Genomic DNA, 112430 nt, shown 5'->3' with positions numbered 1-112430 from the left:
CCGTCGATCCCCTCCAGGAACGCCCCGCCCAACCCGTCGATGGTGAACGCGCCGGCCACCGCGAGCGGCTCGCCCGTCGCGACGTACGCCGCGATCTCGTCGTCGCTGACCTCGGCGAACCGCACGGTGGTCGAAGCGACCGCCTCGGCGCGCGTCTCGTGGATGACGTCGATCAGGCAGTGCCCGGTGTGCAGCACCCCGCTGCGCCCCCGCATCCGCTCCCAACGCCGCGTCGCGTCGGCCTCGTCGGCGGGCTTGCCGAGGATCTCGCCGTCGAAGGCGAGCACCGAGTCGCAGCCGAGCACCAGCGTCCGCTCGTCGGCGGTGGGCCGCAGCCGGCCGACGACCGCCTGTGCCTTCAGGCGGGCCAGCTCCAGGCACAGCTCCTCGGCCCGTTCGCTGACCACCTGTGACTCGTCGACCCCACTGACCAGCACGTCGGGTTCGATGCCGGCGGCATGGAGAAGCTTGCGGCGGGCAGGGCTCGCCGACGCGAGCACGAGTCGGAGCGCAATCGAGTTCGACACGCCGCCGACGCTACCGCCTCCCTCACCTGCGCCGCCGCTGGCTGGCCGTGACCCCCTCCATCGCCTTGACCGACTTCATGTCGGCCGCCTTGATCGACTTCATGTCGGCGACATGGCGGTATCAGCGCGGGTGGGATACCCCCATGTCGCCGACATGGCGTCACCGCTCACGGCTCAGCGGCTCATCCGCGGTGGCGGGTCGTCACTCGACCGCCGCCGTCGCGCGACCAGCGCCCAGGCTCCCGCAGCAGCCACGATGACCCCCAACGTGGCCAGTCCACGCGCCGTCGCCCCGCCGTCGTCCCCGCCGGCCGGCTCCGCGACCGCCGCCGTGGTCGGCCCGGTCGCGCCCGGCGCACCCGCCGTCGCCGACTCGAAACCCACCGGGGGTACGTCTGCCGTGAGCGCCGCGACCAGGTCGACGACGCCGTAGCCGTACTCGTCGTCACGACCGGGCGGCCCCTTGTCGACGGCGGTGGCGGTGAGGCGGTGGACGACCTCAGAGGCCGGCAGGTCGGGGTACTTGGACCGGACAAGAGCAGCGGCCCCCGCGACTATCGCAGTGGCACTGGAGGTGCCCGTCCCTTTGGAGTACTTCCCCTCATAGCTGGTGCTGTAAATGTCTACTGCTGGGGCGGTAATGTCGATGGCGGATCCTGCAACCGACACCGCTGCAATATTCCCTGCCATGTCAATGCCGCCTACTGCTAGAACGCCCTCCTCTGAAGCGGGATAGCCGACGCCGATATCGAATGGCTTGTTGCCGGCGGCGGCGACAATAACGATATCTGCTTGAAGCGCGGCTCGGATGGCCCGCTGAAGTCGCTGGCTGGCGCCGGCAACTGCGGAGATGCTGATTACGTCAGCGCCGTGGCGGCTGGCCCATTCGATGCTGATGGCTAGGTCCTCGGTGTCGCCCTTGCCGCCAATCTGCTTCGATCGTATAGGGAGAATCTTGGCTTCCGGGGCGATGCCGAGGGCGCCAACTCCTGTTATCTGCCCGTGTGCTGCGATGAGTCCAGCCATAGCCGTACCGTGACTGTCGTTGTCTACGCGGCCATCTCCGTCTTTTGATATATCTGTCCCGGGTAACAGGTTTCGCTCAAGGTCGGGATGGGGATCTACTCCGGTGTCGGGAACGGCGACAATGACTCCAGATCCCTGAGTGATTTTATGGGCTTCGGTGGCTTTCAGGAAGCGCAGGTGCCACTGATCACTCCTGATCCGATTTACTCCATCCGGGATGGCGTCTGCCTCTGCCTTGTCAGTGAGGGCTGGTGCTGTGCCACCAATCATTGCCAATGCCAGTGTTAAGCCGGCTGCCATGTGGCGATTCACCGATCAAGGCCGATAGCTGGACCGGGATCTATTGGCCCATCATCATCTGTCGGTCTAACGACGGGTCGAACGCCATTCTTGGTCTCCCAGGGGTGATCGGGGTCCCAGGCTCGATCTCCCTCGGGGCTTCTTCGGGTGCCCTCCTGCCGAGGTGTAGTTCCGAAGGGTTGAGTGCCGCTGTCGGGGTTGGTCAGGCTACGCATGCCTGCAATCTGAGTGCCGCGACCGCCTCCGGGCCTAGAGCCCGCTGCTCCTGTCGGAGTGGTGCCAGCGCCGCCGCCTCCGATCACACCGCCGATAGGGTTGACTCTGCGAGAAGCGGAGCTTCCTCCGGACTGTCCGGTATGCGCCCCCGGCATGCCCCCTATGAGTCCGCTAGGGGGTAGGGGGCGATTCGGGCTCGTGGGCGGATTGCTGCCGGCTCCTCCGGTGGTCGGGCGAGCTGGAACGCTGAACTGTCCGGGTCCACTTCTAGTTGGGTCGAACCTAAGGGGGGCTGGGGCGGATGGGAGGGTGGGCGGTACTCCAACAGAATGTGGTGAACTGGCTGGCTTATTCGATGTTCCTTGAGGCAAGGTTTGATTGTTCAAGGTCGAGGGGGAAGTCGTTCCACCAAGCACAGGGCCTATGCCTGGAGGTGTCGGAAATGAGAGGGCTGCTCTATTGATGGATTTGTGGGTTATTTCTGGCCTTGAGGCTGTTAGGGGGACTGGCACTACTGGTGGAATAATGGGCGCGCTGTCGACATAAATGTCAGGATTATCTGGCTGTCGAGGTGTCTTGGGTGAGGGCGGAGGTTGGCGGAGCATTACTTGGGCCTGTTGTAGTTCGCCGCTTAACCCGTACATCAGGTTCCGGGCCTGGACGTTGAGGCGCTCCAGGTCGGCGTCGGTCACCGGCTTGTCCGGCACGCGGGCGCCCATCGCCGCCTTCGGGTCGGCGGCGGTCGCCTCGTACGTCCGCTTCTGCTGGAGTTTCTCCACGTACTCGTCGTGCAGCGGTTTCAGCTCGGTGCGCGCGCTGCTGATCGCCCGGGTGGCGGCGGCGAGGGCGTCGTAGTTCGCGGCTGCCGCGTCGTGGGTGCGCTGCACCTTGTCGATGAGGTCGTCCAACTCGCCGAGGTACGCCCGGGCGGCGGCGTTGGTCGCCGGGGGCCACGCCTCGGCGAGGCCGCGCCGGTATTCCTTGAGCCGACCCAGGTGTGCCTGCGCGAGGTCGCAGACCTTGCGCCAGCCGGCGACCTGTTTCCAGTGCCCGGCGGTGTCGTGGTCCTGGATGCAGGCCCACATGCTCAGTAGGTCCATCAGTCGCCAGTCGGTGAGGCCGGACGTCCGGCCGCTGCCCCGCTCGATCATGGCAGCACCGCCCGCCCCGGCCCGCTGTCCGGGCCGGTCGGATCGGGCAGCGCTGGCCTGGGTCGGCCCTGTCCGGTCCCGCCGGGGTTGGCGAGGGCCCGTTCCACGTCGGAGACGCGGGCGGCCGAGAAGGCGTCGGAGTCGGCGTACTGCGTGGCGATCCGGCCGGCTGCGGCGGCCAGGTGGCCGGTGGCCCCGCCGACGGACCAGACCATCGTGGCGGTGGCCTGCTGGGTCTCGTTGTGCGCCTTGAGGAACTGCACCAGCTCGACGAAGGCGTCGGCGGGGTTGGGGATCTGCGCCTTCATGTCGTCCGCGATGTACGACAGGTGCGGAGCGTAGTTCCGTTCGACCTCCGCCTGGAGCTTGTCGGCGAACTCGCGCATCTGGCGGATGTCGGCCTCGATGCTGCCGTAGCCGCTCAACCAGGGCGCTGGGCGGTCCTCCTCGGGGATCATCGGCCCTCCCGACCCGTCACGACACCGTTTCCCTGAGTGAGGCTAACCGGTGTCGACGACCTCCGGGAGTCCCCGACGGCGGCGGGGCGCGCGGCAGGGCGGCCGGAGGATCAGCGGGGCAGACCGGAGGCGCGCCAGGCGCCCGGCCCGGCGGCGAGCGCCGCGCCACGGGGGCGGCCGCTGCGGGCCCAGGCCGACGGCACGGCCGGCTCGGGGGCGGCGGTGGGGCGGGTCCGGGCGACGATGACGCCGACCAGCGCGGCCAGTTCCTCGGCGGTCGGCACGCCCCGGGTCACCCGGAACAGCGACTCATCGGCAGACATGCCCTCCAGCGTACGCGTCGCGAACTTGACCTTCGTCGCACAGTGGCGTGCCGGCGGTGTGCGGCGGGCAACCGCCGGGTACCGTCTCCACCGATGTCGAACGCGCTTCCCCAACTTGTCGCCGACCGGTACCGGCTCCTTTCGCCGCTCGGCCAGGGCGGCATGGGTCGGGTGTGGAAGGCGCGCGACGAGGTGCTGCACCGGGACGTGGCGATCAAGGAACTGGTCCCGCCGCCCAGCCTCACCCCCGAGGAGCGCCGCGAGATGCGGGAGCGCTCGCTGCGGGAGGCCCGCGCGATCGCGCGGCTCAACCACGTCAACGTGGTGCGCATCTTCGACGTGCTGCGCACCGACGGCGACCCGTGGATCGTCATGGAGTACGTGGCGTCGAAGTCCCTTCAGGACACTCTCGCCGAGGACGGGCCGGTGTCGCCGGCCAAGGCGGTCGAGATCGGCCTGGGAGTGCTGGGCGCGCTGAACGCGGCGCACAAGGCCGGCGTGATGCACCGGGACGTCAAGCCGGGCAACGTGCTGCTCGGCACGGACGGCCGGGTGGTGCTGACCGACTTCGGCCTGGCGACGATCCCGGGCGACCCGAACGTGACGCGCACCGGCATGGTGCTGGGCTCCCCGGCGTACATTGCCCCGGAGCGGGCGCGTGACGGCACGGCGGGGCCGGAGGCCGACCTCTGGTCGCTGGGCGCGACGCTCTACGCGGCGGTGGAGGGCAAGTCGCCGTACGCCCGGCCGTCGGCGATCGCCACCCTGGCGGCGCTGGCGACCGAGCCGATGCCGCCGCCGAGGAACGCCGGCCCGCTGAAGCCGGTGCTCAACGGGCTGCTCCGCAAGGATCCGGCCGAACGGATCGACGCCGAGGTGGCCGAGCGGCTGCTGCGGAAGGCCGCCGGGCGGCGCTCCAGGACGATCTCGCTGCTCGACGGCGTACGCCGGCCGGGGCCCAACGGGCCGCGCGAGCCGCGACCGCCGGTGGTGCCCGCACCGCGCCCCGCCGAGCAGCGCACGAGCCGGCCGGTCGTGCCGCCTGCGCCGCGTACCCCCGGAGGTGGCCTGGTCGCGGGCGGCGCGGCGGTGTCCGGCGTGGCCGGCGACGACGCGACCGCGAAGGTCTCCCCGCCGAGCACGGACGCCGCGCCGACCGCGAAGGTCCCCTCGCCCGGAGTGGACGCCGCGCCGACGGCGAAGGTCGACCCGCCGGCGTCGGGCACGGACGCCGCGCCGACGGCGAAGGTCGCGGACACCGGCGCGCGGGCGGCCGATGCGACGGCGAAGCTTCCCGGTCCGGTCGCTGCGACCGGCACCGACCGGGTCGCGGGGGCGTCGGTCGACGGGGGCGAGGAGCCACCGGCCGAGGAGGCCGACGAGGCCGGTTCCGGCGAGGTCACGGACACCGGCGGCGCGGTCGACGGGGTCAACGCCGCCCCGGCCGGGCAGGTCGACGACACCCGGGTCGACCCGGGCCCCGCCGTGCCCGTGTCGCCCGCATCGCCCCCCATGTCGCCTGCGTCGTCCGCGTCGCCGGCATCGTCCGTGGAGCGGGCCGGGTCCTCCGGCGACCAGGCCGACGCCTCCGACGCCCCGGCCGACCGGCCGCCGGAGGACACCGGGTCGCCGCGCGAGAAGGCCGGTCCGTCGCGCGAGTGGGCCGACCGGGCCCGCGGGCGGGGCACGCCGACGTCGGTGCTGCCGGCGGCCGCCGGCCCGGCACCCTCGTCGACGGGCAGGGCCGCGGTCGTTTCGGGTACGAAGCCCGAGCGCCGCCGCCGCAGCCTGCTGGTCGGCGCGCTCGTCGCGGTGCTGCTGCTCGGCCTGCTGGTGGCGGTGCCGCTGCTCGGCCGGGGCGGCGACGACGACCCGGGGCCCGGCGACCCGCAGGCGGGCCTGTCCACGGCGACGCCGTCGGCCGCCGCCCCGTCCTCGCCGGCCAGCAGCAGCGCCGCGCCGCCCAGCCCGACGCCGTCGGCGAGCCCGTCGGTCGACCCGAATGCTCTGCCCGAGGGTTGGGTCCTGCACAAGGACCCGGCGGGCTTCTCGCTGCCCCTGCCGAAGGGCTGGGTGCGGCGCAGCGTCGGGCAGAACACCATCGTGTTCGACGAGCGCGACGGGGTGGGCGAGCTGCTGGTGCAGTGGACGAGCACCCCGCTGGACGACGCCTACGCCGACTGGAAGGCGAAGGAGCCGGCCCGGAAGAACTACGTCAACGACTACCAGTATCTCAGCATCAAGCGCTGCGACTACTACAAGACGTGCGCGGACTGGGAGTGGCTGGAAACCCGCGACAACACCCGCATCCACGTCCGCAACCGGGGCTTCGTCACGGCCAAGAACCGGGGGTACGCCTTCCGCTGGGAGGTGGCCAACAAGGACTGGCAGGCGCGGCTGGCCGACTTCGACCGGATCGCCAAGGGCTTCGAGCCGGACCGGAAGGACTGAGCGCCCGGCCGTGGCGGGTCCATTGGCCGACCCGGCCCGCTGAGCGGGTGATTCCCGCCGCCGTGAAGGTCGCTCGCATGACCTTGCATCGAACGGGGTATCTGATCCCGGACGACGCAAGGAGGTGCGACATGGGATACCGACGCAGGGACGCGCGGCCCCGGCTGGCACTGTGGATGCTCGTCGCGCTCGGTGACGTGGTGCTGCTGCTGGTCAGCGCGGGCCTTCCGGTGCTGTTCGTGACGGTGGGCGTCGTGGCGGCCGCCGTCGCCGGGGTGGCCGCCTGGCGCCTGACGCGGCGGGCCACGGTGGCCCGGGAGGACGCGATGCCGGCGCGAACCGTCAACCCGCGCCTGGTAGACGCGCGCCGGGTGTAGACCCCGGCCGGGAGGCGAGCGCCGATCGTGAACGCCGGGAAGTGACGAGCCGGCGGCAGCCGGACCGACCGTCGACCGTACGGTCGCAGTCGATCCCGCTGCCGCCGACCACCGCCACGGGCGTGCCGCGACCAGTCGTGCGGATCAGGTGTTGTTGGCCAGGGCGATGAGCCGGCTGCGGTCGCCGTTCCAGTAGTTGCGGTCGACGTTGCCGCTGATGCCGGAGACGCTGCCGGACGCGGTGTACTGCCAGAAGCTCCAGACCGGCGCGCCGGCCGGCAGGGTGCCGGGGGTGCTCGACCAGCGGGCGAGCCACAGCGGGTGGTTCGCCCACGGGCCGGTCCAGCTGCCGGTGCACTGGTTCCACCAGCTCGTGGTGGTGTAGATGACCGCGTACCGGCCGGTGCGCGACCGGTAGGTGTTCAGGAAGTCCTGGATCCAGCTTCGCATCCCCGACGTGCTGAGGCCGTAGCAGGTGCCGCCGCTGTACGGGTTGGCCTCGACGTCCAGCGCGGCCGGCAGGGTGCGGCTGTCCGCCGACCACGCGCCGCCGTTGCTGGCCAGGTAGTTGGCCTGGGTGGCGCCGGAGGAGATGTTCGGCCGGGCGAAGTGGTACGCCCCCCGGATCACGCCGGCGTTGTAGGAGTTGACGTAGTTGGCGTTGAAGTTCGGGTCCTTGTAGCTCGTGCCCTCGGTGGCCTTGATGAACGCGAACTCGATGCCCGCGTTGCGGACGCTCGTCCAGTTGATCGACCCCTGGTAGTGGGAGACGTCGACGCCGGCGGTGGTGGCGGCGGCCGCCGGGCCCGTCGTGGCGACGAGGGCGGTGGCCGCTGCCGCTACGGCGGTGATCCCCGCCGCGATCAGTCGGCGCAGCGTGAATCCGGTACGGATCATGGGTTCCTCCAGAGGGACGCCATTCGATTGACATCCATCTTTGGAGCTAGTTGCCCTAGATCACAAGGTGTCCAAAGGAAAGTTTCACCCTGCCGCGCGGTGCGACCCGGACCCGGCCGGGGCCGGTAGGCTCGCGCCCCATGGTGGCGATCGACGAGCTGGGCACGCTCTGGGACAAGCTGTTCTCCGCGCAGCCCGACCCGCCGCCGCTCCTCGTCGTCGTCACCGCCGCGGTGGCGCTGGCCGTGGTCGCCACCCGGCTACCCTGGCGGATCGCCCGCAACGCCGTCACCATCGCCCACGAGGGCGGACACGCCCTCGCCGCCCTGCTGACCGGCCGCCGGCTGCACGGCATCCGGCTGCACTCGGACACCTCCGGGCTGACCCTCTCCGCCGGTCGCCCCACCGGCCCCGGCATGATCCTCACCCTGCTCGCCGGCTACGTCGCGCCGTCGCTGGTCGGCCTCGCCGGCGCCTGGCTGCTCGGCGGCAACCGGATCACCCTGCTGCTCTGGATCGCCGTGGCGCTGCTGCTGGCCATGCTGGTCATGGTCCGCAACGCCTTCGGCGTGGTGTCGCTGCTGGCCACCGGCGGGGTGGTGCTCGCCGTCTCCTGGTACGCCTCGCCGGACGTCCAGGCCGCCTTCGCCTGGACGTCGGTGTGGTTCCTGCTCCTCGGCGGCGTACGACCCGTCGTCGAGCTCCAGCGGCTGCGCTCCCGGGGCCGGATGCCGGAGTCCGACGCCGACCAACTGGCCCGGCTCACCCCGTTCCCGCCCCTGTTCTGGGTCGCGCTGTTCGCGCTGGTGAACCTGCTGGCGCTGGCCGTCGGCGCGGCGCTGCTGGCCGGCCCGATCCTCACCGACGCCGGCCTGACCGTCTGACGGCCCGACCCGACCGGGGGAGGCGCACCGCCGGTAACGGGCGGGTCGACCGGGGCGGCGGGCCGCCGGGAACGGGCGGGCCGACCGGGCGCTGGGCCGCCGGGAACCGGTGGGCCGACCCGGGCAACCGACCGACCCGTCCCGCGCGTGTCCCCTGCGACAGGACGCGGGGGAGACAACGAATGCCGGAAGTCGACGGGTTCGACGAGTTCTACCGGGGCAGCCGGCAACGGCTGCTCGGCTTCGTCTACGCGCTCACCGGCAACCTCGCCGAGGCGCAGGACGCCGTGCAGGAGGCGTACATCCGGGCGTGGCAACGCTGGTCCACGGTGGCCGGCTACGACGACCCCGAGGCCTGGGTCCGTGTCGTCGCCTCCCGCATAGCGGTCAGCCGGTGGCGCAGCCTGCGCAGCCGCGCGCGGGCGTACCTGCGGCACGGCGTCGACGACAGCACGCCCGCGCCGAGCACCGACACCGTCGCGGTGGTGGCCGCGCTGCGTCAGCTCCCGGAGGAGCAGCGCACCGCCCTCGCCCTGTACTACCTGCTCGGCATGCCCGTCACCGAGGTGGCGCGGGAGACCGCCGCCCCGGTCGGCACCGTGAAGGCCCGACTCTCCCGGGGGCGCACCGCGCTCGCCGGGCTGCTCGCCGTCTCTGACCTCGAGGAGGCCGCCGATGCGTGACGACCACGACGTGGACCACCTGGCCGACCTGGCGTTCGTCGAACGGATGCGGCGGGACCTGCGGGACGTACGCTGGCTCGAACCGGCGGAGATCCGCGCCCGGGCCCGCCGCCGCAGCCGGCGTACGGCGCTGGCGGCGGCGACCGCCGTGCTGGCCGTGCTCTCGGCCTTCGCCGTGGCGGCCGGCGGGCGGGCCGGGCCCCTCGCGCCACCGGCGGGCCAGCGGCTCTCCTCGGACGGCGCGGAGCCGGCCGGCCGGGCCGAGATCCCACAGGAGGCCCTGCTGGACCGGGCCGACCTGGGCGCGCCGAGCAACGTGCGGCTGGGCGACTCGGGACTCCAGGAGCCGATCCGGATCGACCCGCTGCTCCAGTCGTGCGCCGGGGCACAAGGGCTGGAGGTGGACACGCCGGTGTCCCGTTACTCCCGGTCGCAGACGCTGTTCCAGCGGGCCGCGCCGGAGCAGGACCAGCCGGGCGGCCTGTGGGTCTTCACCCAGGACGTCTACCGCGTCTCCCCGAGGGCAGCCAGCCGGCTGTTTCTCGACCTGAACGAGATGGTGACGGCCTGCGTCGGCTGGCGCGAGGTGGCGCCGCTCCACCGTGCCGGTCAACCCGTCACCGTCTCGGTAACGCACACCTGGCAGACGGTCGCGCGAGACTTCGCCGGCGATCAGGCCGTCCTGCTCCGCCACACCGGGTCCACGCCGGTGGAGGTGGCGACGGCGAAGCCGCTTGAGTGGAAGGCGTCGAGGGAGACCAAGCTGCTGGTCAGGGTCGGCGACCTGGTCACCGTGATCGTGCCGGGGAGCGCGCTGGGCGTCGACGGGCCGGAGGGCGACCGTTGGACGAGTGACGCCGAGCTGCTCGACCTGGGCCGGACGGCCGCCCGCCGGATGTGCCTCGCCGCCAACCCGGCCTGCTGACGACCGCCGCCGCGCTGCCCCGCCGCCTCTCCGGGCCGCCGCCTCTCCGGGCCGGGCGTTTGGAAGGGGCCCCTGCTATGCAGAATGCGTTAACAGGGGGCCCTTCCTTGCATCTAGAGCGGGATGTTGCCGTGCTTCTTCGGCGGGAGCGTCTCGCGCTTGGTGCGCAGCACCCGCAGCGCCCGGACGATCTGGGTACGCGTCTCGTGCGGCGGGATCACCGAGTCGACGTACCCCCGCTCGGCGGCGATGTACGGGTTGGCGAGGGTGTCCTCGTACTCGGCGATCTTCTCGGCGCGCACGGCGGCCGGGTCCTCGGCGGCGGTCAGCTCCTGCCGGTACAGGATGTTCACCGCGCCCTGCGCGCCCATCACCGCGATCTGCGCGGTCGGCCAGGCGAAGTTCAGGTCCGCGCCGAGGTGCTTGGAGCCCATCACGTCGTACGCCCCGCCGTACGCCTTGCGGGTGATCACGGTGACCTTCGGGACGGTCGCCTCGGCGTACGCGTAGATGAGCTTCGCGCCCCGGCGGATGATGCCGTCCCACTCCTGGCCGGTGCCGGGCAGGAAACCGGGGACGTCCACGAAGGTCAGCACGGGGATGTTGAACGCGTCGCAGGTGCGCACGAATCGGGCGGCCTTCTCCGACGCGGCGATGTCGAGGGTGCCGGCGAAGTGCATCGGCTGGTTGGCCACCACGCCGACCGGGCGGCCCTCGACGCGGCCGAAGCCGACCACCATGTTCTGCGCGTACAGCGGTTGGACCTCCAGGAACTCCCCGTCGTCGAGGACGTGCTCGACGACCCGGTGCATGTCGTACGGCTGGTTGGCCGAGTCGGGGATCAGCGTGTCCAGCTCCCGGTCGGCGTCGCTCACCGCCAGGTCGGCCGGGGCGTCGACGACCGGCGGCTCGTCCAGGTTGTTCGACGGCAGGTACGACAGCAGCGCCTTGACGTACTCGATCGCGTCGTCCTCGTCCGCGCCGAGGTAGTGCGCGTTGCCGCTGCGCGCGTTGTGGGTGCGCGCCCCGCCCAGCTCCTCCATGCCCACGTCCTCGCCGGTGACCGTCTTGATCACGTCGGGGCCGGTGATGAACATGTGCGAGGTCTGGTCGACCATCACGGTGAAGTCGGTGACCGCCGGGGAGTAGACCGCGCCGCCCGCGCACGGGCCCATGATCAGGGAGACCTGCGGGATGACGCCGCTGGCCCGCACGTTGCGGAAGAAGATCTCGCCGTAGAGCCCGAGGGACGCCACGCCCTCCTGGATGCGGGCCCCGCCCGAGTCGTTGATGCCGATCACCGGGCAGCCGATCTTCATGGCGAGGTCCATCACCTTGACGATCTTCTCGCCGAAGACCTCACCGAGGGAGCCGCCGAAGACCGTGAAGTCCTGCGCGAAGACGCAGACCTGCCGGCCGTCGACCGTGCCGTAGCCGGTGATCACCCCGTCGCCGTACGGGCGGGTGCGGTCCAGGCCGAAGTTGGTAGACCGGTGCCGGGCGAACTCGTCCAGCTCGACGAAGGACCCCTCGTCGAGCAGCAGCTCGATCCGCTCCCGTGCCGTCTTCTTACCCCGGGCGTGCTGCTTGGAGACCGCGCGCGCCGACCCGGCGTGCACCGCCTCGTCGACCCGTCGCTCCAGGTCCGCCAGCTTGCCCGCCGTGCTGTGGATGTTGATCCCGGTCTCGTTGGTCACCCACGGAATATAACGATGGTTCAGGTGGCCGACGGTGTGCAGTACGCCTCAGTAACCGCGCCGGACCAGGCCCGCCACCCAGCGAAGCCGCCACCCGCCGCCGAGCGAGGCCAGCACCCGCCGCCGAGCGAGCGGGAAGCTACCACCGGACGCGGCCGGCGGCGCCGGCCGTCGGGCGGGCGGCGTCCGCCGCAGTGGGCACGCGGGCCGTAGGCTGGCGGGATGCCCGGCTCGCCGTACACCGACCTGGACCGCCCGCCGCTGTCGGCGGCCCGGCTACGCCGCGCGCTGACCGCCCCGCACGGCCCGTGGGCCCGCCTGGAGCTGCGCGCCGAGACCGGATCGACCAACGCGGACGTGGCGGAGGCGGCCCGGTCCGGCGAGCCGGAGGGCCTCGTGGTGGTCGCCGAGCGGCAGACCGCAGGTCGGGGGCGACGCGACCGGGTCTGGCAGTCGCCGGCCCGCGCCGGCATCGCGGCCAGCGTGCTGCTGCGGCCCGGCGAGGCCGTCGCGGAGCGCGGCTGGCCGGCGGTCCCCGCCACCGGGTACGGCTGGCTGCCGCTGCTCGCCGGCGTCGCGCTCGTCGAGGCGGTGGCCCGGCTCGCCGAGCTGGACGCCGCCCTCAAGTGGCCCAACGACCTGCTGATCGGCGACGCCAAGTGCGCCGGCATCCTGGCCGAGGCGGTGCCCGGCCCGACGCTGGAGCAGCCCTCGGCGATCGTCCTCGGCATCGGCCTCAACGTCACCCTGCGCGCCGACGAGCTGCCGGCGAACCCGACCGGCCTGCCGGCCACCTCGCTCCAGCTCGCCGGTGCCGCCGCCACCGACCGGGACCCGCTGCTGCGCGCCCTGCTGCGCTCCGTCGCCGACTGGTACGACCGTTGGCGCTGCGCCGGTGGCGACGCGGTGGCCAGCGGCCTGCGCGAGGCGTACGTGGCGGCCTGCGCGACGGTCGGCCGGTCGGTGCGGGTGCTACTGCCCGGCGGGCAGGAGGTGACCGGCACCGCGACCGGCGTGGACGCCGACGGCCGGCTGCTGGTCGACACGCCGGCCGGCCCACGCACCCTGGCGGCGGGCGACGTCCTGCACCTGCGGTGAAAGGAAGGGCCCCTTGTTAACGCCTACGGTAGAGAAGGGTTCCCTTCTCACACCCGGGCCGGCGGGGGCCGCAGGCCCCACCGCAGACGGTCGCCGCGCGGCACGCGCGGGAACCACCGCACCGGTTGATCCGCGCGGGGGCGTCGACCCGCTACGGTCAGCTCGTCCGTTTCTGGCGAGGAGGTTCGGCGTGGCGTTTCCCGAAGACGTGCTCACTGAGGACGAGCACGTCGTGTTGCACCTGCACCCGCACTGGAAGGCCGTGGTGCGTCCGGTCCTGGTGCTGGTGCTCGCCGTCGCGGCGGTGGTGGCGGGCTGGATCCTGCTCCCGGACGGCGACGCCGCGACCGTCGCGCTGTACGTCCTCGCGGGGCTGGCGGCGGTGCTGGTGCTCTGGCTCGGGCTCTGGCCGTTCCTGGTCTGGCGCAGCACCCACTACCTGTTCACCAACGAACGGGTGCTGCTCCAGCAGGGCGTCCTCTCCCGGGACCGGCGGGACATCCCGCTCACCCGGATCAACGACCACGCGATGAGCCAGCGTTTCGTCGAGCGGCTGCTCGGCTGCGGCACCCTGACCATCGAGTCGGCCGGCGAGCGGGGGCAGTCGGTGCTCACCGACGTCCCGCACGTCGACAAGGTCCAGACCAAGCTGTACGAGCTGGTCGAGGCGCACCACGACAAGCACTCCCTCGGCGACGGCGAGATGCGCGAGATCCTCGCGGACATGCGCGAGGGCAAGCCGCTGCGCGACCCGTCGGCCTGACCCCGCCGCCGCACGGGAGACAGGACGGCCAGGCCGGCCCGGTCGCGGGACGGCCGGGCCGCGCTGGGCGCGTGACGGGCAGGCCGCGCTGGGCGCGTGACGGGCAGACCGTGACGGCCGCGGGACGGTCAGCCGGGCCGGAGGGTGAACCAGCCGCGGAAGCGGGTGCGCAGCACCTCCTGGGCCGGCTGGCCGTCGGGGCCGAGGCGGAACATGGTGCCGCTGAGGCTGACGGTGCCGAGCCCGGGGCGGGCGGTGGAGGGGCGGGCGCCCATCACGTCCAGGCGGGCCGCCAGGCGGTCGCCGGCGCGGACCGGGGCCAGCCAGCGCAGCTCCTCCAGGCCGGGGGAGGCGTCCGCTGCGGCCCGGGCGAGCACGTGGTCGACGTACGCGCGCATGAAGAGGCTGACCGTGTAGAAGCCGCTGGCGATCAGCCCGCCGTGGTGGCTCGCGGCGGCGCGCTCGGCGTCGACGTGGTACCACTGCGGGTCGAACCGGCGGGCGAAGGCGACCATCTCGGCGCCGTCGACGCGCACCTCGCCGAGGTCGAAGGTGCGCCCAGGCGTCAGGTCCTCGAAGAAGAGCTCGGCCGGCGCGCCGGTGCCCGACCGGGCCGGCCCGGTCACCTCCGGCGGTCCCGCCGGCCCGTTCGCGCCTGCCGGCCCGTTCGTTCCCGCCGGGCCGTTCGCGCTGGCCGGCCCGTTCGCGCCTGCCGGGCCGTTCGTTCCTGCCGGGCCGTTGGCGCTGGCTGGTCCGTTCGTGCCCGCCGGCCCGCCTGGGCCCGCCGGCCCGGCGGCTGCGCTCGGCGCGGGAACCGTGGCCGCTGCGGCAGCCACGGCCTGCGGGGCAGTCATGGCCTGCGGGGCAGCCACGGCCGGCGGGGCAACCGTGACCGGTGCGGGAGCCACGCTCGCTGCGGGAGCCGGGCCCGGTGCGGGAGCCGCGTTCCGTGCGGGCGCTGTGTCCGGTGCGGGTACCGCTGTCAGTCCCGGGGCTGCGGTCGGCTCCGGGGCTGCGGTCGGCTCGGGAGCAGCGGTCGCGGTCGTCATCTCGGTCACCTCGGTCACCTCACTCACCGCCGGCGTCGGCGGGCGCCGGCGTGCAGCTCCTCGGCGAGTTCGGCCGCCAGGTCGCCGTCGAGCGCGTTGCCGAGCGCCGCGTCGGCCGGCGCGGGCCGGCCCTGGGCGGGTGTCGGGACCCCGTACGCGGTGGCGGGCTCGTCGGGGTGGACCGGCGGCCGTCGCCCGGCGGGGCCCGGCTTCGGCTCGGCCTCCTCCAGCTCGGTGACGGACTCGGCCAGCTCGGCCACCGGGTCCAGCTCGGCCATCGTGTCCCACTCGTCGCGCGGGATGGTGTGCCAGGTGTCGGCCGCCGGTTCGGCGGGGGCGGGCTGGAAGACGAACGTCCGGTAGGACCAGAAGCGGAACAGGGTGGCCAGCAGCACGCCGCCGGTCTTCGCCACGTTGAGGGCGAGCAGGCTGGTCATGCCGAGGCCGTACTTGGCCGCCGCGAGGACACCGAGCTCGATGAGCAGGCCGGTCGCGTTGAACAGGAAGAAAAGGGCGTATTCGCGCCGCAGCGCCGATTTCGGGCGGTCCCGGTACGTCCAGTGCCTGTTCATCAGATACGACGTGATCGTCGCGACGACGGTGGCGACGACGGTCGCCTTGAGTTGGCCGTCGCGGAACACCGTAAGTGCCAGCGCGTTGAACACCGCGTAATTGATGGCGGTGTTGATGCCGCCGACGACGCCGAATTTGAGCGCCTCGTGGATGAACTTCTGCCAGCGCTCAGGCAGCAGACGGACAAGACGCATGCGCAACACCTTAGGCGAGTGGGCGGGCCGGGCCGGTCCGGCCGGACGAGATGGGCGGCGGGTCACGCCGGTGGATCCCGGTCGGTCGCCGCCTCCGTGGCCGTCCGGGTTCCCGCTTCCGCGACCTTCGGGGTTCCCGCTTCGGCGAAGACGAACCGTCGGTACGACCAGAACCGGAACAGCGTGCCGAGCCCGGTGCCCACGACGAAGCTGGCGATGTTGTCGGCGAACGGGGTCTGGAAGACCCCGGGCCAGATGGCGCCCAGGCCGTACCGGCTGATGGCGAGGCAGGCCACCGCGATGCCCATGCCCACCCCATTGAAGAAGAAGAACAGCGCGTACTCGCGCGCGGGGTTGGAGCGCTGGCGGTGCCGCCACGTCCAGAACCGGTTGCCGAGGAAGGCCACGCTCGCGGCGATCACCGTGGAGATCGTCTTCGCGGTGACCTGCTCGATGCCCCTGGCGTTGGCGAGGTAGTTGAACAGTGCGATGTCGACGACGAACGCGACGCTGCCCACGGTGGCGAACTTGCTCAGCTCGCGGATCAGGTGACCGAAGCGGTCGATGAGGGCACGGACGATGCCGGGTCGGGTCGGCGGGGACCCTGATTGGTCACCGGTCATCGTCGCGGCCACCCGCTGAGCGTACCGGTTGCCCGCTGCGCGGGCGGGTAGCTGCGACCGGGCGGCGGCGGTGGCGTGCCGGGGCGGGCCGGGAGCGAACGGAGCGTAACCGCTCGGGCCGTTACTCGCGGATCGTTTCGGGAATGCGCATCCGCGCACAGTTTCGCGCATTCCGTCGCCGGTTCGCCGTTGTCACCGCAACTCTCATCAGCACCACCCGTCGCGCCCGGCCCGCCGGTTCCCGTAGGGCCCGGACCTCGGCGAAGGTCGCGGAGGAATTTGCGTGAAACTGCGCGTGAAAGCGGGTATCAGATCGCGATGCCGCAGCGTGACCGCACCTTGTGCAGTTCTTCACAACCAGTCCCACTGACTCGCGACGTCGCCCGGTTTACGCTGAGGCCAATCCCAGGTTTCCACGAAGGCGACGCCTCGCGCCGTCACCACTCGTGCATGCCACAGACCGGTCAGCGTCGACCACAAGGAGATGTGTCATGGTTGCTCCGGCCACCGTTCGGGGGATCGATCAGGCCCCGACGTCCCACCCCAAACTGCTCACCTGGGTTCGTGAGGTAGCGGAACTGACCACTCCCGACCGGGTCGTCTGGGTGGACGGGTCCGACGAGGAGTGGCGTCGCCTCACCGACGAACTCGTCGCCAACGGCACCCTGATCCGGCTCAACCCGGAGAAGAAGCCGAACTCGTTCTACGCCCGCACCGACCCCTCCGACGTCGCCCGTGTCGAGGAGCGCACGTTCATCTGCTCGGTGGACTCCGCGGACGCCGGCCCCACCAACAACTGGATGGCGCCGGCCGAGATGAAGCGGACGATGACGCAGCTCTACCGCGGCTGCATGCGCGGCCGCACCATGTACGTCATCCCGTTCTGCATGGGCCCGGTCGAGGCCGAGAACCCCATGTTCGGCGTCGAGATCACCGACAGCCCGTACGTGGTGGCCTCGATGCGCATCATGACCCGGATGGGCGCGAAGGTCCTGGCGGCGATGGGTGACGACGCGGAGTTCGTGCACGCCCTGCACTCGATCGGCGCCCCGCTCGCGCCCGGCCAGCAGGACGTGGCGTGGCCGTGCAACGAGACGAAGTACATCTCGCACTTCCCGGAGACCCGGGAGATCTGGTCCTACGGCTCCGGCTACGGCGGCAACTCGCTGCTCGGCAAGAAGTGCTACTCGCTGCGGATCGCCAGCGTGATGGGCCGGGACGAGGGCTGGCTCGCCGAGCACATGCTGATCCTCAAGATCACCTCGCCGGAGGGGAAGGTCTACCACGTCGCCGGGGCGTTCCCGTCGGCCTGCGGCAAGACCAACCTGGCCATGCTGGAGCCGACCGTCCCCGGCTGGAAGGTCGAGACCATCGGCGACGACATCGCCTGGATGCGGTTCGGCCCGGACGGCCGGCTCTACGCGGTCAACCCGGAGTATGGCCTGTTCGGCGTCGCCCCGGGCACCGACTGGAAGACCAACGCGAACGCGATGCGCACGCTGGACCGGGGCAACTCCATCTTCACCAACGTCGCCCTCACCGACGACGGCGACATCTGGTGGGAGGGCATGGGCGAGCCGCCGGCGCACCTGGTCGACTGGAAGGGCAACGACTGGACGCCGCAGAGCGAAAGCCTCTCCTCGCACGCGAACAGCCGGTTCTGCACCCCGATCACGCAGTGCCCGATCCTCGCCGACGACTACTACGACCCCAACGGGGTGCCGATCGACGCGATCCTGTTCGGCGGCCGGCGGCGGGACACCATTCCGCTGGTCACCGAGGCCCGGGACTGGGTGCACGGCGTCTACCTGGGCGCGACCCTGTCCTCGGAGACCACCGCCGCCGCGTCCGGCGCGGTCGGCGTGGTGCGCCGCGACCCGATGGCGATGCTGCCGTTCATCGGCTACCACGCCGGCGACTACTTCCGGCACTGGATCGAGATGGGCAAGGGCACCGACGGCGACGAGGCCAAGCTGCCCAAGATCTACTATGTCAACTGGTTCCGCAAGGATGCCGAGGGCAACTTCCTCTGGCCGGGCTTCGGCGAGAACTCCCGGGTGCTCAAGTGGATCATCGAGCGGATCGAGGGCCGCGCCGACGCCGTCGAGACCCCGATCGGCATGGTGCCGGCGCAGGACGCGCTGGACGTCGACGGCCTCGACATGACCCCGGAGGACGTCCGGATCGCCCTGAAGGTCGACCCGGACGAGTGGCGCGAGGAGCTGCCGCTGGTCACCGAGTGGTTCGAGAAGTTCGGCGACAAGCTGCCCGGCGTCCTGTGGGCCGAGCTCGACGCGCTGCGCGCCCGGCTCGACCAGGAACAGCCCCGCCGGTAGGTGTGACCCTTGCCCGCACCGGGCACCATCGGATGCCATGAGGACGGCCGCCGCGACCACCGAGGTCCGGCGGCCGTCCGCCGTCCGGGCCCTGACCACCCTGCTGGCCGTCACGGCGGCGGCCACCGTCGTGGTCGAGCTGCTCAACTGGTGGTACGCCCCGGAGCAGGGCTTCGGCCTGGCCGTGCGCACCGGCTGGGCGATGCTGCGCTCGCTGGGCTTCCTGCTGCTGATCGGGCACGTGCGCCGGGGCCGCGCCCTGGCCCGGCCGTTCGGGCTGATCCTCGCCGTCACCACCGTCTTCGCCGTCGGCCGCCTGGTCGTGCCGAGGCAGGGCGTGCCGCCGCTGCCGGGGCTGCTCGGCTTCGCCCTGCTCACCGGGCTCTGCGTGGCCGTCGTCTGGCTGCTCTACCGCTCCGACGCCGTCGCCGGCCACCTGGTCCGGCACCGTAGGGGCCTCGTCGTCGAGGGCGGGACGATCGCCTGGCGGGAGGTCGCCCCGAAGCGGCCCCCGGTCACCGGCTGGCTGCTCACCAGCCGGGCCGCCGCGTTCACGTACAGCCCGCTGATGCTCGTCCCGGCCCTGGTGGCCGTCGGCGTCGTGTTCGACGGCCGGCCGGCCGTCGTCCCCGCCGTGCTGTTCTGGTTCGCCGCCGGGATCGCCGTCAGCTACGCCGTGCTGCTCTGCACCGCCTTCCTGCTGCGCGGCCGGCGCTGGGCCCGTCGCCTGCTGGTGGCGATCACCCTCGGCGTGCTCGCGGTGGACCTGCCGCTGTGCTGGTGGCTGCTCGGCGTCGACGGCGTGGTCCGCGACGGCGCCCCGTTGCTCGCCGCCGCCGTCCTGGCGTTGTACGGGTTGTGGCGCGCCGGCCGGGCGGAGGCCACGCCGACGCCGGGCTGAGCCGCGCGGGACAGGGGGAGACGCCGTGGGAGACGAGTACGACGTGGCGGTGGTCGGGGCGGGACCCGCCGGCGCGGCCGCCGCGCTGGCCGCCCGCCGGGCCGGCGCCCGGGTGCTGCTGCTGGACCGGGCCGACTTCCCCCGGGACAAGGCGTGCGGGGACGGCGTCGCCGCGCACGCGCTGGACGTCCTCGCCCGGCTGGGCGTCGCCGGGGCCGTCGACGGGTACGCCCCGCTGCCCCGGATCCGGCTGGTCGGCCCCGGCGGCGACGCGGTGGCGCGGGCGCTGCCCCGGCCCGCGTACACGGTGCCCCGGGAGGTGTTCGACGCCCGGCTGGTGGCGGCGGCGGTCGCGGCCGGCGCGGAGCTGCGCCGGCACGCCGTGCGGCGGGTCGAGCCGCGCGGCGGGCGGGTGGTGCTCGACGGCGAGATCGCCGCGCGGGCCGTGGTCGGGGCGGACGGCGCGGCGTCGGTCGTGCGGCGGGCGCTCGGCCACCCGGTGAACCCGGACCGCCACCTGGCCCTGGCGATCCGGGGGTACGCGCCGGCCCGCCCCGGCCCGCCCGAGCAGCTCATCGTCACCTTCGGCCCGCGCTGGCCGGCGTACGCCTGGTCGTTCCCGATCGGCGACGGGCGGGCGAACGTCGGGTACGGGGAGGTGCTGCGCGGCGAGCCGCTGACCCGGGCGCACCTGGTGGACCGGCTGGCCGCGTTGCTGCCCGGCACCGATCCGGCGACGGTGACCGGGCTGCGCGCCCACCACCTGCCGCTGTCCACGCACCGCCCGCCGCCCGGCCGGGGGCGGCTGCTGCTCGCCGGGGACGCGCTGTCGCTGATCAATCCGTTCACCGGGGAGGGCATCTTCTACGCGCTGCTCTCCGGCGCGCTGGCCGGCGCGGCGGCGGCCGGCGACCCCGCCCACGCCGCCGCCGGCTACGCCGCCGCGCTGCGCCGCCGCCTCGGCGTACACCTGCGGCACAGCTCGGCCGCGGCCTGGCTGGCCCGCCGCCGGTGGGTCGTCGACGCGGCGGTGCGGGCGGCCCGGCGCGACGAGCGGGTCTTCGGCACCGTCGTCGAGTTGGGCCTCGGCGACGGCCGGCTGGACGCGCGGACCCTCGCGATGATCGGTGCCGGTCTCTCGGCGCGGCATCGGCCACCGGAGGGCTGAAGCGCGCGCGGGGTCGCTACTCTGCAAGGTGATGACTCTGCGGAATCTCCTCTACTCCGTGTACGAGCGGCGGCTGACGGCCACGCTCGCGGGCAAGCCGGTGCCCCGGCACGTGGGCGTCATGTGCGACGGAAACCGCCGCTGGGCTCGGGAGATGGGCTTCGTCGACCCGAACGACGGGCACCGCATGGGCGCGGAGCGGATCAAGGAGCTGCTGCGCTGGTGCGACGCCGCCGGCGTGGGCCACGTGACGCTGTGGCTGCTGTCGACGGACAACCTGTCCCGCCCGGCGGAGGAGCTGGACCCGCTGTTGCAGATCATCGAGGACCTGTCGACCGAGCTGGCCGAGGAGGGCAACCCCTGGCGGCTGCGCATGGTCGGCGCGCTCGACGTGCTCCCGGCGCACCACGCGACGGCGCTCAAGGCCGCCGAGGAACGCACCCGGCAGCGCACCGGCGGCGCGCAGGTCAACATCGCCGTCGGATACGGCGGCCGGCGCGAGATCGCCGACGCCGTCCGCTCGTTGCTGCACGAGCACGCGGCGGCCGGCGGCACCATCGAGGAGCTGGCCGAGACCCTCGACGTCGACCACATCTCCGAGCACCTCTACACCCGGGGCCTGCCCGACCCGGATCTGATCATCCGGACCAGCGGCGAGCAGCGCCTGTCGGGCTTCATGCTCTGGCAGTCGGCCCACTCGGAGTTCTACTTCTGCGAGCTGAACTGGCCCGACTTCCGCCGGGTCGACTTCCTGCGCGCCCTGCGCTCGTATGCCACCCGGCAGCGCCGCTTCGGAGTCTGACCCGGCCCCCCGGTGCCCGCCCCGACCGGGCGGCCCCGGCTCACCTGAGCCGGGGGAGGGCCTCGGTGAGGAAGTCGCCGAGGGCGGCGGGGGAGTCGATGGTCAGGTCGGCGGCCTCGGCGACCTCGTGGCCGGTCTCCGGGTTGGCCACCGCGACGCAGACCCCGAGGAACTCCGGGTCCGCCGCCGACCGGGCGCGTAGTGCCGCGAACGCCTTGATGTCGGAGACGTCGTCGCCGAAGTACCAGGCCCCGCCGGCGTCCCGGACCACCTCGCCGATCACCATGCCCTTGTCGCGGTCGACCGGGGGCTTGATCTCCAGCACCATCCGCCCGGCCTGCACGCGCAGCCCGAGCCGCTCGGCCTGGGCCTCGCCCCACTCCTGCACGACCTCGCGGAGCTGGGGCGCGGTGCGCCAGTGCAGCGCCACGGAGAGCCGCTTGAACTCCACCAGCGCGCCCGGCGGCAGCTCCGCGCGGGCGAGGTCGGCCAGCTCCTGCATGGTCGGCACCCAGGGCAGCGCCGCGGGCTCGGTGACGGTCTCGCCGCCGGAGTGGCTGTGCTCCAGGCCGTAGAGGCCGTAGAGGTCGACGCCGGCCAGCCCGCCGAGGTGGTCGCGGAGGAACTCCACCGGGCGGGCGGAGACGATGGCGACCCGGCGCACGAGCGGCGCGAGGGCCTCGATCGCGGCCAGCACCTTCGGCGCGGGCTGCACGGCGGTCGGGTCGTCGTCGACGGGCGCGAGTGTGCCGTCGAAGTCGAAGAAGAGGACGGTGTCGGACGCCCGGCCGGCGGTCGCCTGCCAGGCCTGGTCGGCATCCAGCGGGGTCTTCGGCTGTTGGTTGCCCAGATTCAACGGCGGCACGCGCGACAGCGTACCCCGGCGCGGGCCACTCATTCGTGGTCGAGACGGGGCGCTACGGCCAGGAACAGGTCAGCGTTCGGCGGCCCCCCGGCCCCGGCGTCCGAACGGCAGGACGTCGGCGTCCTGACCGTGGCTGAGCAGGTAACCCTCCACGAATCCGGCGTTGCGGTCGCCGGTGCGCGTCTCGATCTCGGTGAGCCGGGCCACCAGGAACTCGGTGAGCGCGCTGACCCGGTCGTTGAGTCGTTCGTGCAGCTCGGCGACGACGGCCAGGACGACCGCGGTGCCGGCGGTGGTGAGGGCGAGGAGGTTGGCGACCACGGGAAGCTCCCCGCCGCCGACGACGCCGATCACCACGTTGCCGGTCAGGGCCGAGGTCAGCGCGACCGCCGCGACCACGACTGCGAACCACTTCAGGGTCATGGACAGACCCCTCCTTCTGTCCCGCAGGGCTGGGTTCGGCCTTGTCCCGCCCCCCGCCGATGACGAGCCCAAGCAGTACGGATAGGACGCTAGCGTGCCCGTTCCGGCCCCGGAGCGAAACGATTGGGTACGGGTCGCCGTTCTTTCGCCATCTGAGGAACTAGCCCGCCCGATTACCCCTTTTTCGGACATCTGTCGGGAGACTTGGGCGATACGCGAGGTATCTGATGGTTTCCCGGATGTGGAACTTCTCCGCGTCCGAGACGTTCGGGTCGACGAGCCGGCGCAGCAGCGCCTCGACGTCCGGGTCCATCGGGGGCGGCGCGGTGGCCGCCCGCTGGGTGGCGGCGCGCTCCCAGCCCAGCGCCGCGAAGGCGGTCGTCGGGTTGAGCCCGAGCCCCTCGCAGAAGGCGACCACCCGCTCGGCCTCGGGGTCGCTGGCCCAGTCGCCGCGCACCCAGCGGTTGATGGTCTGCCGGGAGACCCCGGTGCGGCGGGAGACCTCGGTGCCGCTCCAGGCGCGCATGGCCCGGGCGTCGTCGAGGGCCCGGCGGACGAAGGCGGCGAAGGCGATCTTCCGGGCGTGAGCGCTCTCGGTCACCCCGTGACGGTACGGCCAGTCGGATCCACTGGGGACGCCGGGCACGCCAATGTCACGTGAATGAGACACGCGTAACCGGTCGCCAGCGGCCGTTCGTGAGGGCGGTTCCACGGCGTATCACCTGGGTAGGATAGGAGTGCGTCAGTGTCGGGGTAATGGGACGAAAAGCTGATACTGTCACGCCCATGGGACAGTTTACCGTGTGTCACGTGCACGAGACGACTGGTGCTCGCCTGCGTCCCTTCCCCGTCCTCAGGGGGGCGCGGTGACCGAACTCGCCACCCGTGAGCAGGCGTTCGGCCTGGTCGCGGAGGGAGTGGCCGCGGGACTGAGCGCCCCCTGGCGGCTCTACCTCGCCCGCGGCTGCCGCTACCTGTCGCTCAACGTGGGCGACCGGGCGGAGTGGGACGCCTGGCGGACCCACCTCAACTGCCCGGAGCTCAGCGTCCGGGTCTACGACGCCGGTGGCGAGATCCGGCGCTGCTCCGTCGCCGAGCTCGTGCTGGACGGCTGCCGGATCAGCGTCGAGCTGGTCGAGGAGGTCAGCACGGACGACCTGGAGCGGCTCCTGGTCGCCGACCCCGCCGGCGCCGGAGCCGATCCCACTGAGGCCGGCACCGACCACACCGACGCCGACCCCTCCGGGACCGGGCCGGAGGAGCGGTGAGCCCCTTCGTCGCGGTCGTCCTCGTCCTCGTCCTCGGCTCGGCCAGCTACGCCGCCGGGCGGCTGCACGGCCAGCTCAGCTACCGCATCGGCTACCGGTTCGGCTACCGGCAGGGCTACTTCGACGGCGACCGGGGCGCCTGGAACCGCCGCCGCGAGGCCCAGGCCGCCATCGCCTCGGCCCTCGCCGGCCCACCGCCGGCCGTCCGCTCCGGGCCGAGCGCGCGGCAGGGCACCACGTACACCGGCTCCGCCTTCGCCGCCTCCGCCGCGCCCGTCCCCGGCCCGCCGGCGAGCCCGGCCGGCGTCGTCGCGGCCACGGCGAGCGCCGGCGTCCGGGCGGCGACCGGGGCCCCGGCGGCGGTCCGCGGGCGGCAACCGGCCGTCCTGGTCCGCTGGCAGAACTGAGCCGGCCGACGGACCCGGTGCGCCGTCCGCGGCGGACGCGCACCGTCGGGGGCCACCTCAGACCGGTGACGGTGGTGCCACCGGCCGGGATGCGCGCAGGGGGCATGCATCCCGGCCGGTCCGCCGTGCCCGTTCACCGGTCCGACTCCCGAGATCCACGGGTCAACCTCTAGCCGGGACGCCGTGGCGGGGCTAGCGTCTAGTCATGGCGCGGGATCTCCCCCGGGCCAGCCGGCCAGCCCGGATCTGCGACCTCGCGCACGGGGCCCGCATCCGACCCCGTGTCCCCGGGCACCGGACGAGGCGGAACGCGGGTGGCCGGGTGCCCATCCGCCGGAGCAGGCCTGTGACGACTCGCCGTACCCCCGCCGGTGCCGACCAGACCCCGGCCGCGACTGCCACGACCCGCCGTGCCACCCGGAGCCGCCGCGCGGCGACCCCGGTCGAGCCCGAGGAGCCCCGACCAGCCGGCCAGGCGTTCGTCCTGGACACGTCGGTCCTGCTCTCGGACCCGGCGGCCTTCCACCGGTTCGCCGAGCACGAGGTGGTCCTGCCCCTCGTGGTGATCTCCGAGCTGGAGGGCAAGCGGCACCACCCCGAGCTCGGCTGGTTCGCCCGGCAGTCCCTGCGCATGCTGGACGAGCTGCGCGTGCGCCACGGCCGGCTGGACCGGCCGGTGCCCGCCAACGACGCCGGCGGCAGCCTGCGGGTGGAGCTCAACCACACCGACGACGGCGTGCTGCCTCCCGGCTTCCGCAACGAGTCCAACGACGCCCGGATCCTCTCGGTGGCGCTCAACCTGGCCGCCGAGGGGCGCGACGTGACCCTGGTGAGCAAGGACATGCCGCTGCGGGTCAAGGCGGCCTCGGTCGGGCTGCGCGCCGACGAGTACCGGCACGGCCAGGCCAGCGACCCGACCTGGACGGGGATGTCCGAGCTGGCGCTGGGCGACGAGGAGATCTCCGCGCTCTACGCCGGCGAGACCCTCGACCTGGACGGCGCGGCGGGGCTGCCCTGCCACACCGGTCTGGTGCTGCACTCCGGGCGCGGCTCCGCCCTCGGCCGGGTGCTGCCCGACAAGACGGTCCGGCTGGTCCGGGGCGACCGGGAGGCGTTCGGCGTGCACGGCCGCTCGGCCGAGCAGCGGGTCGCCCTCGACCTGCTGCTGGACGAGTCGATCGGGATCGTCTCGCTGGGCGGGCGGGCCGGCACCGGCAAGTCGGCGCTGGCGCTGTGCGCGGGCCTGGAGGCGGTGATGGAGCGTCGCCGGCACAAGAAGGTGATCGTCTTCCGCCCGCTGTACGCCGTCGGCGGCCAGGAGCTCGGCTACCTCCCCGGCTCCGAGACGGAGAAGATGTCGCCCTGGGCGCAGGCCGTCTTCGACACCCTCGGCGCGGTGGTGCACGAGAACGTGCTGGAGGAGGTCATGGCCCGGGGGATCCTGGAGGTCCTGCCGCTCACCCACATCCGGGGCCGCAGCCTCCACGACGCCTTCGTCATCGTGGACGAGGCCCAGTCGTTGGAGCGGGGCGTGCTGCTCACCGTGCTCTCCCGGATCGGCCAGGGCTCGCGGGTGGTGCTCACCCACGACGTCGCCCAGCGGGACAACCTGCGGGTGGGCCGGCACGACGGCGTGACCGCGGTGATCGAGACCCTGAAGGGGCACCCCCTGTTCGCGCACGTCACGCTCAACCGCTCGGAGCGGTCGCCGATCGCGGCGATGGTGACGGATCTGTTGGAGGAGATCCCGTTCTGACCGAGATCATGCCTGTCTAGTCACCCTTTAGCGTGATTCTGCCTGTGGCCCAGATCACAATTGGGGCTGGTGGTTTCCCATCAGCCTCACTGTGCGCAATGGTGTCCATCGAGCGTCCACGCACCGCCAAGATCATCCGCTCCCGTCGGGCACCCGACGGCGGGGAGCGGCTCGGGCGAGTGCGTCGGCTGCGACCGGCAGGGTCGGGGCGCTCACGGCGCGGGCCGGGTCCCTCCTCGGGCCAGGGTCGCGCCGTGTCCTTGCCCCCGACGAAGGGACCACTTCGTGAGTCGGCTGTGGAGCCGGTTCGGCGCCCGTACCGCCGCCGTCGCGCTGCTCTCCGTGGGCGTTGCCGGCGGCTTCTATCTGGGCGAAGACCGGGAAACCCAGCAACAGGGCCTGACCGCGCAGGTCGGCCTCCAGGTGGACCAGGCCGAGTTCGACTACCAGCGCGAGCGGCAGGCCCAGCACCGGATCGTCTCCGCCGAGAAGCGGGCCGCCGAGTACCAGGCCGAGAAGCGGGCCGCCGCGGCGGCCAAGGAGGCCGCCGACCGGGCCCGCGAGGCCGAGGCGGCGTCCCGCAAGCGCGAGCGCGAGGCCGCGGCGAAGAAGGCCGCCGAGAAGGCGGCGGCCAAGGCGAGCAAGCCGTACGACGGCCCGATCCCCGCCTCGTGCAACGAGTACGGCGGCAACCGGAAGATCGGCTGCGCGCTGATGATCGACGCCGGCTTCGGCATCGACCAGTTCCCGTGCCTGGACAAGCTCTGGACCAAGGAGAGCGGCTGGAACCCCAAGGCGCACAACTCCTCCTCCGGCGCGCACGGCATCCCGCAGGCGGTGCCGGGCAGCAAGATGGCCTCGGTCGGCGACGACTGGGAGACCAACCCGGCCACCCAGATCAAGTGGGGCCTCGGCTACATCAAGGGCCGCTACAGCTCGCCGTGCTCGGCGTGGAGCCAGTCGCAGAGCGAGGGCTGGTACTGATCCGCTGAGCACCGCTCGACCGCGCACCGCGACGGCGGGGCGGGCGCCTCCCCGGCGCCCACCCCGCCGTCGTCGTTTCCCGACGGTCCCGCCGCCCGGGTGGCGGTCGGGCGGGAATGCTGATAGCTGTTTGGGCATGACCCTGCACGACGGCCCCCCGGGCGGCGACCCGCGACGCTTCGGCACCGAGGCCTTCTACGCCTCGATCGGCCGGGCCTTCGTCGCCATGTGCGCCGTCGTGCCGGTGCTCTTCCTGGTCGAGGCCCTCGACGCCGGTCTCGGCATCGACCTCGACCTGGCCGGCGGCATCATCCCGCGGCACATCGACGGGCTCGACGGGGTGCTCTTCTCGCCGTTCCTGCACGCCGACTTCAACCACCTCTACAGCAACAGCGTGCCGCTGATCCTGCTCGGCACCTTCGTGCTCGCCGCCGGATTCCGCCGGTTCATGTGGTCCACCCTGGTCATCGTGCTGGTCAGCGGGCTGGGCGTGTGGTTCACCGGCTCACCCAACTCGGTCGTGGTCGGGGCCAGCGGCGTCATCTTCGGCTACCTGGGCGTCCTGCTCACCCGGGGCGTGGTCGAGCGGAGCTGGTGGAACTTCGCCGTCGTGCTGCTGGTCGGCCTGCTCTACGGCTGGCAGCTGCTCGGGATCCTCCCCACCGACGAGCAGATCTCCTGGCAGGGCCACCTGTTTGGGCTGGTCGGCGGCGTGGTCGCCGCGATCCTGTTCCGGCGACGCCGGGCCGAGGACGACCCGTACGACCTGGACACCCCACCCCTGCGGGCGTAAGGAAGGGCCCCCTGTCAACGCCTGCGGCAGAGAAGGGCGTCCTTCTCACCCGCCGCCGGGCGGCCGCGCCCGGCCCGCGTTCGACGTGGGACGGTGCTTGATCCGGACCCGGCGCGCGCCTACCGTCGGCTTCAGCACGCGTTGATCCGTGAGCGGAAAGCGACGGTACGCCATGCCCGAGGTCGATGTCGCAGTGATCGGTGCGGGGCCGACGGGGCTCTTCGCCGCGTACTACGCCGGGTTCCGGGGGCTCTCCGTCGCCGTGGTCGACGCCCTGCCCGAGGCCGGCGGCCAGATCACCGCGATGTACCCGGAGAAGCTGATCCTCGACGTGGCCGGGTTCCCGGCCGTCAAGGGGCGGGACCTGGTGGCCAACCTCGTCGCCCAGGCCGCGCCGTTCCAGCCGAGATACCTGCTCGGCACCCGGGCCGAGAAGCTGTCGCACACCGACGGCGGGCCGGTGCTCGGCCTCGCCGGTGGCGAGCAGCTCAGCTGCGGGGCGGTGGTCGTCACCGGCGGCCTGGGCAGCTTCACCCCGCGTCCGCTGCCGGTCGCCGACAGCTTCACCGGCTCCGGGATCGTCTACTTCGTGCCGGAGCCGGCCGCGCTCGCCGACCGGGACGTGCTGATCGTCGGCGGGGGCGACTCCGCGTTCGACTGGGCGCTGGCGCTGGAGCCGCTGGCCCGCTCGGTGACCCTGGTGCACCGGCGGGAGCGGTTCCGCGCGCACGCCGCGACCGTCGCCCGGGTGCAGCGGTCGGCCGTGCGGATCGTCGTCAACGCCGAGGTCACCCGGCTGCACGGCGACAGCGCGGTGACCGCCGCGGAGATCACCGTGAAGGGGGCACCGCCCGAGACGCTGCCCGTGGACACGGTGGTGGCCGCCCTCGGATTCACCGCCGACCTCGGCCCGATCGCCGAGTGGGGGCTGCGGCTGGACCGCCGGCACATCCTGGTGGACAGCGCGATGGCGACGAACCTGCCCCGGGTCTTCGCCGCCGGGGACATCACCGAATACCCGGGCAAGGTGCGGCTCATCGCCACGGGCTTCGGGGAGGCCGCCACGGCGGTCAACAACGCCGCCGTCGCCATCGACCCGTCCGCCCACCTCTTCCCGGGCCACTCCTCCGACGCACCCTGACCGCGCCCCGGTCAGCGGGGCAGGCCGATGAGGTCGGCCAGCAGGCCGGTCTGGTGCTCGAAATACTCGGCGCGGTGCGGCAGGGTGCGGTCGATCCGGCCGAACAGCTCGAAGCTGATCAGCCCGAACAGCTGCGTCCAGCCGGCCAGGCAGCGGGCGAGCAGCGCCTCGGGCAGCCCCGGGGCGAGTGCGGCGGCGATCTCCGCGAGGTCCGCCCGCAGCGGCTCGGGCAGCTCGCCGGGGTCGGGGGCGGCGATGCGGCCGGCGGCCAGCCCGTCGCGGACGATGCCGAGCAGCACTGCCGGCGGGCGCATCGCCGGCCCGAGCGTGTCGTCCGGCGCGGCGTACCCGGGCACCGGACTGCCGTAGAGCAGGGCGTACTCGGCGGGGTGGGCCAGGGCCCAGCCCCGCGCCGCCCGGCAGGCGGCGTGCCAGCGCCCGCGCGGGTCGAGCCGGTCCGCGCCCGCGTCGGCCGCCTCCACGGCGGCTCCCAGCGCGTCGTACGCCTCGACGATCAGCGCGGTGAGCAGGTCGTCCCGGCTCGGGAAGTAGCGGTAGAGGGCCGAGGAGACCATGCCCATGTCCCGGGCGACCGCGCGCAGGCTGAGGTTGCCGCCGTCGGTGGCGAGGTGGCGGCGGGCGACGGCCTTGATCTCGTCGAGCATCTCGGCGCGTACGCGGGCGCGGATCGAGGGGGCGGGCATGCCCCCACTCTGCCACGCCGGAGAGCGCGGATCAATTTCGAGAGCAGTGCTCTTGACGGCGATCCCTCCGAGGCGTCATGCTGGGTGGGCCAGATCGAGAGCGCTGCTCTTGTTTCGTACCCCTGCTTCGAAAGGTGACCTGTGATGTCGCTGCATGTGATCGTCGGCGCCGGACCCGTCGGCACCGCCACCGCCCACCTCCTCGCGGCCGCCGGCGAGCGGGTCCGGGTGGTCACCCGGCGCGGCACCGGCCCGGAGCACCCGGCCGTCGAGCGGGTCGCGGCCGACGCCGCCGACCCGGACCGGCTCGCCGCGCTCGCCGACGGCGCGGTCGCCCTCTACAACTGCGCCAACCCGGCCTACCACCGCTGGGCGACGGACTGGCCGCCGCTGGCCGCCGCGCTGCTCACCGCCGCCGGGCGCGCCGGGGCCGTGCTCGCCACGGTCGGCAACCTCTACGGGTACGGGCCGGTCGACGGGCCGATGACCGAGGACACCCCGACGTCGGCGGGCGGCACGAAGGGGCAGGTCCGCAACCGGATGTGGGCCGAGGCGGTCGCCGCCCACCGGGCGGGGCGGGTCCGGGTGACCGAGGTGCGCGGCTCCGACTACCTCGGCGTCGGCGCGCTGTCGGTGCCGATGATGCTGCTGCCCCGGGTGCTCGACGGACGCCGGGTGGTGCTGCCCGTCGACTTCGACGCCCCGCACACCTGGACGTACGTCGACGACGTCGCGCGCACCCTCGTGCGGGCCGCCGCCGTCGAGCGCGCCTGGGGACGGGCCTGGCACGTGCCCAGCCCGCCCGCCGTCTCCGCGCGTGAGCTGGCCGTGCGGGCCGCCGCCCTGGCCGACGCCCCCGCCCCCAGGCTCACCCGGCTGCCGTACCCGGCGCTGTGGCTGGGCGGGCTGGTCAACCCGTTCGTGCGGGAGTTGCGGGAGACGGCGTACCAGTTCGACCGGCCCTTCCTGATGGACTCGACCGCGGCCACCGCTACGCTGGGCATCGAGCCGACCCCGCTGGGCAGCGCTCTCGCGCAGACCGCCGCCGCCCTACGCGCCGCCCCCGGCAACCGTCGCCCGCTGCGCTGAGCGGGCTGCTGCGCTGAGCGGGCCCGCTGCGGTGAGAAGGGTGCCCCTCTCTACCGTAGGCGTTAACAGGGGGCCCTTCCTTACCCCCGGGCCGGAGGGCCGAGGGCGGCCAGCAGCGCGGCGAACAGGGTGAGCGCGGCCCCCAGCAGCGTGTGCACCCCCGGGTGCGACGCCGTGGTCGGCAGCGCCACGTCCAGCAGGGCGGCCCCGACTACCTGCCCGGCGATGGTGGCCAGGCCGAGCAGCAGCACCCCGGTGAACCGCACGACGGCGGCGGCCACCGCGATGAAGACGATGCCGACCGGGCCGCCCAGGTAGAGCCACGGCTCGGCCGGGAGGCCGCCGCCCGGCAGGCCCCGGACGGCCACCTCCACCACGAACGCGGCGAGCAGCACCGCGGTGCCGACGGCGAAGTTGACGAGCGTCGCGGCCAGGGCGCTGCCGGTGGTTGCCCGGACCCGGCCGTTCATCGCCTGCTGCCAGGCGACGCCCACCCCGGCCAGCAGTGGCAGCAGCGCCAGGCCCAGCGTGCCCGGGTCGCCGAGCCGGCCGCCGACGGCCAGCACCACGGCCAGCACGGTCAGCGCCGCGCCCACCAGGCGGTTCGGGGTGACCGGCTGCCGGCCGGCGGGGCCGAGCCCGGCCCGGTCGACCAGCAGGCTGCTGCCGGACTGCCCGGCGACCGCCGCCACGGTGAACACCGCCACGCCGAGCGCGCCGACGGTCAGCCCCTGGGCGGCCACGAAGAGCGCCCCGCACGCGCCGCCGAGGCACTGCCACGGCCGCAGCGCACCGTCGGCCAGGCCCGCCCGCAGCGCGACCAGGCCCCGCCGCCCGGCGGGGGTGGCCGGCACCAGCACCAGCAGCACCAGCAGGCCCACGCCGAACGAGAGCACGGCGGCGGCGATCCCGTCGGCCAGGCGTACGCCCAGCTCGCCGTTGATCCGCGACTGCACGGCGACGGCGACCCCGGAAGCGGTGGCCAACCCGACGCCCGTGATCCGGCGGGCGGTCGGCAGGGTCGGCGGGGACGCGGTCCCGGTGGCCGTCACTCCTGCTCGGCGAGCGGGCGGCCGTCGAAGTCGACGGCCGAGTACAGCGCCAGCTTCTCCAGCCGGTGGTACGAGTCGATCACCCGGATCGTGCCGCTCTTCGAGCGCATGACGATCGACTGGGTGTACGCCCCGCCGGCCCGGTAGCTCACGCCCCGCAGCAGGTCGCCGGAGGTGACCCCGGTCGCCACGAAGAAGCAGTTGTCGCCGGTGACCAGGTCGTCGGTGAACAGCACGCGGTCCAGGTCGTGCCCGGCGGCGAGGGCCTTCTCCCGCTCCTGCGCGTCGCGCGGCCAGAGCTTGGCCTGCATGACGCCGCCCATGCACTTGAGGGCGCAGGCGGCGGTGATCCCCTCCGGGGTGCCGCCGATGCCCATGAGCACGTCGACGTCCGACTCGCCCCGGGCGGCGGCGATCGCGCCCGCGATGTCGCCGTCGGAGATGAACCGGATGCCCGCCCCCGTGCGGCGGATCTGGGTGACCAGGTCGTCGTGGCGGGACCGGTCCAGCACGCAGACGGTGACCTCGGACACGTCGGTGCCCTTGACCTTGGCGATCCGGCGCAGGTTCTCGGCCACCCCGGCGTTGATGTCGACCACGTCGGCGTAGGCCTGGCCGACGGCCAGCTTCTCCATGTAGAAGACGGCGCTCGGGTCGAACATCGCCCCCCGCTCGGCCACCGCGAGGACGGCGAGCGCGTTGGGCATGCCCTTGCTCATCAGGGTGGTGCCGTCGATCGGGTCGACCGCGACGTCGACCTCGGGGCCCGTGCCGTCGCCGACCTCCTCGCCGTTGAAGAGCATCGGCGCGTTGTCCTTCTCGCCCTCGCCGATCACCACGACGCCCCGCATCGGGATCGAGTTGATCAGCTTGCGCATGGCGTCGACGGCTGCCCCGTCGCCGCCCTCCTTGTCACCCCGCCCGACCCACCGGCCGGCGGCCATCGCCGCCGCCTCGGTGACCCGGACCAGGTCGAGGGCGAGGTTGCGGTCGAGATCCTGGGGGGTACGCGTCCTCGTGCTCGTCATGACGGCCTCCTCCTCGCGACGTTGCGGGGTGGACCGGCGGCCTGCGGCCGTCGCCGCCGCCGGCTCTGCCGCTGATCCTCACACGCTGATCAACCTATCGCCGGGCCGGGGCGCTGGTGGCCACCTTCCCGGCAACCGGGCGTGGGACGTATCACCCCGGTCACTCCCGCGGTGGCGGTTCGCGGCGGGGCGACCCGGGGCTGGAACAATGGCCGGGTGGATCCCGCCCAGCCCGCCGAGCCCAGCCCCGCCGAGCCGACGCCGTCGACGCCGAGCCAGCCGACGCAGAGCGAGCCGACACCGGGCCCGGCGACGCAGAGCCAGCCGACACCGGGCCCGCCCGGTCGGGAGAAGGCCCGGTCGGAGCGGTCGCCGAAGGACATGGCGATCTCCCTGCTGGTCCTGCTCGTCCCGATCGCCCTGCTGCTCGCCTTCTACCGGGGCTTCCTCGGCGGCGACCAGCCGAGCACCGTCGACCCGGCCCCCGCCGTGGAGCAGGCCCGGGCGGCCAACGCGTTCCCGGTGAGCCAGCCGGCCGGGCTCGACGACGACTGGCGGACGGTCAGCGCGAGCTACCGCACGGTGGAGGGCGGGTCGAACCTGCGGATCGGTTACCTGACCCCGGAGGGGCGGGGCGCCCAGCTGGTGCAGAGCAACGTGCCGCCGGAGCGGCTGCTGCCGGCGGAGCTGACGGCCGAGGGGCAACCCCAGGGCCCGACCGAGGTGGGCGGGCGCAACTGGCAGCGCTACACCGCCCGGGGCAACGAGCAGGCCCTGGTGCTGCTCGAACCGGGCCGCACGGTGATCGTCGTCGGGGACGCCCGGGAGAACGAGCTGCGGCGGCTCGCCGACGCGGTGCGCTAGCCAGGCCACGGCACCGCGCCACACCCGCCACACCGCGCCACCTAGCGCCGCGCCGTGTCGCGCCCGTCCGCGGTGCGCGGGCCCTCTTGGCCTGCCGTGCTGTGCTGCCGTGCCGTTCGGTCCCCGGCAGCGGCACTCCGGGCTCGACCTGGTCCGCGCCACCGACGAGCGCGCGTCACGCAGAGTGGTCCAGCTCGACCGCTCGCCCTGGACGACGAGGCGGCTGTCACGGAAAGTGATTCGATCGGGGCGGCGGGCCGGGGTCGGCGGGGGACGGCGAGCGTCCGACCTTTCCGTTAGGCTGCCCCGGCTCGACCCCGGCCGCGCGATACGGCCGGGCAGCCTTTCCGGAAAGAGAACGACGTGATCATTCGACGGTGGAGCGCCGGCGTCCTCGCCGCCGCCCTTTTCGTCCCCGGCCTGACCGCCTGCAACAACTCGCCGGCCGCCGAGCCGGCCGCCGGTGGGGCCGCCGCCCCGGCCGCGCCCGCCGACCCCAAGGAGGCGCTGCTCGCCTCCACCAGGGAGCTGAGCAAGGGCAACTTCACCTTCGCCATCAGCGGCGGCGAGTTCGACGGCAGCGGCACGGTGCACATGCCGTCGAAGAGCGCCGAGATGAAGATGACCGGGGGCGACGCCGCCACCGAGGACTTCTCGATGGACATGCACCTCGTCTTCATCGACACCGAGAGCTGGGTGAAGCTGGACCTGACGGGCCCGATGGTCGACGCGATCCCCGGCGCGAAGGAGCGCAAGGGCAAGTACCAGCACCTCGACCGCTCGAAGATCAAGGACGCCAAGGACCTCCAGTTCGACTTCTCCGACGTCGACCCGGCCGGCAGCGAGGCGCTGACCAAGGCGGTCACCGACGTCAGGAAGACGGGCGAGGGCACGTACGAGGGCACCCTCGACGCGACCAAGGTCACCGACTCGGACGTGCTCGACGCCGACATCGTCAAGGGCCTGGCGGACAAGGCCGGCGCCGTGCCGTTCACCGCGAAGCTCGACGCGCAGGGCCGGCTCGTCGAGTTCCTCGTCAAGGTGCCGGCCGCCGGCTCCGCCAAGGCACAGGACCTGAAGGTCACGTACGCCGACTACGGTGCCGCCACCGCCGTGCCGCAGCCGCCGGCGAACCTGGTGGTCGAGGCCTCCGACGACGTCTACGAGATGTTCAAGGGCTGATCCGGCGTGGTGGGGGCGGCGTCCGCCGTCCCCACCGACGGACGGCGGGTCGGCCGGACCGGGCGGGGATTGCGGAACCCGGCGACAGGGAACAGAAGGGAACGGAAGCAGACGTTCCCTTCCGGCGCCCACGCGGACCGGACGACCCACTTGGAGAGGTGCACGTGACCATTCGACGCTTCAGCGCGGCGGTCTTCGCCGCGACGCTGCTCACTCCTGGTCTGGCGGCCTGCGACAGCACCGGGACCGGCGAGTCGGGGGCCTCCGCGTCCCCCACGGTCTCCGGCAGCGCGGCCCCCGGCAGCGCCTCGCCCGGCACGGCCGACGCCAAGCAGGCCCTGCTGAACTCCACGAACGAGATCCGCAACGGCAACTTCCGGTTCACCATGACCGGCGTCGGCACCACCGCCGAGGGGCAGGTGCACCAGCCCAGCCAGAGCGCCCAGATCAAGCTGAGCATCGGCGACGCCTCCTCGGACGTCTCGATGAAGCTCGACCTGGTGCACCTCAAGCCGGACAGCTGGGTCAAGCTCGACCTCGGCGGCCAGGCGGCCAAGCTGCCCGGCGTGCAGGGCCTCAACCTCGGCAAGTACCAGCACCTCGACCAGAGCCGGATCAAGGGCAACCGCAACCTGGGCTTCGACTTCGAGAAGGTCGACCCGGCCGGCAGCGAGGTGCTGACCCAGGGCGTCACCGAGGTGCGGCAGACCGGCGAGGGCGCGTACGCGGGCACCATCGACGTGTCGAAGGCCGCCGAGGCCGGCTCGCTGAACGCCGAGCTGATCAAGGCGCTCGGGCAGCAGGCCCAGTCGGTGCCGTTCACCGCCAAGCTGGACCCGCAGGGCCGGCTCAGCGAGCTGGTCGTGCAGATCCCGGCGGCGGGGCAGAACAAGGCCCAGGACATCCGGATCACGTACGCCGACTACGGCGCGGCCACGGCCGCCCAGCGCCCGCCGGCCGACCAGGTCGTCGAGGCCCCGAGCGAGCTGTACAACCTGTTCAACTGACGCCGGCGCACGCCTGTCGGGGCGGCGGTGCGCCGCCCCGCGGCGGTGCCCCCTGGCCGCCGGCCGTGCCCCGCGGCCGCCGGGCCTCCTCGACGGCCGCGCGCCGGTCTCAGGCGTCCGGCTGCCGCCGGGCCGCGTCGATGCGGGCCCGCGCGCCGTCGAGCCAGCGCTGGCAGACCTCGGCCAGCTTCTCGCCGCGCTCCCACAGCGCCAGCGACTCCTCCAGCGAGGTGCCGCCCGTCTCCAGCCGCTCCACCACCGTGGCCAGCTCGGCGCGGGCCTGCTCGTAGCTGAGCCGCTCGTCCGGCCCGGCGTTCTTCTCGTCGTCAGTCATCCGTCCCATCCCAGCACATCCCGCCCCGCGGTCGCGCGCGGCTCAGCCGTCGACCGTGGCGGCCAGCTCGCCCTCGGCGAGACGGACGCGCAGCGCGTCGCCCGAGCCCACCTCGCCGGCCGCCCGCACCACGTGGCCGTCGGCGCGCTGGACGATCGCGTAGCCCCGCTCCAGGGTCGCGGCGGGGGACAGGGCGCGCAGCCGGGCCAGGGTGTGCCGCAGCTCGTCCTGGGCCGCGCCGAGCCGGTGGTGCAGGGTGCGCCCCGCCCGCTGGCGCAGCGCGGTCACGTCGGCGGCCCGCTGCTCCACCATCACCTGCGGCCGGGCCAGCACCGGGCGGGACCGCAGCCCGTCGAGGCGGTGCGCCTCCCGGTCGACCAGGTTGCGGACCGCGCGCTCCACCCGCTGCCGGGCCTGCCGGATCAGGCGCAGCTCCTCGGCCAGGTCGGGCACGATCCGCTTCGCGGCGTCCGTCGGGGTGGAGGCCCGCACGTCGGCGACGTAGTCGACCAGCGGCGCGTCCGTCTCGTGGCCGATGGCGCTGACCACGGGGGTGCGGCAGGCGAAGACCGCCCGGCACAGCGCCTCGTCGGAGAACGGCAGCAGGTCCTCGATGCCGCCGCCGCCCCGGGCGATGACGATCACGTCGACGGCCGGGTCGGCGTCGAGGACCTTCAGCGCGTCGACGATCTGCGGCACCGCGCCCGGCCCCTGCACGGCCACGTTGACCGTGCGGAACTCGACCGCCGGCCAGCGCCGTTGGGCATTGGTCAGCACGTCCCGCTCGGCGGCCGAGGCGCGGCCGGTGATCAGCCCGATCCGGCCCGGCAGGAACGGCAGCCGGCGCTTGCGGGCCCGGTCGAACAGCCCCTCGGCGGCCAGCAGCTTCTTGAGCTTCTCCAGCCGGGCCAGCAGCTCGCCGAGGCCCACCTGGCGGATCTCGTCGGCGCGCAGGCTCAGCGTGCCCCGGGCGGCGTAGAACTCGGGCTTGGCGTGCAGCACCACCCGCGCGCCCTCGCGCAGCTCGGGGGCCCCGGCGTCGAGGACGTCCCGGTTGGTGGTGACCGTGAGGCTCAGGTCGGCCGACGGGTCGCGCAGGGTGAGGAAGACCGTGCTGGCCCCGGGCCGCCGGCTGATCTGCGCCACCTGCCCGTCGACCCACACCCAGCCGAGCCGGGCGATCCACGCGCCGACCTTCTGGCTGACGACCCGCACCGGCCACGGCTCGTCGGAGCTGCTGCGCCCGCTCTCATCCGCACTCACGCCCCCACCCTACGGACGACCCCCGACGGCGGGGCGATCCGCGTACCCCATGATCATCCGGGGTGGGGCGGACCCGGCACGTACGATGGGCGGGTGACTCAGGCTGAGACGACTCCCCGGACCGGCAAGCGCGTGCTCCTGGCCAAGCCCCGCGGCTACTGCGCGGGCGTCGACCGGGCGGTGCAGACCGTCGAGGAGGCGCTCAAGCTCTACGGCGCCCCGATCTACGTGCGCAAGCAGATCGTGCACAACAAGCACGTGGTGCAGACCTTGGAGGCCAAGGGCGCGATCTTCGTGGAGGAGAACGAGGAGGTGCCCGAGGGGGCCACCGTGATCTTCTCCGCCCACGGCGTCGCCCCGGAGGTCTACGAGCAGGCGCGGGCGCGCTCGCTGAAGGCCATCGACGCCACCTGCCCGCTGGTGACGAAGGTGCACCAGGAGGCCAAGCGGTTCGCCGCGGAGGACTACGACATCCTGCTGATCGGTCACGAGGGGCACGAGGAGGTCATCGGCACCGCCGGTGAGGCCCCCGCGCACATCCAGCTCGTCGACGGCCCGGACGACGCCGACAAGGTCACCGTGCGGGACCCGAGCAAGGTGGTGTGGCTCTCCCAGACCACGCTGTCGGTCGACGAGACGCTGGAGACCGTGGCCCGGCTCAAGTCCCGGCTGCCGCTGCTCCAGTCGCCGCCCAGCGACGACATCTGCTACGCCACCTCCAACCGGCAGCACGTGGTCAAGGAGATCGCCCCCGACTGCGACGTGGTGCTCGTCGTCGGCTCGCGCAACTCCTCGAACTCGGTCCGGCTGGTCGAGGTCGCCCTGGACGCCGGGGCCCGCGCCGGCCACCTCGTCGACTTCGCCCACGAGATCGACGACGCCTGGCTGGAGGGGGCCCGCACGGTGGGCCTGACCTCCGGGGCCAGCGTCCCCGACGAGCTGGTCCAGGAGGTCCTGGCGCACCTCGCCGCGCGGGGCTTCACCGACGTCGACGAGGTGGTCACCGCCAACGAGCGGCTGACCTTCTCGCTGCCGCAGGAGCTCAAGCGCGACATGAAGGCCGCCGCCGCGGCCCGCGCCTGACCGCCCGTGCCGGTCCGGTCCGCCCCGGCCCCGCTCCGGTCCGTGCCGCGCCGTGCGGCCGGGGAACGGATCAGCGGCGGGCAGCGTCTGATCGGCATGAAGACTCCTCGGACCATCGTCGCCGCGCTGGTCACCTGCGCGGCCCTGAGCGCCTGCGGCGGCCAGGGCACCGGTGACGGCAGCCCCGCCCCCAGCCCCTCCGGAGGAGCCGCGGTGACCGACACGCCCAGCGCCGACCCGGCCGACCCGGTCGCCCCGTCCGGCTCGACGCCCCCGGGCCGCCCGAGCCTCCCGCCGAAGCCGGGCGGCCCCAGCGTCCCGCCGGGCGTCGGTGCCACCACGCTCACCGGCACCGTCGAGGCGGGTGTGGAGCCCGGCTGCCGCCTGCTGGACGGCTACCAGCTCGTCGGCGGCCCCGCGGACGTGCTGGCCGCCGGTGCCAAGGTCGAGGTCACCGGCCGGGCCCAGCCCGACCTGCTCACCACCTGCCAGCAGGGCATCCCCTTCGTCGTGGAGTCCGCCCGCCGGGGCTGACCCGCGAGCCGCGCGGGCTGCCCGGCGGCGGCCGGCGCGCGGTGGCCCGGGCGGTGTGGCGGCGGCCGACGACAGGAGCCCGCCCCCGCCGGGGGCGGGGACGGGCTCCTGTGGTGAGGCGGAGGGTGGTCAGGCGGCGCGGCTCAGTTGACCGCGCCGATCGAGACCGAGCCGCGGCCGACGACCGCGCCTTCGGTGGTGGTGACGGCCAGGTCGCCGTAGAGGGCGCGACCGGCGGCCGGGGCGGACTGTGCGGTCACCGTGCCGGTGAGGGCGGCGGTGGCCCCGTTGGTCAGGGAGAGCGGGGTGGCCGGAGCGGTCAGCGTGCCCAGCGACGCCGCCGAGAACGAGTCCCGGTAGTCGTAGGCGGTGCTGGTGCCCGGCCCGTCGACGGCGTACCCGTCGACCCGGACGCGGTAGGTGCCGGCCGGCGGGTTGGTCAGCGTCACCGCCTCCTCCGAGTCGCCGTCGGCCGAGCGGCCGACCTCGGTGTCGCCCCGGAAGACGAACAGGTCCAGGTCGGCGCCCAGGTCGGCGGTGTTGCCGATGCGGGCCGTGAAGCTGGCCGCGCCGGCCGGCACCTCGACCAGGTATTCCTGCTGCGCGCCCTGGGCGATCGTGGGCCGCTCGGCGTGCACGCTGGCCAGCGGGCCGCCCTGCCCGGTCACCGAGACCGGGCCGAAGGCGTTGGCCAGGCTCCAGCTGACCTGGGTCGGTGCGCCGGCGGTGACCGACGGGAGCTCGACCACGGCCGGCGAGACCGTGACGCCCTGCACCCGCACCTGGAGCTGGTACGGGTTGTCCAGCGCGGGCGACGTGCGCCGCGACTCCACCTCGAACTCCCAGACCCCGGCGATCGGCTTCTGGTAGTCCCGCTCCTGCGGCTTGCAGGCGGCGGCGTCGGAGAAGTTGGTGTAGCAGGCGGTGCTCGCGGTGCTCTCCACCGGCACGCCGTACGGGTTGATCGCGATGAACCGGGTCTGCGAGCCGGTGGCGATGCCGGACAGGTTGACCTGGATCGCGCCCGCGCCCGCCGGCACCGTCACGAAGTACGAGGTGGAGCTGTTCCGCTCGACCGAGCCCTCGGCCGAGAAGGAGTACGCCGGCTTCGCCACGTCGGTGCCCGCCACCACGACGGTGGAGACCTCGAAGTCGACCACCGGGGTGGCCGGGTCGTCGATCACCAGGAGCGCGCCGTGCGCCCCGGCGGTCTTCGGCTTGGCCTTCACCGGGATGGTGAGGGTCTTGTTCAGCGGCAGCCACACCTGCTTCTGCGCGCTGAAGGTGCCGTCGTTGCCGCGCAGCGTCACGGTGTGCAGCAGGCTCTTGTTGGGGCCGCTGGTGCGGGTGACCTTCACCTCGTACGTCTTGGACTTCTTCAGCGGCTGCCCGCCCTGGGCCAGGGCGCAGCGGTTGTAGACGCCGGTGCCCCGGTGCGGGTTCGGCACGAACGTCCCGGTGGCCTTGTCGTAGCGGGTCAGGTTGGCCGACAGCTCGGTGCAGACGGGCGCGTCGGAGACGTACGACCGGGTCTGCACGCCCTTGTCCAGCAGCGCCCACGCGCCCGGCACGTCGAACATGCCGTAGCCCTGGGCGTACGTCGCGACGCCCGCGATGGGCTTGGCCGAGGTGTAGACGGCCCGGCGCAGCGCGGCCGGGGTGACCCCCTTGTCGGTCGCCTTGGCGGCCGACAGCAGCAGCGCGGCGGCGCCGGCGGCCTGCGGGGCGGCCATCGAGGTGCCGTTGAGCATCTGGTAGCCCGGCGGCAGCGGGTAGCCGGCCTCGGGCACGGGGTTGCCGGCCTGCCAGGTCGGCGCAGTGGAGATCGCCGAGCCGGGGGCCGCGATGTTCGGCTTGAAGCCGCCCTCCTCACGCGGGCCGCGCGAGGAGAAGTTGAACAGGGCGTTGCCCTTGCGCACGACCGAGCCGTAGTTGGCCAGCCAGGTGTCCTTGCTGATGCTCGCCGCGACGCTGACCACGTTGTCGGCCACCGACGGGTCGCCGACGGTGTTCAGCCCGGGGCCGGAGTTGCCGGCCGAGATGAACAGCTGCACGCCGTACGTGTTGATCAGCTCGTTGTAGAGCTGGGAGCGGGCGTTCGAGCCGTCGTTGAGCGCCGGCAGGCCGCCGATCGACATGTTGACCACGTCGACCCTGCGGTTGATCACCAGGTCGGCCATGCCGGTGGTGAGCGCCGCGGCGGTGCAGCCGCCGCCCCAGGAACAGGCCCGGGCCGAGACCAGCTTCGCGCCGGGGGCCGCCCCGTCGAACGCGTTGTTGCCCAGCATGTCGTTGGCGGCGGTGATGCCGGCGACGTGCGTGCCGTGGGTCGACTCGACGATGCCGATGTTGACGTAGTCGACCAGGCCGGGGCCGCCGACCGGCGTCGTGTCGACGTCCTCGCGGTATTCGACGACGAACGGGATCTGCTCGCGGACCGGGGTGGCCGGGTCGTCCGTGCCGAAGCGTCCGACCTGGAACTTCTCCTTGTACGGGCGCAGCACCGGGTCGTCGGTGAAGTCCCGGTTGCCGTTGGCGTCGACCCGGATGTCGTGGGTCGTGGGGTCGTAGAGGATGCCGAAGGTGTCGGTGGTGTCGCCGTCGCGGTTGACGTCGCCCTCCGGGTCGCTGGCCGCCGTGATCGACTCGCGGAACGTGTTGAACCGGTAGCTGCCGGCCGGGGCCGTCCACGTCGCGCCGCCCGCGGTGAAGCTCGGGCCGGAGACCTCGGTGACCATCGCGCGCCAGGTGGCGTCCTCCAGCGGGTCCGTGGCGGTCACCCAGTCCACGATCTTGCGCTCGCCGGTGGTGGTGGTCTGGAGCGCCGGGTGGTCGAGGTCCACACCGGAGTCCATGATGCCGATGGTGACGCCGCGGCCGTCCCACGCCGGGTGCGCGGCCTTGAACGCCTCCGCGCCGGTCTCGTGGGTCGGCATGTACGGGTTCACCGCGCCGGTGTCGACGCCCGGCCCGGCCAGGGTCCCGCCCTGCGCGGCGGCCTTCGCGCCGGCCGGCGCGGCCTCCGGGGCCGGGTCGGGGAGCTGGATGGTCTCGTCGAGGTCGACCGCGGCGACGCCGGGAAGCGTGGCGGCCCTGAGCACCTTCGCGGTGGGGACCTTCGCCAGGACGTAGCCGATGGAGTCGAAGCGCCGGCTCACCGTGCCGCCGAGCTGCCGCACCGCGTCCGCGACGTCCTTCGCCTCGCCCTTGTCGGTGGCGACGATCAGGGTGACGGTCTCGGCGTGCTTCGCCTCGGCCTCGCTCAGCAGCTTGGCGTCGTGGGCGCCCAGCGTCTCCACGGCGGTGGCCTGCGGAGCCTCCGGTTCGGCGGCGGGGGCGGCGCTCGCGGTCGCGGCGCCACCGAGGCCGGTCATGGCACCGGCGGCCACGACCGACGCGAAGAGTCCGGCGGAGGTGCGCCGGCCCAGGTTTCGAGGTCTGCTCACGTTCTCTTTTCCTCCAGAGAACAGGGCCCTGAAGTCACAGGGCGCGCGTGAGCGAAATCCTTTGTGCTGGCTGTGTCCGGTGTCACTACCGGCCGGTACGTTGTGACCACTTCGTGACATGCACAGGCGCGCATTGTCACATGTGTGCTGCTATCAAGGGCGGGTCGACGGGTCCACTGGGGACGGTCCGGTGAGGCGGTCGAGCCGCTGGTCAGGCCCCTCGACCCCGCCGAGCAGCTCGGGGGCCTGCGGCTGCCGAGGTGCCACCTCCACCTGCGGCGGCGCGGCCAGCTCCCGGTCCGACACGCCCAGCTCGGCGAGCTTGCGGGCGCTGACCAGCACCCGCGCCTCCAGCGAGCCGACCGCCCGGTTGTACGCGGTCACCGCCCCGCCCAGCGACGCGCCCAGCTTGCCGACGTGGTCGCCCAGCGTGGACAGCCGCCCGTACAGCTCGCGGGCCAGCGAGTGCACCGCCACCGCGTTGCGGGCCAGCGCCTCCTGCCGCCACGAGTACGCCACCGTGCGCAGCAGCGCCACCAGGGTCGCCGGGGTGGCCAGCACCACGTTGCGGGCGAACGCGTGCTCCAGCAGCGTCGGGTCGCGCTGCAACGCCACGTCGAGGAACGGGTCGGCCGGCACGAACAGCACCACGAACTCCGGGGTCTGGTCGAACGCCGCCCAGTACGTCTTCGCCGCCAGCGCGTCGACGTGCGCCCGCAGGTGCCGCGCGTGCGCGTCGAGGTGGGTGTCCCGGCCCCGCTCGTCACGGGCCTCCATCGCCGTCAGGTACGCGTCGAAGGGCGCCTTCGCGTCCACCACCACCGAGCGGCCACTGTGCAGCCGGACCACCAGGTCGGGGCGTACCCCCTGGTGGTCCGTCGCGGCGGTGACCTGCTCGTCGAAGTCGCAGTGCTCCAGCAGGCCGGCGGCCTCGACGATCCGGCGCAACTGGTGCTCGCCCCAGCGCCCCCGCACCTGCGGCGCGCGCAGGGCCGCCACGAGCTGCTTGGTCTCGGTGCGCAGCTCGCCGGAGACCGCGCCCATCGCGCGGACCTGCTCGCGCAGCTCGGCGTACGCGTCGACCCGGGCGTGCTCCAGCTCGGCGACCCGGGACTCGTAGCGGCGCAGCGTCTCGTGCAGCGGGGCCACCGCCCGGGCCACCGCCTCCTGCGACTGCGCGGTCGCCTCGTAGCTCAGCGCGCGCATCGACTGCTCCAGCCGCCCCTCGCCCTCCCGGGTCGCGGCCAGGGTGGCCTCCAGCCGGGCGATCTCCGTCGCCGACCGGGACCGGGCCGCGAACCAGCCCAGCGCGCCACCCGCGCCGAGGCAGAGCACCACCACGGCCAGCGTCGAGAAGCTCATCACCAGAGCTTGCCAAACGCGTACGACGGGCGCGCCCCGGGTACTTTTCAAGGCATGGAATTTCTGCTCGCGGTCATCCTCGTGGCGCTGCTCGTCGGCGGTCTCGTCTGGTGGCGTCGGGAGAGCGCGGCCCGCGAGGCGCGCAGCCTGGCCGACGTGCGCGCCGACGCCCAGCGCTGGTACGAGCGCCTCGGCGGCCAGGTGATGAACCTGCACGGCGACTCCCCGGCCGTGCGGCAGGCCCTCGTCGACGCCGGTGAGCGGTACAACGCGGCGGGCAGCCAGCTGGAGCAGGCCCGCACCGTCCACCAGTACCGGCTGGCCCGGGAGACCGCCCTGGAGGGGCTGGCGTACGCGCGCGCGGCCCGCGTCGCGCTGGGCATCGACCCCGGCCCGGAGCTGCCGCCGCTGGCCTCCGCGCAGGGCACCGGCCAGCTCACCCGCGAGCGCGAGGTCAACGTGCAGGGGCAGACCTTCCGGGCCGGCCCGCAGCCCGGCCAGGGCACGCCCTACTACTACCCCGGCGGCCGCTACCAGGGCCGCCCCGTGCCGGCCGGCTGGTACTCGACCCCGTGGTGGAAGACGGCGCTCGGTGCGGGCGCGGGCGTGCTCGGCGGCATGCTGATCGCCGACGCGCTCTTCTCCCCGGCGTTCGCCGACGCCGGCTACGAGGCCGGCTACCAGGAGGGCTTCGGCGACGGCGCGGACTTCGGGGGTGACTTCGGCGGCGGCGACTACGCCACCGCGGGCGACTTCGGCGGCGGCGACTACGGCACCGCCGGCGACTTCTCGGGCGGCGGCGATTTCGGCGGTGGTGACTTCGGTGGCGGCGATTTCGGTGGCGGTGACTTCGGCGGCGGCGACTTCTGACGCCGCTCCGGCCCGCCGACGTTCCCGCCTGCCCGGCCCGCCTGCCGGCGGGCGTTAAAAAGGGCCCCCTGCTATGCGGAATGCGTTAACAGGGGGCCCTTCCTTGCACCTCAGCCGGTGTTGCGCATGCCGGCGGCGATGCCGTTGACCGTGGTGAGCAGCGCCCGCTCCAGCGCCGTGCCGTCGCTCGGGGCCCGCCGCCCGCCCGGGGCCGTCGCCACCGCCCGGCCCGCCGCGCCGGAGTCGCGGTACTGCCGCAGCAGCGCCACCTGGAGGTGGTGCAGCGGCTCCAGGTAGGTGTCGCGCACCGCGAGGGTGCGCTGGAGCACCGGCGAGTTCTCCAGCAGGGCAGGCGAGGCGGTGACCGCCAGCACCTCCCGCTTGGTCAGCTCGTACTCCTGCTCGATCTTGGCGAAGATCGGGTGCAGCCCCTTCGGCACGAGGGTCTCCACGTACCGGCGGGCGATGCCGAGGTCGGTCTTGGTCAGCATCATCTCGACGTTCGACAGGAACGTGCCGAAGAAGTGCCAGTTGCGGTGCATTTCGGCCAGCACGTCCTCCAGCCCGGCCTCACGCGCCGCCGCCAGCCCCGAGCCGACCCCGAACCAGCCGGGGACGATCTGCCGGGTCTGCGTCCAGCCGAACACCCACGGGATGGCCCGCAGGCCGGACAGGCCGGCCCCGGTGTTGGGCCGCTTCGCCGGGCGGGAGCCGATGTTCAGCGCGCCCAGCAGCTCGGTGGGGGTGGACGCCCAGAAGTAGGCCGGCAGGTCCGGATCCTCCACCAGCGACCGGTACGACCGGAACGCCGCGTCGGAGATCACGTCCATCGACGCGTCCCAGCGCTCCAGCTGCTCGGCCGGCTGCCGGGGCGCGGTGTGCAGCAGGGTCGCCTGGAGCACGGCGGCCATGGTCAGCTCCAGGTTCTCCCGGGCCAGCGCCGGCAGCGTGTACTTGTCGGAGATGACCTCGCCCTGCTCGGTGACCTTGATCGCGCCGTCGAGCGTGCCGTACGGCTGGGCCAGGATCGCCTCGTGGGTGGGGCCGCCGCCGCGCCCGACGGTGCCGCCCCGGCCGTGGAACAGCCGCAGGTGCACGCCGTGCCGGGCGGCCACGTCCCGCAGCGCCCGCTGGGCCCGGTGGATCGACCACTGACTGGTGGTGATGCCCGCCTCCTTGTTGGAGTCGGAGTAGCCCAGCATCACCTCCTGCACGTCGCCCCGGGCCGCCACCAGCGACCGGTAGGCCGGCAGCGACAGCAGCTCGTCGAGCAGCTCGCCGCCGGCGTTCAGCTCGGCGGGGGTCTCCAGCAGCGGCACGAAACCGATCCGGGCCCGGCCGCTGTGCACGTCGACCAGCCCGGCCTCGCGGGCCAGCACCACCGCCGCGAGCACGTCGTCGACGCCGAGGGTCATCGAGATGATGTACGACTCGATGACCTCGGAGCCGAACCGGTCCTGCGCCTCGCGGATCGTGGCGAACACGTCGAACGTCTTGCGGGCGCTCTCGGTCAGCGGCGTGTCCAGCGTCGACAGCGGCCGGCGGCCGGTCAGCTCGTCGGCGAGCAGCTTGGTGCGCTCCAGGCGGGTCAGCGCCGGGTAGTCGGCCACCTCGCCGACGGCCGCGTAGAGCTGGGTGAGCACCTCGTGGTGCTTCTCGGCGTGCTCCCGCACGTCCATCGTCGCCAGGTGCAGCCCGAACGCCGACACGGTGCGGATGGTGGAGGCGAGCCGCCCGACGGCGGTGAGCTGGCCGGCGTTGCGGGCCAGCGAGGCGCGCAGCAGATCCAGGTCGGCGATCAGCTCCGCCGCGCCCTGGTAGTCGCGCCCCGGCACGTGCGGGGTGCCCCGGCGCAGCCGCTCCCGGGTGTTGGCCAGCTTCGCCTTCACGCACCGGGCCTTCAGCCGGTAGGGCTCCTCGGCGTTGACCCGGCGGAACCGGGGGGCCACCTCGGGCAGCGCGTCCAGGTCGGCGGCGAGGCTGGCCGACAGGTCCAGCGACACCCCGCGCAGCCGGCGGGACACGGACACCTCGTTGATCAGGTGCTCCATCGCCGCCTCGGTGGCCGCGATGCCGTGCTCGTGCTGGATGCGCAGCACCTCGCCGGTGACCTGCGGGGTGACGAACGGGTTGCCGTCGCGGTCGCCGCCGATCCAGGTGCCGAACGTCAGCGGGCGGGCCGTCGGGGAGGTCTCCACGCCCAGGGCGCGCAGCGTGTCGGCGAGGTCGTCGAGCACCTGCGGGGCGGCCTCGGCGTAGAGATCACGCAGGTAGTAGATGGCGTTGCGGGCCTCGTCGGTCGGGTCCGGCCGGTCGAGCCGCAGCTCGTCGGTCTGCCACATCAGGTCCAGCAGCTCGGCCAGGCGGCGGTTGGCCGGCCCCTCGTCGCTGGCGCCGTAGAGGATCGCGTTGGCCGTCTCGGCGTCCAGCTCGTCGGCGACGGCGCGCAGCTTCGACAGGATCGACCGGCGGGCCGCCTCGGTCGGGTGGGCGGTGAAGACCGGGCGTACGGCGAGCCGGCGGGCCGCCGCCGCGATCTCCTCGGCCGGCACCCCGCGCTCGGCGATCATCTTGGCCGCCTGGTCCAGCCAGCCGCCCTGGATCGCCCGGCGGCGGCGCAGGTCGCGGGCCCGGTGCACCTGCTCGGTGATGTTGGCCAGGTGGAAGTAGGTGGAGAAGGCACGGGCGAGCTTCGTGCCGGTGGTCACGTCCAGCCCACCGAGGCGCTGCGCGGCGGCCGGGGCGTCGGCGCGGACCTGGGCCCGGATCTCCTCGACCAGGTCGAGCAGCGGGCGGCCCTCCTGCCGGGCGAGGGTCTGCCCGAGCAGCGTGCCGAGGCGGCGGATGTCGGCCCGCAGTGCGGCGTCCGGGCCGTCGTGGTCGTGCTGGTCGGTCACGGGTGCGCTCCTTACGCCGGGGACGAAGGACAGCGCTGTCCGACTCCCTGGATCGTATCCGCGCCGCCCCCTTCGGAAGGAAGGGCCCCTTGTTATCGCATTCTGTATGTACAGGGGGCCCCTGCTTACCGCAGTCACCCGGTGGGGCGCGCATCGCCCCTGGTCGGGGGCGTTTCGGCCGCGTGGCGGGCGGCGGCGCGCCGGCCCCGGACGAGGGTGGCCGTGAGCAATCCCACGACGCCGAACGCCACCCAGAGGGCGAGCCCGGCCAGCGGCCAGCCCATCGACCGGCGGTCGAAGTACACCGCCGACTTGATCAGGTCGGTGGTGAGCCCGGGCACGTTCCACCGGTGCATCCCGCGCAGCCAGGTGGGCAGGAACTCCGGGGCGTAGATGCCGCCGGAGCCGGGGTTGCCGAGCACCACGAGCAGCAGGATGACGATCCCGGTGCCGAGCAGCCCGAGCCAGCCCTGCACGGCGGCGGCGATCATGGCGGCGGCGAAGACGGCCAGCGCGCCGACCGCCGCCACGGCCGGCACGTCGTGGTGCCAGACACCCAGCGCCGGGCCGACGACGAGCGCGCCCGCCACGCCGAGCACCGCCGCGTACACGGCGAGGGCGGCGATCCGCAGCCCGGCGCGGGCGAGGCTGCGGGGCGCGGTGCCGGCGCGCAGGCCCAGCGCGGTGGCGGCGAGGTAGCCGCCGAGGACGTACCCGACCGCGAGGTAGAACGGGACGAGACCGCGCGGGTCGCTCTGCTCCACCGGCACCTCGTCGGTGACCGCGAGCGGCAGGTTCCCCCGCCGGGCGGCCTCGGCGAGGACCTGGTCGACCACCTCGGTGGCGGCGGGCGCGGCGGCGCTGGCGGTGGTGAGGCGCAGCCCGCCCTCGGGGGTGGAGGTGAGCACGCCGTACACCTCGCGGGCGGTGAGCCCGTCGTCGGCGGCGGCCGGGTCGTCGTACTCGACGGGTTCGATCTTGTCGGTCTCGCGGCGCACGGCGGCCATGACCGCCTGGGCGCGCTGGTCGCCGAGGACCACCCCGACGGGCACGTCGCGCGGCGTCGGGTGGTGCAGCGCCCCCACATAGGCGGCGATGAACGCCGTGGCCAGCGCCAGGGTGCCGAGCAGCAGCGCGGCGGTGCGGGGCAGCCACGCGCGCACCGGGATGTCCGGCTCCTCCTCCACAGGGCCAGCCTAGGGGGCGATATGACCCGGATGAGATGGTTCGCCGGCCCTGCCGTCGCGGCGGCGAAGAGCGGTGGGGCGACGCCGGTGACGGGGAGGGATCTATTCGGCGAGGACGGCGAAGGCGCGGACCGGGAAGGTGCCCATTCCCGCCACCATCGGCGGGGCGGCGGTGAACCGGAAGCCGGTCGTGGGCAGCGCGTCCAGGCCGGTCAGGTGCTCCACGATCGGGACGCCGGCCGCCAGCAGGCCGCTGTGCGCCGGACGCTCGCCCCGGGCCGCCGGGCTCATGTCGTCGATGTTGATCGAGTCGATGCCGACGAGGACCGCACCCGCCTCGACCAGCCACGCCGCGCCGTCCCCGGTCAGGTACGGCGCATCGGGGGCGGCGTAGCGGTCGGTGCCGAAGTGCGCGGACCAGCCGGTGTGCAACAGCACCGCCCGCCCCGCCACCTCGTGCGGGGCGAGCAGCGGGCGGTCCACGGCGCGGGTGCCGGCGGGCACCTTGACCACGGTCCCCGGCAGGTCGGCGAGGCGGTCCAGGCCGACGCCGGTGAGGTCGGCCCCGTCGGCCCACCGGTGCGCGGGCGTGTCCACGTACGTGCCGGTGTTGGCGATCATCTCGATCCGCCCGACCTGGAACTCCGTGCCCGGGGCGTAGTTCGCCCGGGACGCCTCCCGGGTCAGCCACTCGGTGACCCGGGGCGTCGGCCAGCCGGGCAGCGTGGTCATGCCGTCGCTGATCACGTGGCTCAACTCGACCAGCCGCCGTCGTCCCGTCACGCCCCGACTCGACCACGTGCCCCGGTCGCCGGTCAAGCGGGGATAGGCTGGGGTGCTGTCGACCCCCCGTCCCCACCGGGCGCGGGGGCTCCGCCGTGTGCCGTGACCGTGCCACTGGGAAGTGATCAGATTGCTCACCGGACTCTTCGCCGCCGCCCTGGCCGACCCCGGGCTGGCCCGGGCGCGTGACCTGGCCCGCTCCGGTGCCGCGCAGGTCGACGGGCTGGACCTGACCGCACCGGCGGCGCTGCGCCCGTTCGCCGTCGCCGCCGTCGCCGCCGACCCGGGAACCGCCGGTCGGGGAGCCGCCGCCGGGCCCGCCGGAGGTGCGGGGCGGCCCGTGCTCGCGGTGACCGCCACCAGCCGGGAGGCCGACGACCTGGCCTCGGCGCTGGGCAGCCTGCTCCCGGCCGAGCAGGTCGCCGTCTTCCCGTCCTGGGAGACGCTGCCGCACGAGCGGCTCTCGCCCCGCTCCGACACGGTCGGCCGCCGCCTGGCCGTGCTGCGCCGGCTCGCGCACCCCGACGCCGCCGACGCGCACGGGCGCACCGGGCCGCTGCGGGTGGTCGTCGCGCCGGTGCGGTCCCTGCTCCAGCCGCAGCTCAAGGGCCTCGGCGACCTGGAGCCGGTGCGGCTGGCCGCCGGCGACGAGGCCGACCTCGAAGAGGTCGCGCGCCGGCTCACCGACATGGCGTACGCCCGGGTCGACCTGGTCACCAAGCGCGGCGAGTTCGCCGTGCGCGGCGGCATCCTCGACGTCTTCCCGCCCACCGACGAGCACCCGTCCCGGGTCGAGTTCTGGGGCGACGAGGTGGAGGAGATCCGCACCTTCGCCGTGGCCGACCAGCGCACCATCGAGGCCGCCGCGCTGCTGTGGGCCCCGCCCTGCCGGGAGCTGCTGCTCACCCCGGCCGTGCGGCGGCGGGCCGCCGCCCTGGCCGCCGAGCACCCCGAGCTGGCCGAGATCCTCGACAAGCTGGCCGAGGGCATTCCCGTGGAGGGGATGGAGTCGCTGACCCCGGCGCTGCTCGGCGGCGAGAGCCTGGAGCTGCTGCTCGACTGCATGCCGGCCGGCACCCACGTGCTGCTCTGCGACCCGGAGCGCATCCGCACCCGGGCGCACGACCTGGTGCGCACCTCCGAGGAGTTCCTCCAGGCGAGCTGGGCCGCGGCGGCCGTCGGGGGCCAGGCCCCGGTCGACCTCGGGGCCGCCGCCTTCAGGACCCTGGCCGACGTACGCGCGCACGCCCGCGCCCTGCGCCGGCCCTGGTGGACCCTCGCCCCGTTCGGGCTGGCCGACGCCGACGCGGCGGCCCCCGCCCGGCAGCCCTGGGAGGACGCGCCGACCGAGGTCGACGTCACGCCCGACGACGCGATCGCGGTGACCCTGGCCGCCCAGCCGGCCCCGCTCTACCACGGCGAGACCGACCGGGTGGCCGAGGACCTCAAGCGCTGGGCCGGCGACGGCTGGTCGGTCGCGTTGGTCTTCGAGGGCCACGGCCCCGCCCAGCGGGCCGTCGAGGTGATGCGCGACGCCGGCCTCGGCGCCCGGTTCGTCGAGCAGGTGCCGGCCGCGCCCGCCCCCGGCGAGGTGCTGGTCACCTGCGGCGGCCTCACCGGCGGCTTCGTCGCCGAGGCGGCGAGGTTCGTGCTGCTCACCGGCAACGACGTCACCGGCGGCCGGGGCACCTCGACGCGCGACATGCGCAAGCTGCCCAGCCGGCGGCGCAACACCATCGACCCGCTGGAGCTGAAGGCCGGCGACCACGTGGTGCACGAGCAGCACGGCATCGGCCGGTACGTCGAGCTGGTGCAGCGCACCGTCAACGGCGCGTCCCGCGAATACCTGGTCATCGAGTACGCGGCCAGCAAGCGCGGCCAGCCCGGCGACCGGCTGTTCGTCCCCACCGACCAGCTCGACCAGCTCTCCCGCTACGTCGGCGGCGAGCAGCCCACCCTGCACAAGATGGGCGGGGCGGACTGGCAGAAGTCCAAGGCGCGCGCCCGCAAGGCGGTGCGGGAGATCGCCGCCCAGCTCATCCAGCTCTACGCCGCCCGCAAGGCGTCCAGGGGGCACGCGTTCGCCCCGGACTCCCCGTGGCAGCGGGAGCTGGAGGACGCGTTCCCCTGGCAGGAGACCCCGGACCAGCTGGCCGCCATCGAGGAGGTCAAGCGGGACATGGAGCAGACCGTCCCGATGGACCGGCTGATCTGCGGCGACGTCGGGTACGGCAAGACCGAGATCGCGGTGCGGGCGGCGTTCAAGGCGGTGCAGGACGGCAAGCAGGTGGCCGTGCTGGTGCCCACCACCCTGCTCGTGCAGCAGCACTACAACACGTTCGCCGAGCGGATGAGCCAGTTCCCCGTGCAGATCCGGCAGCTCTCCCGCTTCCAGACCCCGAAGGAGTCCGAACGGACGCTGGAGATGGTCGCCGACGGCACCGTCGACATCGTCATCGGCACCCACCGGCTGCTCCAGACGGCGACCCGGTTCAAGTCCCTCGGCCTGGTCATCGTCGACGAGGAGCAGCGCTTCGGCGTCGAGCACAAGGAGCACCTGAAGACGCTGCGCGCCTCGGTGGACGTGCTGAGCATGTCGGCCACCCCGATCCCGCGCACCCTGGAGATGGCGATCACCGGCATCCGGGAGATGTCGACGATCGCCACCCCGCCGGAGGAGCGGCACCCGGTGCTCACCTTCGTCGGCGCGCACGACGAGCGGCAGGTGGCCGCGTCCATCCACCGCGAGCTGCTCCGCGACGGGCAGGTGTTCTACCTGCACAACCGGGTCGAGTCGATCGAGAAGGCGGCGCGCAGGATCCGGGAGCTGGTGCCGGAGGCCCGGGTCGCGGTGGCGCACGGCCAGATGGGCGAGGAGGCCCTGGAGAAGGTCATGGTCGGCTTCTGGGAGAAGGAGTTCGACGTCCTGGTCTGCACCACGATCGTGGAGTCGGGCATCGACATCCCCAACGCCAACACGCTGATCGTGGAGCGCGCCGACCTGCTGGGCCTGGCCCAGCTGCACCAGATCCGGGGCCGGGTGGGCCGGGGCCGCGAGCGGGCGTACGCGTACTTCCTCTACCCGCCGGAGAAGCCGCTCACCGAGCACGCCCACGAGCGGCTGGCCACCATCGCCCAGCACACCGAGCTGGGCGCGGGCATGTACGTGGCGATGAAGGACCTGGAGATCCGGGGCGCGGGCAACCTGCTCGGCGGCGAGCAGTCCGGCCACATCGAGGGCGTCGGCTTCGACCTGTACGTCCGGATGGTCGGCGAGGCGGTGCAGGCGTTCAAGGGCGAGCGCCCCGAGGAGGAGACCGACGTCAAGATCGACCTCCCGGTGGACGCGCACCTGCCGCACGACTACGTCGGCGTGGAGCGGCTGCGCCTGGAGATGTACCGCAAGCTCGCCGAGGCCCGCGACGCCGACCGGCTGCGCGAGGTGGTCGCCGAGATGACCGACCGCTACGGCGAGCCGCCCGCCCCGGTGCAGAACCTCGTGGCGGTCGCGCGGTTCCGGCTGCTGGCCCGCCGCTACGGCCTCACCGACGTGAGCATGCAGGGCAGGCACCTCCGGTTCGGCCCGCTGCCGCTGCCCGACTCCAAGCAGCTCCGGCTCAAGCGCTACCACCCCGACTCGGTCTACAAGTCGGCGCTCGACCAGGTCAGCGTGCCCCGGCCGAGCACCCGCCGGGTCGGCGGCGAGCCGCTGCGCGACCAGGCGCTGCTCGAGTGGTGCGCCCAGCTTCTCAAGGACGTGCTGGGCGACCCGGCCCCGGTGGCCCAGCCGGCCGGGGCGGGCGCCCGGTGAGCGGGGGCGTGGGCAGGGCCGGACGGCGGGGCCGGGGCGGCGATGCGTGGTGGGCGGCGTCACCGCCGGTGGGGGCGCATGAGAGAGTGACGGTCATGCGTGCTCGCCGTCTCATCGCCGCCGCCAGCGTCGCGGCCCTCGGTGTCCTCTCCCTCGCCGCGTGCGGGAAGGCCGCGCCGGACGTCGCCGCGTACGTCGGCGACGCGGAATACTCCGTCGACCGGGTCAACGAGATCTACGACGAAGCCCAGGCCAAGTACGCCGACGCGATCCGGGCGCAGGCCGGGCAGGGCGGGGCCACCCCGTCGCCGGAGCAGCTGCGCTCCACGGTCACCCGGCAGGACGTGCTCAACCTGCTGGTCAGCATCGAGCTGGGCAAGCGGGTGGTGGCCGAGCAGGGTGTCACGGTGGCCGACGAGGTCAAGCCGGAGCAACTGGAGCAGCAGCTCCAGATGCCGGCCTCCACCGAGTACGTCCGGCTCTGGGGCGAGTGGGTGGACATCTCCGGCGCGCTCGGCGCGAAGCTGCCCACGGCCGAGGTGAGCGACGAGGCGGTCATGGCCGTCTACCAGGCCATCGCCAAGACCGGGGCGATCCAGCCCGGCCTGACCGTGGCGCAGGTCCGGCAGGCGTTCGGCGAGAGCGGTGGCCCCGGCAGCCAGGGCGGTTTCGTGCGGGCCGCCACGGCGCTCAGCAACGCCCTCCAGCAGGAGGCCGAGAAGGCCGGGGCGTCGATCAACCCCCGGTTCCGGCCGGTCGGCGTCCCGTCGGTGGTCAGCACCGGCCAGTCGCTGGTCTTCTACTCGCTGCCGTACGTCGACGAGAACGGCCCGGTGACCGACATCTCCACCCCGCAGGCGCCGGCGGCGGAGCCGAGCGGCCCGGCCGCGCCCGGGGCATGACCGCCCGGGTCGTCCTGCTGGTCACCTCGCCCCGGCTGCCGGTCGGGCTGCTGACGGCGGCGGCCTGGGACGTCGTACGCGGCAACCCGGTGCTGGCCGGCGCGGAGAGCGGGCTGACGGCGGCCGTGCGCGCGGCGGGCGCCGAGGTGACCGTGCCCGACGGCCCGCCGGTGCCGGCGCTGCTGCACGCGGCGGCGGCGCACGGCGCGGTCGTCTGGCTGGCCGGGCCCGCCGGCGACGAGTCGCTGGCCCGGGAGCTGGGCCTGCGGCTGGCCCGCGAGCCGGGCCTGGCCGAGCTGGAGCTGATGTACGGCTCGTGGGACCCGCCGGGCGCGCGGCTGCTCGACGCGGTCGAGGTGATGGACCGGCTGGCCTCGCCGGGCGGCGACCCGTGGAAGCGGGCGCAGACGCACCGCAGCCTCGCCGGCTACCTGATCGAGGAGTGCTACGAGGCGTACGACGCGATCGGCGCGGACGACACCGACTCGCTGCGCGAGGAGCTGGGCGATGTGCTGCTCCAGGTGCTGCTGCACGCGCGGATGGCCGAGGAGCTGCCCGACGGCGCGCGGTGGACCGTCGACGACGTGGCCGGCGGCCTGGTGGACAAGATGATCCGGCGCAACCCGCACGTCTTCGCCGACGACCGGGCCACGATGCTCGACGAGATCACCGCCAACTGGGAGCGGATCAAGCGGGCGGAGAAGGCCCGCGACTCCGTGCTCGACGGCATCGCGCCGAGCCTGCCCGCCCTCGCCCTGGCCGCCAAGATCCTCGACCGCGCCGGTCGCGCCGGCCTGACGGTCCCGCTGCCGACCGTCGACGCGCAGCCCGCCCCGGCCGCCGTCGACGCGCCGCCCGCCCCGGCCGGCGGCGCGCGGGTCGACCCGTCGGCCGGCGTGGAGCCCCGGGTCGACCCGGAGGCGCGCCTCGGCGCGGAGCTGCTGGCCGCGGTGGCGGCGGCCCGGGCCGCCGACCTGGACCCGGAGGCCGCCCTGCGCCGCACCACCCTGGCGTACGCCGACGCGGTCCGCGCCGCCGAGCGCACCACTCCCCGGCGTCCCTGACCCCACCCGGCGAGATCCTGGTACCTGAGCGCCCCCAGGGGGGCCGATCCGTACCAAGATCTCACCGGGGGCGGGTGTCGGGGGTGGTCGGTAGGGTTCGGGCCATGGAAGCGTTCGTGCCGCTCGCCGAGCGGATCGTCGAGGCGTTGCTGGAGAGCCGGCCCGGGCTGGCCAGCTCCGCCGGGGACCACCGCTACGACGACCGCCTGCCCGACCTCTCCGCCGACGCGGTCGCCGCCGACCGGGCGATGCTGAAGGACGCGGCCGACGCGCTCTCCGAGCTCGACCCCGACTCCCTCGACACCGCCGAGAGCGTCGACCACGCGCTGCTCACCGCCCTGGTCGACCGGGAGCTGTTCGAGGCCGACGAGATCCGTGACCACGAGTGGGACCCGCTGCGGCACAACCCGGCCCCGCTGCTGCACGCCCTGCTCGCCCGCCCGTTCGCCCCGGCCGACGTGCGGCTGACCAGCCTGGCCGGGCGGCTCGCTGCCGTACCGGATGCGCTGGCGACCGCGCGCGCGACGCTGCGGGACGTGCCCCGGGTGCACGCCGAGACGGCGGTGGGGCAGTTCACCGGCGCGGCGGCGCTGGTCCGCGACGAGGTGCCCCGGCTGCTCGCCGAGGAGCCGGGGCTGCACGACCGGGTGGAGCCTGCCGCCACGGCCGCGATCGCCGCGCTGGAGGAGTTCGTGGCGTGGCTGCGCGCCGGGCTGGCCGCCGACGCCGGCCCGGGGCGGGACCCGAGGCTGGGCCGGCGGCGCTGGGAGGCCCGGCTGTGGCACACCCTCGACACCGAGCTGGGGGCTGCCGAGGTGCAGCGCCGGGCCTGGGCCAACCTCGACCGGGTCACCGCCGAGCTGCGCGAGGCGGCCGTCGAGCTGGTCGGCGGCCCGGCCGACGACGAGACCGTGCGCCGGGCGCTCGACCTGCTGGCCGCCGAGCACCCCGACGACCACACGATCGTCGACCTCGCCTCGGTCACCCTCGACGAGGCGACGGACTTCGTCCGGGCGCACGACCTGGTGACGCTGGTCGACGACCCGTGCGTGATCCAGGAGATGCCGGAGTTCGCCCGCGGCGTGGCGGTGGCCTACTGCGACTCGCCCGGCCCGCTGGAGCTCGCGCCCGTGCCGACGTTCTACTGCATCGCGCCGACCCCGGCCGACTGGCCGGCGGCCCGCGTCGAGTCGTTCTACCGCGAATACAACGATCACATGATCCGCAACCTGACGGTGCACGAGGCGATGCCGGGGCACTTCCTCCAGCTCGCCCACGCCCGCCGGCACGTCGGCCCCACCCGGGTCCGGGCGCTCGCCAGGTCCGGCCCGTTCGTCGAGGGCTGGGCCGTCTACACCGAGGAGCTGATGGCCGGTCTCGGCTACGGCGGGCTGCCGGTGCGGTTGCAGCAGCTCAAGATGCAGCTACGGATGACCATCAACGCCCTGCTCGACCAGCTCGTGCACTGCGACGACCTGGCCGAGGCCGAGGCGATGGCGCTGATGACGGGCCGGGGCTTCCAGGAGGAGGGCGAGGCGGCCGGCAAGTGGCGGCGGGCGCTGCTCACCTCGACGCAGCTCTCCACCTACTTCGTGGGCTACAGCGAGATCGCCGGGATCGCCGCCCTGCGCCCGGCCGGGGTGTCGGTGCGCGACTGGCACGACGCGATGCTCGCCCACGACTGCCCGCCCCCGCGCCACCTCCGCACCCTGCTCGGCTTGGGGTAAGGAAGGGCCCCCTGTTAACGCATTCTGTTGTACAGGGGCCCCCTCCTAACCCGCCTCCGCACGCCGGCGTCGGCCGTCAGCGGGTGGTGAAGCGGGCGGCCCGCCGATGGGTGCGCCGACGTCGGCTCGCCTCCGGCGGGCGAGCCTGCGGTGCGCCGGCCTGTTGCGTGCCGGCCTGCGGTGCGGCGGCCTGTTGCGTGCCGGCCGTCCCGGTGCCGGGGCCGGGCGGGCGGAGCAGGTCCGAGGCGGCGAACAGGGTCCGCTTCGCCAGCTCCACCAGCGCCAGGTAGGCCACGGTCAGCGCCACCACCACCGGCACGAACACCGGCGGCAGCGGGCCGAAGCCGAGCGGCCCGGCCACCGGCAGGTACGGGATGAGCCAGGCGACCGCCACGGCGGCCAGCGCGGCGGCCAGCAGTGGCCGGCTGGGCCGGCTGCGCCAGAACGGGCTGGCGCGCGTGCGGATGGCGAACACCACCAGGGTCTGGGTGGCCAGCGACTCGACGAACCAGCCGGTGCGGAACTCCGTCGGCCCGGCGTGCAGCACCCCGAGCAGCAGCGCGAACGCGAGGAAGTCGAACAGCGAGCTGAGCGGCCCGAAGGTCAGCATGAGGCGGCGGATCTCCCGCAGGTCCCAGTGGGCGGGGCGGGCGAGCTGGTCGGCGTCGACCCGGTCGGTGGGGATGGCGATCTGGCTCAGGTCGTAGATCAGGTTGTTGAGCAGGATCTGCCCGGGCAGCATCGGCAGGAACGGCAGGAACGCCGACGCCCCCGCCGCGCTGAACATGTTGCCGAAGTTGCTGGACGTGCCCATCAGCACGTACTTGATGGTGTTGGCGAAGATCCGCCGGCCCTCGGTGACGCCGTCGGCGAGCACGTCGAGGTCCTTGTCGAGCAGCAGCACGTCGGCGGCGTCGCGGGCCACGTCGGTGCCGGTGTCGACGGAGATGCCGACGTCGGCGGCGTGCAGGGCGAGCGCGTCGTTGACGCCGTCGCCGAGGAACGCCACGTCCCGGCCGGCGGTGCGCTGGGCCCGCACCAGCCGGGCCTTGTCCTCGGGCGAGACCCGGGCGAAGACGCTGGCCTGCTCGATGGCCGCCGGCAGCGCCGCGTCGTCCAGCCCGGCCAGGTCGGCCCCGGTGAGCACCCCGGTCACGGGCAGGCCGAGCTGTTCGCAGACCCGGACCGCGACGGCCGGGTGGTCGCCGGTGATCACCTTGACGGTGACGCCGAGGGCGGCGAGCCGGCGCACCGCGCCCGCCGCGTCGGCCTTCGGCGGGTCGCGCAGCACCAGCAGGCCGGCGAGGCGCAGGTCCCGCTCGTCGGCGGGGTCGAGCCCGGCCAGGTCCGGGGCGGGCCGGCTGGCCACCGCGACCACCCGGCCGCCGTCGGCCAGTCGCGCGTCGAGGGCGTCCCGCGCCTGCTGCGGTACGTCCACGCAGAGCGCCAGCAACTCCTCGGCCGCGCCCTTGGTGACGAGGAGCCGCCCGTGCGGCCCGTCGACGAGCACGCTGACCCGGCGGCGCTCGTGGTCGAAGGGGAGCACCGCCACCCGCCGGTACGCGTCGACCGGCTGGGCGGCGGCGGCCGGGGCCTGCCAGAGCGCCCGGTCCAGCGGGTTGCCGTCCGTGCCGTCCGGCCCGGCCTCGTTGGCCAGCAGCCCGGCGAGGAGCGGCCCGGGGCCGGCGGCATCGGACGGGTCGGCGGCGTCGAGCGGGCCGGTAGCGTCGAGCGGGCCGGCCGCGTCCGGCAGGCCGGCGGCCCCGGGCGGTGCCGGGGTGTCGACCGGCCGGCCGTCCGGGCCGAGCGCCTCGGCGAGGGTGAGCCGCCCGTCGGTCAGCGTGCCGGTCTTGTCGGTGAACAGCACCTCGACGTTGCCCAGGTCCTCCACGCAGACCAGGCGCTTCACCAGCACCCGCCGGGCGGCCAGCGCGCGGGTGCCGGCGGCCAGGCTGGCGGTGACGATCGCGGGCAGCAGTTGCGGGGTGATGCCGACGGCGATGGCCAGGCTGAACAGCACGGCGTCGATGACCGGCCGGTGCAGCACCAGGTTGATCACGAAGATCAGCGCGGTGAGCACGCCCGCCACCCGGGCCAGCAGCAGCGAGAACCGGCGCAGCCCCTGCTGGAACTCGGTCTCGCCGTGCCGGGTGCCCAGCCCGACGGCGATCCGGCCGAACGCGGTGTGCCCGGCGGTGGCGACGACCAGGCCGACGCCCGAGCCGGCCCGCAGGACGGTGCCCATCAGCGCGCAGGAGGCGAGGTCGTCGGGCGGCGTGCCGGGGGGCACCGGCGCGGTGTCCTTGACGGCGGCGGTGGACTCGCCGGTGAGCGCCGACTCGTCGCACTCCAGCCGGTGTGCCTCGACCAGCCGCAGGTCGGCCGGGACGACCTGGCCCAGCCCGATGCGCACCACGTCGCCGGGGACCAGGTCGACGACGTCCACCGTCTCCACCCGGCCGGCGCGCACCACCGACGCGACGTGCCGGACCCGGTCGTGCAGGGCCGCGCCGGCCCGCTCCGCGCGGTACTCGTTGGCGAAGCCGAGGCCGACGCTGACCGCGAGGATCACCCCGATCACCACGGCGTCGGTGCGCTCGCCGACGAAGAACGAGACCGTGGCGGCGGCCAGCAGCAGGCCGAGCAGCGCGGAGCGGAACTGGCGGGCCAGCACGGCGAGGGCGGACACCCGGTGGGTGCGTACCGCGTTCGGGCCGACCCGGTCGCGCCGCCGGCGTACCTCGTCGGGGGTCAGGCCCTGCGGGTCGCCGCCGAGGGCGGCGAGGGCGTCGGCGACGGTCAGCGCCGCCGCGTCGGTCGCCGCGAGCCACCCCTCGTCCCGTGCCGCTCCGGTCGCGCGCACCGCCACCGTCCCCACCTCGTCCTCCCGCCATTGCACACCGTGGGCGGGCCGCCCGGGTCAGCATCCGTCGGGACGGGCCGGCGCGGTCAGGGCCGGACGGCCCCCGGCGCCGGGGCGGTCAGCCCGCCGGGCGGGCGGCGACGTGGTCGACGAGCCAGCGGGAGATGGAGTACGCCGGGGGCAGCTCCGCCGGCAGCCGGTCGAGCGGGAACCAGCGGGCCTCGGTCAGCTCCCGACCGTCGACGACCGGCTCGGCGCCGGTGTCGGCGGCGGTCGCGGTGAACCCGGCCAGCAGCACGCCCGGCCCGGACAGCGCCCACGGCTGGCTGCCGAAGTAGGTGAGCCGCCCGAGGGCCAGCCCCACCTCCTCACCGACCTCCCGGCGCGCGGCGTCCTCCAGCGACTCGCCGGCCTCCACGAACCCGGCGACCAGCGCCCACAGCGCCGTCGGCCCGGACGCGTGCCGGACCAGCAGCAGCTCGTCGGGGCCGCCGGCCGGCCCGGGGCGGGTGATGGCGACCAGGACGGCGGCGGAGAGCCGGATCGGCACGTACAGGTCGCAGCCGGGGCAGCGGCGGGACTGCTCGCCCGGCACGTCGGCCAGCTCGGCCCGGCACGCCCCGCACCAGCGGTGGGTGCGGCGGAAGGTGAGCACGGCCAGCGCCCGGCCCGCCAGGTCGGCCAGCGGGGCGGGCAGCGCGGCGGCGAGCGACCGCCAGCTGCGCCACCTGCCCTCGGGCGGCTGGCCGTCGGTGGCGTCCGTACCCCAGGCGGGCACGCCGTCGAGCGTGCCGAGCGGCACCCAGCCGGTGTCGGCGGGCAGCTCGCCGACGCGGGGGAAGCGGTCGTCGGGGCCGGTCAGCAGCTTCCGCCCGGCGAGCACCAGGGCGAGGTCACCGGGCTGCGGCGGGCCGTCGTGCGGCGCCCCCGCCACGAACGCGCCCGCGGGGTGTTCCGTCACGAGCCGGTGCGGCGGTCCACGACGCCCGCGCCGGCCGGCAGCTCGAAGCTCGCCCCGTCGACCGTGTCGGTGTAGCGGTCGAGCGCCAGCTCCATCGGCGTGCCGTCCACCTCGCCGGTGAAGCTGCCGAGCACGCCCTCGGTGGTCATGCAGGCGGTGAAGTCGCCGGCCGAACGCTCGACCTGCACGCAGGCGGCGTGGTGCCCGGCGAGGGTGGTGTCGGTCTCCTTGATGACGGCCTGCGGGTCGAGCGCCGCCTCGGTGAGCAGCCCGACCACCACTGGCGGGGTGACCAGGCCCCGCCGCTTCGCCTCGGTGAACAGCTCGACGGACGGCCGGGCGTTCGGCGGGGGCGGGGCGAGCAGCGTGCAGACGGCCTTGCCCGCGCCGGTCTCGCAGCGGGCGGTGGCGTCGGCGGTGACGGTCAACTTCCCGCCCGGCCAGGTGTACGCCGACCGGGCCGGGTCCTGCGCCTGGGTGATGGTGGCGGTCCGGCCGCCGGGGAGCTGGTATTCGGCCGAGTAGGTGAGTTCGAGCGCCTGGTCCAGCCGGGCGGCGAAGTCGTTGACCAGGTCCGACCGGCCGATCGCCTGGCCGGCGTCGTCGAGGGCCTGACAGCCGGTGACCGAGAGTGACGCGATGACCGACAGAGCGAGCGCGCGGAACGTGGTCGAGGCGGCGGGCATGGCCACCAGCCTTGTCGATCGGGTCCACCTCGCGCAAACCGGTTGCCGGTTCGGGGCCGAGAATCCGGGAATGTCCGACCCGCACCGTCCCGCCGGATGCGCCGGGCGACGCGGTGCGCCGCGCCGTCGCCCGATACGCTGCGTTCAACACCTGCCTCAGCCGCACCGTCGCGGCCCATACCGGACCGGAACCACACAAACGAGGAGCGACTCAGTGGCAACCATCGAGGGAATCGTCGCCCGGGAGATTCTCGACTCGCGGGGCAACCCCACGGTCGAGGTCGAGGTCGGGCTCGACGACGGCACGATCGCCCGCGCCGCGGTGCCGTCCGGCGCCTCCACCGGCGCGTTCGAGGCGGTCGAGCTGCGCGACGGTGACAAGGACCGCTACCTGGGCAAGGGTGTCGAGAAGGCCGTCGCCAACATCGAGGACAAGATCGTCGACCAGCTCATCGGCTACGAGGCCAGCGAGCAGCGGCTGATCGACCAGAAGATGATCGACATCGACGGCTCGGACAACAAGGGCGAGCTGGGCGCGAACGCCATCCTCGGCGTGTCCCTGGCCGTGGCCAAGGCCGCCGCCGGCAGCGCCGAGCTGAGCCTGTTCCGCTACCTGGGCGGCCCCAACGCGCACCTGCTCCCGGTGCCGATGATGAACATCCTCAACGGCGGCGCGCACGCCGACTCCAACGTCGACGTCCAGGAGTTCATGATCGCGCCGATCGGCGCGCCCACCTTCCGCGACGCGCTGCGCTCCGGCGCGGAGGTCTACCACGCGCTCAAGTCGGTGCTGAAGAAGAAGGGCCTCTCCACCGGCCTCGGCGACGAGGGCGGCTTCGCCCCCAACCTGCCCACCAACGCCGCCGCGCTGGACCTGATCGCCGAGGCGGTCGACAAGGCCGGCTACCGGCTCGGCACCGACATCGTCTTCGCCCTGGACGTGGCCGCCACCGAGTTCTTCGACGACGGCACCTACACGTTCGAGGGCGCGGCGAAGTCCGCCGAGGAGATGAGCAACTACTACACCAAGCTCGCGGGCGACTACCCGATCGTGTCCATCGAGGACCCGCTGGCCGAGGACGACTGGAGCGGCTGGGCCACCCTGACCGCGGCGATCGGCGACCGGGTCCAGATCGTCGGCGACGACCTGTTCGTCACCAACCCGCAGCGCATCGCCCGGGGCATCGCCGAGAAGGCCGCCAACGCCGTGCTGGTGAAGGTCAACCAGATCGGCTCGCTGACCGAGACCCTCGACGCGGTCGAGCTGGCCCACCGGGCCGGCTTCAAGTGCATGATGAGCCACCGCTCCGGCGAGACGGAGGACACCACCATCGCCGACCTGGCGGTGGCCACCGGCTGCGGCCAGATCAAGACCGGCGCCCCGGCCCGCTCGGACCGGGTGGCCAAGTACAACCAGCTCCTGCGGATCGAGGAGGAGCTGGCCGACGCGGCGCGGTACGCCGGTGCGGGCGCGTTCCCGCGTTACCGTTCGGCCTGAGACACCCATTGGGCCTCGGGGGAGGGGTGTGACGATGCAGCAGCGCCGCACACCGGGTGGTCAGCGTCCCGCCCGCCGGCCGGGTCAGTCCGGCCGGCCGGGCGGGGCCCGCGCCCGGGCGTCGGTCCGCGACGGCGTCCGCGCGGAGGCACGCGCCGCCGGCCGGTCACCCGGCGCGGCCCGCGCCACCGAGCCGGTACGCTCCGCGAACCGTCCCGCCGCCGCCCGGCGTACCGCCGCCGGTGGCACGGTCAAGCGGCTCTCCGCACCCCACCCTCGACGCTTCACCGGCCGGGCCACCGTGCTGTTCGCGGTGCTCATCGCGCTCGCCCTCGCCTACACCTACCCGGTCCGGGTCTACCTGGACCAGCAGGCGGACATCCAGCGGATGGAGGCGGCCCAGGCCGCCCAGCGGCAGCTCATCGCCGAGCGCGCCGCCGAGGCGGCCAAGTGGCGCGACGACGAGTACATCCGCATCCAGGCGCGGGAGCGGTTCTACATGGTCTACCCGGGCGAGGTCCCGGTGATCGTGCTCAACGACCCGGCCGGTGCGGCCCGGGACGCGGGCGGCGGGAAGGGCCCCGCCCGGCCGGAGACCCCCGATCCCTGGTACGACACCCTGTGGTCGAGCGTGCGGGCCGCGAACGCCGACCGCCCCGGCCAGTGAGCGCGCCACTTCCCGCACGCAGACGTTCCACGCGCACCGACGAAAGATGGGCACCGTGACTGTCGTACCCCCGCCCGACCCGGCGGCGGACTCCGTTCCCCCGCCGAAGCGGGAGCCGGCCACCGAGGCCGACCTGGCGGCGGTGGCCGCCCAGCTCGGCCGCACGCCGCGCGGCACCCGGGCGGTGGCCCACCGCTGCCCCTGCGGCCTGCCCGACGTGGTGGAGACGACCCCGCGCCTGGCCGACGGCACCCCCTTTCCGACGTTGTTCTACCTGACCTGCCCCCGGGCGACGGCCGCGTGCAGCCGGCTGGAGTCGGCCGGGCTGATGAAGGAGATGGCCGAGCGGCTGGCCGCCGACCCGGAGCTGGCCGCCCGCTACCGGGCGGCGCACGAGGACTACCTGGCCCGCCGGGAGGCGATCGGGCACGTGCCGGAGATCGATGGCGTGTCGGCCGGCGGCATGCCCGGCCGGGTCAAGTGCCTGCACGTGCACCTCGGTCACGCGCTCGGCGCGGGCCCGGGGGTCAACCCGTTCGGCGACGAAACCCTCGCGCTGGTGGAGAAGTGGTGGGCGGCCGGGCCGTGCGTGGACGTCCCGGCGGTGGGGTGAGATGACCACCGACACGGTCCTCGTGCGCCGCGCCCGCACCTCCGACGTGCGCGGCATCCGGCGGCTCGTCGACACCTACACCGACGACCGGCGGCTGCTCAGCAAGGCCACGGTCACCCTCTACGAGGACGTGCAGGAGTTCCGGGTCGCGGCCGACGCCGACGCCGTCGTCGGCTGCGGCGCGCTGCACGTGATGTGGGAGGACCTGGCCGAGATCCGCACGGTGGCCGTCGACCCGGCCTACCGGGGGCGGCGCATCGGGCACCGCATCGTCGGCGAGCTGATCGACGCGGCCCGGGAGATCGGGGTGGCCCGCATCTTCGTGCTGACCTTCGAGACCCGGTTCTTCGGCTCGTTCGGCTTCCGCGAGATCGACGGCGCGCCGGTGCCGCAGCCGGTGTACGAGCAGCTCCTGCGCTCGTACGACGAGGGCGTCGCCGAGTTCCTGGACCTGGAACGGGTCAAGCCCAACACCCTCGGCAACACCCGCATGCTGCTGCGCCTCTGACGGCTCCTGCGGCCGCCGGCCTTGACCACGCCGGGCACGCCGCCGGCCTTAATCACCTCGGCACGCTGCCGGTCTTGATCACGTCGGGCAGGCTGGCGGGATGGGGATCGCCCGCCGCGTCTGCGCGCTGCTGCTGACCGCCGCCGCCCTCCTCGGGGTCGTCCGCCTCGTCGTACCGGCCACCGCCGGCCCGGACGGCGAGCCGCCCGGGGTGGCCCGGCAGCTCGCCTTCCTGCGCGCCGCCCTCGACGACGGCGCGGGCGAGGACGCCCAGGCGCTGTTCCCGGAGGGCTGGTTCTTCGCCCACGCCCTGTACGGGCTGGCCCGCGTCGAGCTGGGCCTGCGGAAGCCGGCCGGGCGGCGGGCCGGCGAGCTGCGGGAGGCGCGCTGGGCGCTGGCCCGGCTGGAGTCGCCGGCCGGCACCGCCCCGTTCGACCCCGGCCTCACCCCCGCGTACGGGATCTTCTGGCAGGGCTGGACGAACTGGCTGCGCGGCGGCGTCCTCGCCCTGCAACCGGCCGACCGGCGGGACCCGGCGGAGGCGGCCCGGTTCACCGGGGCGTCCGCCGCGATCGGGGCGGCGTTCGACGCGTCCGGCACGCCGTACCTGGCCGCGTACCCGGGGCAGGCGTGGCCGGTCGACTCGACCGTGGCGGTGGCGTCGCTGCGGCTGCACGACGCGCTGCTGCCCGCCGCCCGGCCGGCCGCCGCGCCGTCGCCCGGCGCGCCGTCCACCGAGGTCCCGCCCGGTGCCCCGCCGCCGCCACTGTTCGCCGGCACGGTGGCCCGCTGGCTGGACGGCGTGCGGCAGCGCCTCGACCCACGCACCGGCCTGCTGCCACACCGCGTCGACCCGGCCACCGGGGCGCCGGCCGAGGTGGCCCGCGCCACCTCCCAGAGCGTCATCCAGCGGTTCCTGGTGGACGTCGACCCGACGTTCGCCCGCGCGCAGTACCTGACCTTCCGGGAGCGGTTCGTCGCGTCCCCGCTGGGGTTCGGCCCGGCCGTGCGCGAATACCCGGACGGCACGGCCGGGCCGGGCGACGTGGACTCCGGGCCGCTGCTGTTCGGGGTGAGCCTGTCGGCGACCGTGGTCACCCTCGGCGCGGCCCAGTCCCAGGGCGACGCCGCGCTGGCCGACGCGCTGGCCAGCTACGGCGACCTGGTCGGGCTGCCCGTCGACACCCCGGCCACCCGCCGGTACGCGTTCGGCGTCCTGCCGGTCGGCGACGCGTTCCTCGCCTGGTCGAAGACCGCCCGCCCGTGGGTGGCCGACCAGCCGGACCCGCCCCCGGCCACCGTGCGCTGGTGGTGGCGGCTGCCCCTGCTGGCGGCGCTGCTGCTGGTCGGCGCGCTCGGCTGGCTGCCCGAGCTGATCCGATCGTCGGCCCGCGCCGCGCGCCGCCGGGGGCGACCCGGCGGCCCCGGCGATCCTGTCGCGGGCGACCCCCGTGGTCCCGTCGCGGGCGGCCCCGGTGGTCCCGTCGCGGGTGGCTCCCGTGGTCCCGTCGCCGCCGGCGGGGTGGGGCCGCTGCCGTAGGGTTGCTGCCGTGACGACGCGTGTGGCCGCCATCGACTGCGGGACGAACTCCATCCGACTGCTGGTCGCCGACCTGCCCGACCCGGCCGCCGGGCCGGACGCGCCGCTGGTCGACCTGAGCCGCCGGATGGAGATCGTCCGCCTCGGGCAGGGCGTCGACAAGACGGGCCGGCTCGCCCCCGAGGCGATCGAGCGGACCAGGGTGGCCCTCGCCTCGTACGCCGCCGAGATCGACACGCTCGGCGTCGACCAGGTGCGGATGTGCGCCACCTCGGCGTCCCGGGACGCCTCCAACGCCGGGGACTTCCGGGCGATGGTGGAGCGCACCCTCGGCGTCGCGCCGGAGGTGGTCACCGGCGACGAGGAGGCCCGGCTCTCCTTCACCGGCGCGGTGCGCGGCCTGCCCGCCGACGCCCTGGAGCCCTACCTGGTCATCGACATCGGCGGCGGGTCCACCGAGTTCGTGGTCGGCACCCGGGCCGGCGGCGTCGAGGCCGCGATCTCGATGGACGTCGGCTGCGTCCGGATGACCGAGCGGCACCTGCTCGGCGACCCGCCCGGCCCCGACCAGATCGCCGCCGCGCAGGCCGACATCACCGCCGCGGTGGACCGCGCGCTGGAGGCCGTGCCGGGCCGGCAGGCCGCCACGCTGGTCGGGCTCGCCGGGTCGGTCACCACCGTCGTGGCCATCGCCGAGGGCCTCACGGAGTACGAGCCGGAGCGCATCCACCACGCCCGGGTGTCGTACGGCGCGGTGGCGGAGGTGACCGCCGACCTGCTGGCAAAGACCCGCGAGCAGCGGTTGGCGATCCCGGTGATGCACCCGGGCCGGGCCGACGTGATCGGCGCGGGCGCCCTGGTGCTCCGCACGATCATGGAGCGGGCCGGCATGTCCGCGGTGGTGGCGAGCGAGCACGACATCCTCGACGGCATCGCCTGGAGCCTCCGGTGACGGGCCGGCATCCGATGACGGGCCGGCGGGCCGGACTGACGCCCGGCCCGCCCGGGCGGTCGACCGGTCAGGAGCAGCGACGCCCCTCGTTCAGGCAGGCCGCGATCCTGCGCATCTGCTTGTCGGAGTTGACGTTGACGAAGTCGTTGTGGTCCGAGAACGGGTTGTGGTTCTCCTCGGGGAACGAGTCCAGCGCGTACTGGCCCCGGAGCTGCACGGCGCGCGGGATGTCGTAGGCGATGCTGATCCGCAGCTGCGGGATCGCCACGAAGCCCTGCGGGCAGGCCCCGGTGGCCGGGTCGGCGAAGGCCAGGTGGGCCCGGTGGTTCTCGCTGTCGGTGTTCCGGCCGTCCCAGCAGCCGGGGAAGTCCTGCACCCGCATGACCTGACTGCCGTCGGGGCAGATCGGGTACCGGTCGGACAGCCGGTCGGCGAAGCCCGAGCAGGTCCAGGTGGCGCGGGCGTTGGCCGGGCCCCGGCTGGTGGGCTTGGCGTCGCCGGTCAGCGCCCGCAGGAACCTCGGCATCGGCGTGACCTTCGCGCCCGGGTTGCCCCGGTACTCGATCAGCACCTTCGACGGCTGCACGATCCGGCCGGTGTTGTTCGGCAGCTCCAGGTTCGGCCCCTGCGGCTCCGGCAGGGGCTTGTCCCCGCCGTCGTTGTTGCCGTTCCCGTTGTTCCCGTCGTTGTTGCCGTTGCCGTTGCCGTCGCCGTTGCCGCCCGGCTGGCCGCCCACGGGGCGCTCGTCGAGCGTGCAGGCGGCGAGCGCCTCCAGCCCCTGCGGCCGGGGCGCGGTGCGGCCGATGGCGATGGCGATCCGGTCGAGCGTGGCGACGCGCTTGGACTGCAACGGGCCCACGATCGCGTTGAGCGCGAAGTTCGGGCCGCCCTGACCCTTGGTGGTGACCAGCCGCTCGTTCGCCTCCGCGACTTGCTGGTCGAGCAGGTCGAGGTTGCGGTTGACCTCGTCGAGGGCCGACGCCGGCACCCCGGGCAGCTTGTCGCGGACGCTCGGGCACCGCACACCCGGGCTCGCGCCGCTGGCCGTCGCCGGTGCCGCGCTGTGCGTGGCGTGCAGGCCGTCGTAGCTGACCTCGCAGTCCACCAGCGACACGAGGCCGCGGGGGCGGCTGCCGGCACCGCTCATCGTCCGGGAGATCCGCTTGATCGTCTCGGCCCGCTCGGCGCGCAGGGCGCCGAGCACGGACTGGTTGAGCCGCTGGTCGATCCGCCCCCGGCTGGCGGCCATCCGGCCGTTGGCCGACGCGAGCTGCCGGTCGAGGGCGGCCAGGTCCCGCCGTACGCTGTCGCGGGCGGACGCGGGCACCGCCGGCAGCCGGTCGGCGACCCGGGGGCAGGACACCGTCGGCTGCACCGCGCCCAGCGCCTGCGGGTCCAGATCGGTCCGCACCGACTTGTCGATCCGGACGACCGGCCAGAAGTACGACGAGCGGTCCCCGTTGCGGCAGGTGGTCCCGGAGGCCGCCAGCACCGCGTCGGGGGTGTTGGCGTCGATCGCCAGGTTGCCGACGAAGTCGTGCAGGTGTTCCGCCCCGTTGCGGATCCCGGGCTGGGCGACGGGATTGTCCGGACTGAACTTGCCGTTGCGGTTGGTCCCGCAGTCCACGGTGAAGACGCCCCTGGACGCGTCGGGGCCCGGTCGTGGGGTCGGCACGTTGGCGGCGACCCGCTCGATGGGGACGAAGTCGTTGAGGTTGGCCTCCGCCGAGGCGCTGCCCCGCCCACCGCCGGAGACGAACGTGACCGTGAGCGCGCCGACCGCCCCGACGGCCGCCACCACCGCCACCACCCGGCTGCCCCGGACCCGTCTCCGCTTTCCGCTGCCCGCCATCGGGTTCCTCCGTCGTGCCGGGCACTTCGCCGTGAAGTGCCGTCCGACGGTGGGTACGGCCCTTCCGTCTTCTCCCGTTCGGCCGGGCCGCGACGCGTAATCGACAGGTAAGAAAAGGCCCGAGATCGTGCTCGATCCGGGATCGAGTGGCCTCGCCCGCGCCGGATGCAACTCGATCCGTGTTCGAGCGCGAGCCGGTGCGCGGCTCCCGTGGCCGCATCGCTCGCCCGTGCCCGACCGGCGGGCCGGTCGCCGGCCGCCGCGCTTCTTCAGCGATCCAGCAGGTCCTGGAGCGTGCGGCGGAGCTGATCGGCCGCACCGGGGCGGACCGGCACGAGGAACGCGTTCTCGGCGTCCTGGTACGCGGCCTGCGCGGCGTCGAAGGTGCGCCGGCCCTGATCGGTGAGCGCGACGATGTTGCGGCGTCGGTCGGCCGGGTCCGGTCGTCGTACGACGATGCCCTTGCGTTCGAGCTCGTCGAGCAGCGCGACCATCGTCGTGCGGTCGACGCCGAGCTTCTGTGCCACCTGTAGCTGCGAGGCTGGTTCGCCGTGGGCCAGCACGCGCAGCGCCCCGAAGTCCTTGCTGTCGATCCCGAGGTGCTCCAGTGCCGCGTCCGTCAGCGCGGTGAGCCGCAGGGTCGCGTGCTTGAGGAGATAGCCGAGGAGGTCGCGCGGATCCGCGGCGGCGCTGTGGTCGGTGGACACGGTCCCATGTTACGGCTAACCTGATCGTCAGTAACACTGACGATCAGAGCTACGACCGGAGTTGTCATGATCCTCGTTACCGGAGGCGCCGGCTTCATCGGCTCCCACACCGTCCGCGCCCTCGCCGAAGCCGGCCAGGAGTGCGTCCTGCTGCAACGCCGGGCTCCCGTGGTGCCCGCCCCGCTCGCCGACCTGCCCGTGCACGCCGTGCAGGCCGACGTCGCCGACCTCGACGCCCTGCTCGCGGTCGGCAAGCAGCACCCGATCACCGGCATCGTGCACCTCGCCGTCACCCTGCCGTGGTCGGACGACGCCGACCCGATCGACGCGTCGGCGCGGTCGCTGGAGGGATACCTCAACATCGTTCGCGCCGCGCAGGCATGGGGCGTGCGTCGCATCGTGGCCGCGAGCACCATCGGCGTCTACGGCTTCGCGAAGGCGGGCGCGCTCGCCGAGGACATGCCCCTGCCGATGGGTCACGTCCACGCCATCCCCACGTTCAAGAAGATCTTCGAGCTGCTCGCCGGCCACCTGTCGGACGCGACCGGGGTCCAGATCGTCAACGCCCGGATCTCCGGCACCTGGGGGCCCGGCGGGCACCTGCCCGACCCGTTCTTCGCCGCGCCGTCCCTCGCGCACGCCGCAGCGCGGCGCGGTGAGCCCGACCTCTCCGGGCTCGTCGCGCCGCCGCACGCCGAGGACGCGCTCGACCTGCTCTACGTCAGGGACACCGGCCGCGCGCTCGCGCTCCTGCAGCTCACCGACGAGCTGCGGCACGCGACCTACAACGTGGCCTCCGGTCGCGCCACCAGCAACGCCGACGTCATCGCCGCGCTGCGGTCCGTCGAGCCCGGCTTCCGGTGTGAGCTTCCCTCGGCCGGCGACCGCCCGCAGACCTGGCTCGACATCACCCGGCTGCGCGAGGACACCGGCTTCGAACCCCGGTACGACACCGCGACCGCCGCCGCCGACTACGTCGCCTGGCTGCGCGCCGGGAACGCCCGCTGACCCCTGCCACGTGGTCGGCGCGTGTGTCGGACACCCCGCGCGCCGGCCCGTTTCCCGGGGCTGCTCGACATCGCCGCGCCGGCACCGACTCCTGCCGCCTGCGCAGACCCGCGCCCGCACGGAACGGCCGCCATGGACGCGGCTCTGCACCGGACAATCCCCGCGGAGCGGCGGTCAGCAGGGTCGCGGGGCTGCACGTGCGCGCTGGCGGCGACCGAACCGCGACGCCGGGCGAAGCAAGGGCTATGCGATAGCGGCGATGTCGCCGTCGTCGAAAAGATCGCCTGGCCCGGGTGTCGTTTGACGGTACTTCGCACTGCGCAGTAGTGTGCGATGCGTGGATACCACGCAGCTCCTGAAAGGCGTGCTGGATCTCGCGGTCCTCGCCGTGCTCCGGGAGGAGGACGGCTACGGCTACGACATCCTGCGCCGCCTCCGCGAAGCCGGCCTGGACGAGGTCGGCGACGCCTCCGTCTACGGCACGCTGCGGCGACTCTTCGCCGCCGGCCTGCTGACCACGTACGTCGTGCCGAGCGAGTCCGGCCCGCACCGCAAGTACTACTCGCTCAACGCCGCCGGCCGGGACCAGTTGACCCGCTCCGGCAAGCTCTGGCGCTCGTTCGCCACCACCATGGACACTCTGCTCGACGATCGGGGGATGGCAGCGTGACTGTCATGGAGCAGGAGATCGCGGACTACGTGACCCGGGTCCGGGCCGCCCTGGCGGACCTGCCGCCCCACGTCCGCGACGAGTTGACCGAGGACCTGCCGGAGCACCTCGCCGAGGTCGCCGCCGAGTCCGACGGGTCGCTGACCGACCGGCTGGGCGCGCCCGAGGCGTACGCCATGGAACTGCGCGCGGCGGCCGGCGCGGGGGGCCCGGCCGCCGCCCGCAACCTGGACCAGCGGGCCGCCGCCGTGGCCGGGGTCCGCGCCCGGCTGCGCGCGGCCGACGTCCGGGTCGGCCCGATCCTCGGGTACGCCTCGGCGAGCGAGTACCTGCGCCTGCTCCGCCCCGCCTGGTGGGTGCTGCGCGGCTACCTGGCGGCCATGCTGATCACCGTCGTCACGACGGGCGTGCCGTTCGGGCTGCTGCCCAGGCTGGGCGGGAGCACGCTGGCGGCGCTGCTGCTGCTCGGCGTCTGCGTGGTCGGCTCGGTGTGGCTGGGCAGGCGCACCCCGGCGCTGACCCGCTGGCCCCGGATCGCGCTGCGGGCCGGCACGGCGATCCTCGCCATCTTCGCGTTCGTCGGCTTCGTCGACGCGGACGACCGGCTGGGCTGGAACGAGTCCGGCTACGAGTCCACGTCGGTGGAGTCGCCGTACGTCAGCGACGTCTTCGTCTACGACCGCGAGGGCCGCCTCGTCGAGGATGCCCGGCTGTTCGACCAGAACGGCAACCCGATCCGGATCGGCTACCCGGAGTGCGAGCGTGCGGGGCTGCCGGAGTCGGGACCGGCGCTGCCCGTCTACCCGTACTGCCCGGAGAACGCGCCCTTCCAGGCGGGACCGGTCGGGGCGCGCCCGGCGCCCGCGCCGCCCCTCGCCCCGCCGCTGACCACGACGCCGACCGACGGCGCGACGCCCGCGCCGCAGGCCCCGACGCCGACCGACGGCGCGACGATGGCACCACCCACCGCGACGCCGCCCGGCGGCGCGACAGAAGGGCAGTCGGCCCCGACGCCGACCGACGGCGCGACCGCTGGGCGGTCCGCCCCGCTGCCGACCGCCGCACCCACCTCGACGCCCTCCCGCTGACCGCCCGCCAGCCGTCGACTGCTCCAATTCCGGGGCGTTAGGAAGGGGCCCTTCCTATACAGAAAGCGTTAACAGGGTGCCCTTCCTTACAAATGGCTGAACGGACGAGTCGCGCGGGACCACGTTCTCCGATCTTGGTCGCTACGGTGTCGTCTGCTCGTCCATCCCCTCGGAAGGAACTCCCGTGCCAGAGCCGGTCGCCCCGCACCCCGCCGCGCCGCCCGAGGACGCGCCGCGCCCCGCCGACCCACCCGCGGCCCGGGACCCCGAGCAGCCCGAGTCCGAGCAGCCCAAGTCCGAGCAGCCCGAGAACGGCCCGGCGGCGACCGAAGCTGCGCAGGTGGAGGCCGAGAGCACGCAGGTCAAGGGTGAGACCGGGCAGGGCGGGCGCGAGGACGAGCCCGGCGCGGGCGCGGCGGAGCAGCAGGACGGGCAGGCCGAAGGCGGCCAGGCGGAGCCGAGGCGGTCCGTGGTCCGCAAGGTGGTCGGCGTGGTCGCCGCGCTGCTTGCCGTCGGGGTGGTGGCGGCGCTGAAGTTCGGCCTCGGCGGTGCCGTGGCCGCCGCCCTCGACGAGGACGCGACCGCGAAGGCGAAGACCGGTGACTGCCTCGCCGAGCTGCCGGACGTGGCCGAGGGTGAGCGCAAGGACGCCCGCGGTGCGGAGGTGGTGGCCTGCACGTCGACGGAGGCGGTGTACACGGTGGTCGGTCGCCTCGACGGGCAGACCGAGGCGCAGGCGCGGACGGGCGAGGCGTGCGAGCCGTTCCTCCAGCCCGGGCAGGCGGGGTACTTCTTCTACAACATCAAGCCGGGCAGCACCGGCTACCTGCTCTGCCTCACCCGCAAGGCGGCCTGACCCGGGCGACCGGCAACGAAACAGGAGGTGAACGCCACTGCTCGGGCGTCTTCCGGCGGCGGTCGTGGCGTGGCAGGCTCACGGCACGTAGGAACACCCTGCGACCAGCCAACGATGACTGACCGCGAGGAGGACGGGCCGATGGGCGAGATGGTGAGCTTCGTCAGCAACGGCGGGACGAGCGAGGGGTATCTCGCGATACCCTCCGGCGGTGCGGCCAACCCGGCGGTCATCGTCATCCAGGAGTGGTGGGGCCTCGTGCCCCACATCCGGTCGGTGGCGGACCGGTTTGCCGAGGCCGGGTTCGTGGCGCTCGCCCCGGACTTCTACCACGGCGAGTCGACCGGCGAGCCGGACGAGGCCCGGCGGCTGCTGATGGGCCTGCAGATGGACGAGGCGGCGAAGGACATCGCCGGCGCGGCGGAATACCTGGCGGCGCGGCCCGAGGTGGCGGGCAAGGTCGGCTGCGTCGGCTTCTGCGCGGGCGGCAGCCTGGCCCTGTGGTCGGCGACGCTGTCGGAGCGGATCGTCGCCACGGCCGGCTTCTACCCGATGCTGCCGTGGGAGAAGATGCGCCCCGAGTGGGCCGACTACGCGGGCAAGTCGGCGATCATCCACTGCTCGGAGGAGGACGGCACCTCGGCCGCGCCGGGCGTGCAGACGGCCCGTGCCGCGATCGAGGCGGCCGGCGGCACCTGCACCCTCTACGACTACCCGGGCAGCCGGCACGCGTTCTTCAACGACGACCGGCCGGAGGCGTTCGACCAGCGCGCCTCGGCCAGCGCCTGGGCCCGCACCCTCGAACTGTTCCGGGCGAAGCTTGGCTGAGGCCCGTACCCCCGACGAGGTGGTCGCCCGCGCCGCGCGGGCGACCGACCTGGTCGACCTCGACGGCGCGGTCGCCGACTGCTTCGCCTGCCCGCGCCTCGTCGCCTGGCGGGAGGAGGTCGCCCGCACGCGGCGGGCGGCCTTCCGCGACCAGACCTACTGGGGGCGGCCGGTGCCCGGCTTCGGCGTCGCCGATGCCCGGATCGGCATCCTCGGCCTGGCCCCCGCCGCGCACGGCGGCAATCGCACCGGGCGCATCTTCACCGGCGACCGCTCCGGCGACGTGCTCTTCGCCGCCCTGCACCGCGCCGGCCTGGCCAACCAGCCGACGAGCGTCGCCGCCGACGACGGCCTCGCGTTGCGCGACACCCGGATCTTCGCCGCCGTGCGCTGCGCGCCGCCGGACAACAAGCCCACCCCGGCGGAGCGGGACACCTGCGCGCCCTGGCTGCGCCGGGAGGTCGCGCTGATCCGGCCCACGCTGCGCGTCGTGGTCGCGCTGGGCGCTTTCGCCTGGGCCGCGTGGTGGCCGACGCTGCGCGAGGTGTACGGCGTGCGCCCGCCCAGCCCGCGACCGGCGTTCGGCCATGGGGCACACTGGTCCGGCACGGCCGCACCGGCGCTGCTGGGGTGTTACCACGTCAGCCAGCAGAACACGTTCACCGGGCGGCTGACACCGGGGATGCTGGACGACGTGTTCGCCCGGGCGAAGCAACTGGCCGGAGTGGACTGACGGGCGTGGGGCGGTGCCGATGGACCTCAGCGTGCTGCGCAGGTGGTGGCCGATCGTCGCGGTGACGGCCCTGCTCGCCGCCGCCGCGGTGGCCGCCGGCCACTCGTCGCTCGGCGCGAGCCGCATCCCGCCCGCCGCCGACAACATCCCGTACGTGCCGGAGTACCCGACCGCGCAGCCGCCGCCGTCGATCCCGGTGGAGCCGCGCGACGCCGGGGAGGCCACCCGCGCGCACATCCCCGAGTGGCTGGGCACCGTCGCGGTGGCGCTGCTCGGCCTGGCGATCGCCGTCGCCCTCGGCTACGTGGGCTGGACGCTGCTGCGCGGGGTGGCCCGCCGCACCACCCGGGCGCTGCCGGCGGACCGGGCGCGGCGCACCGCCGAGGGCACCGCCCGCGAGGTGGTGGCCGCGCTCGACGCCGGCCTGGTCGAGCTGGACGACGCCGACGTCGACCCGCGCACCGCCGTGATCGCCTGCTGGGTGCGGCTGGAGGAGGCCGCCGAGGCGGCCGGGGTGGCCCGGCACACCGGCGACACCCCCACCGACCTGGTGACCCGCCTGCTGCGCGGCGACCCCGACGCGGGGGTGCCGGCGATCGCCAGCGCCGACGTGCTGGCCGAGTTCGCCCACGTCTACCGGGAGGCCCGGTACGCTACCCGGCCGGTCGGCGAGCGCACCCGCGACCAGGCCCGGGCCGCGCTGCGCCGGCTGCGCGGCGAGCTGACCGCCGTGACGGCCGGCGCGACCGGCGTCGCCGGGGGCCCGGCGTGAGCACCAGCATCGACGACCTGCTCGGCTCCGCCGAGGAGGAGCAGCCCGCGCAGGAGCGGCCCGCCCGGGGCGGCCGGGTCGGCGGCGTGCTGAAGACCCTCCTGGTGGCCGGGGCGCTGACCGCCGTGGTGGTGGCCGGGCTGCGGGCCGTCGGGTTGCAGCTCTCGCTGTGGGTGGTCGTCGCCGGGGTCCTCGCCCTGCTCGCCGTGCGCCGGGTCACCGCCGCGCTGGCCCCGCCGCCACCGCCCCGGTCGGGGGCCCGCATCCCGGCGGGCGAGGAGGACGGCCACTACCACTGGGCCGCCCGGGACGCGCTGCGCGCCGCGATCAACGGCTGGGAACGGCCGCTGGACTGGTCGGCGGGCAACCCGGAGCGGTTCGCCGAGCGGATCCTGCCCCGCCTCGGCGAGCTGGCCGACGAGCGGCTGCGCCAGCGGCACGGCGTGACCCGCGAGTCCGACCCGGCCCGCGCCCGCGCCCTGCTGGGCGACCGGCTCTCGACGTTCCTGGACACCCCGCCCCGCCGCACCCCGTCGCCGCGCGACCTCGTGGCGATCGTCGCCGAACTGGAGAAGATCTGATGAAGGACGTGGACCGGACCGTGCCCGCCGCCGAGGTCGGCCGCCTGGCCCGGGCGGTGCTGGACGCGGTCGGCTCGGTGGTGGTGGGCAAGCGGGAGGCCCTGGAGCTGGTCCTCGCCGGCATCCTGGCCGGCGGCCACGTGCTGCTGGAGGACCTGCCCGGCCTGGGCAAGACGCTGACGGCCCGGTCCTTCGCCCAGGCCCTCGGGCTGGACTTCCGCCGCCTCCAGTTCACCCCCGACCTGCTTCCCGCCGACGTCACCGGCTCCTTCCTCTACGACCAGCGCAGCGGCGACTTCTCCTTCCGCGCCGGCCCGGTCTTCACCAACCTGCTGCTCGCCGACGAGATCAACCGGACGCCGCCGAAGACCCAGTCGGCGCTGCTGGAGGCGATGCAGGAGAAGCAGGTCTCGGTGGAGGGCGTGACCTACCGGCTCGACGAGCCGTTCCACGTCCTGGCCACCGCCAACCCGATCGAGTACGAGGGGACGTACCCGCTGCCGGAGGCGCAGCTCGACCGGTTCCTGCTGCGGGTGTCGTTCGGCTACCCGGACGGCGAGGAGGAGTGGGAGGTGCTGCGCCGGCGGATGGGCCGCCGCCGCGAGGAGGCCGAGATCACCCCGGTCGTCGACGCCGCCACCCTGCGGGCCATGCAGGTCGCGCTGGAGAACGTGGTGGTGGAGGACTCCATCGGCCGCTACATCGTGGCGCTCACCGCCGCCACCCGGGAGCACCCGTCGGTGCTGGTCGGGGCGTCGCCGCGCGGCTCGCTGGCGCTGCTGCTGCTGGCCCGCGCGCGGGCGGTCTTCGCCGGCCGGGACTACGTGGTGCCCGAGGACGTCAAGGAGGTGGCCGCGCCGGCCCTGGCGCACCGGATCACGCTGCGCCCGGAGATGTGGCTGCGGCGCGTCGACCCGTCCTTCGTGGTCGGGGAGGTGCTCGACCAGACCCCGGCCCCGGCCAGCGGGGCGCTGCCGAGCTACGCCGCCGGCCGGCCGGGGCGCTGACGGCCGTGTCCACCCCCGAGGGGCCGCAGGCGGCGGGCTGGGTGCCCACCTGGGCGCTGGGCCGGGCGGTGCTGCTGGCGGGCCTGCTGCTGATCGCCGGGGTGCTGCTCGGCCGGGTCGACCTGGTCGTGCTGGCCGTGCCGTTCGCGCTCGGCACCGCGTACGCGCTGCGCCGCCGGCCCACGGCGGGCCCGCAGTTGTGGATCACCGCGGACGACGGGCACCTCGTCGAGGGCAGCGAGTTCACCGGCACGGTCAGCGTCGGCAACCCGGACACGGTCGGCTACGACGTGGCGGTGGTGCGCACCCGGGTCTCGCCGTGGCTGCTGGTGGAGCGGGCCGGCGTCGGCGGGGCCCGGGTGGACCTGTCCCGCAGCGGCGTGGACCGGCCCTTCGTGACCGTCGTCGACCCGGGCACGGCCGTCGACCTGGAGCTGGCCGGGAAGGCCCGGCGCTGGGGCCGGCACCCGATCGGCCCGGCCGGGGCGCGGGTCGCCGCCGCCGGGGGGATGCTGGTCTCCCGGGCGGCGATCACCGAGCCGGTCCGGTTCCGGGTGTATCCGAAGACGGAGCCGTTCGAGGCGGTGGAGGCGATGCCCCGCGCCGCCGGCCTGGTCGGCGCGCACCACTCCCGCCGGCCCGGGGAGGGCGGCGAGCTGGCCGGGGTGCGGGTCTTCGGCCCCGGCGACCGGCTGCGCCGGGTCGACTGGCGGGTGTCGCTGCGGGCCCGGCAGCTGCACGTGGCCGCCACCCTGTCGGACCGGGACGCCGAGGTGGTCGTCCTGCTCGACGTCCTCGCCGAGGCGGGCCGCTCCGGCGGCGTCGGCGGGGCCGCGTCGGTGCTGGACACCACCGTGCGGGCCGCCGCCGCGATCGGCGAGCACTACCTGCACCGGGGCGACCGGGTGGCGCTGCTGGAGTACGGCCCGGCGGCCCGCCGGCTGCGCCCCGCCACGGGCCGCCGGCAATACCTCACGCTGCTGGAGTGGCTGCTCGACGTGCGCGCCGAGGCGTCGCCGCACGAGCCGTACGACCAGGTCTTCGGGCCGCAGATCCTCTCCTCGGACGCGCTGGTGGTGGTGCTGACCCCGCTGCTGGACGAGCGGTCCGCCCAGATGCTGGCCCGGATGGCCCGGTCCGGGCGGTTCGTGGTGGCGGTGGACACGCTCCCGGACGACCTGCCGCCACCGGGCCGGCAGGGCTGGTCCGAGGTGGCGTTCCGGCTGTGGCGGATCGACCGGGACACCATGATCGGCCAGCTCCGCGAGCACGGCGTGCCGGTGGTCCGCTGGGCGGGCGCGGGCAGCCTCGACCAGGTGCTGCGCGACGTGGCCCGGCTCGCCACCGCCCCGCGGGTGGGCGGCCGGTGAACGGGGCAGCCCGGCGGACGGGTGACGAAGGGCGGTGCCGGTGAACCCGGTCGAGGTGGTGACCGAACGCGCCCGGGCGGCCCGCTCGGCGGTCAACCGGGTCAGCGCGGTCCCGCTGCTGGTGCGCGCCGGGATCTTCGGCGCGACCCTGGGGGGACTGTTGCTGGCGTACCCGGCGCAGGTTCTCACCGGCCGCCCGCTGGCCGCCCTCGCGCTGGTGGCGCTGCTGCCGGCGGTCGGGCCGCGCCGGATCTGGCCGACGTTCGCCGCCCTCGTCGCGGTCGGCGGCTGGCTGCTGGCCACCGAGGGGTACGACCGGCCGGTCGCGCTGTGGCGGCTGCTCGCCGTGGCGGCGGCCCTGTACCTGGCGCACTCGCTGGCCGCGCTGGCGGCGCTGCTGCCGTACGACGCGGTGGTGGATCCGGAGCTGGTCGTGCGCTGGCTCACCCGGGCCGGCGGGGTGCTGCTCGGCTCGGCGGTGCTCGGGGTGCTCCTCGTCCGGGTCGCCGATGCCGGGCCCGACCGGGGCCACCTCGGCGTGACGGTCGCCGGGTTGCTGGTGGCGGTGGCGGTGAGCGCGTTGCTGGGGTGGCTGCTGCGTCGCAAATGACGGAACGGCAATGCGCGTCATGCAGCTCACACGTGTTGTGCTCCGTCACAAAGGGGGGTCTCGGCAGGGGTTAGCGGGGCCGGCGGGGGAAAGATGGTAGGCGTGAATCCGAAGCGGATCCTTGTCGTCGGTGCCGGGCACGTCGGTCTCTACGCCGCCCTTCGCCTGTCGAAGAAGCTCTCCTCGCGGGAGGCGGAGGTCGTCGTCGTCGACCCGCAGCCGCACATGACGTACCAGCCGTTCCTCCCGGAGGCGGCGGCCGGCAACATCTCCCCCCGGCACTCCGTGGTGCCGCTGCGGCGGGAGTTGCGGCGGTGCAAGGTGGTGGCCGGCACGGTCACCCGGATCGAGCACGACCGCAAGGTCGCCACGGTGCAGCCGATCAGCGGCCCGACCCGGGAGATCCCCTACGACCACGTCGTGGTGGCCCCCGGCTCGGTCTCCCGCACGTTGCCGATCCCCGGCCTGCACGAGCACGGCATCGGGTTCAAGACCATCGGCGAGGCCATCTACCTGCGCAACCACGTGCTCGACCGGCTCGACGTGGCGGCGGCCACGCAGGACGCGCAGGTGCGCCGCAGCGCCCTGACGTTCACCTTCGTCGGCGGCGGGTACGCGGGCATCGAGGCCCTGGCCGAGATGGAGGACATGGCCCGCGACGCGCTGCGCTACTACCCGGAGCTGGAGCCGGAGGACATGCGCTGGGTGCTGGTCGAGGCGACCCAGCGGGTGCTGCCCGAGGTCGACCGGGACATGGGCGCGTACACGGTGCAGCAGCTGCTCAAGCGGAACATGGACATCCGGCTGGACACCCGCCTGGAGTCCTGCGTCGACGGGGTGGTGAAGCTCTCCGACGGCGACAGCTTCCGCTCCGACACGATCGTCTGGACGGCCGGCGTCAAGCCGTCGCCGATGCTGGACGCCACCGACTTCCCGCGCGACGAGCGTCGCCGCGTCACCTGCCTGCCGACCCTCCAGGTCGTCGACGGCGACCGGGTGGTCGAGGGCGCGTGGAGCGCCGGCGACTGCGCGGCGGTGCCGGACCTGACCAAGGAGCCGGGCAACTTCTGCTCGCCCAGCGCCCAGCACGCGGTGCGCCAGGCCGCCCGGATGGCCGACAACATCGCCAACGTGATCCGTGGCCGTCAGCCGGTGGACTACAAGCACAAGCACGCTGGCAGCGTGGCCAGCCTCGGCCTGCACAAGGGCGTCGCCCAGGTCTACGGCATCAAGATGACCGGCTGGCCGGCGTGGTTCATGCACCGGACGTACCACATGTCGCGGATCCCGTCGTTCAACCGCAAGGTCCGGGTCGTGGTCGACTGGTCGCTGGCGTTCTTCCTCAAGCGCGAGGTGGTCGCGCTCGGCCAGCTGCACGACCCGCGTGAGGAGTTCGCCGAGGCGTCCCAGCCGCGCGGCTGAGGTGTGACCAAGGGCACACTTTAGCCGCCCATTGGCGGGGGTCGATTCCGTCTCCTGGCGGGGTTGGCCCCACCTGGGGTGACGCCGCTCACCCCCGCCGCCCGTCCGCTACGCGACAGCCACTCTCCGTGCCGGCGTCCTTGACGGCCCCGGGCCCGAGGGCCATTCTCGTCCGGTCCGGTCCGGTCCACGGGGAGAGGCGGGCTCCGGTGCGTTTTCTGTTGTCGGCGATCGGGTCACGCGGCGACGTCCAGCCGGTGGTGGCCCTGGCCATGCAGCTCAGGGCCCTCGACCAGGAGGTGCGCCTCTGCGCGCCCCCGGACTTCGCCAAGTGGATCGGGTCCTTCGGGCTTCCCTTCGTGCCGATCGGCCCCGAATGGCGTCGGTCGGCCTCGTCCGTCCGGCAGACGCCCAGGGTGCCGGCCTCGCCGACCCGGGTCCGGCAGTTGGCGGCCGCCTCCCTCGCCGTGCAGTTCGAGGTGTTCTCGGCGGCGGTCGAGGGCTGCGACGCCGTGGTCGCGGTGACCGCCCTCCAGGTCGCCGCCCGGTCGGTGGCGGAGCTGCACGGCCTGCCCTACGTCTTCGCGACGTGGAGCCCGGCGGTCTTCCCGTCGCCGCACCACCCCCCGCCGCCGCTGCCCCAGTCCGGCCAGGCGCCGGCGCCCGCGACCGCCGACAACGCCGCGCTCTGGGCCGAGAACGCGCGGCACTTCAACGACACGTTCGGGGCCGCCCTCGACGCGCGGCGGGCGGCGGTGGGGCTGCCCCCGGCCGGTGACGTGCGCAGCCACATGTTCACCGACCGGCCGTGGCTGGCCGCCGACCCGGCGCTGGCGCCCTGGCCCGGCCCCGCCGACCTCGACGTCGTCCAGACGGGCGCGTGGATCCTGCCGGACGAGCGGGCCCTGCCCCCGGAGCTGGAGAGCTTCCTGGCGGCCGGCGAGCCGCCCGTCTACTTCGGCTTCGGCAGCATCGCCGTGGACCAGCACCTGACCACGACCCTGGTCCGGGCGGCCCGCGCCCTCGGGCGTCGGGTGCTCGTCTCGCGGGGCTGGGCGTCGCTGGCGGCCGTGGACGGCCAGCCCGACTGCCTGGCCGTCGGCGAGGTCAACCAGCAGGCGCTGTTCCCGCGGGTCGCCGCGGTGGTGCACCACGGCGGCGCGGGCACCACGACCGCCGCCGCCCGGGCCGGCGCGCCGCAGGTCGTCGTCCCGCAGGTGTACGACCAGCACTACTTCGCGCGCCGGGTCGACGCGCTCGGCGTCGGCAGCGCGCACGAGCCCGTCCCGCCCAGCGTGGACTCGCTGGTCGCGGCGCTCACCGTCGCCCTGCGCCCGGAGGTCGCCGACCGGGCCCGGGCGCTGGCCGCCGCCGTCCGCGCCGACGGGGCGTCCACGGCCGCGCAGCGGCTGGTGGCGGCGCACGCGGCGGCCCCACGCTGAGCGACCGGCCGGGGCGCGGCGGCAGCCCGGCAGGGCGGGTCGGACCGGACCGGCGGGAGCGTCAGACCCGCCAGATCCACGCGTCGGCGATCCGGGTGGCCGGGCCGTAGAGCTGGTCCAGGGTGGCGCGCAGGTCGTCGGCGTGGCGGGTGCCGTCGGCCACCGCGAAGCAGGACGCGCCCCAACGGTCGGCGTCCCGGGCCGCCTGCCGCCGCTCCCGGTCGCCGATCGCCGGCCGCCCGCCCCGCTTCGCCACCTCGCTGAGCAGGTACGACGTGGGGCGCTTCCAGGTGCCCATGGCGGCGGTGCCGCCCTTGCCGTACGGGGCGATGAAGAAGCCCTCGGGCATGGCGAACGCGGCGTCGGCGGCCGTGGCCCAGCGCATCGGCCACGGCTCCTTCGGCGTGGGCAGCGGCACCGGCACCAGCACCCCGCCGGGGCGGACGCACTCCCGCCAGTGGCCGGCCGCGATGAACTCCGGCAGCGCCGGCCGCTCGGCGGTGGGCAGGGGGGCCGGCAGGACCGGCAGCAGCGCGAGCCCGACCGCCGCCGGCACCAGCCGGCGCGCCCGGCCGGTGCCGCGCAGCGCCCGGTCCACGGCCAGCACCAGCAGCGTGCCGGCCAGCGGCAGCACCGCCAGGGCGAATCGCATCGGCAGCGCGCCGTCCACCACCGGCAGGCCCGCCAGCAGGGCGTACGGGCCGGGGATGCTGGTCCGGTCGCCGCCGACGACCACGTCCGGGCCGAGCGACAGCGCGCCCATGACCAGCGCCCCGGCCGCGCAGGCGAGCACCAGCGGGCGGCGGCCCAGCCAGACCGCGCAGCCGAGGGTGACCACGAGCAGGGGCCAGCCGAGGAAGGTGTTGTATTCGGCCGGGCCGGTGGTGAGCCGGGCCGCCTCGTCGCTGCCGGCGGCCGACAGCGGGGAGAGCGTCCACCAGCTCGCCAGGTCGGCCGAGAAGTAGTCCGGGCTGAACATGCCGTCGGCGACGCCCTGCGGGCCGGCGAACTGGAACCACAGCGGGTATCCCAGCACGAGCAGGGCCAGCCCGGCGGCGACCAGCATCCCCCCGGCGAAACCGGGCAGCGCCCGGCGCAGCAGCGCCCGGTCGGCCAGCGCGTACGCGACGGCCATCACCAGCAGCGTCAGCGCGGTGAGGAAGAGCACCTCCTCGCCGACGAAGACCTGGACGCTGACCACGGCGGCGAGGCCCACGGCGGAGGTGAGCATCCGGCGGCGGTCGGGGCCGCCCCGCCCCGGCCCGCCGTCGCCCCCGTGGTGGCCGCCGCCGTCGGGCGGGGTGCCGCCGGGGCGGCCCACGCGGCCCAGCGGGTCGGCCGCGCGCAGCAGCCGGACCACCAGCCAGACGATCACCGGCACCAGCCACTGGGCGGTCATGTGCAGGTGGCTGTTGGTCTGCGAGACGATGCCCGGCCCGAAGCCGCACAGCCCGGCCCCGAGCGCGGCGGCGAGCGGTCGCGCACCGAGGAGGCGGGTGAAGAGCAGGTGCCAGGCGAGGGCGGTGCCGGCGAGGTTGAGCCCGGCGAGCAGGGCGAAGGTGACCGGCGCGCCGAACAGCAGGGTGACCGGGGCGAAGGCGACGCCGAGCGCGATGACCGTGGTGTTGGCCATCAGGTTCACCCCGTCGGGGGCGTTGAGCCGGTCGGTGAGCAGCCCGAAGTCGCCGAGCAGGGCGCGCGAGTCGACGGCCAGGAACCACTCGTACAGCGTCTGGTCCTCGGGGTTGAGCGCCAGCACCCGGCCGGACGGGTCGGGCCAGAGCCCGTGGGTGAGCCAGCCCGCCAGGGCCGCGAACAGCAGCCCGACGAGCAGGTCGGCCCGGTGCCGGGCGACGGCGGCCCGCAGCCGGGCCCACCGGCCGGCGGCCCGGGTCGGGACGTCGGAACGGACTGCCTGGTCGGGGGCGGCGTCGGGGGCCGTGGGGGCTGCGCTGCTCACGGGTCGACCCTAGTGCGGGAGCGCCGCCGGGGTACGCCGGGTCGTGGCGGACCCGCTACGGTGACACTGCACCGGCGCGTGGGCGACGCGCGGGGCCGCCCAGCCCGGGTGGTGGAACGGCAGACACGGCCGCCTTAAAAGCGGCTGCCGCAAGGCGTGCGGGTTCGACCCCCGCCCCGGGCACGCGCAGCACGGTGACGGCGCCGGTGAGGGCGACCGCCGGTGACGGCGAGGGCGTCACGGCGGGTCTCTCAGCTTCTTCACAGCTCCTGCGCCGGTCGGTGATCTCCACGGCGTCGAGCGGGCCGTCTACCCTGGAAGGGCACGTTCACGTGCGACGACCCCCTGAGGGAGGCCTGACAGTGAAGACTTCGAACCCGGTGCTCGCCCGACTCGGCCAGGCGGCCGAGCGGGAACGGGCCACCGGGTACGCCCCGACCGGGCCCTACGGGCAGCCCGGCTATCCGCAGCAGTACCCGGGCGCGACGGGCTACCCGGCCGCGCCGCCCACCGTGACGCCGATGTCGATCGACGACGTGGTGGTCAAGACCGTCGTGTTGCTGGGCATCCTCGGCGCGTCCGCCGCGGCGGCCTGGGTGCTCGTCCCGGACGCGCTGCTCGGCGTGGCCTGGATCGGCGCGGCGGTCGTGGGCCTGGTCCTCGGCCTGATCATCTCGTTCTCCCGGATGGCGAACCCGGCGCTGGTCATCGCGTACGCCGTCGTCGAGGGCGTCTTCGTCGGCATGGTGAGCAAGGCGTTCAACTCGCTCTACGACGGCATCGTGCTCCAGGCCGTGGTGGCCAGCTTCGGCGTGTTCTTCCTGATGGCCATGCTCTACAAGGCGCGGGTCATCCGGGCCACCCCGAAGTTCGTCCGAGGCATGGTCGCGGCGATGGTCGGCCTGTTCGCGGTCATGTTGATCAACCTGGTGCTGGCGCTGTTCGGCGTCAACACCGGCCTGCGCGACGGCAGCCCGCTGGCCATCGGCTTCAGCCTGGTCTGCATCGTGGTCGCCTCGCTGAGCTTCGTGCTCAGCTTCGCGGAGGTCGAGGAGGGCGTCCGGATGGGGCTGCCCCAGCGCTACTCCTGGACGGCCGCGTTCGGCATCCTGGTCAGCCTGGTCTGGCTCTACATCGAGATCCTGCGCCTGCTGAGCTACTTCCAGGGCGACGACTGACCCTCGTCGCTCGACGGCGCCCGCCCCGCGACCTCGCGGCGGCGGGCGCCGTCGTGTTCCGGCCCGGCCGCCCCGCCCCGGCCGTCCACCGGCCGCGCCGGGCACGGCGACCGCACGGGGCACGTCGGCCCGGCGTCCGTAGACTCGGCGCGGTGAGCGCAGCGGAACTGGGCCGGGCCGTGGAGCTGCTGGTCCGTCAGGTCGGGCACTGGCAGCAGCCGCGCTGGGCGGCCTCGGCCGGCGGCGGCAACGTGCCCCGGGCCGACCTGGTGCACCGGCTGGTGCAGGAGATCGCGAACCTCGCCGCCGACGCCGAGGGGCAGCCCCGCCGGGCGGTGCCCCGGCTCGACAACGACCTGGCCCTGCCCGACCAGCTCCGGGTGGTCGCCGCCGACCTGCTGGCGGCGGCCCCGGCCGACGCCGTGCTGACCCGGGCCGCCGCCGAGGTGACGGCGACCCGGTCCGCGCTCTGACGCCCGCGCGCCGGCCCCGCGTGGCAGGATGTCCGCGCGCCGGCCCCGCGTGGCAGGATGCCCGTGCGCCGGCGCCGCGCGGCAGCCCGTGCGCCGACCCCGTTGGCCGGCCGCCCGTGCGGTCGGCGGGAGCGCCGGGAGGCGACGCGCGGCTCAGCTCAGGCGTTCGAGGACCATGGCCATGCCCTGTCCGCCGCCGACGCACATCGTCTCCAGGCCGATGCTCTTGTCGTGCCAGTCCAGGGCGTTGAGCAGCGTGCCGGTGATCCGGGCGCCGGTCATGCCGAACGGGTGGCCGACGGCGATCGCGCCGCCCATCACGTTCAGCTTCTCCTCGTCGATGCCGAGCTGCCGGTAGGAGGGGATGACCTGGGCGGCGAACGCCTCGTTGATCTCCACCAGGTCGACGTCGTCGATGGTCATCCCGGCGCGGCGCAGGGCCTGCTTCGACGCCTCCACCGGCCCGAGGCCCATGATCTCGGGGGAGAGGGCGGTGACGCCGGTGGAGACGATCCGCGCCAGCGGGGTGAGGCCGAGGTCCCGGGCCCGCTGGGCGCTCATGATCACCACGGCGGCCGCGCCGTCGTTGAGCGGGCAGCAGTTGCCGGCGGTGATCCGGCCGTCGGGGCGGAACACCGGCTTGAGCCCGGCGACGCCCTCCAGGGTCACCCCGGGACGGGGGCCGTCGTCGGTGTCGACCACGGTGCCGTCGGGCGTGGTGACCGGGGTGATCTCGCGGGCCCAGAAGCCGTCGGCGATCGCCTTCTCGGCCAGGTTCTGACTGCGCACGCCGAAGGCGTCCATCTCGGCGCGGCTCACGTCGTACGCCTGGGCCAGGTTCTCGGCGGTCTGCCCCATGGCCAGGTAGACATCGGGCAGTTCCCCGGTGGAGCGGGGGTCGGCCCAGACCTCCGCGCCGCCCTCGGCGCGCCGCGCCGAGCGCTCCCGCGCGGCGGCGAAGCGCGGGTTCTCCCAGCCGCCCCCGACCAGCTCCTGCGCCTGCGGCGGGAGCGCGTCGGAGTTGCCGCGCGCGTAGCGGGAGACGGTCTCCACCCCGGCGGAGACGAACACGTCGCCCTCGCCGGCCCGGATCGCGTGCATCGCCATCCGGGTGGTCTGGAGCGACGAGGCGCAGTAGCGGGTGAGCGTGGCGCCGGGCAGGCCGTCGAGGCCCAGCAGGGTGGCGACCACGCGGGCCATGTTGAAGCCCTGCTCGCCGCCGGGCAGGCCGCACCCGAGGTAGAGGTCGTCGATCTCGGTCGGATCGAGCTGGGGGACCTTGTCCAGGGCGGCCCGGACGATGGTGGCGGCGAGGTCGTCGGGGCGGACGTCGCGCAGGGAACCCTTGTGCGCCCGGCCGATGGGGGAGCGGGCGGTGGCGACGATGACGGCATCGCGGGACGACTCAGTCGGCATGAACCAACGTTAACTTGGCGGTAACCTACCGGGAAGCAGAGCGACCAGCGGGAAATGTCACCCCGGCCCGCCGCCCGCCGGGCGGGCCCGATCAATGGCGGGGGGCGACGTCCGCGGCGGCGGCGACGGCCGGGAGCAGGGCGTGCGCCCAGATCCGGTACCCGTCGGCGGACGGGTGGAAGCCGTCGTGGCAGAACGTGCCGGCGTCGGCCCGGAACACCGGGCCGGTCTCGGTGCCCAGGTCGACCACCGTGCCGCCCGCGTCCAGCGCGGCCGTCGTCTGCGCGCGGGCGATCCGCCGGCCGGACCAGCCGACCACCTGCCGCAGCGGCGGGGCGATCGCGCGGGCCGCGCCGAGATCCGGGCAGGTGCCGACCACCACCTCGACCTGCGCCTCGCGCAGCCGCCGCACGGCCGACCCGAGGTAGGCCCCGGCCTCGGCCGGGCTGCGCAGCGCGGTGGCGTCGTTGGCGCCGATCAGGACCACCGCCACGTCGGGGCGCGGGCCGAGCAGCGCCCGGGCCACCTGGGTGGCCAGGTCGGTGGAGCGGGAGCCGGACACCCCGACGCTGGACAGGTGCACCCGCCGGCCGGTCGGACCCTCGGCGAGCAGGTTGGCCAACTGGCCACCGACGGTGTCGCCGAGCCGGGCCACCCCGACCCCCAGCGCGGACGAGTCGCCGAGCAGGACCAGCCGCAGCGGCGGCGCGCCGGCCCGGCCGATCGTGGCGCGCAGGGCCAGGCCCAGCTCGGGCTGGGCGTACGGGCGGTTGCGGGCCAGGAACGCCTCGCCGGCCAGGACGGCCGCGCCGCCGATCGTCCCGGCGACCAGGGACATCGCCGCCGCCCGGCCCAGCCGGACGGCGAGCTCCGCGCCGAGCCCCCGGTCACCGCCACCGCGCCTGCCGCCGTGCTCGGTCATGGCCGTCCTTCCAGTGTGGGTGAGTCGGCTGCCGGACCGGCCTGCGGCACCGCGCCGACGCCGAAGAAGGCCCGCCGGCGCAGCTGCGCCCACCGCCCGCCCGGCCCGCGGTCGCGGCCCCGGACCTGGGTGGCGCTGACCTCCGTTCCGGCGTGCCGGGCCGCCTCCTGGGCCGCCTCCGGCAGCGACCGGACACCCTCGCCCCGGGCGAGGCCGGCGCGGCGCTCCGGCGCCCCGCCGAGCGCGGAGAGCACCGTCGGCAGCAGCGCGGCGGCGGCCACCGCATACCCCTCCGCGGAGGGATGGAACCGGTCCCAGGCGAACATCCGGGTCGGCTCGGCGACGAACCGGGGGCCGAGCAGGTCCCCGAGGGAGACCGTCCAGCCGCCCGCCTCGACCACCGCCACCGTCTGGGCGGCGGCGAGCTGCCGGCTCCACCGCCGGGCCAGCCAGCGCAGCGGCGGCTGGATCGGCTGGATGGCACCGAGGTCGGGGCAGGTGCCGACCACCACCTCGCAGCCGACCCCGCGCAGCGCGCGGACCGCGTCGACCAGGTAGCGCACCGCCAGGGCCGGCGGGGTGCGGTTGGTGACGTCGTTGCCGCCGATCAGGATCACCGCGACGTCGGGCGACACCTCCAGCGCGGCCTCCACCTGCGGCTTCAGGCCCGAGGAGATGGCGCCCACCACGGCGAACCGGCGCAGCCGCACCGGCCGGTGCAGCCGGCGGGACAGCCCGGTGGCCAGCAACGAACCCGGCGTCTCCCGGCGGCGGTGCACGCCGTAGCCGGCGGCGGAGGAGTCGCCGAGGACGACCATGGTCAGCGGCGGGCCGGGGAGCTTCGCGCCGTAGACGCCGTCGCAGCGCGGCGGGGGAGCCTCGGCCATCGGGATGGTGCGCCGGGCCTGCCGGGCCTGGCCGAGCAGGACCCCGGTCGTCGCCGCGGCGGCCGCGGCGGTGGCGCCCGTGCCGATCGCCGCGACGCGGGCCAGCCGCCGCGCCCGCTGCCAGCGCGGGCCGGGCTGCCAGCGCGGGGCGGACCGCCCGCGCGGACCGGCCGGTGCGATTGAGCCAGCGACCCCAGCGACCCCCATGCACCGACATTATCGCGCCGATACGACACGCCGCTGTCGTCGTACTGCCCGGTTTCTGGCTGGGAGGCGACTGTTGCGGGTACCCCTTGCGTGGACACCGCACGCTGTGGAGTCGAAAGGGGCGTGGAGATGGGGAAGACACTGAAGCGCGGCGCGGCGTTCGCGGCGCTGGCCCGGGCGCTGACCGCCGGGGCGCGGGGCGGCCCGTCGCTGGGGGCCCGGCTGGCGGCGCTGCCCCGGATGATCCGGGCCACCACCCGCGGCGAGTACGACGGCGGCCTCCGGCTGGCCCTGATGACCGCGGCGACGGCGTACATCGTCTCGCCGATCGACCTGCTCCCGGAGATCCCGCTGGCGGTCTTCGGCCTGGCCGACGACGCGGTGATGGTGACCTGGCTGGCCGGTGCGGTGCTCGCGGAGACCGAGCGGTTCCTGGAGTGGGAGGTCCGCCGGGCCTCCGTCATCCCGGGCCATGTGGTGCCCTGACGGGACGTACCCTGGGCGTCGAATCAACGTCTGCCCGGCCGCCGTCGCCGGCGCCGCAACGAAGGGCACAACGAGGTGCACTACTACGACAACGTCGTCGAGATGATCGGCAACACCCCGCTGGTGCGGCTGCGCAACGTGACCGAGGGCATCCGGGCCACCGTGCTGGCGAAGGTGGAATACCTCAACCCGGGCGGCTCGGTGAAGGACCGCATCGCGCTGCGCATGGTCGAGGACGCCGAGGCCGCCGGCATCCTGCGGCCCGGCGGCACGATCGTCGAGCCGACCAGCGGCAACACCGGCGTCGGGTTGGCCCTGGTGGCGCAGCTCAAGGGCTACCGGTGCGTGTTCGTCTGCCCCGACAAGGTCAGCCAGGACAAGCAGGACGTGCTGCGGGCGTACGGCGCGGAGGTGGTGGTCTGCCCGACCGCCGTCGCGCCGGAGGACCCGCGCTCCTACTACAACGTCTCCGACCGGCTGGCCCGGGAGATCCCCGGCGCGTGGAAGCCCGACCAGTACAGCAACCCGGCCAACCCGCGCTCGCACTACGAGACCACCGGCCCCGAGCTGTGGAAGCAGACCGACGGCCGGCTGACCCACTTCGTCGCCGGGGTGGGCACGGGCGGCACCATCTCCGGCATCGGTCGCTACCTGAAGGAGGCCTCCGACGGCCGGGTGCAGATCGTCGGGGCGGACCCGGAGGGCTCCGTCTACTCCGGTGGCACCGGCCGTCCCTACCTGGTGGAGGGCGTCGGCGAGGACTTCTGGCCCACCACCTACGACCGGGACGTCGCCGACCGGATCGTTGAGGTCTCCGACAAGGCGTCGTTCGAGATGACCCGGCGGCTGGCCCGCGAGGAGGGGCTGCTGGTCGGCGGGTCCTGCGGGATGGCCGTGGTCGCCGCGCTGGAGGTGGCCCGCGACGCCGGCCCGGACGACGTGATCGTGGTGCTGCTGCCCGACAGCGGCAAGGGCTACCTGTCGAAGATCTTCAACGACGCGTGGATGGCCCGGTACGGCTTCCTCGACAACTCCGGCACCGAGCCGACCGTCGCCGACGCCCTCGCGGGCAAGCCCGGCGGGCTGCCCGAGCTGGTGCACGTGCACCCCACCGAGACGGTCCGCGACGCCATCGACTACATGCGCGAGTACGGCGTCTCCCAGCTCCCGGTGCTCAAGGCCGAGCCGCCCGTGGTCACCGGCGAGGTGGCCGGCTCGGTCGCCGAGAAGGACCTGCTCGACGCCCTGTTCACCGGCCAGGCGCACCTGCACGACACCATCGAGCGGCACACCGCCGACCCGCTGCCGATGATCGGCGGCGGCCAGCCGGTCAGCGAGGCGGTCGCCCTGCTGGAGAAGTCCGACGCGGCGCTGGTGCTGGTCGACGGCAAGCCCAAGGGCGTGCTCACCCGGCAGGACCTGCTGGCCCACCTCGGCGCCCGCTGAAGCTGTAAGGAAGGGCACCTTGTTAACGCTTTCGGTAGCGGAAGGGCCCCTTATTAACGCCGCCGCCGGTGCGGAGCGGGCGAGGCCAGCGTTCGGCCCCCGCCCGCTCCGCACCGGCCTTGGCAGCGGCAGCCGTCGAGCCAGAGCCAGCCCTGGTAGGTGTGCCAGTCGTCGTGAACGCGGATGACGCGGAAGAAGATCGGCCGCACGAACTGGACGCTGGCGGCGCGGGTGACGTGCAGAAGGTCGCCTGGCATCGGCCTCAGGCCGCCTGGCATCGGCCTTCTGGGCGGCGCGGCCTCAGACATCACCGCTGCGCTGTTCGCCCTGCGCGGGCAGGACCATGTCGAGCCACCCCAGGTGCCGCAGCTCCATGCCCGGGTCGGGTGGCAGACCGCGCCGCTGGCGTTCCTCGACCCCCAGGCGGTACCAGTCACCCATGTATGCCACGAGCAGTTCGCCCCGGCCGGCGAACTCCACGAGAGTCGACAACTGCCGCTCGAAGCACGGCCACGGCGCGCCGCAGACGAAGCACGGGCCGCCCGCGTACCTCGGTGGGTGTGGGGCCATCACCGCTCCCGCGTCTCGGGCCCCGGGCGGGCCGTCGGGGCGTCGATGATGGCCTGCACCCGGACCATCACGACTCGCTCGCGCCACGGCGTTCCGTCGGGGCGCAGCTCCAGCCCTTCGAGCCGCACCCACCGCGACGCCAGGAAGTTCGCGTACCGAGGAACGTAGGTGACCTGCAACGACAGCACCGTCTGCCCGATGCAGTAGTCACACGGTTGGAGGGTGAGCACGTCGCCGGCGGTGACCAGCGGGTTCACTCTCGACGCCTGTCCCCGTTCAGGGCTCATTCCTTTCCTCCTCGTGGTGTAGGCGGGGGTCGCCGGCTCGCGGAAGGACCGGGCGACCCCCGGCGCAGAACTCGCCTCCGCCTCCGGGCCGAAAGCGAATCCGCGTGGTGACAGTCTGGTGAGAGCGTCGTTACTCTCGATACGCGCTCGCTCGGTCCGCGCAGGTCAGCGGCCCGACCGGGCGGGCGTGCGGGACACGCCGACGAGGACGAGCCGAAACTGGGGGACGGATGGGCACTGCCACGAACTACGTGCTCGGGGAGCTGCGACTGTTCCGAGCGTCACTCGGGACCAGCCAGGAAGAGTTCGGCCGGTCCATCGGTTACTCCGGCTCGCATGTCAGCTCCGTCGAGACGGGGGGACGCCCGCCGACGAAGGAGTACATGAAGGCGGTCGACGAGCACTACCAGCTCGGTGACCGGTTCGGTCGGATGCTCCGCGAACTGGCCAAACTGGACGCCGAGCCGGTCTGGCTGCGCGAATGGATCGAGTTCGAGCGCGACGCGACCACGCTGCGCTGGTTCGAGCTGTCGTACCTCCCGGGTTTGCTCCAAACCGAGCGGTACGCGCGGGCGACGCTCGCGGGCGGGCGGTTCACCGCCGACGAGGTGGAGCGGATCGTCGCGTCCAGGCTCAACCGGCAGGAGATCCTGGAGCGCGAGCGCCCACCGCAGTTCATCGCAGTGGTGGACGAGAGCGTGCTGCGCCGACCCGTGCTCGATCAGCCGGGGCTCATGGCGGAACAGCTCGACCACCTTGCCGAACAATCGATGCGGGAACACGTCCAGGTGCACGTCGTGCCCGTCGACGCCGGCATGTACCTGGGGCTGGCCGGCCAGTTCATCATCGCCGAGCTGCCCGACGGCGCGCGGGTGGCGCACGCGGACAACCAGCTCAACGCGCAGATCGTCGATGCGCCCGCCGACGTTGCTAGGCTCGCGAAGACGTGGGAAATCGTGCGGAACGAGGCGCTTTCCCGCCGGCAGTCCATCGAACTGATCAAGGAGGTGGCCAAGTCATGGAGTCGATGACGACCCCGCAGTGGCGGAAGTCGACCAGGTCCGGCGGCAACGGCGGGTCCTGCGTCGAGGTCGCGGACAACATGCCGGGCGTCGTGCTGGTGCGCGACACCAAGGACCGTGACGGCGGCACCCTCCGCTTCACCCCCGGCACCTGGCAGTCTTTCGTCGACCTGGCGAAGAAGAGCAGCCCGCTGGGCTGATTCCCCCGAACGCCGCCGAAGGTCCCCAGCGTGTGAGGCTGGGGACCTTCGTCGTCTGGGAGTACGGCTCGTCGCCTGCGCGGCCGTGCGGCTCCCGGCCGTCCGGGCTGGTCCGGTGCGGCCTGGACGGGTTCGGCGGACCGCCGCGTTTGGAATCGGTCCACGTGCGAAGCAGTCCAGGTCGAAGACCTGCGCCGGCCTCTGCGCCGGATCACCCCCGCGTGCGCGGGGAGCAGGCCCTGGCCAACAAGACGGTGGCGGGCGGTGTGGGATCACCGCCGCGTGCGCGGGGAGCAGCTACACCCCCTCCGCGTACGACGTGCACATGAGGGATCACCCCCGCGTGCGCGGGGAGCAGTGCGCACGGAGGCGGAGCGCCGATTCACGCTCAGGATCACCCCCGCGTGGGCGGGGAGCAGGGCGCCGTGTTCGACCCGGCTCGCCGGCGCGCGGAATCACCCCCGCGTGCGCGGGGAGCAGCCGACCGCGCCCAGCAGAAGCCGGCGGTGGATCGGATCACCCCCGCGTGCGCGGGGAGCAGCGCCAGGCACGATCGAGATCATCACGCGATCGGGGATCACCCCCGCGTGCGCGGGGAGCAGCGTTCGCGTTCAGCGCCCAGCCGGTCGCCATCGGGATCACCCCCGCGTGCGCGGGGAGCAGGGGTCGGTGAACCGGCCGTCGGTGTGGCCGATCGGATCACCCCCGCGTGCGCGGGGAGCAGTCGTGCGGCACCGGCTCGGGAAAAAGCATCCTGGGATCACCCCCGCGTGCGCGGGGAGCAGGCAGCACGCACCGTCCGGCCGCTGAGGCGATCGGGATCACCCCCGCGTGCGCGGGGAGCAGAGCCCTGGCCCGCCGCGCAGTACGACTCGTACGGGATCACCCCCGCGTGCGCGGGGAGCAGACGGGCACCCGGAGGAAGAAGAGGCGGCCTCGGGGATCACCCCCGCGTGCGCGGGGAGCAGTTGGCGACGAGGGCCCGCTCGGTGGTGGTGGCGGGATCACCCCCGCGTGCGCGGGGAGCAGGGCCCGTCCGCGCCCGCTGATTCGCTTGTCGCGGGATCACCCCCGCGTGCGCGGGGAGCAGGAGGTCGGGGATGGTCATCGCCGGTTCGCCTCCGGATCACCCCCGCGTGCGCGGGGAGCAGGACGCCCGCCTTGATCTTCTCGGTCAACACGCCGGGATCACCCCCGCGTGCGCGGGGAGCAGACTTCTTGACCTGCGGTTCTAAAGATCAACTTCCTCGTTTTCCTTCACTTTGCTGCGCAAGATCATCTGCCAAATGCCCCTTCCTCCGGCACGTTCCGCGAGGGCGAGCACAGCCTAATGTCGGCAGGCGCTGAACTGAAGGAAGCGATCGGCGATCCGATGAACCCCAAGGTACTGCGCTCCGGATACGGAAGGAGCGGCTGGACCGGCGCACCGGGGTCCGTCGGCGGCCCGCTCGCCGTCACCACGTACGCCTCTAGCTTGGCCGCCTGGCGGCGCGCTCGGGGCGAGGGTGAGAGGGGAACCCTTCTCTACCGTATGCGTTAACAGGGGGCCCTTCCTTACACAGCGCGGGCGTAGCGGAGCTGGGGGGTCAGGGCGGTGCCGATCAGCTCCTCCCGGCGCTCGCCGGTGGGCTGCCAGCCGCCCCGCTCGTAGAAGCGCCGGGCCGGCGCGTTGCCCGCCAGCACCCACAGCACCGCCCGCGTCCGGCCCCGGTCGCGCATGGTGGCCAGCGCGTCGTCCATCAGCGCCCGGCCGGTGCCCCGGCCCCGCTCGGCGGGTTCGAGGTGGATGGCGTTGAGCAGCCCGGTCGCCGGGTCGCCCGCGTCGTCCGGGCCCACGTAGCTGAAGCCGACCAGCCGGCCGTCACGCTCGGCGATGGTCATCAGGTGGTCGTCGCGCTCCCAGGTCCACCGCTCCACCCAGTACCACCCCATCGCCTCCTCCGTCGGGTCCGCGAGGGCCTCCGCCGGCAGGAACGACGAGTACGCCGCCACCCGGGAACGCTGGTGCAGCGCCCCCACGGCACGTAGGTCGTCGACGGTGGCGTGGCGGAGAGTGATCGTCACCCGGCCGAGGGTACCCGCCGGGGCGGCACCGGGACGGTCGTCAGGTCCTCGGCGACGACCAGCTCACCGGCGAAGTGCTCGCGGGCCTCGTCGGCGAAGCGCCGGGCGTCGCCGTAGCGCTGGGAGAAGTGGGTGAGCACCAGCGTGCGTACCCCCGACTCGGCCGCCACCTGAGCGGCCTGACCGGCGGTGAGGTGCCCGACCTCGGCGGCGAGCGCGGCCTCGCTCGCCAGGAACGTCGACTCGATGACCAGCAGGTCGGCGTGCTCGGCGAGGGCGTACACGTTGTCGCAGAGCCCGGTGTCCATCACGAACGCGAACCGCTGCCCGGGGCGGGTCACGCTCACCTCGTCGCGGGTGACGCGCCGCCCGCCGACGTCGAGGTGGCCGGCGCGCAGCAGCTCGCCGACGGCCGGGCCGGATATCCCGTACGCGGCCAGCCGCTGCGGCAGCATCCGGCAGCCGTCCGGCTCGACGAGCCGGTAGCCGTACGTCTCGATGGGGTGCCGCAGCCGGCGGGCCTCCAGGACGCCGCCGCGCAGGGAGACCCGCTGCCCGTCGGCGCTGATCGGTTCGACGGCCAGCTCGGCGGTCTCGTGGAAGGAGCTGGCGTGCCGCAGCCGGGCGAAGTAGTCGGCCCCGCCGGCCGGGAAGTGCACCGCCACCGGGCGCGGGACCCGGTCCAGCGACAGCCGCTGGATGGTGCCGGGCAGCCCGAGGCAGTGGTCGCCGTGGAAGTGGGTGACGCAGATCCGGGTCAGGTCGGTGGCGGTGACGCCGGTGTGCAGGAGCTGCCGCTGGCTGCCCTCGCCCGGGTCGAAGAGGATCACCTCGTCGTCCCAGCGCAGCACGTACCCGTTGTGGTTGCGCGCCCGGGTCGGGGTCTGGCTGGCCGTCCCGAGCACCACCAGTTCACGCATGGACACGGCGCTCTCCCCGGCGGATACATGAAGCGACCCCCGGGGCTTCCGTGCTCGCGCACGGGCCGGCTGGACTTGGCCGGCACCCCGGGGGTCGGGTGGCTGTCGTGGTTTCGCCGCACCGCTGCCACACGGTCTCGACGATCGTGCACCCGCCTCGCGGCGGGCAGGTTCTCACTGTCGAGGACAGCGGCTAGCGGACAGCCACCTCACGAGTCCGATTGCTATACAAGTCTGGACCACCTCCTTTCCCGTGTACCGCCACGCTATCCACTCCCCGGGGGCGTCGGCAACGGATTTCGACCAGCGGCTCAGGCACGGTCGGCCGGCGCTGCCGGCGCTGCCGGGGCGGCCCCGACGGGCGCTGCCGGAGCGGCCCCGACGGGCGCTGCCGGAGCGGTCAGTCGGCGATGCCGATGGGGCCCTCGCGCGGGCCCTCCTCGCTGGCCGGCTGCACCGCCAGCGACGGGAAGTCGGCCAGGTCGCCCTCGGGCTCGGCGTCCCACTCGGGGAACACCAGGTCGCTCTGGAGGTAGAGGCAGAGCAACTGGGTGAGGTGGCCCAGCCCGTCGAGGTGGGTGCGCTCGTGGCCGTGGGTGGCGTCGACCCCGAAGCCGAGCAGCGCCACCCGGGCGTGCGCGCCCGCCTCCACCGCCGCCGCCACGTCCGAGCGGTAGAACTCGAAGACGTCGCGCACCAGGTCCACCCCGTGCTCGCGGGCGATCGAGGCGAGGTTGCGGGTCAGGTGGTAGTCGAACGGGCCCACCCCGTCGCCCATGGCCAGGGTGGCCGCGTTCTCCCGGGACTGCTGCCCGGGGGCGACCACCGCGGCGTCCACGGAGACGATCTCGGCGACGTCCGGGTCGAGGCCGTGGCTCGCCCCGTGCCCGATCTCCTCGGTGACCGTCACCAGCAGGTGCGCGGTCACCGCCGGGGTGACGCCCGCGTCGACCATCGCCTTGAACGCGGTCAGCACCGCCGCGACCCCGGCCTTGTCGTCCAGGTGCCGGGACTTGACGTACCCGCTCGGGGTGATCGTCGGATTCGGCAGGAACGCCACGAAGTCCCCGACGTCGATGCCGAGCGCCCGCAGCCCGGCCTCGTCGGCCACGGGCTCGTCGACCCGCACCTCGACCTGCTCCCAGCCGACCCCCTGGAGGTCGACGGCCTCGTTGTAGCGGTGCCCGCTGGCCTTCAGCGGCAGCACCTGGCCGCTGATCACCCGGTCCAGGTCGTCGGTGAAGATCCGCACGTGCGCGCCCTCGGCGAACCGGGCGCTGTGCGTGCCGACCTGCATCAGCTCCAGCCGGCCGTTCTCCTTGAGCCGCTTCACCATCCCGCCGATGGTGTCGGTGTGCACCACGACCGCCCGGTCCGCCCCGGTCTCCCGGGGGCCCGGCAGGCAGGCGCTGAGCGCGCCGCGCCGGGTCAGGGTGGAGGAGATCCCGAGCGCCCAGAGGCGCTCGCCCACGTACTGCTGCACGTGGTCGGTGCGCCCCGACGGGCTCGGGATCTCCAGCAGCTCCACCAGCACCTGGCGGAGGTAGTCCAGGTCGATCTTCAGCGGGACGGGTTTGCGTGCGGTCATGCCTGAGAGCTTGCCGCACCCGCCGGTGTCCAGAGGCGTTGCGGTGCCCGCGTGCCGGGAAAGAGCAGGTCGACGAAGCGCTCGGCGGTCGGCTGCGGCTCGTGGTTGGCCAGGCCGGGCCGCTCGTTGGCCTCGATGAACACGTGCTCCGGGTCGTCCGGGGCGCTGACCAGCAGATCCAGCCCGGTCACCGGGATGTCCAGCGCCCGGCTGGCCGCCACGCACGCCTCGGCGATCGCCGGGTGCAGCTCGCCCGTCACGTCGTGGATCGTCCCGCCGGTGTGCAGGTTCGCGGTGCGGCGCACGGCCAGCACCGTCCCCTCGGGCAGCACGTCGCTCAGCTCGTAGCCGGCCTCGGCGACGACCTCCCGGGTCATGTCGTCGACGGGGATGCGCGACTCGCCCCCGGTGGCGGCGGCCCGGCGGCGGCTCTGCCGCTCGATCAGCTCGGCGACGTCGTGCACCCCGTCGCCGGTGACCTGGGCGGGCCGCCGGACGGCGGCGGCCACCACCTCGTGGTCGATGACGATCACCCGCAGGTCCTCGCCGTCGCGCATCTGCTCGATCAGCACGTCCGGGCAGAAGCCGCGGGCCAGCGCCACGGCGGCGGTCAGCGCCTCCGGCGTGCGTACGCCGACGGTGATGCCGTTGCCCTGCTCGCCGCGCGCCGGCTTCACCACCACCCGGCCCACCTCGGCCAGGAACTCGACGTCGGCGTCGTCGCCGGTCGCGGTGCGCCCGGCCGGCACCGACAGGCCCGCCTCGGTGAGGATGCGCCGGGTGACCCGCTTGTCGTCGCAGCGGCTCATCGCCACCGCCGAGGTCAGCTCGGACAGCGACTCGCGGGTGACGATCGTCCGGCCGCCGTTGCTCAGCCGCAGCTCGCCCCACTCCGGGTCGGTGACCTCCACCCGGATGCCCCGGCGCATCGCCTCGTCCGCGACGATCTTCGCGTACGGGTTGAGCCGGTCGTACCCCTTCGGGGCGGCCGGCAGGAACAGCCGCTCGTTGATCGGGTTCTTCCGCTTCACGCAGAGCGTCGCGGTGCGGTAGAAGCCGAGCCGCTCGTACAGCCGGATCGCCCCGGTGTTCTCGGCCAGCACCGACAGGTCGACGAACGCCCGCCCGCGCGCGGTGAGCCGGGCCGCCAGCTCCGTCAGCAGCGCCTGGCCGGTGCCGGGTGGCGCGGTGTTGAAGTCCACGGTGAGGCACCACAGGCTCGCCCCGTTGTCCGGGTCGGCGAAGACCGCGACGTGGTCCACGCCGGTGATCGTGCCGACCACGTCCCCGGCGGCGTCCTCGGCGACCAGGTGCAGGAACCGGTCGGTGCGGGCGTTGTCGACGAGCACGTCGACCGGGGCGGTGACCATGCCGTTGCGGGCGTAGATCCGGTTCACCGCGTCGGCGTCGTCCGCGTCGCGCAGCGTCCGGATCCGCAGCCCGGGCAGCCCGTCGCGCTCGTCGGCGGCGGTCGGCGGCGCGGGCAGCCGCAGCCGGTACGTCAGCGACGGGTCGATGAACAGCTCGTCGGGCAGCCGGGACACCAGCACGTGCGGGTCGCGCAGGTAGATGCAGATGTCCCGTGCCCCGGCCGCCTCCGAGCGCAGCACCGCCGCCACGGCGGCCTGCTCGGTGAACGTCTGGCCGAACACCAGCCGCCCCCAGCCGCAGTCGAGCACCACGCCGCCGCCGGCCGGCTGTTTCCCCTCGGCCGGCCCGTCCGGGGCGTCCGGCCGGGCCGGGGCGGGCGCCACCGGGTCGCCGCCCGGCCCCACCCGCTCGCGGCGGCGGCCCAGCACCCGTTCCCGGTCGGTGCGCGCCGTCCCGGTCGCCAGGGTGTCGCTCACGGTCAGTCGATTCCGTGGCTCTGGAGCCACATTTCCAGGAGTCCTAGCTGCCACAGCTTGTTTCCGTTCAACGGGGTGAGTTCGGCGTTCGGTTCGGCCAGCAGCGCGTCGACGTACTCGGTGCGGAACAGGTTGCGGTGGCGGGCGGCGGGCGCGTGCAGCGCGTCGCGTACCCGGTCGAGGAGCTTGCCCTCCAGGTGGGTGAGGCCCGGCACGGGGAAGTAACCCTTCGGCCGGTCGATGACCTCGTGCGGCAGGACCCGGCGGCCGATCTCCTTCAGCACGCCCTTGCCGCCCTGGGCCAGCTTCAGCTCCGGCGGGCAGGTCGCGGCGAGCTCCACGAACTCGTGGTCGAGGAACGGCACCCGGGCCTCCAGCCCGTGCGCCATGGTCATGTTGTCGACCCGCTTCACCGGGTCGTCGGTCAGCATGATCTGGGTGTCGATCCGCAGGCCCGCGTCGACGGCGGTCTGCGCGCCGGGCCGGGCCAGGTGGGCGGCCACGAACTCCCGCGCCGGGTCGCCGTCGGCCAGCCACGCCGGGTCCAGCACCCGGGCCAGCCCGGCCGCGTCCCGGTCGAGGAACGCCTTCGCGTACGTCTCGACGGCCTGCTCCCGGTCGACGCCGGCCAGCGGCGGGTACCAGTGGTAGCCGCCCAGGATCTCGTCCGCGCCCTGGCCGGACTGGACCACCTTGACGTGCCGGGACACCTCTTGGCTGAGCAGCCAGAACGCCACGCAGTCGTGGCTGACCATCGGCTCGCTCATCGCCGCCACCGCCGCCTCCAGCGGGGGCAGCAGGTCGCGGGCGGCCACCCGGATCTGGTGGTGGTCGGTGTCGAAGGTCTTCGCCACGATGTCGGAGTAGACGAACTCGTCGCCGGAGCGGCCGCCGACGGCGTCGAAGCCGATGGAGAACGTGGCCAGCCCGCGCTGGCCCTGCTCGGCGAGCAGGGCGACGACCAGGCTGGAGTCCAGCCCGCCGGAGAGCAGCACGCCGACCGGCACGTCGGCGACCATCCGGCGGCGCACCGCCGTGGTCAGCGACTCCAGCAGGGCGTCCTCCCAGTCGCGGGCGGACCACCCGGCCCGCTCCGCGCGCCGGGTGAACGCCGGGTCCCAGTAGACCCGCTCGTGGGTGGTGCCGTCGGCCTCGTAGACCCGGACGGTGGCCGGGGGCAGCTTGGCGACCCCGCGCAGGATGGTGCGCGGCGGCGGCACGATGCTGTGGAAGCTCAGGTAGTGGGCCAGCGCCACCGGGTCGATGGCGGTGTCGACGCCGCCGCCGGCCAGCAGCGCGGGCAGGGTGCTGGCGAAGCGCACCACGCCCGGGGACTCGGCCACGTAGAGCGGCTTGATGCCGAGCCGGTCGCGGGCCAGCACGAGGCGGCCGGTGTCCCGCTCGCTGATCGCCACGGCGAACATCCCGACCAGGTGGTCGACGAAGTCGAGCCCCCACTCGGCGTACGCCTTGACGACCACCTCGCTGTCGCCGGAGGAGAAGAAGCGGTGCCCCCTGGCCTGCAACTCCTCGCGCAGCTCGCGGTAGTTGTAGACGCAGCCGTTGAAGACGCCCGTCAGCCCCGACGCCGGGTCGACCAGCGGCTGCCCGCTCGCCGCCGACAGGTCGATGATCTTGAGGCGGCGGTGGCCGAGAGCGGTCGCCCCCTGGGACCACACGCCGCTGTCGTCGGGCCCCCGGTCGCTCATCGTGGCCGCCATGCGTTCCACCGCCGCGACGTCGGCCCGCGAGCCGTCACGGCGGAACTCCCCAGCCAGTCCGCACATGCCAGACAATGCTGCCAGAGGTGAGGCCCGCTCGCCTGTTGAGATGATGTCGTCGGCGTTACGTGCTTGCTAAGATGCGCGCCGTCACGCCCCGGCGGGCCGCCGCCGTCGACGCCGCCGCGCGGACCCGCCGCCGCCGTGCTCACCTGCCCGCCCGACCTGCCCGGCCGGTTGTGAGAAACCCCGCATCGGTGCGCCGCCGCCAGGCCCACGGCCGACCGTACCCGGCCGGACGGCCGCGCCCCGCCCGCCGCCGGTGACCCGTTGTCCCCCGGACGGGGCATTCAGCGCCGAACGACGTCGTGCCAGGGTGAGGTCGGGCCCACGAGGAGGCGATGACCATGCGCGCGACGCGACGGACAGGCGTGCGGACCGGACGCGGCGTGCGTACCGTCGGCCGGCTGGCGCTGGCGGCGGTGGTCGCGGCGGCCGGGGTGCTGGCCGGGGTCTCCCCGGCGCAGGCCGTCGCCACCCGCACCGTGGCCTTCTGGAGCATGGACGAGCCGGCCGGCGGCACCGTGCTCACCGACAGCAGCGGCAACGGCCGGCACGGCCGCGTCGGCGACGAGGTGGTGGCCGGGACGCGCTACGACGGCGCCACCGCCCACCGCTTCGCCTACCACAACCCCGCCGACAAGGAGTACGTGCCGGGGCACGTCGACCTGGTGCCGGCGAGCAACGACTTCAACCCCGAGGCCGGCGACTTCTCGTTCTCGATCCGCTACCGCACCACGAAGTCCTTCGGCAACATCATGCAGAAGGGGCAGGGCGGCACGGCCGGCGGCTACTGGAAGTTCGAGGCGCCCGAGGGCAAGCCCCGGTGCATGTTCCGGGGCGGCGACGGGGCGACGCGCACCGGCTACACCGGCACGTCCATCTCCGACGGGCGGTGGCACACCGTCACCTGCAACCGCACCGCCAGCTACGTCGAGATGTACGTCGACGGCGTCCGCACCAGCCGGCTCACCGGCCCCACCGGGACGATCGCCAACAACTGGCAGCTCTCGATCGGCGGCAAGAGCTCCTGCGACGGCGTGAACGTCACCTGCGACTACTTCGCCGGGGACATCGACTGGATCCGGCTCGTCAAGGGCCCCGGCGGCGCGGCCAACACCCCGCCGAGTGCCGACCTCGCCGCCTCCTGCTCCGGGCTGGTGTGCGCGTTCTCCGCCGCCGGCTCCACCGACGCCGACGGCGCGGTCCAGGACCACGCCTGGGACTTCGGCGACGGCGCGACCGCCGGCACCGTCAGCGTCCCCGCCACCACCCACACGTACGCGCAGGCCGGCACCTACCGCGTCGCGGTCACCGTCACCGACGACTGGGGGGCCACCGGCACCGCCACCCGGGACGTCACCGTCGCGCCGCTGCCGGAACTGATCTCGTACGTCGGGCAGGCCACCGCCAACGCGAACGTCACCAACCACTCCGTCGTCGTGCCCGCCGGAGTCCAGCCGGGCGACACCCTGCTGCTGTTCCTCAGCCAGAACACCCACGCCGACACCGGGGAGCCCACCGGGGTCACCGGCTGGACGCGCCTGGAGCGCCTCGACGGCGGCTACGCCACCACGACCGCCTGGTGGAAGGTCGCCGCCGCCGGTGACGCCGGGACGACCCTGCGGGTCACCCTCGGCAAGCAGTCGAAGGGGAACCTGGTGCTCGCCGCCTACCGGGGCACGGACCCGGCCGCCCCGGTGGCCGCGTTCGCCAGCGCCGCCGACCCGGCCAGCTCCGCCACCCGGGTCACCCCGACCGCCCCGGTCGTCGCCGAGCGCGGGTGGGTCGTGTCGTACTGGCTGCACGGCGACGCCACCTCGACCGCGCTGACCCCGCCGTCCGGCGTGCAGGTGCGCAGCAACGGCTCGCAGACCGGCGGGGGACGGGTCACCGGGCTGCTCGCCGACTCGGGCGCGTCGGTGCCCACCGGCGCGTACGGCGGCCTCGGCGCGACCGCCGCGGCGGTCAGCACCACCACGACCACCTGGACCGTCGTGCTCCGCCCCGCCTGACGCCTGTCGGCCTATCTCTGATCCAGAGAACGACTGAGGTCACGCCGCCACTGCGCAAACCGTTCCCGCAGGCCCGGCAGCTCAGCGGGAGAGATGCCGTAGCAGTCGAAGTCCGCGTCGGTGATCTGCGTCAAGGCGCCCAGGGCATCGACGAAGGCCGCCACCTCGAACCCGGGATCGGCGTTCATCGCCAGATCGAGGAGACGCCCCCGGGTGTAGCGGCCACTGCTGAGCGCTGCATCCACATCGAGGAAGTCCCGCGCCTCGGCGCGGCCGAACAGGGCGCACATCTTGTTGGCGACGGCGTCGTCCGGATGAAGGACAGGTCCGACTGGCGACGGGACCGGAGGATGGGCGCGCCAGTCCGCCGACATCTCCAGTTTCTCCGGCTCGCTCCCGGGTCTGGACCGATCAGCGAGAAGGAGACGGGCGAAGGTCTCGTTGCGGATGACAGCGGTCACCTCGAAGCCGTGCGCGTCGAGCGCCTTGACGACCTCGTCAACGGCACGGGCAAACTCGGCGCGAGTCTGCCAGGCGGTGAAGAGATCCACGTCCCAGCTCAGTCGGGCACCCATTCCGTGAACGCTCACCGCGTATCCGCCCGCCAGAGCAAAGCCGTAACGACCCGCGACAGCAAGGGCGATTTCGGCGATGAGGGCGTGTTGCTGCTGCATGACCTCAGGCGGCAACCTGGCGCGTCCGCCGAAGCTCGGAGAAACGCCCCTCCCACGCCTCTCGTACGGAAGGAGGCAGCCACATCGAGGGCCACAACCGGATCAAGGTCTGACGGTCGAGGAAGGTGTGCAGGTCCTCGGGGGCGGCGGCCTCGTTGAGCACCGTGCGGTACAGGTCGAGGATGCGGCCGGGGTCCGCGAGGTTGTAGCGGGCGTTTCCCGACCACTTGAGGTGCCGGGGAAGGTCGACGACGCCGCTGGTCGGACCGTCGAGCCGATCGAGGGAATCGGGCACGACGACCGGCTTGGCATATCCGCGTGGGCGGATGTCACCGGCCATCGTGCCCTCCTAGACGTCTCTGTCAGGGTAACGGGTCAGGGCCGCGGGAGGTGCGGGCCACGCTGCCCCTTTCAGGCGGTGCGGGCGACGCCCACCGGGCAGCTCAGCCCGTTCGGCCCGTGGTTGCAGTAGCCGTTCGGGTTCTTCGTCGGCGCGAGATACTGCTGGTGATAGTCCTCAGCGAAGAAGTAGTCGCCGAGCCGGGCGATCTCCGTGGTGATCTCACCCTTGCCGGCCCGCGCCACGATCGGCGCGAACGCGTCCCGCGACGCGGTGGCGGTGGCGAGCTGCTCGTCGGTGCTGGCGTAGATCGCCGACCGGTACTGGGTGCCCACGTCGTTGCCCTGGCGCATGCCCTGGGTCGGGTCGTGGTTCTCCCAGAACACCTTCAGCAGGTCCTCGTAGCTGATCACGGTGGGGTCGTAGACGACCTGGACGACCTCGGTGTGCCCGGTCATGCCCGAGCAGACCTCCTCGTACGTCGGATTCGGGGTGATCCCGCCCGCGTAGCCGACGGAGGTGGTGAGCACGCCGGGCAGGGTCCAGAACAGCCGCTCGGCGCCCCAGAAACAGCCCATCCCGAACACGGCGACCTGCGAGCCGGCCGGGAACGGCCCCTTCAGCGAGGAGCCGAGCACCTCATGACGGTCGCCGATCGGCATCGCGATCGGGCGGCCGGGCAGGGCCCGGTCGGGGGTGGGCAGCTCGGCGGGCATGCGACGAAGGAACACGGTGGAACTCCTCTCGTACCTCTCCCCGCGTGCAACACCGCCGGGCCCCGGTTCCTTACCCGCCCCGGCGGCGGGTAACCGACGCCCGGCGGGCGGGGGCCTCAGGTCAGGGCGGCGGCGATCCGGGCGGCGTACGCCCCGGCCTCGGCGTCGTCGGCGTAGCGGGTGCGCGGCCAGAAGAATCCGCGCAGGCCGTCGCCCTTCGTCCTCGGCACGATGTGGGTGTGCAGGTGCGGCACCGACTGGGACACCTTGTTGTTCATCGCCACGAACGTGCCGCCGGCCCCCAGCCCCGCCTCGACGGCCACGGCGAGCCGCTGCACCAGCCCGAAGTAGCCGGGCAGGTCGCCCGCCGGCAGGTCGGCCAGGGTGACCAGGTGGGCGCGTGGCACCACCAGCACGTGACCCTTGAACACGGGCCGGGTGTCGAGGAACGCCGCCCCCTCCGGGGTGTCGACGACCCGGAACGCCGGGACGTCGCCGGTCACGATCCCGCAGAACACACACCCGCCCACCCGGCCAGGCTAGCCCCGCCCCGCCCTCGCGGGGGGAGGCGGTGAGCGGGGAACCCTTCTCTACCGTAGGCGTTAACAAGGGGCCCCTCCTTCCCACCGGCTAACGTCTGCGGCATGAACCACGGCTTCGATACGCTCGCGATCCACGCCGGCCAGGACCCGGAGGCCCGCACCGGCGCGGTGATCCCACCGATCTACCAGACCAGCACGTACGCCCAGGACGCCGTCGGCGCGCCCCGGCAGGGCTACGAGTACAGCCGCTCCGGCAACCCGACCCGTGACGCCCTCCAGGAGTGCCTCGCCGCGCTGGAGGGCGGCCCGGTCGGGCTGGCCTTCGCCAGCGGCCTGGCCGCCGAGGACGCCCTGCTGCGCACCGTGTGCAAGCCGGGCGACCACGTGGTCATCCCCGACGACGCGTACGGCGGCACGTACCGGCTGTTCGCCAAGGTCGCCGAGCGGTGGGGGCTGGCGTACACCCCGGCGAAGGTCTCCGACGTCGACGCCGTGCGGGCCGCGATCCGGCCCGGCGCGACCCGGATCGTGTGGCTGGAGACGCCGACCAACCCGCTGCTCGGCATCGCCGACATCGCCGCCCTGGCCGCCGTGGCCCACGACGCCGGCGCGCTGCTGGTGGTCGACAACACGTTCGCCTCGCCGTACCTGCAGCAGCCGATCGCGTTCGGCGCGGACGTGGTGGTGCACTCCACCACCAAGTACGTCGGCGGGCACTCCGACGTCGTCGGCGGCGCGCTGGTCGCCGCCGACCGGACGCTCGGCGAGGAACTGCGCTACCACCAGAACGCGATGGGCGCGGTCAACGGCCCGTTCGACGCCTGGCTGACCCTGCGCGGCATCAAGACCCTCGGCGTGCGGATGGACCGGCACTGCGACAACGCCGAGCGGATCGCCGCGTACCTCGACGGGCACGCGAAGGTGGCCCAGGTGATCTACCCGGGCCTGCCGTCGCACCCCGGGCACGAGGTGGCCGCCAAGCAGATGCGCCGGTTCGGCGGCATGATCTCGTTCCGGGCGGCCGGCGGCGAGGAGCACGCCGTCGAGATCTGCAACCGGGCGAAGCTGTTCGTGCTCGCCGAGTCCCTCGGCGGGGTGGAGTCCCTGATCGAGCACCCGGGCCGGATGACACACGCAAGTGCCGCCGGCTCGCCGCTTGAAGTTCCCGGTGATCTCGTGCGACTGTCTGTCGGCATCGAGACGGTCGACGACCTGCTCGCCGATCTGGAGCAGGCACTGGGCTGACCGCTGGTGAGGGAGGGTGGCCGTGCAGGACCTCATGCCGACCTGGGTGGGCGCGACCGCGAAGCAGATCGCCCGCGGCGTACGCCGGGGTGACGTCTCCGCCACGCAGGTCGTGGCCGACCACCTCGACCACATCGCCCGGGCCGACGCCGACCTCGCCGCGTTCCGCGCGGTGCGCGGCGGCGAGGCGATCACCGAGGCGGAGAAGGTCGACGAGCAGGAGGAACTGGCCAACCTCCCGCTGGCCGGGGTGCCGGTCGCGGTCAAGGAGAACACCGCCGTCGCCGGCCTGCCCACCTGGCACGGCTCGGCGGCGGTACGCAGCGCCGTCGCCGAGGCCGACCACGAGGTGGTCCGGCGGCTGCGCGGCGCGGGCGCGGTGATCCTCGGGGTGACCCGGATGCCCGAGCTGGGCCTGTGGGCGCTCACCGACGACGCCAGCGCGGTCACCCGCAACCCGTGGGACCCGCGGCGCACCCCCGGCGGCTCGTCCGGCGGCGCGGCGGCGGCGGTGGCCGCCGGGCTGGTGCCGATGGCGCACGGCAACGACGGTCTCGGTTCGATCCGCATCCCGGCGGCCTGCTGCGGGCTGGTCGGGCTCAAGCCGGGCCGGGGCGTGGTGCCGTGCCAGCTCGGCGCCGACGACTGGTTCGGCCTCACCGAGCACGGCATGCTGACGTCCACCGTCGCCGACGCGGCGGTCGGCTTCCAGGTGCTCGCCGGCCGCCCGCAGGAGAAGCTGGTCCCGCCGCAGCGGCTGCGGGTGGGCGTCTCGCTGCGTTCCCCGGTGCGCGGCGTCGCCCCGGACGCGCCGAACCGGGACGCGGTCGCCGCCGCCGGCCGGCTGCTCGCCGCCGCCGGCCACGACGCCGTGCCCGCCGACCCGGTCTACCCGACCAGCCTCGGCCTGGCCGGCCTCGCCACCTGGTTCGCCGCGGCCGCCGCCGACGTGCGGGCCGCCGGGCTCGACCCGCGCGCCCTCCAGCGGCGCAGCCGCCGGCACGTCGCGCTGGGGGAGTGGGCGCAACGCCGGGGGTACGTCCGCGAGTCCGACCGGGTCGCCTGGCGCGAGCGGTCCGTCGGCTTCTTCGCCGACCACTCGGTCGACCTGCTGCTCACCCCGGCGCTGGCGGGCCAGCCACCGGAGGCCGCCGGCTGGTCGGGCCGGTCCTGGGCGGCGAACATGAAGGCCAGCATCCGGTACGCCCCGTTCGCCGCCCCGTGGAACATCGCCGGCCTGCCCGCGATCGTGGTGCCGGTGGGCCGCCGCCCCGACGGCCTGCCGGTGGCGGTGCAACTCGTCGGGCCGCCCGGCTCGGAGCTGCTGCTGCTCGGCGTCGCCGGCCAGTTCGAGATGCAGGCCCCGTGGGCCCGGCACGCCCCCGGCTACCCCCGCGTCGGCACGGGGTCGCCGGCCGTCGCGTGACCGGCCGGCCCGCCGTGACCGGCTCGTAGCCGCAGGTAGCGGGCGGTGTCGCCGCCGTCGGGCGGCGCCGGTGGTGGCACGATCGGGGCATGACGGAACTGGTCGGCCTCGCCGAGGTACGCGCCGCGCGGGAGCTGCTCGCCGGCGTCACCCGCACCACCCCGCTGGAGCCCTCCCGCCCGCTGAGCGCCGCGTTCGGCGGGCCGGTGTGGCTCAAGTGCGAGAACGTGCAGCGCGCCGGCTCGTACAAGGTGCGCGGGGCGTACGTGCGGATCTCCCGGCTGTCGGCGGCGGAGCGCGAGCGGGGCGTGGTGGCCGCGAGCGCCGGCAACCACGCGCAGGGGGTGGCCCTCGCCGCCGGGCTGGTCGGCACCCACGCCACGGTCTTCATGCCGGTGAACGCGCCGCTGCCGAAGGTCGCCGCCACCAAGGGGTACGGCGCGCAGGTCGAGCTGGTGGGCAACACCGTCGACGAGTCGCTGGTGGCGGCGCAGACCTTCGCCGAGCGGACCGGGGCGGTCCTCATCCACCCGTTCGACCACCCGGACGTGATCGCCGGGCAGGGCACCGTGGCGCTGGAGATCCTGGAGCAGTGCCCGGACGTGCGGACGATCGTCACCGGGGTCGGCGGCGGTGGCCTGATCTCCGGCATGGCGGTGGCGGCGAAGGCGCTGCGGCCGGACGTGCGGCTGATCGGGGTGCAGGCGGCGGGCGCGGCGGCCTATCCGCCCTCGCTGGCGGCCGGCGAGCCGGTACGCCTGCCGGCGTTCAGCACCATCGCCGACGGCATCGCGGTGGGCCGCCCGGGGGAGATCACCTTCAACCACGTCCGCAAGCTCGTCGACGAGATCGTCACGGTGTCCGAGGAGGACATCTCCCGGGCGCTGCTGATGCTGCTGGAACGGGGCAAACAGGTCGTCGAGCCGGCCGGCGCGGTCGGGGTGGCGGCGCTGCTGGCGGGCACGGTGCAGGTCGCCACGCCGGTGGTGGCGGTGCTCTCCGGCGGCAACATCGACCCGCTGCTGATGCTGCGGGTGATCGAGCACGGGCTCGCGGCGGCCGGGCGCTACCTGCGGGTGACCGTGCGCTGCTCGGACCGCCCCGGGCAGCTCGCCTCGCTGCTCAGCGAGATCGCCGAGCACCGGGCGAACGTGGTCGACGTGGAGCACCAGCGGGCCAACCCGCACCTGCGGCTCGGCGAGGTCGAGGTGGCGCTGTCGGTGGAGACCCGCGGCGTCGAGCACTCCGACACGCTGATCAGCGCCCTGCGGGCCAGCGGCTACCAGGTGGTCTTCGCCGCCGACCGCTGAGCTGCTGCCGGTGCAAGGAAGGGCCCCTTGTTAACGCATTCTGCTGCACAAGGGGCCCTTGTTAACGGTTGTCCGGCGCGGCGGCCGGTCAGCTGGTGAACGGCTCGAACTTGACCACGGTCACCTTGATGTCCGCGCCGCTGGGCGCGGTGTAGGTCACCGTCTGGCCGGGCCGGCTGCCCAGGATCGACTTGCCCAGCGCCGACTCGGGGCTGTAGACGGTCAGCTCCGTGGTGGAGGAGATCTCCCGCGAGCCGAGCAGGAAGGTCTCGGTGTCGTCGGCGTCGTCGTCGAAGTAGATCGTGACGACCATCCCGGGCGAGACCGTGTCGGCGCTCGGCGCCTCGCCGACCTTGGCGGTGCGGAGCAGCTCCTTCAAGTAGAGGATCCGCCCCTCCTGCTTGCCCTGCTCCTCGCGGGCGGCGTGGTAGCCGCCGTTCTCCCGGAGGTCGCCCTCCTCGCGCCGCGCGTTGATCTCGGCCGCGATCACGGGCCGGTTGGCGATCAGCTCGTCGAGCTCAGCCTGGAGGCGGTCGTGCGCGTCCTGGGACAGCCAGGTGGCGGGCGCCTCGTTCCCGTTGTTGGACACAGGCGATCTCCTCGGTTGTGCGGACTGGCTGACGGGTGAACTACCAAGTTACCAGTGCCGTGCCCGTCCGGGTGCGGACGATCACCGCGGGTGCTGGCGGCGAGACCCGCGGTGCGCGTGGCGCGGTGGTGTTTCGGCAGCTCAGTCGGCCTGTCGGCAGCGCACCACCTCACCGATGAAAGGCCGGGCCGTGGTGGCCAGCCGGTGCCGGGCGGCGGCCCGGGACTCGCCCGGCCGGGCGGTCACGGTGACCTCCTCGCGGGCCACCTCCGCCCCGTCGTGCGAGCGGGCCCGCAGCACGCAGGTCGCCGAGCCGCCCGCCGGGACCGTCACCCGGAAGTCGACCACCACCTGGGAGTCGGTGATGTCCGTGTACGTGATCACCTGGGCGTCGTAGGCCGGGTCGCCGTACTTGCCGTACATGCTGAACGCCGCCAGCCCGAGTGCCGCCACCAGGGCCGTCGCGAGCAGCGCGACCAACACCGGCCGGCGGCGGCCCGGCTCCCTGCGCCGGCCGTAGCGGCCCGGCGGGAACACGGGCGCACCCGGCGTGATTGTGGCGTGCGTCTCGGTCACCGGCGGCGGTCTCCTGGCGTTGTTGTCGGCCCCATCGGCAAGAATGGCAGAGTCCAATCTTTCCAGCCCGGCGCCGGCTTGTGGACGAGTCCTCAGTCACCTTCGCTGAGGTAAGGATGACAGGTCGGCGGGCGACGCCGGCAGGCAGCGCCGGTGGGCACAGACGAGGAGCGCCGTAAGTGGCAGAGCAGCTGCGTCTCATGGCCGTCCACGCGCACCCCGACGACGAGTCGAGCAAGGGTGCCGCGACCATGGCGAAGTATGTCGCCGAGGGGGTCGACGTGCTGGTCGTGACGTGCACCGGTGGCGAGCGCGGCAGCGTGCTCAACCCGAAGATGGACCGGCCGGACGTGTGGGCCAACATCGCCGAGATCCGCCGCGCCGAGATGGACGCCGCCCGTGCCGTCCTCGGCGTGAAGCAGGCGTGGCTGGGCTTCGTCGACTCGGGGCTGCCCGAGGGCGACCCGCTGCCGCCGCTGCCCGAGGGCTGCTTCGCCCTCCAGGACGTCGAGGTCGCCGCGGGTCCGCTGGTGCGGCTGATCCGGCAGTTCCGTCCGCACGTGATCACCACGTACGACGAGGAGGGCGGCTACCCGCACCCCGACCACATCATGACCCACAAGATCACCGTCGCCGCGTTCGACGCCGCCGGCGACCCGGAGCGCCACCCCGACCTCGGCGAGCCCTGGCAGCCGCTCAAGCTCTACTACGACGTGGGCTTCTCCAAGGGCAAGATCATGGCACTGCACGAGGGCATGCTCGCCGCCGGCCTCGCGTCGCCCTACGAGGAGTGGCTCAAGCGCTGGGACGAGCGGCCCGACAAGGGCCCCCGGATCACCACCCGCGTCGAGTGCGCCGACTACTTCCCGGTCCGCGACGACGCGCTGCGCGCCCACGCCACCCAGATCGACCCGGACGGCTTCTGGTTCCACGTGCCGATGGAGCTCCAGCGGCACGCCTGGCCCACGGAGGACTTCCAGCTCGCCCGGTCGGTGGTGGACAGCCCGCTGCCCGAGTCCGACCTCTTCGCCGGCGTCCGCGAGACGGCTCATGCCTGCTGAGCCGGCCGGGCCGGCCGGAGCCGCGCGGGTCGCCCGGCCCGGGCGGCTCAGTGAGCCGGCCGTGACCGCCGATCCGGGGCCGGGCTACCCTGGGGGCCTGCCACGACCCGGAGGAACACCATGCTGACCGCCGCCCAGGTGCTCGCCCAGAACAACTTCGGTGACACGCGTACGGGCGGCCTGGCCGGCCCGATGGGCCT

Annotated in this window: 104 protein-coding genes, 1 tRNA gene, 1 pseudogene and 1 CRISPR repeat array (2 of these 107 cut by a window edge); of the genes and pseudogenes, 61 read left to right on the top strand and 45 right to left on the bottom strand. The window is 74.1% G+C overall.

From position 1 onward, the window contains the following. On the bottom strand, positions 1-527 hold the 5' portion of the coding sequence (locus tag HDA31_RS24800; RefSeq protein WP_178063361.1) for a Maf family protein. 142 nt of this gene lie to the left of the window's left edge; 527 of the gene's 669 nt are visible here — the first part of the coding sequence; the start codon lies at positions 525-527; its stop codon lies beyond the left edge, outside the window. A gap of 174 nt (positions 528-701) precedes the next feature. Further along, positions 702-1823 (bottom strand): type VII secretion-associated serine protease mycosin, encoded by a 1122-nt coding sequence (gene mycP / locus HDA31_RS24795; RefSeq protein WP_178063362.1) that lies wholly within the window; start codon positions 1821-1823, stop codon positions 702-704. A 942-nt stretch (positions 1824-2765) separates the two neighbouring features. Between mycP and HDA31_RS33195 the strand changes: the two genes are divergently transcribed. Further along, the gene (locus tag HDA31_RS33195; RefSeq protein WP_178063363.1) at positions 2766-2924 is read left to right on the top strand and encodes a hypothetical protein; all 159 of its coding nucleotides are present in this window, start codon (positions 2766-2768) and stop codon (positions 2922-2924) included. 292 nt (positions 2925-3216) lie between these two features. On the opposite strand, the gene HDA31_RS24785 is transcribed toward HDA31_RS33195, so the two are convergent. Together HDA31_RS24785 and HDA31_RS24780 are read right to left on the bottom strand one after the other, a co-directional pair. Then, positions 3217-3678: a hypothetical protein gene (locus HDA31_RS24785; protein ID WP_178063364.1), complete on the bottom strand. Its 462-nt coding sequence runs from the start codon at positions 3676-3678 to the stop codon at positions 3217-3219. 110 nt (positions 3679-3788) lie between these two features. Continuing rightward, positions 3789-4001, bottom strand: coding sequence for an acyl-CoA carboxylase subunit epsilon (locus HDA31_RS24780; protein WP_178063365.1), 213 nt, complete (start codon positions 3999-4001; stop codon positions 3789-3791). A 93-nt stretch (positions 4002-4094) separates the two neighbouring features. Here HDA31_RS24780 and HDA31_RS24775 point away from each other — a divergent pair, with 93 nt between their 5' ends. After that, entirely contained in the window at positions 4095-6452 is a 2358-nt protein-coding gene (locus HDA31_RS24775; protein ID WP_178063366.1) for a serine/threonine protein kinase, read from the top strand. Positions 6453-6583: 131 nt separating this feature from the next. Next, complete coding sequence (locus tag HDA31_RS24770; RefSeq protein ID WP_178063367.1) at positions 6584-6829, top strand: hypothetical protein; 246 nt, start codon at positions 6584-6586, stop codon at positions 6827-6829. 144 nt (positions 6830-6973) lie between these two features. Here the strand turns inward: HDA31_RS24770 and HDA31_RS24765 are convergent, their stop codons facing one another. Beyond that, on the bottom strand, positions 6974-7726 hold the full coding sequence (locus HDA31_RS24765) for a GH25 family lysozyme (RefSeq protein ID WP_043961879.1): 753 nt from the start codon (positions 7724-7726) through the stop codon (positions 6974-6976). Between the two features lie 140 nt (positions 7727-7866). On the opposite strand from HDA31_RS24765, the gene HDA31_RS24760 reads away from it, so the two are divergent. From HDA31_RS24760 to HDA31_RS24750, 3 genes are all read left to right on the top strand, one after another. Beyond that, on the top strand, positions 7867-8610 hold the full coding sequence (locus tag HDA31_RS24760) for a M50 family metallopeptidase (protein ID WP_074476711.1): 744 nt from the start codon (positions 7867-7869) through the stop codon (positions 8608-8610). Between the two features lie 182 nt (positions 8611-8792). Further along, positions 8793-9293 carry a SigE family RNA polymerase sigma factor gene (locus HDA31_RS24755; RefSeq protein ID WP_074476710.1) on the top strand — a complete coding sequence of 167 codons (501 nt, stop codon included), beginning with the start codon at positions 8793-8795 and terminating at the stop codon, positions 9291-9293. Next, a complete protein-coding gene (locus HDA31_RS24750; protein WP_178063368.1) occupies positions 9286-10218 on the top strand; it encodes a hypothetical protein in 933 nt (310 codons plus the stop codon). Before HDA31_RS24755 ends, HDA31_RS24750 begins: the two co-directional genes overlap by 8 nt. A gap of 113 nt (positions 10219-10331) precedes the next feature. On the opposite strand, the gene HDA31_RS24745 is transcribed toward HDA31_RS24750, so the two are convergent. Then, positions 10332-11915: an acyl-CoA carboxylase subunit beta gene (locus HDA31_RS24745; RefSeq protein ID WP_178063369.1), complete on the bottom strand. Its 1584-nt coding sequence runs from the start codon at positions 11913-11915 to the stop codon at positions 10332-10334. A gap of 222 nt (positions 11916-12137) precedes the next feature. Here HDA31_RS24745 and HDA31_RS24740 point away from each other — a divergent pair, with 222 nt between their 5' ends. Next, entirely contained in the window at positions 12138-13013 is an 876-nt protein-coding gene (locus HDA31_RS24740) for a biotin--[acetyl-CoA-carboxylase] ligase (protein WP_178063370.1), read from the top strand. 190 nt (positions 13014-13203) lie between these two features. Beyond that, positions 13204-13776, top strand: a complete 573-nt coding sequence (locus tag HDA31_RS24735; RefSeq protein ID WP_178063371.1) for a PH domain-containing protein — start codon at positions 13204-13206, stop codon at positions 13774-13776. A 128-nt stretch (positions 13777-13904) separates the two neighbouring features. On the opposite strand, the gene HDA31_RS24730 is transcribed toward HDA31_RS24735, so the two are convergent. The 3 genes from HDA31_RS24730 to HDA31_RS24720 all read right to left on the bottom strand — a co-directional run bounded on the left by HDA31_RS24730 (position 13905) and on the right by HDA31_RS24720 (position 16215). Next, positions 13905-14402 carry a MaoC/PaaZ C-terminal domain-containing protein gene (locus HDA31_RS24730; protein ID WP_063838593.1) on the bottom strand — a complete coding sequence of 166 codons (498 nt, stop codon included), beginning with the start codon at positions 14400-14402 and terminating at the stop codon, positions 13905-13907. A gap of 446 nt (positions 14403-14848) precedes the next feature. Next, positions 14849-15592 carry a GtrA family protein gene (locus tag HDA31_RS24725; RefSeq protein WP_178063373.1) on the bottom strand — a complete coding sequence of 248 codons (744 nt, stop codon included), beginning with the start codon at positions 15590-15592 and terminating at the stop codon, positions 14849-14851. 62 nt (positions 15593-15654) lie between these two features. Beyond that, positions 15655-16215: a GtrA family protein gene (locus HDA31_RS24720; RefSeq protein WP_178067106.1), complete on the bottom strand. Its 561-nt coding sequence runs from the start codon at positions 16213-16215 to the stop codon at positions 15655-15657. A gap of 491 nt (positions 16216-16706) precedes the next feature. Here HDA31_RS24720 and HDA31_RS24715 point away from each other — a divergent pair, with 491 nt between their 5' ends. Genes HDA31_RS24715 through HDA31_RS24700 form a run of 4 tightly spaced genes read left to right on the top strand, consistent with a single transcriptional unit; the run spans position 16707 to position 21422 of the window. Then, a complete protein-coding gene (locus HDA31_RS24715) occupies positions 16707-18551 on the top strand; it encodes a phosphoenolpyruvate carboxykinase (GTP) (protein ID WP_178063374.1) in 1845 nt (614 codons plus the stop codon). A gap of 37 nt (positions 18552-18588) precedes the next feature. Then, positions 18589-19452 (top strand): hypothetical protein, encoded by an 864-nt coding sequence (locus HDA31_RS24710; RefSeq protein ID WP_178063375.1) that lies wholly within the window; start codon positions 18589-18591, stop codon positions 19450-19452. Between the two features lie 25 nt (positions 19453-19477). Beyond that, on the top strand, positions 19478-20620 hold the full coding sequence (locus tag HDA31_RS24705) for a geranylgeranyl reductase family protein (RefSeq protein ID WP_178063376.1): 1143 nt from the start codon (positions 19478-19480) through the stop codon (positions 20618-20620). A 31-nt stretch (positions 20621-20651) separates the two neighbouring features. Then, complete coding sequence (locus tag HDA31_RS24700; protein WP_074476700.1) at positions 20652-21422, top strand: isoprenyl transferase; 771 nt, start codon at positions 20652-20654, stop codon at positions 21420-21422. 40 nt (positions 21423-21462) lie between these two features. Here HDA31_RS24700 and otsB read toward each other — a convergent pair whose 3' ends face one another. From otsB to HDA31_RS24685, 3 genes are all read right to left on the bottom strand, one after another. After that, on the bottom strand, positions 21463-22287 hold the full coding sequence (otsB, locus tag HDA31_RS24695; RefSeq protein ID WP_178063377.1) for a trehalose-phosphatase: 825 nt from the start codon (positions 22285-22287) through the stop codon (positions 21463-21465). 69 nt (positions 22288-22356) lie between these two features. Further along, positions 22357-22710 carry a hypothetical protein gene (locus HDA31_RS24690; RefSeq protein WP_178063378.1) on the bottom strand — a complete coding sequence of 118 codons (354 nt, stop codon included), beginning with the start codon at positions 22708-22710 and terminating at the stop codon, positions 22357-22359. A gap of 160 nt (positions 22711-22870) precedes the next feature. Beyond that, a complete protein-coding gene (locus HDA31_RS24685; protein WP_178063379.1) occupies positions 22871-23311 on the bottom strand; it encodes an XRE family transcriptional regulator in 441 nt (146 codons plus the stop codon). Positions 23312-23576: 265 nt separating this feature from the next. On the opposite strand from HDA31_RS24685, the pseudogene HDA31_RS24680 reads away from it, so the two are divergent. From HDA31_RS24680 to HDA31_RS24655, 6 genes and pseudogenes are all read left to right on the top strand, one after another. After that, positions 23577-23894, top strand: a pseudogene (locus tag HDA31_RS24680) (hypothetical protein); the annotation flags it as partial. An 80-nt stretch (positions 23895-23974) separates the two neighbouring features. After that, positions 23975-24385, top strand: coding sequence for a hypothetical protein (locus HDA31_RS24675; RefSeq protein ID WP_074476696.1), 411 nt, complete (start codon positions 23975-23977; stop codon positions 24383-24385). Positions 24386-24731: 346 nt separating this feature from the next. Then, positions 24732-26141: an RNA 5'-3' helicase PhoH2 gene (phoH2, locus tag HDA31_RS24670; protein ID WP_178063380.1), complete on the top strand. Its 1410-nt coding sequence runs from the start codon at positions 24732-24734 to the stop codon at positions 26139-26141. Positions 26142-26426: 285 nt separating this feature from the next. Beyond that, positions 26427-27125 (top strand): aggregation-promoting factor C-terminal-like domain-containing protein, encoded by a 699-nt coding sequence (locus HDA31_RS24665; protein WP_074476694.1) that lies wholly within the window; start codon positions 26427-26429, stop codon positions 27123-27125. A gap of 136 nt (positions 27126-27261) precedes the next feature. Then, complete coding sequence (locus tag HDA31_RS24660) at positions 27262-27918, top strand: rhomboid family intramembrane serine protease (protein ID WP_178063381.1); 657 nt, start codon at positions 27262-27264, stop codon at positions 27916-27918. 172 nt (positions 27919-28090) lie between these two features. After that, positions 28091-29059 (top strand): NAD(P)/FAD-dependent oxidoreductase, encoded by a 969-nt coding sequence (locus HDA31_RS24655; RefSeq protein WP_178067107.1) that lies wholly within the window; start codon positions 28091-28093, stop codon positions 29057-29059. Between the two features lie 11 nt (positions 29060-29070). On the opposite strand, the gene HDA31_RS24650 is transcribed toward HDA31_RS24655, so the two are convergent. Further along, positions 29071-29763, bottom strand: coding sequence for a TetR/AcrR family transcriptional regulator (locus HDA31_RS24650; RefSeq protein ID WP_178063382.1), 693 nt, complete (start codon positions 29761-29763; stop codon positions 29071-29073). Between the two features lie 144 nt (positions 29764-29907). Between HDA31_RS24650 and HDA31_RS24645 the strand changes: the two genes are divergently transcribed. Next, positions 29908-30852: an NAD-dependent epimerase/dehydratase family protein gene (locus HDA31_RS24645; protein WP_178063383.1), complete on the top strand. Its 945-nt coding sequence runs from the start codon at positions 29908-29910 to the stop codon at positions 30850-30852. A gap of 80 nt (positions 30853-30932) precedes the next feature. On the opposite strand, the gene HDA31_RS24640 is transcribed toward HDA31_RS24645, so the two are convergent. Then, positions 30933-31904 (bottom strand): DMT family transporter, encoded by a 972-nt coding sequence (locus HDA31_RS24640; RefSeq protein WP_074476690.1) that lies wholly within the window; start codon positions 31902-31904, stop codon positions 30933-30935. Further along, entirely contained in the window at positions 31901-32932 is a 1032-nt protein-coding gene (gene glpX / locus HDA31_RS24635; protein ID WP_178063384.1) for a class II fructose-bisphosphatase, read from the bottom strand. The genes HDA31_RS24640 and glpX overlap by 4 nt, the downstream gene beginning before the upstream one ends. A 216-nt stretch (positions 32933-33148) precedes the next feature. Here glpX and HDA31_RS24630 point away from each other — a divergent pair, with 216 nt between their 5' ends. The 3 genes from HDA31_RS24630 (at position 33149) to HDA31_RS24620 (ending at position 35985) form a co-directional block, all read left to right on the top strand. Then, a complete protein-coding gene (locus tag HDA31_RS24630) occupies positions 33149-33796 on the top strand; it encodes a DUF4245 domain-containing protein (RefSeq protein WP_178063385.1) in 648 nt (215 codons plus the stop codon). A gap of 363 nt (positions 33797-34159) precedes the next feature. Continuing rightward, entirely contained in the window at positions 34160-34978 is an 819-nt protein-coding gene (locus HDA31_RS24625) for a hypothetical protein (protein ID WP_246384394.1), read from the top strand. A gap of 164 nt (positions 34979-35142) precedes the next feature. Further along, positions 35143-35985 carry a hypothetical protein gene (locus tag HDA31_RS24620; protein WP_178063386.1) on the top strand — a complete coding sequence of 281 codons (843 nt, stop codon included), beginning with the start codon at positions 35143-35145 and terminating at the stop codon, positions 35983-35985. A 109-nt stretch (positions 35986-36094) separates the two neighbouring features. Here the strand turns inward: HDA31_RS24620 and HDA31_RS24615 are convergent, their stop codons facing one another. Both HDA31_RS24615 and xseA read right to left on the bottom strand, forming a co-directional pair. After that, on the bottom strand, positions 36095-36319 hold the full coding sequence (locus HDA31_RS24615) for an exodeoxyribonuclease VII small subunit (protein WP_178063387.1): 225 nt from the start codon (positions 36317-36319) through the stop codon (positions 36095-36097). Between the two features lie 42 nt (positions 36320-36361). Beyond that, positions 36362-37582 (bottom strand): exodeoxyribonuclease VII large subunit, encoded by a 1221-nt coding sequence (xseA, locus tag HDA31_RS24610; protein ID WP_074476685.1) that lies wholly within the window; start codon positions 37580-37582, stop codon positions 36362-36364. 93 nt (positions 37583-37675) lie between these two features. Here xseA and HDA31_RS24605 point away from each other — a divergent pair, with 93 nt between their 5' ends. Together HDA31_RS24605 and HDA31_RS24600 are read left to right on the top strand one after the other, a co-directional pair. Beyond that, the gene (locus HDA31_RS24605; protein WP_178063388.1) at positions 37676-38665 is read left to right on the top strand and encodes a 4-hydroxy-3-methylbut-2-enyl diphosphate reductase; all 990 of its coding nucleotides are present in this window, start codon (positions 37676-37678) and stop codon (positions 38663-38665) included. Positions 38666-38761: 96 nt separating this feature from the next. Next, entirely contained in the window at positions 38762-39199 is a 438-nt protein-coding gene (locus tag HDA31_RS24600; RefSeq protein ID WP_178063389.1) for a hypothetical protein, read from the top strand. Positions 39200-39342: 143 nt separating this feature from the next. Here the strand turns inward: HDA31_RS24600 and HDA31_RS24595 are convergent, their stop codons facing one another. After that, positions 39343-42645: a S8 family serine peptidase gene (locus HDA31_RS24595; protein ID WP_178063390.1), complete on the bottom strand. Its 3303-nt coding sequence runs from the start codon at positions 42643-42645 to the stop codon at positions 39343-39345. 153 nt (positions 42646-42798) lie between these two features. Beyond that, entirely contained in the window at positions 42799-44007 is a 1209-nt protein-coding gene (locus HDA31_RS24590; protein WP_246384397.1) for a DNA recombination protein RmuC, read from the bottom strand. Positions 44008-44061: 54 nt separating this feature from the next. Between HDA31_RS24590 and HDA31_RS24585 the strand changes: the two genes are divergently transcribed. Then, positions 44062-44877 carry a hypothetical protein gene (locus HDA31_RS24585; protein WP_178063391.1) on the top strand — a complete coding sequence of 272 codons (816 nt, stop codon included), beginning with the start codon at positions 44062-44064 and terminating at the stop codon, positions 44875-44877. Between the two features lie 110 nt (positions 44878-44987). On the opposite strand, the gene ppc is transcribed toward HDA31_RS24585, so the two are convergent. The 3 genes from ppc to HDA31_RS24570 all read right to left on the bottom strand — a co-directional run bounded on the left by ppc (position 44988) and on the right by HDA31_RS24570 (position 49780). Beyond that, a complete protein-coding gene (ppc, locus tag HDA31_RS24580) occupies positions 44988-47774 on the bottom strand; it encodes a phosphoenolpyruvate carboxylase (protein ID WP_178063392.1) in 2787 nt (928 codons plus the stop codon). A 134-nt stretch (positions 47775-47908) separates the two neighbouring features. After that, positions 47909-48961, bottom strand: a complete 1053-nt coding sequence (locus HDA31_RS24575) for a hypothetical protein (RefSeq protein WP_178063393.1) — start codon at positions 48959-48961, stop codon at positions 47909-47911. Positions 48962-49063: 102 nt separating this feature from the next. Continuing rightward, positions 49064-49780, bottom strand: coding sequence for a cyclase family protein (locus tag HDA31_RS24570; RefSeq protein ID WP_246384400.1), 717 nt, complete (start codon positions 49778-49780; stop codon positions 49064-49066). 94 nt (positions 49781-49874) lie between these two features. Between HDA31_RS24570 and mfd the strand changes: the two genes are divergently transcribed. From mfd to HDA31_RS24550, 4 genes are all read left to right on the top strand, one after another. Beyond that, positions 49875-53555, top strand: a complete 3681-nt coding sequence (mfd, locus tag HDA31_RS24565) for a transcription-repair coupling factor (protein WP_178063394.1) — start codon at positions 49875-49877, stop codon at positions 53553-53555. A gap of 95 nt (positions 53556-53650) precedes the next feature. Then, complete coding sequence (locus HDA31_RS24560; protein WP_178063395.1) at positions 53651-54457, top strand: SurA N-terminal domain-containing protein; 807 nt, start codon at positions 53651-53653, stop codon at positions 54455-54457. Further along, a complete protein-coding gene (locus HDA31_RS24555) occupies positions 54454-55521 on the top strand; it encodes a nucleoside triphosphate pyrophosphohydrolase (RefSeq protein WP_178063396.1) in 1068 nt (355 codons plus the stop codon). Before HDA31_RS24560 ends, HDA31_RS24555 begins: the two co-directional genes overlap by 4 nt. Before the next feature lie 104 nt (positions 55522-55625). Continuing rightward, positions 55626-57248 (top strand): DUF885 domain-containing protein, encoded by a 1623-nt coding sequence (locus HDA31_RS24550; protein WP_178063397.1) that lies wholly within the window; start codon positions 55626-55628, stop codon positions 57246-57248. A gap of 76 nt (positions 57249-57324) precedes the next feature. Here HDA31_RS24550 and HDA31_RS24545 read toward each other — a convergent pair whose 3' ends face one another. The 3 genes from HDA31_RS24545 to HDA31_RS24535 form a co-directional block, all read right to left on the bottom strand. Next, positions 57325-60117, bottom strand: coding sequence for a cation-translocating P-type ATPase (locus tag HDA31_RS24545; protein ID WP_178063398.1), 2793 nt, complete (start codon positions 60115-60117; stop codon positions 57325-57327). A 112-nt stretch (positions 60118-60229) separates the two neighbouring features. Further along, the gene (locus HDA31_RS33190; RefSeq protein ID WP_246384403.1) at positions 60230-61072 is read right to left on the bottom strand and encodes an NAD(+) diphosphatase; all 843 of its coding nucleotides are present in this window, start codon (positions 61070-61072) and stop codon (positions 60230-60232) included. Beyond that, a complete protein-coding gene (locus HDA31_RS24535) occupies positions 61069-61758 on the bottom strand; it encodes a hypothetical protein (protein ID WP_178063399.1) in 690 nt (229 codons plus the stop codon). Before HDA31_RS24535 ends, HDA31_RS33190 begins: the two co-directional genes overlap by 4 nt. Before the next feature lie 214 nt (positions 61759-61972). On the opposite strand from HDA31_RS24535, the gene eno reads away from it, so the two are divergent. The 6 genes from eno (at position 61973) to HDA31_RS24505 (ending at position 67536) form a co-directional block, all read left to right on the top strand. Continuing rightward, positions 61973-63256 carry a phosphopyruvate hydratase gene (gene eno / locus HDA31_RS24530; protein ID WP_178063400.1) on the top strand — a complete coding sequence of 428 codons (1284 nt, stop codon included), beginning with the start codon at positions 61973-61975 and terminating at the stop codon, positions 63254-63256. 34 nt (positions 63257-63290) lie between these two features. After that, complete coding sequence (locus HDA31_RS24525; protein WP_178063401.1) at positions 63291-63923, top strand: FtsB family cell division protein; 633 nt, start codon at positions 63291-63293, stop codon at positions 63921-63923. 55 nt (positions 63924-63978) lie between these two features. Continuing rightward, positions 63979-64536, top strand: coding sequence for a DUF501 domain-containing protein (locus HDA31_RS24520; protein WP_074476798.1), 558 nt, complete (start codon positions 63979-63981; stop codon positions 64534-64536). A 1-nt stretch (position 64537) separates the two neighbouring features. Continuing rightward, entirely contained in the window at positions 64538-65044 is a 507-nt protein-coding gene (locus tag HDA31_RS24515; protein ID WP_178063402.1) for an amino-acid N-acetyltransferase, read from the top strand. Positions 65045-65144: 100 nt separating this feature from the next. After that, positions 65145-66584, top strand: a complete 1440-nt coding sequence (locus HDA31_RS24510) for a hypothetical protein (RefSeq protein ID WP_178063403.1) — start codon at positions 65145-65147, stop codon at positions 66582-66584. 22 nt (positions 66585-66606) lie between these two features. Next, positions 66607-67536 carry a Ppx/GppA phosphatase family protein gene (locus HDA31_RS24505; RefSeq protein ID WP_178067111.1) on the top strand — a complete coding sequence of 310 codons (930 nt, stop codon included), beginning with the start codon at positions 66607-66609 and terminating at the stop codon, positions 67534-67536. A gap of 67 nt (positions 67537-67603) precedes the next feature. On the opposite strand, the gene HDA31_RS24500 is transcribed toward HDA31_RS24505, so the two are convergent. Next, the gene (locus HDA31_RS24500; protein ID WP_178063404.1) at positions 67604-69388 is read right to left on the bottom strand and encodes a DUF1996 domain-containing protein; all 1785 of its coding nucleotides are present in this window, start codon (positions 69386-69388) and stop codon (positions 67604-67606) included. A gap of 269 nt (positions 69389-69657) precedes the next feature. Continuing rightward, on the bottom strand, positions 69658-70095 hold the full coding sequence (locus HDA31_RS24495; RefSeq protein WP_178063405.1) for a MarR family winged helix-turn-helix transcriptional regulator: 438 nt from the start codon (positions 70093-70095) through the stop codon (positions 69658-69660). A 66-nt stretch (positions 70096-70161) separates the two neighbouring features. On the opposite strand from HDA31_RS24495, the gene HDA31_RS24490 reads away from it, so the two are divergent. From HDA31_RS24490 to HDA31_RS24430, 13 genes are all read left to right on the top strand, one after another. After that, positions 70162-71103, top strand: coding sequence for an NAD-dependent epimerase/dehydratase family protein (locus HDA31_RS24490; protein ID WP_178063406.1), 942 nt, complete (start codon positions 70162-70164; stop codon positions 71101-71103). A 337-nt stretch (positions 71104-71440) separates the two neighbouring features. Then, the gene (locus tag HDA31_RS24485; RefSeq protein ID WP_036374274.1) at positions 71441-71773 is read left to right on the top strand and encodes a PadR family transcriptional regulator; all 333 of its coding nucleotides are present in this window, start codon (positions 71441-71443) and stop codon (positions 71771-71773) included. Next, positions 71770-72861, top strand: coding sequence for an HAAS signaling domain-containing protein (locus HDA31_RS24480; RefSeq protein ID WP_376701410.1), 1092 nt, complete (start codon positions 71770-71772; stop codon positions 72859-72861). The genes HDA31_RS24485 and HDA31_RS24480 overlap by 4 nt, the downstream gene beginning before the upstream one ends. A gap of 184 nt (positions 72862-73045) precedes the next feature. Then, positions 73046-73717, top strand: a complete 672-nt coding sequence (locus HDA31_RS32575; protein ID WP_246384406.1) for an LppU/SCO3897 family protein — start codon at positions 73046-73048, stop codon at positions 73715-73717. Between the two features lie 141 nt (positions 73718-73858). Further along, entirely contained in the window at positions 73859-74545 is a 687-nt protein-coding gene (locus HDA31_RS24470) for a dienelactone hydrolase family protein (protein ID WP_074476660.1), read from the top strand. A 19-nt stretch (positions 74546-74564) separates the two neighbouring features. Further along, positions 74565-75278 (top strand): uracil-DNA glycosylase, encoded by a 714-nt coding sequence (locus tag HDA31_RS24465; protein ID WP_178067112.1) that lies wholly within the window; start codon positions 74565-74567, stop codon positions 75276-75278. A 19-nt stretch (positions 75279-75297) separates the two neighbouring features. Next, a complete protein-coding gene (locus HDA31_RS24460; protein ID WP_178063408.1) occupies positions 75298-76050 on the top strand; it encodes a DUF4129 domain-containing protein in 753 nt (250 codons plus the stop codon). Next, positions 76047-76631: a hypothetical protein gene (locus HDA31_RS24455; protein WP_178063409.1), complete on the top strand. Its 585-nt coding sequence runs from the start codon at positions 76047-76049 to the stop codon at positions 76629-76631. The genes HDA31_RS24460 and HDA31_RS24455 overlap by 4 nt, the downstream gene beginning before the upstream one ends. Then, complete coding sequence (locus tag HDA31_RS24450) at positions 76631-77638, top strand: AAA family ATPase (protein ID WP_178063410.1); 1008 nt, start codon at positions 76631-76633, stop codon at positions 77636-77638. The genes HDA31_RS24455 and HDA31_RS24450 overlap by 1 nt, the downstream gene beginning before the upstream one ends. Then, positions 77635-79008, top strand: a complete 1374-nt coding sequence (locus HDA31_RS24445; RefSeq protein WP_178067113.1) for a DUF58 domain-containing protein — start codon at positions 77635-77637, stop codon at positions 79006-79008. Before HDA31_RS24450 ends, HDA31_RS24445 begins: the two co-directional genes overlap by 4 nt. A 40-nt stretch (positions 79009-79048) precedes the next feature. Next, positions 79049-79618: a hypothetical protein gene (locus HDA31_RS24440; protein WP_178063411.1), complete on the top strand. Its 570-nt coding sequence runs from the start codon at positions 79049-79051 to the stop codon at positions 79616-79618. Positions 79619-79720: 102 nt separating this feature from the next. Further along, entirely contained in the window at positions 79721-81040 is a 1320-nt protein-coding gene (locus HDA31_RS24435) for an NAD(P)/FAD-dependent oxidoreductase (protein ID WP_178063412.1), read from the top strand. A 209-nt stretch (positions 81041-81249) separates the two neighbouring features. Next, positions 81250-82482, top strand: coding sequence for a glycosyltransferase (locus HDA31_RS24430; protein WP_178063413.1), 1233 nt, complete (start codon positions 81250-81252; stop codon positions 82480-82482). Positions 82483-82543: 61 nt separating this feature from the next. Here the strand turns inward: HDA31_RS24430 and HDA31_RS24425 are convergent, their stop codons facing one another. Beyond that, positions 82544-84442, bottom strand: coding sequence for a hypothetical protein (locus HDA31_RS24425; RefSeq protein WP_178063414.1), 1899 nt, complete (start codon positions 84440-84442; stop codon positions 82544-82546). 102 nt (positions 84443-84544) lie between these two features. On the opposite strand from HDA31_RS24425, the gene HDA31_RS24420 reads away from it, so the two are divergent. From HDA31_RS24420 to HDA31_RS24410, 3 genes are all read left to right on the top strand, one after another. After that, a tRNA-Leu gene (locus tag HDA31_RS24420) sits at positions 84545-84625 on the top strand. Between the two features lie 179 nt (positions 84626-84804). After that, complete coding sequence (locus tag HDA31_RS24415; protein WP_043961937.1) at positions 84805-85620, top strand: Bax inhibitor-1/YccA family protein; 816 nt, start codon at positions 84805-84807, stop codon at positions 85618-85620. 152 nt (positions 85621-85772) lie between these two features. Next, positions 85773-86093 (top strand): hypothetical protein, encoded by a 321-nt coding sequence (locus tag HDA31_RS24410; RefSeq protein ID WP_178063415.1) that lies wholly within the window; start codon positions 85773-85775, stop codon positions 86091-86093. A gap of 153 nt (positions 86094-86246) precedes the next feature. On the opposite strand, the gene HDA31_RS24405 is transcribed toward HDA31_RS24410, so the two are convergent. The 3 genes from HDA31_RS24405 to HDA31_RS24395 all read right to left on the bottom strand — a co-directional run bounded on the left by HDA31_RS24405 (position 86247) and on the right by HDA31_RS24395 (position 89525). After that, positions 86247-87509 (bottom strand): acetyl-CoA C-acetyltransferase, encoded by a 1263-nt coding sequence (locus HDA31_RS24405; RefSeq protein ID WP_178063416.1) that lies wholly within the window; start codon positions 87507-87509, stop codon positions 86247-86249. A 91-nt stretch (positions 87510-87600) separates the two neighbouring features. Then, positions 87601-88347 (bottom strand): SGNH/GDSL hydrolase family protein, encoded by a 747-nt coding sequence (locus HDA31_RS24400; protein WP_074476793.1) that lies wholly within the window; start codon positions 88345-88347, stop codon positions 87601-87603. A gap of 80 nt (positions 88348-88427) precedes the next feature. Beyond that, the gene (locus HDA31_RS24395) at positions 88428-89525 is read right to left on the bottom strand and encodes an SGNH/GDSL hydrolase family protein (protein ID WP_246384409.1); all 1098 of its coding nucleotides are present in this window, start codon (positions 89523-89525) and stop codon (positions 88428-88430) included. Positions 89526-89654: 129 nt separating this feature from the next. Here HDA31_RS24395 and HDA31_RS24390 point away from each other — a divergent pair, with 129 nt between their 5' ends. Beyond that, positions 89655-90011, top strand: coding sequence for a YkvA family protein (locus HDA31_RS24390; RefSeq protein ID WP_043963969.1), 357 nt, complete (start codon positions 89655-89657; stop codon positions 90009-90011). A 75-nt stretch (positions 90012-90086) separates the two neighbouring features. Continuing rightward, positions 90087-91457, top strand: coding sequence for a cystathionine beta-synthase (locus HDA31_RS24385; RefSeq protein WP_074476650.1), 1371 nt, complete (start codon positions 90087-90089; stop codon positions 91455-91457). A gap of 53 nt (positions 91458-91510) precedes the next feature. Here HDA31_RS24385 and HDA31_RS24380 read toward each other — a convergent pair whose 3' ends face one another. From HDA31_RS24380 to HDA31_RS24370, 3 genes are read right to left on the bottom strand one after another with little or no spacing between them, the layout of a single operon-like run. Beyond that, the gene (locus tag HDA31_RS24380; RefSeq protein ID WP_376701466.1) at positions 91511-91723 is read right to left on the bottom strand and encodes a hypothetical protein; all 213 of its coding nucleotides are present in this window, start codon (positions 91721-91723) and stop codon (positions 91511-91513) included. 34 nt (positions 91724-91757) lie between these two features. Then, the gene (locus HDA31_RS24375) at positions 91758-92027 is read right to left on the bottom strand and encodes a hypothetical protein (RefSeq protein WP_178063417.1); all 270 of its coding nucleotides are present in this window, start codon (positions 92025-92027) and stop codon (positions 91758-91760) included. Continuing rightward, the gene (locus HDA31_RS24370) at positions 92027-92314 is read right to left on the bottom strand and encodes a hypothetical protein (protein WP_178063418.1); all 288 of its coding nucleotides are present in this window, start codon (positions 92312-92314) and stop codon (positions 92027-92029) included. Before HDA31_RS24370 ends, HDA31_RS24375 begins: the two co-directional genes overlap by 1 nt. A gap of 230 nt (positions 92315-92544) precedes the next feature. Between HDA31_RS24370 and HDA31_RS24365 the strand changes: the two genes are divergently transcribed. Both HDA31_RS24365 and HDA31_RS24360 read left to right on the top strand, forming a co-directional pair. Beyond that, on the top strand, positions 92545-93345 hold the full coding sequence (locus tag HDA31_RS24365; protein WP_178063419.1) for a helix-turn-helix domain-containing protein: 801 nt from the start codon (positions 92545-92547) through the stop codon (positions 93343-93345). Further along, positions 93342-93536: a DUF397 domain-containing protein gene (locus HDA31_RS24360; protein WP_178067115.1), complete on the top strand. Its 195-nt coding sequence runs from the start codon at positions 93342-93344 to the stop codon at positions 93534-93536. Before HDA31_RS24365 ends, HDA31_RS24360 begins: the two co-directional genes overlap by 4 nt. Before the next feature lie 207 nt (positions 93537-93743). Continuing rightward, positions 93744-94749: direct repeats of the CRISPR family, unit length 29 nt; unit sequence GGGATCACCCCCGCGTGCGCGGGGAGCAG. Positions 94750-95090: 341 nt separating this feature from the next. Here HDA31_RS24360 and HDA31_RS24355 read toward each other — a convergent pair. From HDA31_RS24355 to HDA31_RS24335, 5 genes are all read right to left on the bottom strand, one after another. Then, entirely contained in the window at positions 95091-95600 is a 510-nt protein-coding gene (locus tag HDA31_RS24355; protein ID WP_178063420.1) for a GNAT family N-acetyltransferase, read from the bottom strand. Next, on the bottom strand, positions 95597-96526 hold the full coding sequence (locus HDA31_RS24350) for a ribonuclease Z (RefSeq protein ID WP_178063421.1): 930 nt from the start codon (positions 96524-96526) through the stop codon (positions 95597-95599). Before HDA31_RS24350 ends, HDA31_RS24355 begins: the two co-directional genes overlap by 4 nt. Before the next feature lie 394 nt (positions 96527-96920). Then, a complete protein-coding gene (locus HDA31_RS24345) occupies positions 96921-98108 on the bottom strand; it encodes an osmoprotectant NAGGN system M42 family peptidase (protein WP_178063422.1) in 1188 nt (395 codons plus the stop codon). Further along, entirely contained in the window at positions 98105-99955 is a 1851-nt protein-coding gene (gene ngg, locus HDA31_RS24340; RefSeq protein WP_178063423.1) for an N-acetylglutaminylglutamine synthetase, read from the bottom strand. Before ngg ends, HDA31_RS24345 begins: the two co-directional genes overlap by 4 nt. Before the next feature lie 2 nt (positions 99956-99957). Continuing rightward, a complete protein-coding gene (locus HDA31_RS24335) occupies positions 99958-101742 on the bottom strand; it encodes an N-acetylglutaminylglutamine amidotransferase (RefSeq protein WP_178063424.1) in 1785 nt (594 codons plus the stop codon). A gap of 365 nt (positions 101743-102107) precedes the next feature. Between HDA31_RS24335 and HDA31_RS24330 the strand changes: the two genes are divergently transcribed. Then, on the top strand, positions 102108-103751 hold the full coding sequence (locus tag HDA31_RS24330) for a PKD domain-containing protein (RefSeq protein ID WP_246384411.1): 1644 nt from the start codon (positions 102108-102110) through the stop codon (positions 103749-103751). Between the two features lie 11 nt (positions 103752-103762). Here HDA31_RS24330 and HDA31_RS24325 read toward each other — a convergent pair whose 3' ends face one another. From HDA31_RS24325 to HDA31_RS24310, 4 genes are all read right to left on the bottom strand, one after another. Then, positions 103763-104425: a nucleotidyl transferase AbiEii/AbiGii toxin family protein gene (locus HDA31_RS24325; RefSeq protein ID WP_178063426.1), complete on the bottom strand. Its 663-nt coding sequence runs from the start codon at positions 104423-104425 to the stop codon at positions 103763-103765. A gap of 4 nt (positions 104426-104429) precedes the next feature. Next, positions 104430-104765: a hypothetical protein gene (locus HDA31_RS24320; protein WP_178063427.1), complete on the bottom strand. Its 336-nt coding sequence runs from the start codon at positions 104763-104765 to the stop codon at positions 104430-104432. A gap of 71 nt (positions 104766-104836) precedes the next feature. Further along, a complete protein-coding gene (msrA, locus tag HDA31_RS24315) occupies positions 104837-105496 on the bottom strand; it encodes a peptide-methionine (S)-S-oxide reductase MsrA (protein WP_178063428.1) in 660 nt (219 codons plus the stop codon). Between the two features lie 101 nt (positions 105497-105597). Beyond that, the gene (locus HDA31_RS24310; RefSeq protein ID WP_178063429.1) at positions 105598-106011 is read right to left on the bottom strand and encodes an HIT family protein; all 414 of its coding nucleotides are present in this window, start codon (positions 106009-106011) and stop codon (positions 105598-105600) included. 114 nt (positions 106012-106125) lie between these two features. Here HDA31_RS24310 and HDA31_RS24305 point away from each other — a divergent pair, with 114 nt between their 5' ends. From HDA31_RS24305 to ilvA, 3 genes are all read left to right on the top strand, one after another. Then, positions 106126-107268, top strand: coding sequence for a cystathionine gamma-synthase (locus tag HDA31_RS24305; protein WP_178063430.1), 1143 nt, complete (start codon positions 106126-106128; stop codon positions 107266-107268). 16 nt (positions 107269-107284) lie between these two features. Next, positions 107285-108694 carry an amidase gene (locus HDA31_RS24300; protein ID WP_178063431.1) on the top strand — a complete coding sequence of 470 codons (1410 nt, stop codon included), beginning with the start codon at positions 107285-107287 and terminating at the stop codon, positions 108692-108694. 89 nt (positions 108695-108783) lie between these two features. Beyond that, positions 108784-110004: a threonine ammonia-lyase gene (ilvA, locus tag HDA31_RS24295; RefSeq protein ID WP_178063432.1), complete on the top strand. Its 1221-nt coding sequence runs from the start codon at positions 108784-108786 to the stop codon at positions 110002-110004. A gap of 88 nt (positions 110005-110092) precedes the next feature. Here ilvA and greA read toward each other — a convergent pair whose 3' ends face one another. Beyond that, positions 110093-110593 (bottom strand): transcription elongation factor GreA, encoded by a 501-nt coding sequence (gene greA / locus HDA31_RS24290; protein ID WP_178063433.1) that lies wholly within the window; start codon positions 110591-110593, stop codon positions 110093-110095. 141 nt (positions 110594-110734) lie between these two features. Continuing rightward, a complete protein-coding gene (locus HDA31_RS24285; protein ID WP_178063434.1) occupies positions 110735-111169 on the bottom strand; it encodes a DUF4307 domain-containing protein in 435 nt (144 codons plus the stop codon). A 179-nt stretch (positions 111170-111348) separates the two neighbouring features. Between HDA31_RS24285 and mca the strand changes: the two genes are divergently transcribed. Beyond that, complete coding sequence (gene mca, locus HDA31_RS24280) at positions 111349-112230, top strand: mycothiol conjugate amidase Mca (RefSeq protein ID WP_074476633.1); 882 nt, start codon at positions 111349-111351, stop codon at positions 112228-112230. A 120-nt stretch (positions 112231-112350) separates the two neighbouring features. Then, a protein-coding gene (locus HDA31_RS24275) for a hypothetical protein (protein ID WP_178063435.1) crosses the window boundary here: on the top strand, positions 112351-112430 show its start. The gene runs 259 nt beyond the window's last position; the window shows 80 of its 339 coding nt (coding positions 1-80); its start codon is at positions 112351-112353; the stop codon falls past the right edge of the window.

Origin of the sequence: Micromonospora carbonacea, from assembly GCF_014205165.1 — a bacterium.
In the GTDB taxonomy this organism is placed as follows: domain Bacteria; phylum Actinomycetota; class Actinomycetes; order Mycobacteriales; family Micromonosporaceae; genus Micromonospora; species Micromonospora carbonacea.
The sequence above is the reverse complement of the archived record's forward strand: the minus strand, read 5'-3'. Positions and strand labels throughout refer to the sequence as shown.

What these genes read in the sequence shown, in the direction of transcription:
- HDA31_RS24510 (WP_178063403.1), top strand. Translation starts at nt 65,145, where the DNA reads ATGGGGATCGCCCGCCGCGTCTGCGCGCTGCTGCTGACCGCCGCCGCC.
- HDA31_RS24655 (WP_178067107.1), top strand. Translation starts at nt 28,091, where the DNA reads ATGCCCGAGGTCGATGTCGCAGTGATCGGTGCGGGGCCGACGGGGCTC.
- HDA31_RS24360 (WP_178067115.1), top strand. Translation starts at nt 93,342, where the DNA reads ATGACGACCCCGCAGTGGCGGAAGTCGACCAGGTCCGGCGGCAACGGC.
- HDA31_RS24760 (WP_074476711.1), top strand. Translation starts at nt 7,867, where the DNA reads ATGGTGGCGATCGACGAGCTGGGCACGCTCTGGGACAAGCTGTTCTCC.
- HDA31_RS24715 (WP_178063374.1), top strand. Translation starts at nt 16,707, where the DNA reads ATGGTTGCTCCGGCCACCGTTCGGGGGATCGATCAGGCCCCGACGTCC.
- HDA31_RS24770 (WP_178063367.1), top strand. Translation starts at nt 6,584, where the DNA reads ATGGGATACCGACGCAGGGACGCGCGGCCCCGGCTGGCACTGTGGATG.
- ilvA (WP_178063432.1), top strand. Translation starts at nt 108,784, where the DNA reads ATGACGGAACTGGTCGGCCTCGCCGAGGTACGCGCCGCGCGGGAGCTG.
- glpX (WP_178063384.1), bottom strand. Translation starts at nt 32,932, where the DNA reads ATGACGAGCACGAGGACGCGTACCCCCCAGGATCTCGACCGCAACCTC.
- HDA31_RS24320 (WP_178063427.1), bottom strand. Translation starts at nt 104,765, where the DNA reads ATGGCCGGTGACATCCGCCCACGCGGATATGCCAAGCCGGTCGTCGTG.
- mycP (WP_178063362.1), bottom strand. Translation starts at nt 1,823, where the DNA reads ATGATTGGTGGCACAGCACCAGCCCTCACTGACAAGGCAGAGGCAGAC.
- HDA31_RS24525 (WP_178063401.1), top strand. Translation starts at nt 63,291, where the DNA reads ATGCAGCAGCGCCGCACACCGGGTGGTCAGCGTCCCGCCCGCCGGCCG.
- HDA31_RS24390 (WP_043963969.1), top strand. Translation starts at nt 89,655, where the DNA reads ATGGGGAAGACACTGAAGCGCGGCGCGGCGTTCGCGGCGCTGGCCCGG.
- HDA31_RS24785 (WP_178063364.1), bottom strand. Translation starts at nt 3,678, where the DNA reads ATGATCCCCGAGGAGGACCGCCCAGCGCCCTGGTTGAGCGGCTACGGC.
- HDA31_RS24325 (WP_178063426.1), bottom strand. Translation starts at nt 104,425, where the DNA reads ATGCAGCAGCAACACGCCCTCATCGCCGAAATCGCCCTTGCTGTCGCG.
- HDA31_RS24740 (WP_178063370.1), top strand. Translation starts at nt 12,138, where the DNA reads ATGCCCGGCTCGCCGTACACCGACCTGGACCGCCCGCCGCTGTCGGCG.
- HDA31_RS24615 (WP_178063387.1), bottom strand. Translation starts at nt 36,319, where the DNA reads ATGACTGACGACGAGAAGAACGCCGGGCCGGACGAGCGGCTCAGCTAC.
- HDA31_RS24765 (WP_043961879.1), bottom strand. Translation starts at nt 7,726, where the DNA reads ATGATCCGTACCGGATTCACGCTGCGCCGACTGATCGCGGCGGGGATC.
- HDA31_RS24345 (WP_178063422.1), bottom strand. Translation starts at nt 98,108, where the DNA reads ATGACCGCACGCAAACCCGTCCCGCTGAAGATCGACCTGGACTACCTC.
- HDA31_RS24470 (WP_074476660.1), top strand. Translation starts at nt 73,859, where the DNA reads ATGGGCGAGATGGTGAGCTTCGTCAGCAACGGCGGGACGAGCGAGGGG.
- HDA31_RS24500 (WP_178063404.1), bottom strand. Translation starts at nt 69,388, where the DNA reads ATGGCGGGCAGCGGAAAGCGGAGACGGGTCCGGGGCAGCCGGGTGGTG.
- HDA31_RS24645 (WP_178063383.1), top strand. Translation starts at nt 29,908, where the DNA reads ATGTCGCTGCATGTGATCGTCGGCGCCGGACCCGTCGGCACCGCCACC.
- HDA31_RS24690 (WP_178063378.1), bottom strand. Translation starts at nt 22,710, where the DNA reads ATGACCCTGAAGTGGTTCGCAGTCGTGGTCGCGGCGGTCGCGCTGACC.
- HDA31_RS24535 (WP_178063399.1), bottom strand. Translation starts at nt 61,758, where the DNA reads ATGCCCGCCGCCTCGACCACGTTCCGCGCGCTCGCTCTGTCGGTCATC.
- HDA31_RS24550 (WP_178063397.1), top strand. Translation starts at nt 55,626, where the DNA reads ATGGAAGCGTTCGTGCCGCTCGCCGAGCGGATCGTCGAGGCGTTGCTG.
- HDA31_RS24395 (WP_246384409.1), bottom strand. Translation starts at nt 89,525, where the DNA reads ATGGGGGTCGCTGGGGTCGCTGGCTCAATCGCACCGGCCGGTCCGCGC.
- HDA31_RS24755 (WP_074476710.1), top strand. Translation starts at nt 8,793, where the DNA reads ATGCCGGAAGTCGACGGGTTCGACGAGTTCTACCGGGGCAGCCGGCAA.
- HDA31_RS24585 (WP_178063391.1), top strand. Translation starts at nt 44,062, where the DNA reads ATGGAATTTCTGCTCGCGGTCATCCTCGTGGCGCTGCTCGTCGGCGGT.
- HDA31_RS24775 (WP_178063366.1), top strand. Translation starts at nt 4,095, where the DNA reads ATGTCGAACGCGCTTCCCCAACTTGTCGCCGACCGGTACCGGCTCCTT.
- HDA31_RS24750 (WP_178063368.1), top strand. Translation starts at nt 9,286, where the DNA reads ATGCGTGACGACCACGACGTGGACCACCTGGCCGACCTGGCGTTCGTC.
- HDA31_RS24555 (WP_178063396.1), top strand. Translation starts at nt 54,454, where the DNA reads ATGACCGCCCGGGTCGTCCTGCTGGTCACCTCGCCCCGGCTGCCGGTC.
- HDA31_RS24375 (WP_178063417.1), bottom strand. Translation starts at nt 92,027, where the DNA reads ATGGCCCCACACCCACCGAGGTACGCGGGCGGCCCGTGCTTCGTCTGC.
- HDA31_RS24335 (WP_178063424.1), bottom strand. Translation starts at nt 101,742, where the DNA reads ATGTGCGGACTGGCTGGGGAGTTCCGCCGTGACGGCTCGCGGGCCGAC.
- HDA31_RS24370 (WP_178063418.1), bottom strand. Translation starts at nt 92,314, where the DNA reads ATGAGCCCTGAACGGGGACAGGCGTCGAGAGTGAACCCGCTGGTCACC.
- HDA31_RS24450 (WP_178063410.1), top strand. Translation starts at nt 76,631, where the DNA reads ATGAAGGACGTGGACCGGACCGTGCCCGCCGCCGAGGTCGGCCGCCTG.
- HDA31_RS24650 (WP_178063382.1), bottom strand. Translation starts at nt 29,763, where the DNA reads ATGCCCGCCCCCTCGATCCGCGCCCGCGTACGCGCCGAGATGCTCGAC.
- HDA31_RS24515 (WP_178063402.1), top strand. Translation starts at nt 64,538, where the DNA reads ATGACCACCGACACGGTCCTCGTGCGCCGCGCCCGCACCTCCGACGTG.
- HDA31_RS24460 (WP_178063408.1), top strand. Translation starts at nt 75,298, where the DNA reads ATGGACCTCAGCGTGCTGCGCAGGTGGTGGCCGATCGTCGCGGTGACG.
- HDA31_RS24305 (WP_178063430.1), top strand. Translation starts at nt 106,126, where the DNA reads ATGAACCACGGCTTCGATACGCTCGCGATCCACGCCGGCCAGGACCCG.
- HDA31_RS24720 (WP_178067106.1), bottom strand. Translation starts at nt 16,215, where the DNA reads ATGACCGGTGACCAATCAGGGTCCCCGCCGACCCGACCCGGCATCGTC.
- HDA31_RS24780 (WP_178063365.1), bottom strand. Translation starts at nt 4,001, where the DNA reads ATGTCTGCCGATGAGTCGCTGTTCCGGGTGACCCGGGGCGTGCCGACC.
- HDA31_RS24365 (WP_178063419.1), top strand. Translation starts at nt 92,545, where the DNA reads ATGGGCACTGCCACGAACTACGTGCTCGGGGAGCTGCGACTGTTCCGA.
- HDA31_RS24600 (WP_178063389.1), top strand. Translation starts at nt 38,762, where the DNA reads ATGAAGACTCCTCGGACCATCGTCGCCGCGCTGGTCACCTGCGCGGCC.
- HDA31_RS24400 (WP_074476793.1), bottom strand. Translation starts at nt 88,347, where the DNA reads ATGTCCCTGGTCGCCGGGACGATCGGCGGCGCGGCCGTCCTGGCCGGC.
- HDA31_RS24590 (WP_246384397.1), bottom strand. Translation starts at nt 44,007, where the DNA reads ATGAGCTTCTCGACGCTGGCCGTGGTGGTGCTCTGCCTCGGCGCGGGT.
- HDA31_RS24405 (WP_178063416.1), bottom strand. Translation starts at nt 87,509, where the DNA reads ATGCCGACTGAGTCGTCCCGCGATGCCGTCATCGTCGCCACCGCCCGC.
- HDA31_RS24660 (WP_178063381.1), top strand. Translation starts at nt 27,262, where the DNA reads ATGACCCTGCACGACGGCCCCCCGGGCGGCGACCCGCGACGCTTCGGC.
- HDA31_RS24490 (WP_178063406.1), top strand. Translation starts at nt 70,162, where the DNA reads ATGATCCTCGTTACCGGAGGCGCCGGCTTCATCGGCTCCCACACCGTC.
- HDA31_RS24700 (WP_074476700.1), top strand. Translation starts at nt 20,652, where the DNA reads ATGACTCTGCGGAATCTCCTCTACTCCGTGTACGAGCGGCGGCTGACG.
- HDA31_RS24725 (WP_178063373.1), bottom strand. Translation starts at nt 15,592, where the DNA reads ATGCGTCTTGTCCGTCTGCTGCCTGAGCGCTGGCAGAAGTTCATCCAC.
- HDA31_RS24560 (WP_178063395.1), top strand. Translation starts at nt 53,651, where the DNA reads ATGCGTGCTCGCCGTCTCATCGCCGCCGCCAGCGTCGCGGCCCTCGGT.
- HDA31_RS24710 (WP_178063375.1), top strand. Translation starts at nt 18,589, where the DNA reads ATGAGGACGGCCGCCGCGACCACCGAGGTCCGGCGGCCGTCCGCCGTC.